A 110,601-nucleotide genomic window follows, 5' to 3' on the forward strand; every position below is an offset into this window, starting at 1 on the left:
GGGTGCACCAGCGGCGCCCCGTCCCGGATCGCCTCCATCGGGTCGAGCACCGGGGTGAGCACGTCGTACTCGACCTCGATCAGGTCGACCGCCGCGCTCGCGATCTCCGGGGTCTCCGCGGCGACCGCGGCGACCGCCTCGCCGAAGTGGCGGACCACGTCCTTGGCGAGGATGTCCTTGTCGACGACGTACAGCCCGATCTTGTAGTCGAGCTCGTGGCCGGTGAGGACGGCGTGGACGCCCGGGAGCGCCTCGGCTCGTGCGGTGTCGACGCGCAGGATCCGGGCGCGGGCGTGCGGGCTGTGCTTGACCTTCGCGTGCAGCATGCCCGGCAGCAGCAGGTCGCCGGTGTAGAGCGCGTCGCCGGTCAGCTTCTCGACCGTCTCCACGCGGGGGACATCGGTGCCGACGGTGCGCAGCTGGTCAGACATGGCGCAGTCCCCCCGTCACGGGCTGGTTGGTCGGGTCGTCGAGCTGACCGGAGGCGTCCAGGACCGCCTCGACGATCTGCTCGTAGCCGGTGCAGCGGCAGAAGTTGCCCTCGATGCCCTCCTTGATCTCCTCGACCGTGGGCCTGGGGTTGCGCTGCAGCAGGTCGCGGACCGACAGCACCATGCCGCCGGTGCAGAACCCGCACTGGACGGCGTGGTGGCGGGCGAACGCCGCCTGGATGGTCGAGAGCCGGCCCTGGTCCGCCTCGCCCTCGATGGTCCGGATGCTGCCGCCGTCCGCCTCGACGGCCAGGACCAGGCAGGAGTTCACGGTCCGCCCGTCGAGCTCGACGGTGCAGGCGCCGCACTCGCCGGCGCCGCAGCCCTCCTTGGTCCCGGTCAGGCCGAGCCCGTCGCGCAGGAAGCGCAGCAGCGTCCAGTGCTCCTCGACCTCGCGCTCGAAGAGATGTCCGTTGACGGTCACCGAGATCAGCATCACGCCACCTCCGCCAGCGCCCGGCGCACGTACACGCCGACCATGTGGGTCCGGTACTCCTTCGTGCAGCGCACGTCGCTGATCGGGCTGATGGCCGCCTTCGCCGCGGCCACCACCTCCTCGACCGGGGCGTCCGTCGCGAGCCCGTCGACGAGCAGCGGCGTGGGGGCGCAGGAGCTGATGCCGAGGCGGAGCGCGCCGTCCTCGACCAGTGCGGCGACCCCGACGATGCCCAGGTCGTGCCCCTTGATCCGCTTGAGCTTGCGGTAGGAGCCGCGGGCGCCGGCGGCGGCCGGAGGTACGACGACCTCCTCGAGCAGCTCGCCGGGTCGCAGCACCGTGCGCTTGGCCCCGGTGAAGAACTCGGTGAACGGGATCTCCCGCCGGCCGCCCTGCGAGCTGAGCACCGCGTGCGCGCCCAGGCAGAGCAGGGCGGGTGCCATGTCCGCGCACGGCGAGGCGTTGACGACGTTGCCGATCACCGTGGCCCGGTTGCGGATCTGGTGGGACGCCAGGTCCTGCGCGCAGGCGACCAGGAGCGGGTACGACGTGCGGACCCGGTCGTCCTCGAGCAGGTCGTTGATCGTCACCCCGGGCCGGATCAGCAGCCCGTCGTCGGCGCTCCAGCCGAGCTCGCGGAAGCCCTCGACCCGCTTGAGGTCGACCATCACCTCCGGGTGCGCGAGGCCGCCGCGGACATCGCCGAGCAGGTCGGTCCCGCCGGCCAGGACGCGCGCCCGCTCGCCGTACTCCCCCAGGAGCCGGAGCAGCTCGTCGCGCTGTGTCGGAGCCCGATAGCCGAACCTGGCCGCCATGCCGCCTCCCGCTGCGTGGTGCGGCCCGGCCCTCGCGGCCGCCGCAGACACCCCCGATCGGACCACGGTCGCGCGCCGCCGAGTAGAGACCTTCGTCCCGGGCCTGCCGCCGGTCGGGGTCTGGCCGGGCCGGCGGTGTCCTGGCAACCGAACCGGCCACGCGAACGGGTGCCCACGCACCGCCGGCCCGGCACGAGCACGAGCGCCGACCGGGCGGTCCCTCGCGCGGGTACAGTCTCCTCGCGGTCTGGATCCTGGGAACGACATCGGAGCCATCGAGGGCATTCTCCGGAGCAGAGTCCCGATCCGCCCGGGCCTCTAGCTCAACTGGCAGAGCAGCGGACTTTTAATCCGCGGGTTGTGGGTTCGAGACCCACGGGGCCCACTACATGCCCACCCACCCAGCACGAAGGGGAGCGCGGCCCGCGGCCGACGCTCCCCTTCGCTCGCCTCGACGGCGCTAACCGAACACGAGCACCGCCACGATGGTCGACAAGAAGAGTCCGGCGACCACCGGGATGAAGCACATGCGCGCCAGCTCGATCACCGAGACCCGGGCGAAGCCGGCGACCGCGATCAGCGAGGACCACGCGACGAGGGTGCCGCCGCCGGACCAGATGTTGCCCATCTGCCCGATCGCGGCGAGCGTCTCCGGCTCGACCCCGACCACCGGGCCGAGCGTCCCGGAGAGCGAGCCGGTGAGCGGCAGGCCCGAGAAGCCGGAGCCCTCGAGGCCGGCGATCATGCCGATGATCAGGATGCCGAACGCGGTGACGAAGGCGTTCTGCGGGATGTGCGACTGGGCGTTGAGGACCAGGTCGAACAGGAAGGCCGGTGCCGCCGACGTGCCGTCCGGGTTCGCGGCGATGCCGAGGATGCGGCCGGCGAAGTCGCCGTTCCCGATGAAGAAGAAGCCCGCGATCGGCAGCACCACGCCCATCGCCTTGAACGAGAACACCAGGCCGTCGACCACGTGCTCCGCGGAACGCTCCAGGAACGTCTTGCGACCCTCGGCGAAGGCCGCGAGGAAGATCGTGATCGCCGCGATCCCGCCGACGAGCGCGGCGGCGTCGCCGCCCTTGAGCCCGCCGTCGGTGCCCTTGGTGGACATGCCGTAGATCAGGTACACGATCAGCGCGAGGTACGCCGCCGGCACGGCGACCGCGAAGGTGTTGGTGATCCAGGCCGGGCAGCTGACGGCCGCGCCGCCCGAGCCGCCGAGCGCCCGGTCGGCCATCGCGTCGCCGGTGCCACGCCGGGCGCCGTTGCTCGCGCCGTTGCCAGCGCCGCCACCATTGCCGTGCGCGTCACCGGCGGCCTGCTCGGTGAGCACCGCCGTGCCAGTGGCACCCACGAGCGCGCTCTCGCTGTCGCCGGTCCCCCCAGCCACGTGGGCGTGGGCCTGGGCGGCCTGCGGTGAGTGCACCAGTGCGGCTCCGTGGCCGATGGTCGGCGACTCCTCGATCACGACCTCCTCGGCCGCGAGCGACTCCACGTCGCCGCGCTCCCACTCCTCGAGCAGGACGTCGGCGGGCTGGCGCATCTTGCGGAACTCGAGCAGGTAGCCGATCGCCAGCGCGACGCCACCGACGATCAGGGACAGCACCAGCGCGCGGTTGGCGACCACGTCGGCGTTCCCACCGGCTGCCGTGGCGGACAGGCCGGGCGCCACCCGGATGACGAAGTCGCTCGAGAGCGCCATGCCCTGGCCGGCGATGGCGATGGTGAAGGCCACCGCCATCGGCCGCAGGCCGGCCCGGATCGCCACGGGGATGAGCACCGCGCCGATCAGCGGCACGGCCGGCGTCGGCCAGAAGAACAGCGAGATCATGTAGGTCACGACCGCGAGGGTCCAGAACGCCAGGTGGCCGTTGCGCATCACCGGCTTGAACGGCGCGACCATCTTCTGGTCGGCGCCGAGCGCCTGCAGCGCGCCGAGCATGCCGGTCACCAACGCGATGATCAAGAAGATGCTGAACAGCTCCTGCGCGGCGACCAGGCTGGCGTTGAAAACTGCCGACAGACCCTTCGGCAGACTGTGCGAGAAGACGACCGCGGTCAGGAAGGTGAACCCGACTGCGGGCACGATGATGTTCTTGCGGGTCAGCATCGTGACGAGGATGGTGATGACACCGATCAGATAGATCCAGTGGGCGGCGGTCAGGTCATGCATCTAGGCCTCCAGGGCTCTGCGGGTGCTGCGTAGCCTGCTCTCCACCGTCGGGTCGGTCTATGTACACGTTGCCCAACGGCCACTGCTTCTCTTGTGCACGCTGGCGGGTGCCCGGTGGCGTCGCCTCCCGAGATAATGGCTGACGTCCCCGGGATCCGCCCGGGTCCGCCGCCTCCGGTCCGGACCGGTACGACCCGGTGCCGGATCACCGTCTCGAGGAGCGTCGCGTGAACCCAGGTGGGCAGCGTCCGCCCGGCGCACTGGTCCGGATCACCCTCCTGGCCGTCACCGTCCTCGGGACGATGTGCAACAACGTCGTGAACGTGCCGCTGCGCTCGATCGCGACCGACCTGGATGCGTCGGTGGCCTCGAGCGTGCTGTGCGTGAGCGCGTTCGTGCTGACCCTCGCGGTCGCGATGCCGCTCGCCGGCTGGCTCGGGGACCGGGTCGGCATGAAGCGGGCGCTGGTCTGGGCGCTGGTCCTGATGCTCGTGGCCCAGGTACTCGCCGCGGTCGCTCCCAACCTGCCGGCGCTGATCGCGCTGCGGGCCCTGCAGGGCCTGGCCTGCTCGGCCATCCCACCGATGGTGATGGGCCTGCTGGCCGGCTTCTACCCGGGCCGGATGACCCGGATGATGGGCGCCTGGGCCGCCGCCAACGGGATCGGCCAGGCCATCGGACCACCCACCGGCGGCGTCGTCGCCGACCTGCTCGGCTGGCGCTACATCTTCGCGATCCTCGCGGTGGCCTGCGCCGTGGTCATCGCCGGCATGTGGCGGCTGGTCCCCGCGCTCCCGCCCCGGCCCTCGCCGCTGCACCTGCCCGGGGCCATCCTGCTGACCTCGGGGGTCGGCCTGGTCCTGGTCGCCCTGACCGCGGCGGCGCAGCGCTCGTTCCCCCTGGCGGCGACGTCCGCCATGGCCGTGACCGGCGTGCTCTGCGTCCTCGGGTACGGCGTGGTCTCCCGCGGTCGGGTGACCGCGATCGTGCCGGTCGCCCTGATGCTGGAGAGCCGGTTCCTGCGCAGCTCGCTGGCGGCGTTCGCGCAGATGTTCATGCTCGGCTCGGTGCTGGTCGCGCTCCCGCTGTTCTTCACCGGGCCCCTCGACATGTCACCGGGTGTGGCCGGGATGGTCTTCTTCACGCTCCCGCTCGTGATGGCGGTGTCCGCGCCCGTGGTCAGCCGGCTCAGCGATCGCAAGTCGCCCCGGCTGGTGCTCCGGTCGGGCCTGCTGATCATCATCCTGGCCGCCGCCGGCATCGGCCTGGCCGCCTCGCACGGCGTCGGGTCCGGCGTGCGGGCGACGATCGTGGCGCTGATGGTGCTCGCCGGGCTCGGCATGGCGATGGTGCAGACCCCGGCCGCCGCGGGCGCGGCCCGTTCGCCGGCGGGGCGGTACGGCGCGGCCCTGGGCGTGTTCAGCATGCTGCGCTTCTCCGGCTCGGGCGCGGCCGCCGCCTGGGTGGCGCTCGTCTACCCCCACGGCGCGTACCTGGTGCTCTTCCTCGGCTGCGCGGTGGTCGCCTGCTGCGGGCTGGCCGCGACGTTCGTCGGCCCCGACCCGGCCGCCGACCCGGGCCCCGGCCCGGGGTCTCGGGACGCCATGCGGACGGTGGGACAGGTGACACCGTCCGTCTGACGTCCGGGAGCGGTCAGCCCGAGCTCACGTCCCGGTCGACGAGCTCGGCGGTCGCGGCCAGCGTCGAGAGCCGCAGGGCGAGCCAGATCGTGAACTGGGTGTCCGCCTCGCGGATGTCCCGCTCGAGCAGCCGCGAGATCCGGTCCAGCTTGTACAGCATCGTGTTGCGGTGGATCCCGAGTCGCCGCGCCGACTCGTTCACGTTGCCCCCCGCCGCGACGTACTCCCGGGCGACGTCGAGCAGCGTCCCGCTCCGATCCTGGCGGAGCGGCTCGAGGACGTCGGTGAAGAAGCTCTTGCCGGCCGGCTCGCGCGCGAGCCCGAGCAGCGCCGAGTCGACCCGGAGGTCGGCGAAGCCGCAGACCCGCTCCATCCGGAGCCGCTCGCCGAGGTCCAGGGCGATCCGGGCCTCGCGGTAGCTGAGCACGATCTGCTCGGCGCCCTTCACCGGACGGCCGTAGGCCACGTGGACCGGGCGCTGCAGGAGCCGGGCCAGGCGCCGCTCGAGGCCGGTCGCGTAGTCCCGCAGCTCGTGGGCGGTCGGGTCCGGATGCGTGCGGCCCGCCGGTGAGACCTGCCGGACGACCGCGAGCACGTCCCCGACCACGGCGGTCAGCGTCTGCCGGTCGTCCACGGGTGCGACGCGGAGCGCCTCGCGCGCCATCTCGGCGAGCCGGACCGGCGCGTCGCGTTCCGCGATCAGGCCGGCGCTGCGCGCGATCACGACGCCGTAGCGGCCCTCGACGGCGAAGTCGTGGTGCGACGCCCGGGCGACCAGGTCGGCGTGGTTGGAGAACCGGCCGTGCAGCAGCGCGTGCACGAAGTTGCCGCGGGCCCGCTCCTCCGCGCGCTCCACACTGCGCAGCCGCAGCAGCTCGGTGCCGACGATGGTGGCGGCCTGCTCCACCACCACGCGGTGCTCGGCGAGGTCGTGCCCGTGCGGCGAGTCGTCGGCGTTGATGACGGCGATCCACCCCTCCCGGTGGTCGGCCAGCTCGATGGCGCCGACCACGCACACGACCTCGTTGTCGCCGATCGACGTCTCCAGGGTCACCGGCCCCGCCGAGACGTCCTCCTGGAGCAGCCGCTCGTGCAGCTCCCGGACGGTCGCCGCGACCATCGAGGCGTGCATCCACGGGTTCGGCCCCTGGTCGAAGGCCAGGATCCTCAGGTCGGTCGCGATCACGGCCACCGAGCAGTTGCTCAGCCGCGACATCCGGGTGCACAGCGCCGAGACGCCGGCGCCGCGATGGAGCAGCTGCGCCAGCGCGCTGTGCACCCGCTGGGCGTACTGCAGCACGTGGCTCTCGTGGGCCAGCCCGAGGCGGGCGACCAGCTCGGCCAGCGCCCGGGGCGGCACGCCCGGCGGCACGACGACGACGTTCAACCCCGGCACCGCAGGCGGCGACCGGTCGGCCTCGGAGGAGGCGAGCACGAAGACCGCGGCCGCGCCGGCAGCCACCAGCCGCTGCAGCACGGTCGCGGTCAGCTGCTCGGGGCGGGCCATCACCGCGACCAGGTCCAGGTCGCGCGGCGGGTCCTCGAGGTCGGCCAGCGAGTGGCACCACCGCACCGCCACGCCGGGGTCTGCGCCGGCGACGAGCACCGCGCCCTGGAGCAGCCGCTCGTCGAGGAGCCGCTCGAGGGTCACTTCGCCGTGGGGGTCCGACACATGTGCACCTTAGGGCAAGAAAGCGGATCGGATTTGGCACATCTGCCCTTGTCCCGGGCGACGCGGTTCGCGAGTCTGGGGCAACTGCGGCCGACCGTGGCCGACCCAGGTGAGGAGAGCGCGCCAGCATGCACAAGATCTTCAGGATCACCCTCGACGACGCCCTTCCCGTGCTGGCGGCAGCCCGGGCGAAGGCCGAGGAGATCGGGGTGCGGCAGACGATCTGCGTGGTCGACGAGAGCGGCCAGGTGATCGCGCTGCACCGGCTGCCCGGCGCCCGGCTGACCGGCGTGGACATCGCGATCGCGAAGGCCTTCACCGCCGCCGGCCACGAGCGCGCCACCCACAAGTTCAACGAGCCGCCGAACGGGCCGGCCCTCCCGGGCAACGAGGCCTTCGGCATCAGCCACATGCTGCCCGGGAAGTTCGCGATCTTCGTCGGAGGCTTCCCGATCGAGTACGACGGCCAGATCGTCGGCGCGGTCGGGGTCTCCGGCGGCAACGGCGAGCAGGACAAGGCGGTCGGCGCGGCCGCGCTGGAGGCGTTCGCGCAGCACGTCGCTGCGCACCCGCCGCAGTAGCGCGCGGCTCACGGCCGGGCGCGGGCGCAGGTGAGCTCGACCTCGAGGCACGCCCCGCCCGGCAGGGACGCGACCCCGACCGCGGTGCGGACGACCACGCCGCGTTCACCGAGGAGCTCGACCAGCCGCTCGCTCGCGCCGTCGGCGACCCGGGAGTGCTCGGTGAAGCCGCCGACCGCGTTCACGTAGACGGTCATCCGCAGCGCCCGGCCGATCGCGTCGAGCGACCCGGCCTCCCCGGCCGCGGCCGCGACCGCGTTCGCGACAGCGATCCCGGCAGCGGTCCGCGCCTCGTCGACGGAGACCGTGCCGCCGACCTGGCCGGCGTACTGCAGGACGCCGTCGACGCGCGGCGTCATGCCCGCGGTGAGGATCAGGCCGGCCTCGGCCAACGCGGGGACGTAGCGGCCCTGCGGCCGCGGTCGGTCGGGAAGCCGACCGGTGGTCTCAGCCTCGATCCACCGATTTGCGGCGTCGCGAGCGTCACCAGATGGGTGCGCTGGCAAGGCGTCCGGCGCGAAGCCATACCGAGCGTCTATCGAGCGTCGGCAACGCAGCCAGCGTGCCCAGATGGGGGCGCGCAGCAGGCGGAAATCGGTGGATCGAGGCTCAGACGGCAAGCGCCACTCCTTCCATGCGCGGGTCGGCGCCGGCGCGCACGCACCCGTGTCGGTGGTCCATCGAGATCGCGAGGGCGGACCCGCCGGGCCCGCCGACCTGCACCGGCACCGGGACCACGTCGTGGCCCCACGCCCCCAGCGTCTCGAGCGTCGTCGCGGGGATGCCGCCTTCGCACCGCAGCTCGCGGCGGCGCCCGACCACGTCCGCGTCCGAGCCCGGGAAGACGGTGAACCGGGGCAGCGAGACCGCACGCTGGGGGTCGTCGCCGTGGTCGACCAGGTGGCTGATCACCTGCATGTTCCACTGCACCTGACCGTCCCCGCCCGGGCAGTTGCCGGCGTGCAGCAGACCGACACCGGGCTCGTCGAGGAGCCACGCGTTGAGGGTGTGCAGCGGCTTGCGGCGCGGGCGCACCTCGTTGGGGTGGCCGTCGATCAGGTAGGCCCCGCGGCCCAGGCGGTTGTTGAGGATCACGCCCGTGCCGGGCACGCTCAGCCGGGCCCCGAAGGTGAAGCCGAGGGAGTGGATGAAGCTGACGGCGCGGCCGTCGGCGTCGACACACACGGTCGAGGTGGTGTCGCCGGCGACCCGCATCGGCGCCGGCCCGACCCGGTCCCGGCTGCGGATCGCGGCGCGGGTCCGCTCGAGCGCGGCCGGGTCCAGGGTCCGCTGCCAGGCGTCGGTGTCCGAGCCGCAGGAGGCGAACCGGTCGCGGAACGCCGCGGCCGCGGCCTCGGCCAGCCAGTGCACGGCCGGCGCCCCGAGCTGCTCCGACCCGACCAGCTCCCCGTCGCAGAGCGCCGCCTGCTGGAGCACCATCCACCCGGCCGAGGGCATCGGCGTCTGATGCAGCCGGGCGCCGCCGTACGCCGTGGCGATGGCGGGCGCCACCGGCGCGTGCGCGACCGCGGCCCACTCGGCGCCGGAGTACGGCGCCCCGCTCGCGACCAGGTGCTCGACCGCACGGTCGGCGAACCAGCCGGTGTAGAAGGCGTCCGGGTCGGCGGCCAGCCGCTCCAGCGTGGTCGCCAGGTCGGCCTGGCGCAGCCGGGCACCGACCTCGGGTGGGACTCCGCCCGGCAGGAACGCGGCCCGGGCGCCGGGGTCGGCGTCCAGGGCCGCGGCGAACTCCCCGACGTCCGCCCGGGTCTTGGCGCTCGCGGCGACGCCCTCGCGGGCGAGCCGGAGCGCCGGTGCCCACAGCTCGTCGAGGCCACGAGTGGCCCGGCCCTGGAGGGTCCGGACGGCGGCCGGCGCGCCGGGCACCGCGACCGCGTGCGGCCCGGTCAGCGGCAGTGCGTCGAGGCCCAGCCCGGCGTAGAGCTCCGGCGTCCCCCCGTCGGGGCCGAAACCGCTGCCGCTGACGGTCCAGACCTCGCCGTCGGGCTCCCGGACGATCGCGAACGCGTCGCCGCCGAGGCCACACTGGCCGGGCAGCACCATCCAGGCGACGGCCGCCATCGCGAGCGTCGCGTCGATCGCCGTGCCGCCGTCGGCCAGGACCCGGGCGCCGGCCAGCGAGACGAACGGGCTGCTCGAGGTGACCACGCCGCCGGTCCCGAGGACCGGTCGCCGGGCGACCGGCACCGGGTCGGGTCCGCGGCCCATCAGTCCCGACGCAGCTTGCGGCGCCGCGGCCCGCCGTCGGCGACGTCGGCCTCGCTGACGCCGACGTAGACCTCCCCGTCCTCCTCGCGGACCGGGTAGACCCGGATCGATACCGTGGCCGGCGGGTAGATCGGGTCGCCGCTCTCCAGGTCGAAGACGCTGCCGTGGCACGAGCACCGGATGCCGTCGTCGACGAGCTTGCCGCTGCTGAGCAGGCAGTCCAGGTGCGTGCAGTAGTTGCTGGTCGCGTGGACCTGGCCGCGCAGCCGGGCGATCGCGCACTCCAGCTCGCCGACGTAGAAGCGCCGTACGTAGCCCTCGGGCACCTGCCCCGACCGCGCGACACGGTGGAAGACGACCTCCTCGCTGGGCACGTCGGTCTGGTCGACTGATTCGGTCATCGCTGCATCCTCACGCTGAGAAGTACGTCGTCTTGTCGTGGGTGTAGAACGCCATCATCGAGGCGCCGGCCTGCTCCTTGTGCGTCTGCGTGCTCGACCTCCCCATCCCGCCGAACGGCGCGTTCATCGCCATCCCGGTGGTCGGCTGGTTGACCTTGACCAATCCGGTCCGCGCATCGCGGGCGAACGCCATCGCGGTCGCCATGCTCGTCGTGACGATGCCCGAGGAGAGCCCGTACGGCGTGCCGTTGACGACCTCGACCGCCTCGTCGTACCCGCCCACGGTGAGGAAGGAGAGGATCGGGCCGAAGATCTCCTCCTGGGCCAGGCGGCTGTCGGGCCGCACGCCGGAGAAGATCGCGGGACGGGCGAAGAAGCCGCCGTCCGGGTCGGCGCCGTACCGCGGGGTCTCGAGCATGGCGTCGCTCCCCCGCCCCCAGGCCAGGTAGGAGTGGTACTTCGCGAGCTGCGCCTCGGTCGCCAGCGGCCCCATGGTCACGCCGTCGTCGAGACCGTTGCCGAGCACGGCGTCGCGGGCGGCCTCCATCACCCGGTCGAGCAGGCCGCCGAGCACGCTCTCGTAGACGACGACCCGGGAGGTCCCGGTGCACGCCTGGCCGCTGAGCCCGAACGCGCCGCGGACGACGATGGCGGCGGCCTTGTCGAGGTCGGCGTCGTCGCAGACGACGACCGCGTTCTTGCCGCCCATCTCCAGCTGGCAGCGCACCCACGGCGGCACGTTCGCGTGGATCGCCTCGCCGACCGCCGTCGAGCCGGTGAACGTGACCGCGTCGATCCGGGTGTCGGACACCAGGGCCTTGCCCACCTCGCCGTGACCGTGCACCAGGGCCAGCGCGCCGCCGGGGACACCGGCCTCGACGAGGGCCTCGACCAGCCGCTGCCCGAGGAGCGGGGTGACCTCGCTGGGCTTGAACACGACGCCGTTGCCGGCGGCGAGCGCGGGGCCGAGCTTGCGGGAGGGGATGTTGAGCGGGAAGTTCCACGGCGTGATCGCCGCGACCACGCCGACCGGCTCCCGCAGGGTCAGCACCATGCTCCCGTCCCCGGTCGGGAACGTCTCGCCGGTCAGCCGCTGGGCCTCGCCGGCGTAGAACCGGAGGTTCTGTGGCGCCCGGCGCACCTCCATCCGGGCCTCGGCCCGGGTCTTGCCCTCCTCGCGGACCAGCTCGGCCACCAGGGTGTCGGCCCGCTGCTCGAGCTGGTCGGCGGCCCGGCACAGCACGTCCGCGCGCACCTCGGGCGCGAGCTCGGCCCACTCGCGGTAGTGGGTCGCGACGTGCCCGACGGCCTGGTCGACGTCGGTCGCGTCGGAGTCGGGCGCGACCGAGACGACGTCGGCGGGGTCGGCGGGGTTGCGGCGCTCGAAGGTGCGCCCGCCCGAGGCGCCCACCCAGTGCCCGCCGACGAAGTTGCCCCGCAGCTCCGGTTCACTCATCGAAGGCCTCCATCAGGTCGGCGTCGGGGTCGGCGAGCGTCCCCGGCGGTACGGCGATCCCGAGCGCGATCAGCTCGCGAGCGACGGCGACGTCCTCGCCCTGGTTCAGGGCGAAGGCGGCGCGCACCCGGCCCTCGCGGAGGAAGAAGGCCGACCAGCTCTCGGACTCGGGGTCCCCGCGGGTGACGACCTGGTCCGCGCCCTCGGCGTGGCCGACGAACTGCAGGTTCGCGCCGTACTGGTCGGACCAGAACCAGTGCGGGTCGTCGAAGACGGTGCTCCGGCCGAGCAGGTTGTCGGCCGCCACCGCGGCCTGCCGGCTGGCGTTGTCGAAGTGCTCGACGCGCATCCGGGTCCCGAACAGCGGGTGGTGGTGGTTGGCGACGTCGCCAGCGGCGAAGACGTTCGGCAGGCTCGTGCGGCAGTGCTCGTCCACCAGGATCCCGTTGCCGGTCTCGATGCCCGAGTCCCGGGCGACCTCGTCGTTGGGCACCATGCCGATCCCGACCAGCACGCAGTCACCGGCGACGGTGCCGGTCGAGGTCTCCACGACCACCTCGTCGCCCTCCTGCCGCACCCGCCCGACCGCAGCGTCGAGCCGGAGGTCGACGCCCGCGGCGACCTGCAGCCGGCCGCAGCGGGCGCCGAGCTCCGCGCCGAGTGCGCGTCCCATCGGCACCGGGGCCGCCTCGAGCACGGTCACGTGCAGCCCGCGGGCCAGCGCGGTCGAGGCGACCTCGGCGCCGACGAACCCGCCGCCGACGACGACCAGGCGGCCGCCCGGCGTCATCAGGTCGTCGAGGGCGTCGGCGTCCGCGCGGGTGCGCAGGTAGCGCACCCGGTCGCCGTCGGCGTCGGCGAGCCGCCGCGGGCGGCCGCCCGTGGCGATCAGCACCCGGTCCGCGGGCAGCGTCGTACCGTCGTCGAGGAGCACGCCGGCGTCGGCGGCGCTGATCTTCAGGGCTCGGGCGCCGGTGCGCACCTCGACGTCGTTCTCCTCGGTCCAGGTCTCGGGGAGCAGGTCGAGCCCGGAGGCGTCACCGGTCGCGAGGTACTCCTTCGAGAGCGGCGGGCGCTGGTAGGGCCGCAGCGGCTCCTCGCCCACCAGGACGATCCGCCCGGCGTGACCCTTGCGGCGCAGGGCGCGCGTGGCGACCGCGCCGGCCTGGCCGCCGCCGATGATGACCACCGTGGGGTCGCTCATCGGGTCACCACCGAGGTCTCGAGGGCGACCGAGATCGTCCCGTCCTCCGCCACCCGCACCGGGTACGTCGGCTGGCAGCCGTCCTGGCCGTCGGGCTCCCCCGACGCAGGGTCGAACTTCCACTGGTGGCCCGGGCAGACGACCTTGCCGAACAGGACGGCGCCCTTGCTCAGCTGCCGCTGCTCGTGGATGCAGGTGTCGTGCAGCGCGTAGACGTGGCCGCGGATGTAGAACAGCGCGATCGTCGTGCCGTCGACCTCGACGGCCGTCTTCTTGCGTGCTTCCAGGTCCTTGACGCTCGCCACCGGGTGCCAGCTGGTCACCGACAGCTCCCTTCGATCATCGGGCCTCGTGCTGGGCCCCGTGTTGTGGGCCTCGTGGTCCGGGCAGCCGGTGCCGGGTGGTCGCCGCCGCGCTGCGACGTCCACCCGGCACCCGGTTCGGGTCAGTCGGTCAGGCCGACCCGAGCAGCTCGTCGACCATCACGACCTCGGACTCCTCGGCCCGGCGCGGGTCCAGGTCGGGGGCGACGTAGGTGTCGTAGAGCGCCCGCGTGTAGCTGAACCGCATCTCGGCACCCCAGCGCACGTACTGCAGGCAGCGCTGCTGGAGCTCCGGGGTGTCCGCGCACTCGAGGACGATCTGGTACCCGCGCTCGCCGTGGACCTCGTCGGAGGTGATGTGCAGGTCGAAGAACTCGATCTCGTCCTCGGTGAACCGGTAGGTCTCGCGCAGCGGCACGATCTGCTTCTTGTAGATCTGCGGCACCTGGGACTCCAGCCCGACCACCAGCGCTGCAGTGGCCACGGCGAAGTGCTCGCGCATCGAGGTCGCGTAGCACCACGCCTGCAGGCCCCGGGTCACGGCGTTGGCGTTGTTGGGGTTCTCGATCGCCGCCCGGGTGGTGCCGCAGGCCTCACCGAATCGGATCAGCAGGTCGGTGTGTCGGATGTCGGCGAGCTCCTCCTCGTACATGTTCTGGAGCAGGAAGTCCTTGGCGTCGGTGAAGTGGTCCGGGGTGTTGCCGTAGATGTAGCCCAGGTAGTCGGCGAACGGCCCGACGTAGTGGTAGTGGTTCTCCGCCCAGCGGGCGAAGTGGTGACGCTGGAGCTTGCCGTCGGCCCAGGCCTGGCTGAAGGAGGCGTTCGAGGCCTCCCGGCCCTTGATGGCGTCCTGGAGTGCCACCCGGAACTCGTCGTGCGAGAGAAGTTCGGTCATCTCGGCGTGCCTTTCTCAGTCCTGTCTCGGTCCCGGCGCCGGCGCTCGGGCCGGGGTGCCGGGGGACGGCTGGTGTGCGGGGAGTGCCACCGTAGGAAGACCGACCCCGACCAGGCCATGTACGTCGTGCACATGTTCCAGCCCGAATTTCGGGCTGCTTGGCCAGGGCGGCGGCGCCCGGCCGCTGGCACAGTCCGCGGGGTGACCCCGCCCTCTCCCGTCCTGCGGCCCAGCCGGATCCCGACCGCCGAGACCCTCACGCCGCGGACGCTGCGCGATCTCCTGGTGGTGGTGCTGGCCGTCACCAGCGGGGCGACCGACGCGATCGGCTTCCTCGCCCTGGGCAGCGCCTTCACCAGCGTGATGACCGGCAACCTGGTGCTCACCGGCATCGCGGTCGCCGACACCGACCTGACCGCGCTGGCCCTGACCCTGACGGCCATCGGCAGCTTCGTGCTCGGCGCCGCCCTCGGCGCCCGGACGGCCGGTACGGCGGCGTCCGGCGACCCGGTCTGGCCCCGCGCCGTGACCGTCGCGCTCACCGCCGAGCTGGCGCTGCTCACCGGCTTCGCCGCGGGGTGGTGGGCGCTGGGCAGCGAGCCGCCCGAGGTCGCCTTCCTGCCCCTGCTCGGGCTCAACGCCGCCGCCCTCGGGCTCCAGAGCAGCGCGATCCAGCGGTTCGGGGTGTCCGGCCTGTCGACGACGTACCTGACCGGCACCCTCACCGCCGTGGTGATCCGGCTGGTCTCCGGACGCCCGCTGCGCGAGGTGGCGCACTCGCTCTGGATCCTGCTCGGCCTGGTCGCCGGCGCCGCCACCGCGACCCTGCTCGTGGCCACGGCACCGGTCGCCGTTCCGGCGCTCCAGCTGGGGACCCTCGCCCTGGTGCTCGCCGTCGCCCGGCGGTCCGCCCGCCTGCGCCTGGTTGTCGACGCAGGCTGACCGGAAACCGGTCTACTCCAGTCGCGGGCTTTGACCGGAAACAGGTGCGCGCGAACGCCCGGTGCCCCTAACCTCTCGGACTGTTGAACCGTCGGTGACCCGAGACGCCGGCGGTTCACTCTATTTCGGGGCCCGATCTCCGCGCCGGCTCACGGCGCCGGCCCGGGCCGGGCGCGCACCGGTGGACCAGACCAGTGACGTCCGCGACCATAACGCGGGATTGACCAGGGCGTTCTCCGGGTATGGGGAGCGCGACTCCGGAGGAGACCCAGGCGTCCTCCTTCGACCTGCTGAACCGTTGGCTTGCTCATCACGAGCGGGAGCCCGGTCTGGCGGTGCTCGAAGACCTCGCCCGGGCCGCTCTTCTGGACCGCACCGATTCGTCCCGGCAGCCGGATCCTGCCGCGACCCCGCCGCCTCCGGAGGGCGGCGGGGCCTCGGACGCGCGGGGCTCGACGGGCGCGGCCACGCCGGCCGCGCTCGTCACTCCCGGGACCGAGGGGCACCTGGTCGAGCTTCCCCTCGACAGCCCGGGTGACCCTGCTCCCGGTGACCCTGCTGCCGGTGAGCCTGCGGCCGGCGAGGTCCCGAGCATCGACCTCAGCGTCGAGCCGACCGCCCGCCGGGTGGCCGGGTTCTTGCTGTTCGCGGCCGCGGTGCTCACCGCGATCGAGGCGGCGGTGGCGTACGCCGACCCGGGCGCGGTCACCCTCGGCTTCGCCGCGGTGCTGCTGCTCGCCACCGGGGTCGCCTGGCGGGCCTGGGCGCGCCACCCGAGCGCCACGGTGCTCGTGACCGGCAGCCGGCTGGAGGTCCTCCGCGACGGCGGGCGGCACGTCTTCGACCTCGCCGACCTCCGCTCCCCGGTCGACGTCATCGGCCTCCCGGGCGACCGGGGCTGGCGGGTGCTGTTCTACCGGCGCGGGATGGCGCCGTACGTCCTCGACGCCGGCATGGTCGACGCCGCGGAGTTCATGCGGGTGCTCCACGCCCGGCGCTCCGAGGTGCACTACCTGCCGCGCTGACCGGGCTGCCGGCCGGGTTGTCGGCCGGGCGGCCGGCCGCGATCCAGTAGCGGCGCTTGCCACGGCGGCTGTCCTCGTAGACCCCGCCGGCCCGCTCGATGACGGCCCGGGAGCCGGCGTTGTCCTCATCCACGGTGAGCAGCACCCGGTCCAGGCCGAGCGCCGCGGCCCGGTCGAGCGCCAGCACCAGGGCCCTCGAGGCGTGCCCCTGGCGACGGCGGGAGGGGCGTACGGAGTAGCCGATGTGGCCGCCCTCCTCGAGCAGCCAGGGGGTGAGGGTGTGCCGGAGTGCCAGGTAGCCGACGAACTCCGGCCCACCGGCCCCCGGCTCGGTGATCCAGAGATAGGTGCAGTGCACCCTGCCCTCGGGCAGCTCGGTGGCCGGGTCGCGCTGGGCGAGCAGGTGGGCGACGACCTCGCCGCAGCCGGCGACCGTGACGTCGACGTGGTCGAGGTCCCAGAGCCCCGACCCGTGCGGCTGCTCCTCGCCGGCGTCGGCGTACTCGGCCATCGCCGCCGCCCAGGAGGGCTGGAACCGCACGTCGGGGACGGAGAGGTCGGTCACGAACCCATTCCACCAAATGCAACCCGTTCTAGGATCCGGGCGTGCCCGGATACGTGCAGGACAACATCACCGCCGAGGAGCTCGAGCGCCAGAAGGCGCTCTACGGTCCTTTCACCCAGGCCGTGCGCGAGCTGGTGGACGCCACCATCCGCACCGAGGTCGACGACGACGAGATCCGGGCGGTCCGGGCCGAGGTCGAGGCGCTGACGGCGCGGCTGCGGGCCCGGCAGCTCGACGGGCCCTACGGCGTGCGCTTCGGGGCGACCGGCCGGGGGCGGCCGTGGGGGAACTCGGTGGTCGGGCTGCGCAACGCGATCGCCCCGCCGCTGGTGATCGACCACGACGACACCGGCCGGGCCTGGTCGGACTTCCACCTGGGGGCGGCGTACGAGGGGCCGCCCGGGCTGGTGCACGGCGGGGTGTCCGCGCTGATCCTGGACCAGATGCTCGGCGAGGCGGCCGGCGCCGGCGGCAAGCCGGGGATGACCGGCACGCTCACCCTGCGCTACCGGCGCGGGACACCGCTGGGCGACCTGCGCGCCGAGGCGTGGATCGAGCGCAGCGAGGGGATCAAGACCTGGGCCCGGGGCCACCTGCGCGACGCTGAGGGCGTCACCGTCGAGGCGGAGGGGCTGTTCATCCTGCCGCGCTGGGCCCGCGAGGCGATCGCCGCCCACCGGGCCGCCGGTGGGGACGGGCCCGCCACGCCGACCCCGAGCTACTTCGAGTAGGGGTCGGCCGGACTGCTTCCGAGTTTCATCGGCCGGCCGACAGAGTTCGTGCCTGGACGACAAAGCTTCATCGTCCAGGCACGAGTTTCATCGGCCGGCCGATGAAACTCGCAGCCCGCCGACGGCCCGGTCAGCCGGCGCGGTCGCCGGTCCTCACGCCCCGTTCGCCGGCATCGGTGAGCCGCGCCTCCTCGAGGGCCTGCGCCTCGAGCTCGGCCCGGCGCGTGGTCTCGAGCAGCTCCCGGGTGGCGTCGTACGCCCCGGGGTCGGAGACCAGGTCGGCGGCGCCGTGCTCGAGCCGGCCGAGCGCGCTGCGCGCGAAGATCTGCTGCTCGGTGGTCGTCCGCTCGGCCCGGCCGCGGCCGACGAACGAGACCGCCCAGTGCAGCAGCGCCGTGACCCGGCTCTTGAAGCCGGTGATGTACACCAGGTGCAGGCCCAGCCACATCAGCCAGGCGAGCACCCCGGTGACCCGGACCCGGCCGATCATCGCGACCGCGCGGAACCGGCTGATGATCGCCATCGAACCCTTGTCGAAGTACTTGAACGGCCCCTGCGAGGGCTTGGACCGCAGCCGCCGCTCGATCTCCTCGGCGGCGTACCTCGCTCCCTGGATCGCGACCTGCGCGACGCCGGGGAGGTTGTCCAGGGCGATCATGTCGCCGACCACGAACACCTCGGGGTGCCCGGGCAGGGTCAGGTCGGGGTTGACGGCGATCCGGCCGGCCCGGTCGAGGGGCGCGCCGGTCTGCTCGGAGAGGGTGCGGCCCAGCGGGCTGGCCTGGACCCCCGCGGCCCAGATCTTGGTGACGGTGTCGACCCGCTCGACCCGGCCGTCCTTGAACTTCATCTCGATGCCGCGCTCGTCGACGTCGGTCACCATCGCGCCGAGCACCACCTCGACGCCGAGCTTCTCCAGCTCGGTCTTGGTCTTCGCCCCGAGCTTCGCCCCGAACGGCGGCAGCACCTGCGGGGCGGCGTCGACGAGGATCACCCGGGCGGTGCGGGTGTTGATGTGGTGGAAGTCCTTGCGCAGGGTGCGGTGCGCGAGCTCGGCGATCTGCCCGGCCATCTCCACGCCCGTCGGGCCGGCGCCGACCACCACGAACGTGAGCAGGTGGTCGATGTGGTCGCCGCGCGCGGCCCCGAGCTCGGCCAGCTCGAAGGCGCCGAAGATCCGGCCGCGCAGCTCGAGCGCGTCGTCGATGCTCTTCATCCCGGGCGCGTACTCGGCGAACTGGTCGTTGCCGAAGTAGGACTGGCCGGCGCCCGCGGCCACGATCAGGGAGTCGTACGGCGTCACCGTCGGACGGCCCAGGACCTGGGAGGTGACGGTCCGCGCGGCGAGGTCGATCCCGCTGACCTCGCCCAGCAGCACGGTGACGTTCCGCTGACTGCTGAGGACCTCGCGGGTGGGCGGCGCGATCTCGCCCTGGCTGAGGATCCCGGTCGCGACCTGGTAGAGCAGCGGCTGGAACAGGTGGTGCGTGGTCTTCGCGACCATCGTCACGTCCACGTCGACCCGGCGCAGTGCCTTGGTCCCGAACAGCCCTCCGAACCCGGATCCGATGACGACCACCCGGTGCCGGTGCTGCGCCGCCGCGGCTTCGACCGGCCGGGCCTCGGTGCCTGCCATGGCTGCCCTCTCGTCGGGGACTCGGGTGCTATGGACTCAACGCTCCCCCGTACCCGCATTCTTCCGGCACAGCCGCGTCCGGTGCGATCGGCGAGAGTATCGTCGGTCACAATGATCTTCGGCGCACGATGGCGTTGCGTGTGGCCGTCTGGACCGCCGATTACCTCGTGGGCCGACGAGGTTTCGCTTGGAAATCGGACGGGTACACGAGCGGGCAATGGCATCGTCGCCAGCCGCCATCCGCCACCCGTTGTGGAGACCAACCGTGCCACTGAACAGGCCAGCCCTGTCCCTGGGCTCGGGTCCCCGCGGCGTCCAGGACGCACGCCGCTGGGTGGTCGGCACCTGTCACGACATCGGGCGCAGCGAGCTCGAGGAGTGCGCCGAGCTCGGCGTCTCCGAGCTGGTCACCAACTCCCTGCTGCACGCCCAGCCTCCGCTGTCGGTGCGGGTGCGCGGCACCTGGGAGCACCCGCGGGTCGAGGTCCGCGACGGGTCGACCGACGTACCCCTCATGCCGAGCCCCGACCCGCAGGACGATGACGACCTGTTGCTCACCTTCGGCCGCGGCCTGAGCATCGTCGCCCGGTGCTCGACGGCCTGGGGGGTCGAGGTCGAGGAGGACGGCAAGGTCGTGTGGTTCGTCCCGAGCACGCATCCGGGTGACCTGGTCGAGGGCGTGGTGACCGGCGTCGTGGCACCGGCCCACCCGGAGCCCGTGCCCGACGAGCTGCGGATCGAGCTCCGCGGCGTGCCGCTGCGCACGTTCGTGGAGTTCCAGCGGCACTACCGCGAGCTGCGCCGCGAGGTGCGCCTGCTCGCACTGGCCCACGAGCACGAGTACCCGCTCGCCAAGGACCTCTCCGACCTGTTCGGCTCGCTCGAGCGGGACCTGCGCGAGGGGATCGGTGCCGACCAGATCGACCGGGCGCTCGAGTCCGGGGACGCCGCCACCGACCTGCACGTGGCCATGCCCCGCGAGACCGCCGCGACCATCGGCCGCTTCATCGAGCTGCTCGACCTGGCCGACGCGTTCTGCCGGGAGGAGCGGTTGCTCTCGCTGGCCCGCACCCCCGAGCAGCAGCGCTTCCAGCGCTGGTTCCTCACCGAGTTCGTGCGTCAGGCGGCCGGCGAGCCGCCGCTCCCCTGTCCGCAAGCGATGGCCTCCGACGAGGCGAGCTCGGGAGCGACCGCACCGACCCACCGTCGCTGAGGAGTACGCCGGAGCCTGGGCCGCAGCCGTGCCGCAGGTGGCTCAGGCGTACCCGAGGTCGTGCAGCCGGTCGTCGTCGATCCCGAAGTGGTGGGCGATCTCGTGCACCACCGTGATCCGCACCTCGTCGACCAGCTGCTCCTCGGTGTCGCACATGTCGAGCAGCGGACCCCGGAAGATCAGGATCCGGTCCGGCAGCTCCATCATCGGGTTGCCCCACCGCTCGGTCAGCGCGATCCCGTCGTAGAGCCCGAGCAGGTCCGGATCGTCCGGCGGCGCCTCGGCCTCGACCAGCACGACCACGTTGCGGACCAGCGCGGCGATCTCGTCGGGGATCTCGTCGAGGGCGCGGTCGACCAGCGCGTCGAACTCCTCGGGCGCCATCTCGATCGGCATGGGGTCATTGTCCCCCGCCACTCGCTGTAACGCCGTGTTACCCCTGCTACCCACCCTGCTGCATCAGGGTCGGAGGAAAGGGTAACCGGGCGTTACAGCAGACGCGCGCGGGCCCGGAATGACGAGCGCCCCGGATCTCGCGATCCGGGGCGTCTGTGTGGCGACCCCGACGGGACTCGAACCCGCGGCCTCCGCCGTGACAGGGCGGCGCGCTAACCAACTGCGCTACGGGGCCAGGTTGTTGCTTGGGTGGTGCTGATCATGCTGTCTGCGCCTCGTTGCCGAAGCGCAGGGAACTCTAACCTACACACCGCACCTGCTCCCAATCGAGGCGGAGCGGGGGCGAGGATCGCACCCCCAACGGGATTCGAACCCGTGCTACCGCCGTGAAAGGGCGGGGTCCTGGGCCGCTAGACGATGGGGGCCGGACACGCTCTGCGAAAGCATAGGGCGCCTGCGGACGCCGCACGAATCCGACCGACCCGGCGAGAGCGGACCCGACCGGGATCGGCGCGGGCCCGCGGTTTTCGCCGGCCGACGGCGCTCCTGTAGGGTGTCCGTCGCTTGGGCAGGTAGCTCAGTCGGTACGAGCGTCCGCCTGAAAAGTGGAAGGTCGGCGGTTCGACCCCGCCCCTGCCCACAAGCACCGCCGGTCGCTGACCAGCGGACGAGAGGCCCCCGCCGGATCCCGGCGGGGGCCACTGCTCGTCCCCGGTCGGGTCGTGTGCCTCAGGACGCGCTATGGCGCGTCCTGAGGCACACGACCCGGCAGTGGGCACTCCTCGTCGGCTCAGCGGAAGGCGGCCTCGCCGGTGAGAGCGCGGCCGATCACCAGCTGGTGCACCTCGCTGGTGCCCTCGTAGGTGAGCACGGACTCCAGGTTGTTGGCGTGCCGCAGGACCGGGTACTCCAGCGTGATGCCGGCGGCGCCGAGCAGGGTGCGGCTCTCGCGGGCGATGGCGAGCGCCTCGCGGACGTTGTTGAGCTTGCCGAGGCTGACCTGCTCGGGGCGCAGCCGCCCCTCGTCCTTGAGCCGGCCCAGCTGCAGGGCGAGCAGCATCGCCTTGCCGAGCTCGAGGGTCATGTCGGCAAGCTTGGCCTGGGAGAGCTGGTACGCCGCGAGCGGCTTGTCGAAGATCTCCCGCTCACGGGTGTAGGCGATCGCGGTCTCCAAGCAGTCCCTGGCCGCGCCAACGGCCCCGAAGGCGATCCCGAAGCGGGCCTCGTTCAGGCAGGACAGCGGGCCGGACAGGCCGCTCACCTCGGGCAGCACCGCGTCGGCGGGCAGCCGGACGCCGTCCAGGACGAGCTCGCTGGTCACCGAGGCGCGCAGCGACATCTTCTTCTTGATCTCCGGGGCGGAGAAGCCGGGAGTGTCGGTGGGGACGACGAACCCGCGGATGCCACCCTCGGTCTGCGCCCAGACGACGGCGACGTCGGCGACCGAGCCGTTGGTGATCCACATCTTGGTGCCGTCGAGGACCCAGTCGCCCGAGGGCTCCTGGCGGGCGCGGGTCCGCATGCCGGCGGGGTTCGAGCCGAAGTCCGGCTCGGTCAGGCCGAAGCAGCCGATCGCCTCACCCGCGGCCATTCGCGGCAGCCACTCCTGCTTCTGCGCCTCGCTGCCGTGCTTCCAGATCGCGAACATCGCCAGTGAGCCCTGCACGGACACCAGCGAGCGGACGCCGGAGTCGCCTGCCTCGAGCTCGAGGCAGGCCAGGCCGTACGCCGTCGCGGTGGTGCCGGCACAGCCGTAGCCCTCCAGGTGCATGCCGAGGACGCCGAGCGCGCCGAGCTCCTTGGCCAGCTCGCGGGCCGGGACGGTGCCCGCCTCGTACCAGTCGGCGACCTCGGGTCGGACCCGGTCGTCGACGAACCGGCGGACGGTGTCGCGGATGGCCAGGGTCTCGGCATCGACGAGGGAGTCGGTGTCGAAGAGGCCGAGCGGGGTCTGGGTCATGACGGTCCCTTTCAGAGGAAGGCGCTGACGCCGGTCTCGGCGCGCCCGATGAGCAGCTTCTGGATCTGGCTGGTGCCTTCGTACAGCGTCATCACCCGAGCGTCGCGCATGTACTTCTGGACCGGGTACTCGTCGACGTACCCGTAGCCGCCGAACGCCTGGATCGCCAGGTTCGCGGCGCGCACGGCGGCCTCGCTGGCGAAGTACTTCGCCTTGGAGGCCTCGGTGCCGAAGGGCTGGTCGCGCTCGATCAGGTCGGCGGCCCGCCAGACCAGCAGCCGGGCCGCGTCGGCCTCGACGGAGATCTCCGCGATCATGTCCTGGATCAGCTGGAAGGAGGCCAGCTGACGGCCGAACTGCCGGCGCTGCACCGAGTAGTCGACGACCGCCTCGAGGCAGCCCTGGATGATGCCGACGCACCCGGCACCCACCGAGACGCGGCCCTTGTCCAGCGAGTGCATGGCGATCTTGAAGCCCTCGCCCTCCGCGCCGAGCATCGCGTCGGCGGGCACCCGCACGTTGTCGAAGGAGAGCTCGGCGGTGGCCTGGCCGCGCAGCCCGAGCTTGCCGTGGATCTCCTGGCGCCCGAACCCGGGGAGGTCGGTCGGCACGAGGAACGCCGACACCCCGCGGGGGCCGGGCTCGCCGGTGCGGGCGAAGACCAGGCAGACGTCGGCCCAGGTGCCGTTGGTGATGAAGATCTTCGCGCCGTTGAGCACCCAGTCGTCGCCGTCGCGGACCGCCCGGGTCCGCAGGTTCGCGGCGTCCGAGCCGTTGTCGGGCTCGGTCAGGCCGAAGCACGCGAGGGTCCGGCCGGTCGCGATGCCGGGGAGCCAGCGGTGCTTCTGCTCCTCGGTCCCGTGGGAGAGGATCACCTTCCCGACCAGGCCCATCGAGACCGACACGATGCCGCGCACCGAGGAGTCGGCGCGGCCGAGCTCCTCCATGCCGATGCAGTAGGTGATGTAGTCGCCGCCCAGCCCGCCGTACTCCTCGGGGATGGTGAGCCCGAAGAACCCGAGGTCGCCGAGCTTGGGGATGATCGCGGTGTCGACCGACTCACGGCGGTCCCACTCGCCGCGGTACGGGACGACCTCCGCGTCGAGGAACTCGCGGGCCAGCTTCTTGAAGCTGAGCTGGTCCTCGTTGAGTGACAGGTCCATGGTCAGACTCCTTCGTAGGTGTACCAGCCGCGGCCGGTCTTGCGGCCGAGGTGGCCGCGCTCGACGAGCTCGGTCACGCTGCGGCTGGGGAGGTCGGCAGGGTCGCCGGTCTCGGCGTACCGAGCCTGCTTGGTGAGGTAGCCGATGTCGATGCCGGTGAGGTCCATCAGCTCGAACGGTCCCATCGGATAGCCGAGAGCGGTCCGGCAGGCGGTGTCGATGGCCTCGACACCGGCGTAGCCGCCCTCGTAGAGCCGGATCGCCTCGTCGCGCACGGCGTTGAGGATCCGGTTCGCCACGAAGCCCGGGATCTCCTTCTCCAGGACGACCGGAACCTTGCCCAGCGACTCGACGAGGTCCACGCAGCTCGCGACCGTCTGCCCCGAGGTCTCCGGTCCGGGCACCACCTCGACGCAGGCCATGACGAGCGCCGGGTTGAAGAAGTGCAGGTTGCAGACCCGGTCCGCGCGCCCCGTCGCGGCCGCGAGCCGGGACGGCACGAAGCTCGAGGAGTTGCTGGCCAGGATCGTGGCCGGCGGGCAGAGCCGGTCGAGCTCGGCGAACAGCTCCGACTTCACCTCGATCCTCTCGACCACCGCCTCGATCACGAGGTCCGCGTCCGCGGCGGCGGCGGCGGCGGCGAGCGAGTCCGCCACCCGCAGCCGCTCGAACGCGGCCGTGACGTCGTCGGCGGTACGCCGGCCCTTCTCGACCTGCCGCGCCATCCGGTCGCGCAGCTCGCGATCGGCCCGCTCGAGCATGGCCGGATCGACGTCGTGGAGGCACACCTGGTGGCCCGCGAGGGCGCAGACCATCGCGATCTGGGAGCCCATCGCCCCCGCACCCACGACCAGGACGCTGCGCATCAGGCCCCCCGGAACGCAGGGGTGCGCTTGGCCAGGAACGCCTCGGCGCCCTCCCGCTTGTCCCCGGTGGTGTAGAGCAGCGACTGGGCCAGCTGCTCGATGACCAGGCCGGTCCGCCGGTCGGTGTCCATGCCGGAGCGCACCACCAGCTTGGCGAGCCGGACCGCGAGCGGACCCTTGGCCCGGATCTGCCCGGCCACCTCGCGGGCGTGGGGGAGGAGCTCCTCCGGTGCGACCACCGAGGTGACCAGCCCGATCGTGCGGGCCTCCTCGGCGTCGACGAGCCGTCCGGTGAGGATCAGCTCGAGGGCACGCCCCACGCCGACCAGCCTGGCGAGCCGCTGGGTGCCGCCCGCGCCGGGCAGTACGGCGAGGTTGGTCTCCGGCAGCCCGAACCGGGCGCTCGTGGACGCCACCCGCAGGTCGCACGCCATCGCGAGCTCGCAGCCACCGCCCAGGGCGTAGCCGTTGACCGCGGCGATGGTCGGCTTCTCATAGGCCTCGACCTCGTCGTAGAGCGCCTGCATCTCCGAGGCGAGTCCGGTGTGCAGCGTGTAGTCGCGCAGCTGGGCGATGTCGGCGCCGGCGACGAAGGCGCGGTCGCCCGCGCCGGTGAACACCACCACCTCCACCGCGTCGTCGTGACGGAACGTGTCGAGGACGGCGCGGAGGTCGGCCTGGACCTGCCGGCTCACCGCATTGCGGACCTCCGGGCGGTTGACGGTCACCACTGCGATCCCGTCGGCGACCTCGACCAGCAGCGTCTCGAACCCGGCGCTCATTGGGCCACCTGGTCGCGCAGGTGGAACTTCTGGATCTTGCCGCTGGGGGTCTTGGGGAGCTCGGGCAGGACGGTGAGGAACTCCGGCCAGTACTGCTTCGCCACTCCCTTCTCCCGCAGGAACTCCTGCATCTCGGCGAAGTCGAAACCGGCCACGCCCGGCTTCAGCACGACGCAGGCGCACGCCCGTTCCTGGAGTCGCGGGTCGGGGACCGCCACCACGGCCACCACCTCGATCTTGGGGTTCTCGTACAGCACGTTCTCGACGTAGGCGACGGGGATGTTCTCGCCGCCGCGGATGATCACGTCCTTGGTGCGCCCGGAGATGCTCACGTAGCCCTCGGCGTCGATGTGGGCCAGGTCGCCGGTGTCGAACCAGTCGCCGTCGAAGGAGTCGCGGGTCATCTCGAGGCGCTCGGCGTACCCGACGAACAGGAAGGGGCCGGTCACCTGGAGCCGGCCCTCGGTGCCCGCCGGCACCTCGGCACCGTCGGCGTCGACGACCCGGATCCGCATGCCCGGCCAGGGGTAGCCGTCGGTCTCGATCAGCTTCTCGTCCGGGTCGCCGGGGACGCCGAGCGTGACGAGCGCGTTCTCGGTCTGGCCCCAGCCACCGACCACCACCAGGCCCGGCAGCGCGGCCCGCGCGCGGCGGACGATGGCCCGCGGGATCGGGGCGCCCATGCAGCAGAACCGCTGCAGGCTGGACAGATCGTGGTCGGCGAGGTCGGCGACGTTGACGAGGTCGTGGAGGAACGGCGTCGCCGCGGAGGTGTAGGTGATCCGGTGCTGCTCGACGAGCCGCACGAACTCGGCCGGATCCCACACGTCCTGCAGCACGCCGGTCGCGCCGACCTGGACGGGCAGCCGAGCGCCGTACAGGAAGCCGGTGAGGTGCGCCAGCGTCGAGGCCATGTGGATCACGCTGTCCGCGCCGACGCCGAGGCGCTCGGGCAGCGGTGCGTTCGCCGCGACGACGGTGTTGTGGGTGTGCATGACGCCCTTGGGCTCACCGGTGGTGCCGGAGGTGAAGATCAGCAGGGTGACGTCGTTGGCGTCCGGCCGCAGCGAGTCGAGCAGGCCGGGGTCGTGCCGCTCCTCCCACGGGGTGGCCAGGAACGTCTCGAACGAGTCGGCACCGTCACCGTCGACGACCAGGACGTGCTCGAGATCGGGCAGGTCGGGGCGCAGCCGCTCGACCATCGCGGGGTAGTCGAAGTCCCGGAACCGGCGCGGCACGACCAGCACCCGCGAGCGCGCCAGGCCCATCATGAAGCCGACCTCGCGCTCGCGGTAGATCGGGATCAGCGGGTTGCTGATCGCACCGATCCGGGTGCACGCGTAGTGCACGACCACCCACTCGATCCAGTTCGGCAGCTGGAAGCTGACCACGTCGCCGGGGCGGACGCCGAGCTCGACCAGGCCGTGCGCGCAGCGGTCGACCTCGCGGCGCAGGTCGGCGTACGTCATCTCCCGGCGCGCATCGACGAACGCGGTGCGGTCCGGGGTCGCCTCGGCGTGCTCGTCGAGGTAGTCGGTGATCAACCGGTCCAGCCAGTGGCCGTCCGCGGTGTGCCGGGCGATCCGCTCGGCGGTCAGGATCGTCTCGAAGGTCATGGCAGGTCTCCCGTGGTCAAGACATCGTGAGGCCGCCGCTGACGCTGACGGTCTGTCCGGTGACGAAGCCGGCCTCGTCGGAGGCCAGGAAGGCGACCACGTTCGCGAGGTCCTCGGGCTGCCCGAGCCGGCGGAACGGGATGGCCTTGACGAGCGCCTCGCGGAGCTTGTCCCCGCCCATGGAGGCGAACAGCGCGGTGTCGGTGGGTCCCGGGCAGACGCAGTTGACGTTGACCTGGCTGCGGGCCATCTCCCGGGCCGTGGCCTTGCTGAACGCGATGACGCCGCCCTTGGCCGCCGAGTAGACGGCCTCGCCCGACGAGCCCACCCGGCCGGCGTCCGACCCGATGTTGACCACGCTCCCGGAGCCCTGCGCGGCCATGATCGGCAGCACCTTCTTGGAGGTGTTGAGCACGCCGTAGAGGTTGATGCCGATGATCCGGTCCCACGTCTCCGGCTCGGAGTCGACGAACGCCTCGCCCTTGTCCCAGCCGGCGTTGTTGACGAGTACGTCGATCCGCCCGAAGGTCGCGACCACCTCGTCGACCATCGCGTCGACGGAGGTGCGATCGGTGACGTCGGCGTGCAGGCCGATCGCACCGTGGTCGAGTGCCGCGGCGGTCTCCTTCGCGGCCTGGTGGTCGACGTCGGTCACCACCACGGTGGCGCCCTCAGCCGCCAGCTTCGTGGCGATCGCCTTGCCGATGCCCTGTCCGGCGCCGGTGACGACCGCGATCTTGGAGTCGAGCTTGCCCATGGGGTCCTTGCCTTTCGAGTGGTCTGCGGGGGGTGGCTGGAGCTGGGTCCGTCGGAGGTGGGAGCGGGTCAGGGTGCGAACGCACGGCCGAGCAGGTCTCGGGAGATGACGAGCTTGGAGACCTGCTCGGTCCCGTCGCCGATCTCCAGCCCGATCACGTCGCGCAGCCGCTGACCGACCGGGTTCTCGGAGGAGTAGCCCAGGTGCCCGAAGGTGAGCAGGCACTTGTGGATCACCTCGGTGGCCAGCTTCGGCGCCCAGAACTTCGCCATCGCGGCGAGCGCGGAGTGCTCGAGGTCGTGGTCCTTGTTCCAGAGCGCCTCGTAGCAGACGTGCCGGGCGCCCCGGACGTACGTCGCGAGCTCGGCCAGGGGGAACGCGACCCCCTGGAAGGTGCCGATCGGCTTGCCGAAGGCCACCCGGTCGCGCGACCACTGCACCGCCTCGTCGAGTGACTGCTGGGCCGCGCCGAGGCAGGCCAGGCCGATGATCGCCCGGGAGTAGTCGAAGCCCTGCATGACCGACACGAAGCCGTCGCCCTCGGCGCCGATCAGCTGCGCGCGAGCGACGGGCGTCCCGTCGAAGTGCAGCGACGCGCGGCCGATCGCACGACTGCCGAGGTCGTCGAACGCGGCCCGGGTGACGCTCGGGTCGTGCAGGTCGACCCAGAACGCGCTGACGCCCCGCGCGCCGGGGCCGCCGGTGCGCGCCAGCACGACGCCCCGGTCGGCGGTCATCCCGAGCGTGATGGAGGTCTTCTCGCCGTGCAGCGTCCACCCGGCACCGTCCGGGACCGCCTTCAGCTCCAGGCCGGCGGCATCGGTGCCGTGGCCGGGCTCGGTGATGCAGATGCAGGGGACGACCTCGCCCGAGGCGATCCCGGGCAGCCAGGCCGCCTGCTGCTCGGCGGTGGCGTTGCGGACGACGATGTCGCTGATCAGGGCGGTGTTGATGATCAGGTACGCCGCGTTGAAGTCGGCACGGCCGACCTCCTCCGCGGCGATCCCGGCGATCACCGCGGTCGCCTCCTGTCCGCCGTACTCCTCCGGGATGCGCAGCCCGGTCAGGCCCATCCCGGCCATGTCGACCGCGAGCTCACGCCGGAACACCGCCGCTCGGTCGTCGGACTGGTAGTGCGGCGCCAGGGTCTTGGCGGCGAACCGCCGGACCTCCTGGCGGAACGCCTCCTGGTCCTCGTCGAATCCGTAGTCCATGGTCGGTTCGCCTCCTGCGCGTCAGTGCCAGTTGACGTGCTGGTTGAAGTCGGGCTTGCGCTTCTCCGCGAAGGCGGCGGCGCCCTCGAGGCCCTCGGGCGAGGCGGTGAACAGGTCGAGCGCGCTCATCGCCAGGTTGCTGAGACCGGCCTGGTGGTCGGTGTCGGCGTTGAAGGACTGCTTGAGGAAGCGGATGGCCGTGGGGCTCTTCTCGGCGACCTCCGCCGCCCACTCCTTGGCCTCGTCGAGCAACCGGTCGGCCGGGACCACCTTGTTCACCAGGCCCATCGCGAGCGCCTCGGAGGCGTCGTACTGGCGGCACCAGAACCAGATCTCGCGGGCCTTCTTCTCCCCCACGACCCGGGCGAGGTACGCCGAGCCGAAGCCGGCGTCGAAGGAGCCGACCCGGGGCCCCGCTTGGCCGAAGCGCGCGTTCTCGCTCGCGATCGACACGTCGCAGAGCACGTGCAGCACGTGGCCGCCACCGACCGCGATCCCGTTGACCGCCGCGATCACGGGCTTGGGGATGTCTCGGATCAGCTTGTGCAGGTTGCCGATCTCGAACATGCCGCTCTCGCTCGGACCGTAGTCGCCGGTCTCCGCGCGCTGCTTGACGTCGCCACCGGTGCAGAACGCCTTCTCGCCGGAGCCGGTGAGGATCACCGACTGCACCTGCCGGTCCGCCCACGCGAGCCGGAACGCCTTGATCAGCTCGTCGACGGTCTTCGCCCGGAAGGCGTTGTACCGCTCCGGCCGGCTGATCGTGATGATCGCCGCCGAATCCTCCACGACGTAGGTGATGTCCTCGAAGTCGGTCACGTGCTGCCCTCTCGACGAAAATGAATATCCGTTCACTTACGATGAAGATAGGTTCATCACATCCGGCGCGTCAAGACCTTCGATGCCCTAAAGTGAACGCGGATTCACGTGCGGATCCCTGGAGCGTCGGACCGAACGGAGAGGCATGAGCGTCAGCGCCAGCGACGAAGTCACCCTCGCGACCCGGAGCGTCCGGGCCGAGCGTCGGCGGCGGCAGCTCCTCGGGGCGGCCGCCCGGCTGATGGATCGCAGCGGCTCGGAGTCGGTGTCGATGCAGGCCCTCGCCGACGAGGCCGGGGTCAGCGTGGGCCTGATCTACCGCTACTTCGGGGGCAAGGACGACCTGCTCCTGGCCGTCATCGTCGAGGTGCTGGACACCTTCGCCGAGCGAGTGCCCGCCGCCATCGAGGAGTCGGGCGACGACCCGGCCCGCCGGCTCGCCGCCGCCTTCCGCACCTACTGCGAGGTGATCGACGAGCAACGACACGCCGCGGTCCTCACCTACCGGGAGAGCAGGTCACTGACCGATGCCGGGCGCGAGCGGATCAAGGAACTCGAGGTCAGCACCAGCGAGCCGCTGCGGGAGATCTTGCAGGCCGGCATCGAGCGCGGCACCTTCATCGCCGAGGTGGACGCCGACCTGGTGGCCTACAACCTGCTGCTGGAGGCCCATGCCTGGGCGCTCAAGCACTGGTACTTCGAGCGCACGCTGACCCTCGACGACTATGTCCGCCGACAGGTGTCGCTCGTGCTGCGGTCCCTGCTCGAGACACGGCACCGGCGCAGGTACTCGGACCTGCTCAGCATCGCCTCCGTCGACTGAGCCTCGAGGCCGAGGCTCGGCTGGGGCCGGGCCCTCAGGCGGCGCGGCGGTCCCGGAGCACCCGGCGGGTGCCGAGCAGCGCCAGGCCGACGCCGATCCCGCCGATCACGATGCCGGCGAACAGGTACAGGTAGCTCGCGTCCAGGTCGTCGCCCTCGTCGATGCCGATCATGCTCACGAGCAGGAAGCCGAGCCTGCCCATCACGAAGGACCCGAGCACCATCGCCAGGGCGATGCCCTGGGTCCAGCCCTTGGAGAGGTTGAGCTCGGACCGCTCGACCCCACCTTCCGGCTGCGCGCGAAGTGTCATGAGGCCGCCGCCGAAATCGACGATGCCCGGTCAACGCAGCGGGCCGAGGCGGTCTTGTGAACCATCCCGCCGGCCGGCCCCTGGGCGTCATGCCTGCTGGCAGACCCAGCCCTCCGGGAGCTCCGCGGAGTCGATGAAGTCGAGCAGCTCGGCGGCCTGCTCGGCGGTGAGTACGGCGTCCCCGCGGGGGTAGATGATCGGCTCCTCCTTGGCGTTGTGCTCGGCGAGCCGGTCGAGCAGCTCGCGGCACCGCTCGCGCAGGCCGTCGGGGTCCGCGGCGCCGTCCAGGCCGTCGATCGCGTCCAGGGTCTGCCAGATCTCGCCGTGCTCGCGGAGCATCACGAGCACCGGCGCGAGCATCCCCGCGGCGCGCAGCGGCGGGAAGAGGAACTCCTCCTCCAGGTAGATGTGCCGGCGCAGGGCCGCGCCGGCCCGGGCGAGCTGCGGCAGCAGCAGATCGCCCCGGGCCAGGCCCTCGAGGAAGGCCTCGATGCCGTCGTCGATCTCGTGGTGCTCGTCCTCGAGCAGGGCGGAGATGCTCGGGGTGTCCGCGTTCTCGGGGTCGGCGTCCAGGTCGGTGTTCGGGTCAGCCATCTCGCTTCTTCCTCAGCCCTCTCGCGGCGGCCGGGCGGCCACCAGCTCGGTGTCGACGCCGAAGGCGCCCAGCTTGGCGGCGCCTCCCGGCGAGCCGATCGGCCGGTCGCGTCCGGGCAGCACCTCGGCGAAGAACCGCGCGTTGTCATCCTGGTAGGGCTGGAGCTCGGCGGGCAAGTCGTCCTCGTAGTAGATCGCCTCGACCGGGCAGACCGGCTCGCAGGCGCCGCAGTCGACGCACTCGTCGGGCTGGATGTAGAGCGAGCGCGCGCCCTCGTAGATGCAGTCCACCGGGCACTCGTCCACGCACGCCCGGTCCTGCACATCGATGCACGGCTCGCCGATCACGTACGCCATCGACCCTCCTCGACACTCGACACTGGTTGTTTAGACGAAACTATTGTAGAAACGAACGTAGCACGTCCGCGGACTCGGGAGGAGACCCCAATGACCCGCCAGACGACCCGCCAGGAGGCTCGCCAGCTCGTGCTCTACGGCGACTTCACCTGCCCGTGGAGCTACCTGGCCTCGCGGCGGGCCGACGCACTGGCAGCCACCGGCCTGCGGGTCGACTGGCGCGCGGTGCGAGCCCCGGCGCACGACAGCCGGGCCGGCGCGGACCGGTTCCGCGTCGTGCGCCGGGAGCTGGACCTGGTCGCCGCCGGGCTGCGCCCGGACGAGCGGCTTCCATACGCGCTGGCCGGCTTCGTCCCGGAGACCGCGGCGGCCGCCGTGACCGGCTACGCCGAGGCGTACGCCGCGGGCTCGGCCGCCCCGGTCCGGCACCTGCTGTTCGACGCGTTCTGGGCGCACGGGTGCGACGTCGGCGACGCCCAGGTGGTGCACACGCTGGTCGTCGACGCGATCCGCACCGGCTGCCCGCCGGGGCATCCTTGCGCGGACTGGGGCTACACCGTGGTCGGCGACGACCCCGTCGCCCCCGCCCCCCGGCACCTGGTCGAGCGCTGGGCACGCCAGTGGCGGGCGACCGGGCTGGACGCGCTCCCCGTGCTGGTCGTCGACGACGCGGCGCCGCTGGTCGGTGCCGCAGCCGTGGCGTGGCTGGCCGACGAGCTGCTGCGCCGTACCCCTGATCGCCGGTGGGACCCGGCGCCGGCGCTGCCCCATGCCGGCTGAGCACCCCACCGCGCCGGCCGGCTCGGAGCGCTTCGCCCGGTCCGGGCGTCCGGGCGTGGAACGATGGCGCCCGATGGACCGCTCGACGAACACCGACGACCCGCCGCGCAGCGACGACCCGGCGCACGGCCTCGGCCCGACCCGGGCCCGGGTGCTCGCGCTGCTCCAGGACGCGGGCGAGCCGATGACCGCCTCCGCGGTCGGCGCCCGGCTGGGGCTGCACGTGAACTCCGCGCGGTTCCACCTCGACGCGCTGGCCGAGGACGCGCTGGTGGTCCGCGAGCGCGAGGACCGCAGCACGCCCGGGCGCCCCAAGGTGCTGTACACGGTCGCGCAGGCCGCGCCCGCGGTCACCCACCGCAGCTACCGGCTGCTCGCGGAGATCCTCACCAGCATCCTCGCGGGCCGGCTGCCCGAGCCGTCCGCCGCGGCCGAGGAGGCCGGCGTGGCGTGGGGCCGCTACCTGGCGCCGGCAGCCCCGCCGTACCAGCGCGCGGATCGCTCGGAGTCGTTGGTGCGGCTCGTCGACACGCTCGACCGGATCGGCTTCGACTCCCACGTCGTCGACGAGCCGGGCGACCTTCGCCTGGAGGTCAGCCACTGCCCGTTCCTCGAGGTCGCCGAGCAGCACCACGACGTCGTCTGCGCCGTGCACCTGGGCCTGATGCGCGGCATCCTCGAGCAGACCGGCGCCACCGTGCGGGCGACCGGCCTGGAGCCGCTCGTGGAGCCCAGCCGCTGCATCGCCCACCTGGGGGCCGGGGAACCGGCCTGAGGCCGCCCGGTCGGGGGTGCCGGCCGGGCGCCGGGCCGTGCCGCTGTAACGCCCGTTTACCCTTTGTTCCGACCCCCATGCAACATGGGGCACAGAACGGGTAACACGGCGTTACAGCCAACGGCGGCGCGGATCAGATCAGCAGGGCCGGGTCGATGTCATCGAGCTGGGCGTCGGGCACGCGGGCGGGGATGCCGAGCACGGTGCTGCCCGGGGCGACGTCACGGACCACCACCGAGTTCGCCCCTACCCGGGCGCCGGCACCGACGACGACCGGGCCCAGGACCCGGGCGCCCGCGCCGATCACCACGCCGTCGCCGACCACCGGGTGCCGGCGGCCCGGTGCCGTCGACCGGCTGCCGAGCGTGACCCCGTGGTAGAGCAGCACGTCGTCGCCGACCACCGCGGTCTCGCCGATCACCACCCCCATGCCGTGGTCGATGAACAGCCGGCGGCCGATCTCGGCACCCGGGTGGATCTCGATCCCGGTCAGCGCCCGGCCGGCGTGCGAGACCAGCCGGGCGGCCAGCCGGCCACCGGGCCGGTGCCACAGCCGGTGGGCGAGCCGGTGCAGCCAGACCGCATGCAGACCCGGGTAGGCGAGCACCAGCTCCGGTGTGGACCGCGCGGCGGGATCACGCTCGCGAGCGGCGCGCAGGTCCTCGCGCAGCCGGTGCCGCCACCGCACCGGGCCCGGCGTCGGCGCGACGAGCGCCGAGGTGACGAGGCTCGGGATGCTCATGGTCAGTCCACCAGCCCCTCGAACAGCAGGGTCGAGAGGTAGCGCTCGCCGAAGGACGGCACGATCACCACGATGGTGCGGCCGGCGTTCTCGGGTCGCTGCGCCACCTGGACGGCCGCCGAGATCGCGGCGCCCGACGACAGGCCGACCAGCAGGCCCTCCTCGGTCGCCGCCCGCCGGGCCCAGGTCACGGCCTCCTCGACGGGTACGTCGAGCACCTCGTCGTACACGGTGGTGTCGAGGATCTCGGGGACGAAGTTGGCGCCGAGGCCCTGGATCTTGTGCGGGCCCGGGGCGCCGCCGTTGAGGATCGGCGACTCGGCCGGCTCGACGCCGATCACCTGCACGTCGGGCTTGCGCTCCTTGAGCAGCTGCCCGACGCCGGTGATGGTGCCGCCGGTGCCGATGCCGGCGACCAGGATGTCGACCTCGCCGTCGGTGTCCTTCCAGATCTCCTCGGCGGTGGTGTCGCGGTGGATGGCCGGGTTGGCGGCGTTCGCGAACTGCCGCACCGGCACCGCTCCGGTCGTCTCGGCGATCTCCTCTGCCTTGCGCACCGCGCCGGTCATGCCCTCGCTGCCGGGGGTCAGCACCAGCTCGGCGCCGAAGGCCCGCAGCAGCGCGCGGCGCTCGCGAGACATCGTCTCGGGCATGGTCAGCACCACGCGGTAGCCGCGGGCGGCGCCGACCATGGCGAGGGCGATGCCGGTGTTGCCGGAGGTGGCCTCGACGACGGTGCCGCCCGGGGCGAGCACCCCGGCGGCCTCGGCGGCGTCGATCATCGCGACGCCGATCCGGTCCTTGACGCTGTTGGCGGGGTTGTAGAACTCGAGCTTGGCCAGCACGGTGGCGCCGGCATCGCCGACGACCCGGTTGAGCCGGACGAGCGGGGTGTTGCCGACGAGCTGGGTGACGTCGTCGTAGATGTTCATGGGTGGTCCTTCACTGCGGTACGGGCGGTCTGGTCGGGTGCGGCGGGTCTGCTCAGGGCAGGCGACACAGCGCCGACCGGACGTGGCAGTGGTCCACGGCGCGGCGACGGATGAGGGGCAGCGGGGCGCTGAACGGCGCGGTGAGATCGGTGCGCTCGGCGACCGGGTGGTCGTCGTGGGTGGTCATGGCGGGTCCTTCACGGGCGGGCGGCGTCTGGGTCGGCGCGCCCGGTCCCGCCCGCGCGAGGGCGCGGTGGCGGCAGCGAGCGCTCAGCTGGTCCGAGGGCGCAGGCGACAGCAGGGGCGACACAGCGCCGACCGGACGCGGCAGTGGTCCACGGCCCGGCGACGGACGAGCGGCACCGACAGCGGACGGGCGGACGCCGGTCGCTGCGCACGGGGGATCACGGTGCCTCCTGGGGATGCCGAATGGCCAGGATGCCTGGCCGGTCCGGATCACCGCAGGGTCTTTGGTCCCGCCGTCGCCGGGACTTTGTGCCCAGCCCCGCCCGGCCGCCCGGCGCCGCCGTACGTCGTTTGGTCACCAAACGACGGCACTGAGCGCGCCCCGGACGTCGTTGGTGACCAAACGACAACTCCTTCCACGCCGCGGCGGCCGGGGCGGCCCACGGCGGCCGGCGGTCAGGCGGTGCGCTCGCGCGGGACCTCGAGCCGGGGGATGCCGCCCAGGCCGAGCCGGTAGCGGACCTGCCCGGCGTACTCCTCGAGGGTCCGCCACAGGGTCTCGTGGGCCGCCCACGGCAACGGTTCGGCGCCGCGCTGCCAGGTCTCGCCGAACGCGATCCACACCGGAGTCCAGGCGGCGGCGTCGTCCCAGGCGCCGCGCCGCGCGATCAGCAGCCGCCGCCGGATCTGGAACGCCGCGCGCGGGCCGTCGACGTACACCGGCGAGGTCGCGACCGGCCACACCCACAGGTCGAGGGTCATCAGGTGCACCTCGAGCTCGTGCAGCACCGACGGGTCGACCAGCACGGTCGCCACGTTCTCGTGCGGGGCCCGCCTCATGGCGGCACGCTTCCCGAGCCCGGCCGCCACGTCAAGACACCCGTCAAGACACCCGTCAAAGACACCCCACCACGACACAGGCGGCCCGCGGCGTCGGTCGCGGGCCGCCCGGTGCCCTCAGCCCGTGGTTCCGAGGGTCACGTCGTCGACGTGCACGCCGTCCCAGCCGGAGGTCGAGGAGCACACCGGACCGCCGGGCGCGGAGCACAGCGAGTCCGAGGTAAAGTGGAACCGGACCTGCACGTCGCCGCCCGGCGCGGGGAAGGCGACGGCGTACGACGACCAGCCGGGCGCGTCGGGGTTCTTGCCCGAGTAGGTGCCGAGCGTGGACCAGGACGTGCCGCCGTCCGTGGAGACCTGGACCGTGACCGGGTCGAACCCGCCCTCGGTGTCGAGCCGCATCGACCAGCGCAGCACGCCGGTCCCGGCCGGCACCGCGGTGGCGGGCGAGGTGAGGGTGGTGTCGGCGTTGTCGAGGTAGTTCAGCGGGCCGGCAACGTCGAAGGCGAAGCCGTTCGCGTCCTCGGCCGTGCCGGACCCGTGGCCGGGCTGCTCCCGGGTCCAGGTGCTCGGCAGGCCGTCGGCGGTCCAGCCCTGGGCGTCGGCCTCGAAGTCCCAGGTCTGCGCGACGGTGCCGATCGTGGGGACCTGCGGGCCGGGGTTGTCCGGCACCGGGTACTTCCTCGCGAAGCCGTAGGTCCACACGCCGCGTCCGAACAGCGCCAGGACGGCGACGTTCGGGTTGTTCGGCTTGAGCTGGATGCTCGACACCGGAGCGGCCGGCAGGCCGGCGAGCCGGGCGAACCGCGGGTCGGACTGGCGGGTGCCGCGGGCGCCGCTGGCGAACGCCCCGACGTCGGTGCCGATCAGGAGCTGGTGGCGGCGTACCGTCACCCAGCCGGCCGGGGAGTCCGGCAGGTTCCCGGAGATGTCGCGGAAGTGCCGGCCGGCGTCGCGGGAGACGAACAGGTGGCCGCGGCCGATCTGCGCGTTCGCGTCGCCGACCGCGCCCGGCGGCAGCCAGCGCCGGGTGTAGCCGCCGAGCGTCACGTACACCGTCTCCTGGTCCTTCGGGTCGATCGCGATCGAGGTGATGTAGCGGTTCGGCAGCCCCTTCGGCTGCACGACGTGCCAGCCCGCGGCGGTGCCGGCGGCCCCGGCGGCGGAGCCGCCGACGTTGGTCGCCAGCCCGTTGCGGAACAGCGACGCGGTCGTCGAGAGCTTGTTGAGCGTGTCGCAGAAGCCGCAGAAGCCGACGTACGTCGCGTTCCGACGGGTCGCGATCGCCGACATCGAGTTGTCGGGGTCGGCGGAGGAGGAGGTGGCGCCGGCGTCACCGGGGGCGGAGCGGGTGCCGAGGTCGAACACCTTGCGCCAGGTCGTGGTCGAGGCGTCGGCGTCGGCCGCGTCGGTCATGCCGGAGGTGGTGCTCGAGCCCATCAGCGTCTCGACCACCTCGCGCCCGGCGGTGACCAGGTGCTTGGCGTTCGTCGGGTCCATGGCGAACGGGTTGGAGAACTTCGAGGCGGTCAGGCCGGGGTCGATGCTCGCCCAGCTGGTGCCGCCGTCGACCGTGACCGAGATCGCGCCGTTCGTGTACTCCTCGTAGGCCGTCTTGGAGTCGAACGGGTCGACGGCCGAGAAGAACCCGTCCCCGCCGTACGTCTCGTACTGCTTGCGGGTCTTGCCGTCGATCTTGAGGTTGCCGTTGTCCTGGAGCCCGGCGTAGACGGTGCCGTCGTTGGCCATCGCCGCGAAGTACGGCATCAGGGTGCCGAAGCCGGTCTGGTCGCCGGGGCCCCAGTGGCCGTTGTCCAGCTCGCCGTCCGGGTCGTCCTCGAACCGGTAGCGGTAGGCGCCACCGTCGTTGCCGACGACCAGCTGCACGCCGCCGGCGACCTCCGGGTCGGGGATCCACATGCCGTCCTGCTGGTCGGGGTGGGTGGTGGAGCCGTCGTCGGTGGGGTCGCGGTCGGTGGGGCAGGCCGGGAGACCGGCGCTGAGCAGCAGGCAGGAGTCGCCGCCGAAGTACTTGCCGGCCACGACGAAGTGCACCGGGACGGACCCGTCGAGCGGGACGCCGGCCTGGCCCAGGTCGTTGGTCCAGATCTCCTCGAGCCCGAAGACGAGCCGGGTGGGGATGCCGTTGGCGTCGGCCCGGGTCGGGTCCGGCTGGATCCACTGGTTGTACCAACCCTGGACGCCGGGTTGGTAGCCGATCGCGGTGCCGGTGCCGATCAGCGCCGAGCCGGTGGTCGGGTCGGCGGTCAGCTCGGTGCCGGAGGCCAGCTCGGTCCAGGTGTCACCGAAGTCGGTGGAGACGTAGATGCCGTTGAGGACGGTGGTCCCGACCGGCGGGGCGCCGAGCTCGTCGGGGGCGTCGATGCCGGCCAGACCGCCGTGGTTGAGCAGGTTCGCGTCCTGGACGACGGCGTACAGGACGTCGTGGTCCTGCTCCGGGCCGACGGCGTTGCCGAGCTCGACGCGGCCGATGGCGTCGGGGGCGGCGAAGCCGGTGGCGGCGAGGCGACGGAAGCTGCCGGCCGTGCCGGTGGCCGAGCGGTAGACGCCGTTGTGCGGCGACTGCACGGAGCCGTCGGGGTTGGTGCGCTGGCCGCCGCGCCAGCCGACGGTCGCGACCACGGTGCCGGCCTCGGTGCTGGTGCCGACGCCGCCCTTGGCCGCCACGACCACGTCGGTGACGACGTTGGCCAGCGCGCACTCCGGCTTCCTGACGGTGTTCGTCACGCCGGCGCACGGCCCGGTGGGGAGCCGCAGGTTGCGGTAGGAGCGGCCGCCGTCGGTGGACCCGTAGAGGCCCTTCTGGGTGGCCAGGTAGACCTTGGCGGGGCGGGCCGGGTCGACGGCCACGGCGAAGCCGAGCGCGCCGGCGGGCACGCCCTTGGCGCGGGTCCAGTGCTTGCCGAGGTCGCCGGACCAGTAGGCGCCGAGACCGGTGTACGCCGACGCGCCGAACGTCGGCTCGCCGGTCAGCGCGAGCAGCCGCCCGCCACGGTAGCGGGTCCAGCCGACCGCGCCGGTGACCGTGGTCGGCAGGTTGCCGGTGGCGTCGGTCCAGTGGCCGGCCAGGTCGTCGGAGCGCCAGATGCCGCCGTTGCCGACCGCCGCGAAGATCCGCTGGTGTGCCGGGTCCAGCGCGAAGCTGTCGATCCGGCCCATGTTGTCGGCCAGGCCGAGGCCGTTGACCTCGGGGTAGGCGGGGTCGTTGACGATCAGCGGCCCGCGGCCGTACTCCCGGGCGGTGCCGCTGGCGGCGGGGGTGGTCCGCAGCGCAGCCGCCTGCCGGGCGGCGGCGATGCCGGCCCCGTCGCGGTAGGCGCCGTAGGGAGCGAGCCGGGCCATCGCCCGGGTCTCGAAGAGGGCGTTGAGCTCCTTGAGCGACTCGGGCCGCTTGCCGACCACGCACAGGTGGTCCCAGTCCTCCGGGTCGGTGCCGCGGAGCATCGGCAGCTCGCGGACGGCCTCGCGGACCAGCTCGCCCTCGGCCTCGCCCTCGTGCTCCGCCGCGGCCTCACGCGCGGCCTCCGCGTCGTGATCGGCCTGCTCGGCGTACTCCCCCTCGGCCCGCATCTCGGCGCGGACCTCGCGCAGCGCGTCCTCGACCGGCTGGAAGCCCGGGGCGCACGTCTCGGCGCCGGCGCTCGCCCGGTCGGGGCGACTGAGCAGGACCGCGGCGACCAGGGAGCCGACCAGCGCGAGGGTGAGTGCCACGGCGAGCCAGCGCATGCGCAGCGAGAAGGACATCGGGACTCCTGTGAGGACGAGCGGGGGTCGACCATCGGCCCCGAGATCCCTAACGACGCTCCGGTCGGTTGGTCAGGCTTCGATGTGGAGTTGTCACGTCGGATCGATCGACGAGCGTGACCCAGATCACAGTCGAGTTCTACGCCCGGTGCGGACGGGTGGCAAGGGCCCGGTGCGGCGTTGCTCCTGATCGCGGGCGGGCGGGGGCTCGGCAACCCATCTGGGTCTGATCCGGTTGCCAGCACACCGCCGACCCCGGGGGCCATCCGAGACCACATCGGGCCGGCCCGGGCCACCCGGGCAGCTACTTGGTCAGCATCTCCGTCCACACCGGGCCGAGGGTGCCGAGGCCGGAGTCGGCGGGCGGGGGCGGCAGGTTGCGGCCGCCGTACGCCGGGCCGCCGTCGGCGGCGTCGTAGCGCAGCCAGGTCTCGGCGGGGCCCTGGCCGAGGCCGGGCTGGGACCAGTCACAGACGCCGTCGGGGAAGGTCGCCTGGAGGGTGGCCCACTCGGCGTCGGTGAACGGGACCAGCAGGAAGTCGAAGGCGGCGCGGTCGAGCGGAGTGAGCCGGCAGGCGACGACGTCGTTGGCGAGCGGGCCGCCGGCCTCCTGGCGTGGGGTGGAGAGGCGGGTCTGGAGGACCTGGAGCTCCTGCACGTCGCACGCGTCGGCGGCCTCCGCGACCACGCAGCGGTCGGTGACGTCGGCGGGACGGTCGGCGGCGATCTTCTGCGCCAGCGGTTCGGGGCCGTGGTCCTGCTCGACGGCGGCGAGCCACCGGTCCATGGCGAGCAGGGCCTCGCCGGCCCAGCGCACGTCGCCGATCAGCGGCGTCGGCCCGAACCACATCACCCGGTTGTCGGTGTTCCCCTGGTCGGCCTGCAGCCGCTCCTGGGTCCAGAACGCGTGGGCGTAGTCGTGCGCGATGCCCGGGTCCGGCCCGCCGTGGTTGATCATCGCGACCTCGTCGAGGTGGTTCGCCTCGTTGATCAGGCCGGTGCGGTAGGCGCGCGCGATCGAGGCCGGGTCGCCGGCGATCCGCTCCGGGATCGCCTGGGAGTCGACGTCGAGGCCGCCGAGCTTGGCGTTCAGGTCCACGAACTGGGCGGTCGTGATGGTGCCCGCCTTCAGCTCGGCGAGCCCGTAGAGGACGCCCGTGTTCGAGAACGGGATGCCGCCGAAGCCGTGCCCGGCGGCCTGCTCCTGCGGCGTCCAGACCGAGGCGGGCCGGCGGCCCAGCTGGTTGACCAGCAGGTCGAGCACCGAGCAGCGCACCCCGCCCGGGTTGGTCTCGGAGTCGTAGCGGGTGGCCGGGTCGCCCGGCCGGGGGTCGACGGTGCCGGAGCAGGCGTGCTCCGGGTCCAGCGCCGCCTTGAACAGGCCCTCGTCGGCGACCACGGCGTTGACGTGCGAGAGGTGCCCCTCGACCATCGCCATCTGCACCGGCGTCCACACGACGCCGGGGCCCCAGCGCGACGGGTCCTCGAAGTAGAGCCGCAGCAGGTGGTAGTCGGCGAACTGGGCGCCGGCGGTGAACGTGTCCGGGTAGGAGCAGGTCGTCACGAGCCCCTGGTAGATCCCGGGGTAGGCGTTCGCCACGGTGTGCTGGGCGATCGAGCCGCCCGAGCAGCCGGTGCCGATCGTGTAGCGCAGCTCGCCGTACTGCTCGACCAGCCGCTCCTTGGCCATCAGCACCGACTCCGCGTTCATCGCGACGCTGCAGTTGTGGCCGGTGTTGTCCAGGGCGGTCGAGAGCACGGCGAAGCCCCGGCCGAGGGCGGTGACATAGCTCGGCGTCACCAGCGGGACGCCGTCGAAGGTGCCGGAGTAGTCGGCGAGCGGCGGGGACCCGGGGGTGTACGACGCGCCGCAGCCGCCCCCGTGGGTGACCAGCAGCTTGTGGTTCCACTGCTCCTGCGGGGACCAGGCGCGCCACGGCCGGCCGGGCTGGAACAGGGTGAGGATCGTGTAGCGGTCACGGTCCTGGTAGCCCCGCTCGCGACGGACCACGAACGGCACCTCCACGCCCTGGTCGGTGGTCGTGGTGGCGACGTCCGAGGGCGGGTTGTCGGGGTCGTAGGGCTGCAGGTCGGGGGTCAGCGGGTCGGTCGACCTGTAGAGGTAGTCGTAGGTCGCCGGCTCGTTGCACTGGGCGTCGCGCGCGGACTCCTGGCAGCGGTAGTGCTCGGTCTGCGGGCCGGAGAAGACCGGCCCGCCGTTCGGGTGGTCGACGATCACCGCGTGGTCGCCGGCCACACCGCTCACTCCCGGCACCGTCGCCCGCAGCACGTTGCGGCCGAGCGCGAGGCCGTCGACCAGACCGACGTACCGGCCGTCGGCGCGGACCGCGAACCGGTCCGTCACGTCGCGGTCGTCCACGACCACCCGGACCCGGCCGGGGTCCACGCCCGCCGGGATGCGCACGGCGACGAGCGCGTCCCCACCCGAGATCAGGTCGGCCCGGTTCGAGAGCACCTGCACCTGCAGCGCGCCGCGGGTCGCAGCCGCGCTGCCCCCGCTCGGGAGGGCGACCAGGACCGGGGCCACGAGGGCGAGGAGGACCAGCAGGAGACGCGAGCGCATGCCTCGACAACGACGGACGGTGGCGGCCGTCACGTGGCCCGGTCGCAACGGGACCAAGGTCCCCGCCCAGGGGTGAAGGTGGTCCGTGGTCCCACCCGTCACAGCCGGGTTGACTCGCATCGGGACGAGGAGCGTCCCTGCGAACAAGGAGAGAAGCAGGACATGCAGACCACCACCTGGCACGTCGACATCGAGCTGTCCGACGACGGGGATGAGGTCACCGCGGTCGCGATGCTGCGCGCCGACGAGCCGAACGCCGCACCGAGCATCGGGCTCGGGGCCATCCGCCACGACGACCTGGACCGAGACCCTGCACCTGAGTTCGCCCTCGCCGCCCGGCGCTCGCTGGAGAGCCTGAGCACCGCTCTCGGCTACTACTCCCACTCCGAGCAGTACGCCGACACCGACCAGGCCTGACCCACGCCCCGCCCGCTCCCGGTGGTCCCGGCGGGTCTCCGCGTCATGCTCTGTCGGGATCCACACAATTCCACGGCACCTGGGCGATGATCGGTCCATGAGCTCGGACGGGTACGACGACGCCGTCGGCGACCCCGGTCCCGACCTGCGCTCGTTCGAGCTGCTGCCCGACGGCATCTGGATCTTCGACGACCAGGGGATCACCTCCTACGCCAACCGGCGGATGGCCGAGATGCTCGGCCGCGACCAGGCCGAGATGCCGGGGACCCGCGTGGTCGACTTCTTCGACGAGGAGGGCGTCCACAACTTCTGGGAGTGGCTCGGCGAGATGATCCGCACCGGGCACGGCCGGGAGAACTTCGAGGCGTTCTTCTACCGACCCGACGGCTCCACCGTGTGGGGCCTGGTCAGCTCGGCGCCACTCCACGACGCCGACGGCCGCCGGACCGGCTGGCTGCACCGGATCGCGCCGTACACCGAGCGCAAGGAGCTGCTCCAGCGACTCCAGGCGAGCGAGCACCAGCTCGCCAACGCCCAGCGCATCGCCCGGCTCGGGAGCTGGGAGCGCGACCTGCGCACCGACGAGATGTCCTGGTCCGACGAGATGTACCGGCTGGTCGGTCTGTCGCCGCAGGAGGAGCCGGCCTCGATCGAGCTGATGATCTCCTTCGCCCACCCCGAGGACCGCGACCAGATGATCGCCGCGGCCCGCCACGATCTCACCCGGGGCGACCAGTACTCCTTCGACGGCCGGATCGTGCACCGCGACGGCAGCGTCCGGTGGGGCCGGGTGCTCGGCTACGTCGAGCGGGACGCGAGCGGGGCCCCGATCCGCACCGGCGGCACCGTGCAGGACGTCACCGACCTCAAGAACGCCGACCGGGCCGCGGACGAGGCGACCCGCCGCCTGCGGCTGCTGCAGCAGATGGCGAGCGCCGCGAACGTCGCGACCTCGCTGCGCGAGGCGATGTTGATGGTCGCCCACGGGCTGCCCGGGCTGACGAGCTGGTACGCCGTCGGCGCCTGGGTGTGCGGCGACGACCTGAGTCGGACCGAGATCGACCTCGAGTCCCCGCCCGCGCCTCCGGGCATCACGCTGCACTTCGACCACGACCTCGCGGAGCAGGCCCGCGCGACGCGGGCGGTCGTCGTCGGGTCGCTGCCGGCGCTGGCGGCCACCCACAGCCTGGTCGCGGTGCCGGTGATCGTCCAGGACCAGGTCCTCGCGGTGGCGGAGCTGCTCGCCGACGAGGTGCCGCCCGACGAGGAGTCCCGTCAGCTCGTCGAGCAGGTCGCCACCCAGCTGGCGGTCGTCGCGGAACGCGAGCGGAGCGCCGCCCAGCTGGCCGAGGCCCGCGACGACGCCATGGAGGCGTCCCGGCTGAAGTCGGAGTTCCTGGCGACCATGAGCCACGAGATCCGCACCCCGATGAACGGCGTCATCGGGCTGACCGACCTGCTGCTGCTCTCCGAGCTGGACGACCACCAGCGCCGGCTGGCCGAGAACCTCCAGGGCGCGGGGCTGACCCTCCTCGGGATCATCAACGACATCTTGGACCTCTCCAAGATCGAGTCCGGCAAGCTCGAGCTCGAGTCGGCCGACTTCGACGTGCGCGCGGTCTTCGACCAGGTCGCCTCCGTGCTCAGCGGGCCGGCCCACGCCAAGGGGCTCGAGCTCGTGGTGGCCTGCCACCCCGAGGTGCCCGTCCAGCTGCGCGGCGACGCCGTACGGTTCGGCCAGATCCTCACCAACCTCGGCTCGAACGCGGTCAAGTTCACCGACCAGGGCGAGGTGGTCGTCCAGGCGCGGGTGCTGGCCGAGCACGAGCACGAGCACGAGTCCGAGTCCGAGCCCGGGCCCGGGCCCGGGCACGAGGTGGTGCTGCAGGTCGACGTCGCCGACACCGGCGTCGGCATCGAGCCGCACTCCCGCGAGCGGCTCTTCGACGCGTTCACCCAGGCCGACCCGTCGACCACCCGGCGGCATGGCGGCACCGGGCTCGGCCTGGCGATCTCCCGGCAGCTCGCGATCGCCCTCGGTGGCGAGATCTGGGTCGAGAGCGAGCCCGGTCGGGGCAGCACCTTCTCGTTCACGGCCCGCTTCGGGCGCGGCTCCGGTGCCACCGGAGCGAGCCGGGAGCACGCGCGGCACCTCGCGGGGCGGCGCGCCCTGGTGATCGACGACAACGAGACGAACCGGTTCATCCTCGAGGAGCAGCTCGGCGCGTGGCGGATGCGCCCCGTGGCGGTGGCCTGCGCCACCGAGGCGATCGCCACGCTGCGCGAGGCGGCGCGCTCGGGCGACCCGTACGACGTCGCCCTGTTGGACCTGATGATGCCGGGAACCGACGGACTGATGCTGGCCCGCCAGATCCGTGCGGACCCGTCCGTGGGCGCCCCCGCGATGCTGCTGCTCACCTCGGACCAGACGGTGACCCGGGAGGAGGTCGAGGGCGCCGGCGTGCACGCCTCGCTGAGCAAGCCGGTGCGGCACGGCGAGCTGCGCGGCGCCCTGCAGGCGCTGCTCGGCGACGCGACCACCCGGCCGGCGCCGGCCTCGCCGGCCGGACCCGGGCTGGGCATCCGGGTCCTGGTCGTGGAGGACAACCAGGTCAACCAGCTGGTCGCCGCCGGGCTGTTGGAGAACCTCGGTTGCACCGTCGACGTCGTCTCCGACGGGGTCGAGGCGGTGCGGCTGCTCACCCGGCCGCACGAGTACGCCGCGGCCCTGATGGACTGCCGGATGCCGCGACTCGACGGGTTCGACGCGACCCGGCAGGTCCGCCGCCACGAGCCGGTGGGCCGGCGGGTGCCGATCATCGCGCTGACCGCCTCGGCCATGGAGGGCGAGCGCGAGCGCTGCCTGGACGCGGGCATGGACGACTACCTCACCAAGCCCGTGGACACCGCCGAGCTGGAGCGGGTGATCCGTGAGTGGGCGGTCCCGGAGCGCGACCGGCGGACGGCGTCGCCGGCGTCCCCCGAGCCGGCCGACGGGCTCCTCAGCGGGATCGCGGACGGGATCCTCGACGCGGAGCGGATCGCGATGCTCGAGGGCCTGCGCAAGGACGGCATCAGCTTCTTCGAGCGCACCGCCGCCTCGTTCCTCGGTCGGGTCGGCAGCCAGCTGCTCGCGATCCGCGCCGCGGTCGATCGCGGCGACGCGATGGGACTGCTCACCTCGTCGCACCAGCTCAAGGGCAGCGCCCTCAACCTGGGGCTGCCGCGGGTGGCCGAGGCCGCCGCGCGCCTCGAGGCGCTGGGCATCGCCGGCTCCACGACCGGCGCCGAGCCGCTGTTCACGACGGCGACCGCCGAGGTGGAGCTCGCGGTGGCCGCGCTCCAGCAGGCGACCACCCGGGACCGCTGAGGTGCTCCCCCGGTTCGTGCCGGCCGGGCGCCGGCGACCGGTGGACCTCGTCGTCCGCGGCTCCTCGCTCGCGGAGGTGTGCGCGCCGTACGCCGCCGCCGTCGGACCCGGTCCACGGATCGAGCTGCGCTCCGGCGACGACGTCCTGGTCGCCCGGTACGACGGCACCGCGGCCTGGCTGGAGGTGACGGCGGGCGGTCGGACCAGCCGGCATCGCTCGCGGCGGTTCGCCCGCACCGACGGGCCGGCCCGCGAGGTGGGCCTGGCGCTGACCGGGACGCACCTGAGCGTGCTCACCCGCGGACCCGGGCCGTGGCTGGTCCGCGGCCGGGTCGACCTGCGCGACCGGCTCGACACCCGGAACGAGAGCTGGCTCACCGGGCTGCGCAGCGACGCCCCGCTCGCCGGCCGGTTCGGCCAGCTCGGGCTGCGCGACCTGCGGCTGGTTGGCGGCGTCCCCGGCGGGCGGGTGCTGCTGTCCGCCACCAGCGCCGGCCCGGGCTTCTTCGACACCGCGCACACCTCGCTGTGGGAGCTGGACCCGGGGACGCTCGGGCTCACGCACCTCTCCGACGTCTTCTTCCGGCGCCCCGACCGGCCCGGTGCGTACGGCGACCACGCGACCCACGTGCTCCGCGACGGCGACGAGTGGCTGGTCGCGACCAGTACCTGGGGCGACTTCGACCGGCGCCGGCCGACCGTCGGCGTGACGCTGGCCCGGACGACGGCGGACCTGCTCGGCGGCGCGCACCTGCTGGACACCGAGGCGCTCGCGCTCCCCGTCGACGGGCTGGGGTCCGTGGGGGTGTGGGACCCGCACCTGGCGCGCGCCGGGGACGGTTGGCTGGTCGGGTTCGTCAGCGCCACGCGGTTCTTCCGGTTCCACCCGGCGCTCGCGGCCGGGCCGACGCTGGACGACCTGACCCTGCTGGGTGCCGCCACGGACCTCACCCAGACCGAGGGGACCACCCTGGCCCACCTCGACGGAGCGTGGCGGGTCCTGGCGAGCGACAAGGTCCGCCGCCGGTACCCCGTGTTCGACCTGGACCTGCGCGAGACCGGCGCCCTGGAGGCGCCGTACCCCACCAACATCCCGTGGCCGACGCTGGCGCCGGTGGGCGACTCGTGGCTGCTGGTGGGCTTCAACGGCCGGCCCGCCGGCGGCCCGCTGCCCGGCTACGGCACACATGGGGACGTCGTCGTCGCACGCTCGGTCCGAGCGGACTACCGTGTGTCGTAGGACACGACGCCACCCCTGTCGGGTCCGTCCCCGTCAGCGCCACACCACCCCGTGGCCCGCACCAGAAAGTAGGCACCACCCATGTCTGCAACCGCGTCCGCCGACGTCTTCGAGCTGGGCTCCGAGCACGAGCAGGTCGTCTTCGCCAACGACCCGGCCACCGGCCTCAAGGCCGTGATCGCGATCCACTCCACCGCGCTGGGGCCCGCCCTCGGCGGCACCCGCTTCTACCCCTACGCCTCCACGGCGGACGCGATCCACGACGTCCTCAACCTCTCCCGTGGCATGTCCTACAAGGCCGCGCTCGCCGGCCTCGACCTGGGCGGCGGCAAGGCCGTGATCATCGGCGACCCGGCCACCCAGAAGACCGAGCCGCTGCTGCGTGCCTACGGCCGGCACGTGCAGTCGCTCGGCGGCCGCTACTTCACCGCCTGCGACGTCGGGACGTTCTCGGCCGACATGGACGTGATCGCCCGCGAGTGCTCGTTCGTCACCGGCCGCACCGTGGCCCACGGCGGCGCCGGGGACAGCTCGGTGCTGACGGCGTACGGCGTCTTCCAGGGCATGCGCGCCGCGGCGACCGTCGCGTGGGGCAGCGCCTCGCTCGACGGCCGGGTCGTGGGCGTGGCCGGGGTCGGGAAGGTCGGCCACCACCTGGTGCGGCACCTGGTCGAGGACGGCGCGACCGTGGTCGTGACCGACCCGTACGCGCCGTCGATCGAGCGGGTCCGCGCCGAGCACCCGTCGGTGCGCGTGGTCGGGTCGACCGAGGAGCTGGTGGCCTCGACCCTCGACGTGTACGCACCGTGCGCCCTCGGTGGTGCGCTCACCGACGAGGTGGTCGAGACGCTGTCGGCGCGGATCGTGTGCGGCGCGGCCAACAACCAGCTGGCCCACCCGGGCATCGAGAAGGCGCTGGAGGAGCGCGGCGTGCTCTACGCCCCCGACTACTGCGTGAACGCCGGCGGGCTGATCCAGGTCGCCGACGAGCTGGAGGGCTTCTCCTTCGAGCGCGCCCAGCAGCGGGCGACCGGCATCTTCGACACCACGCTCAGCGTCTTCGAGCGCGCCGCCTCCGACGGCGTACCGCCCGCCATCGCCGCCGACCGGCTCGCCGAGCAGCGGATGCGTGAGGTCAGCCGGTTGCGCGGGATGTGGATGCCGCAGCGCTGAGGCCGGGCTCGTCGGCGCCGGGGGTTGGTTTCCCCGGTTAACCGGGGAAGTTGGAACTGTTGGGCCGAAACTTCGGGCCAGAAGTTCTGGTTTCCCCGGTTAACCGGGGAAACCGTCCACGCACGCCGCAGGCACGAACAGCGCGTGCCGCCGGGTGAGGACAGGCGTGGCGCGCGGGTGGCACCGGTCGGGCCGGGCCGGGGTGAGACTCAGTCGCGACGCGAGTCGGTGTAGTCCGACCACTTGTCGAGCTCTTCCGGCTCGAGCTGGTCGGTGTCGTCTGTGTCGCTTCGCCCGTGCAGCTCGTTGGCCAGGGCCCCGAAGTCCGTCTCGTGAGTGCGGTACTTCAGGTCGCGGGCGACCTTCGTCTGCTTGGCTTTCGCTCGGCCGCGCCCCATAGGGTCAGCCCCCTCGCACGCTCGGCCGGGGCACTGTGGCACCCGGACTGTCTCATCGATATCTCGTGGGGCCAACGCTACCTGCTGGGCGGCTGTTCCCGCACATCCGTTCGCGCTTTCGACACCGCGCGACGACATTTCACGTGGCCGGGGTCACCCACCGGCCCAGAACCGGACCAGAACCGGACCAGAACCGGCCCGGGCGCGGGGTCACCAGCCGGGGTGCTGGCCGACCAGCTCGACCCGGCCGCCGCGCTCGGCGTCGGCGATGACCTCCCCGGCCACCCAGGCGCGCACGCCGTGCTCGCCGAGGACGGCGACGGCCGCGTCGGCGTCCGCGGGATCGACGAGCGCGACCATGCCGACGCCGCAGTTCAGCGTCATCTCCAGGTCGGGCTGGGGGACGGCGCCGACCCGGCGGACCAGGTCGAAGACCGGCGCGGGCGTCCAGGTACGGCGGTCCAGGGTCGCGGCGAGCTCCACGGGGAGCACCCGCTCGAGGTTGGCGGCCAGGCCGCCGCCGGTGATGTGTGACATCGCGTGGGTGCGGGTCCCGCGGGCCAGGGCCAGGCACGCCCGGGTGTAGATCCGGGTCGGCTCGAGCAGCTCCTCCCCGAGGGTGCGACCGAGCTCGTCGACCTGCCGGTCGAGGGTCCATCCGGCGCCGCCGGCGTCGGTCGGGGCGAGCAGCACGTGCCGCACCAGCGAGTAGCCGTTGGAGTGCAGCCCGGAGGACTCCATCGCGATGACCGCGTCGCCCGGACGCACCCGGCCGGGGCCGAGCAGGTCGTCCGCGTCGACGACGCCCGTGGTCGAGCCCGCGACGTCGTACTCGTCCGGTCCGAGCAGCCCGGGATGCTCGGCGGTCTCGCCGCCGAGCAGCGCACAGCCGGCCTCGATGCAGGCCTCGGCGATGCCCTTCACGATCGCGGCGATCCGCTCGGGGAGCACCCGGCCGGTCGCGATGTAGTCGGTGAGGAACAGCGGCTCGGCCCCGCAGACGACCAGGTCGTCGACCAGCATCCCGACCAGGTCGAAGCCGATCGAGTCGTGCTTGTCGAGAGCCTGGGCGATCGCGACCTTGGTGCCGACGCCGTCGGCGGACGTGGCGAGCAGGGGCCGGGTGTAGGACTTCAGGGCCGAGGCGTCGAACAGGCCCGCGAACCCACCGATCCCGCCGATCATCTCCGGCCGCCGAGCCTTCTCGACCCACACCTTCATCAGCTCGACGGCCTTGTCACCGGCCTCGATGGACACGCCGGCGGCGGCGTAGGCGTTGCCAGGAACGGGCTCGGACACGGGGCTCCTACGGGTTGTTGAGGACGGGCAGCGCCTTGCCGTACGACGGCGCCTGGATCGAGGACTCGAGCAGGTGCTTGCCGAGCAGGCTCTCGTCGGGGAGCGGGATCGGGTACTCGCCGGTGAAGCAGGCCCGGCAGAGCCGGTCCGGCTCCAGGCCGGTCGCGTCGATCATGCCGTCGAGGGAGATGTAGCCGAGGCTGTCGGCGCCGATGCTGGCCGCGATCTCCTCGGGGGTCAGGCCGTTGGCGATCAGCTCGGCGCGGGTCGCGAAGTCGATGCCGTAGAAGCACGGCCACTTCACCGGCGGGCTGGAGATCCGCACGTGGACCTCGCGGGCCCCGGCCTCGCGGAGCATCCGGACCTGGGCGCGCTGGGTGTTGCCGCGCACGATCGAGTCGTCGACGACGACGATCCGCTTGCCGCGGATCATGTGCTCGAGGGCGTTGAGCTTGAGGCGGATGCCGAGCTGGCGCAGCGTCTGGCTGGGCTGGATGAAGGTGCGCCCGACGTACGCGTTCTTCACGAAACCCTGGCCGAACGGGATGCCGCTCTCCTCGGCGTAGCCGGCGGCCGCGGGGGTGCCGGACTCGGGGACCGGGATCACCAGGTCGGCGTCGACGGGGTACTCGCGGGCGAGCTGGCGGCCCATCTCGACCCGGGACTCGTGGACGCTGCGGCCGCTGATCGTGGCGTCCGGCCGGGCCAGGTAGACGTACTCGAAGACGCAGCCCTTCGGCGCCGGGTCGGCGAACTTGTGTGAGCGCAGGCCGAACTCGTCGATGACGATCATCTCGCCGGGCTCGACCTCGCGGACCACGCTCGCGCCGATGGTGGCCAGTGCGGCGTCCTCGCTGGCGACCACCCAGCCGCGCTCGAGCCGGCCGAGCACGAGCGGCCGGATGCCCTGGGCGTCGCGGGCGGCGTACAGGGTGTCCTCGTTCATCCAGACGAAGCAGAAGGCGCCCTTCAGCTGGGGCAGCACCTCCAGCGCGCGCTGCTCCAGCGACGTGTCGGGGTGGTGCGCCAGGAGCGCGGTCACCAGGCCGGTGTCGTTGGTCGACGTCTCGGCCGGGCGGGTGTGCAGCTCGAGCTCGTCGCCGGGGCCGGGCAGGTCGACCACCATCCGGGCCAGGTCGTGGGTGTTGATCAGGTTGCCGTTGTGGCCGAGCGCGATCGAGCCGTCCGCGGTGGGCCGGAAGGTCGGCTGCGCGTTCTGCCAGGTGCTCGCCCCGGTGGTGGAGTAGCGGCTGTGGCCGATGGCCAGGTGCCCCTTGAGCGAGGCCAGGGTGGTCTCGTCGAAGACCTGGGAGACCAGGCCCATGTCCTTGTAGACCAGGATCTGGCGGCCGTTGCTGACCGCGATGCCCGCCGACTCCTGGCCGCGGTGCTGGAGCGCGTACAGGCCGAAGTAGGTGAGCTTGGCGACGTCCTCGCCGGGTGCCCAGACGCCGAAGACGCCGCAGGCGTCCTGGGGGCCCTGGTCCTGGGGGTCGAGCGCCGCGGTCAGCCTGCCGTCGCCTCCCTTGCGGGGGCTGCTTTGGTAGGGCACGTGCCGAGTTTAGGGCCTCCCTCCCCCGTGTCCCATCTGCCGTACCACCGTTGAGGAGTCGGGGAGGAGTGCGAAACCAGCCCAGGACCGCTCCGCGACCCCTACCATGAAGTCCGCGATCCCCTGACCCACGACGAGGACCAATTGCCTCGGGAGACCATCCCAGACCTGCCAGTCACGAACCAGCACGCCGACTGGTCAGACGCTCCTTCCCGAGACGCCCTGCAGCTCATCGCCGAGGGGGTCACCCAGCTCGCGGGCTTCGGCGTAGCGGCGATCAGCGCCGTCCGCGAGGACGGGAAGATGGAGGTGATGGCGGTCGCGGGCAGCGACTCCGCGCGGCTGGAGCTCCAGGGCCGGCGGACACCGGTCGACCGGCTCACCGGTGAGCTCGCGAAGGCCGACGACTGGGGGTTGCTGCGCTTCGTGCCGCACGAGCGTCTCGACCCGGACGCCGGCGAGGACTGGGGCTGGGTCCCCGACATCTCCCCGATCGACGCGGCCGAGGACGCCTGGCACCCGCTCGACATGCTGGTGGCGCCGCTGTACGACGACGGCGGCAACCTCCAGGGCTCGCTGGCCATGGACCTGCCGGTCGACGGTCGACGTCCCGGCCGGGCGCAGCGCGCGGTGCTCAACCAGTACGCCGAGCAGGCGCGCCGGGCCGTGCTCGTGGCCCTCGAGCGGGAGAAGCTCGCCGAGCGGGTACGGATGGCCGATGCGGCGCGCCGGATCGTGCGGACCGCGACCGCCCAGCTGAGCCTGGACCGGATCGTCGCCGACAGCCGCGAGGCGCTGGTCGAGGGCTTCCGCGCGGTCGGCATGTGGCTGCAGACGTTCGACCGTGACGACCACGGGGGTACCCGGGGCGAGATCTACTCCTCCGACGGGACCCACGTCCGTCTCACCCCCGACCTGGTCGACATCGCCGAGGGCGCCGCGCGCCGCGCCTGGGAGCAGCAGCAGGCCGCCGTGGTCGCGCCGGACCGCGAGCTCGGCCCGGCCATCTCCCCCGAGCAGGGCGCGCTGGTGCTGGCCTTCCTCGGTGAGATCGGCGTGGAGTCGCTGCTGTTCACCCCGCTCGGCGCCGGCCCGGAGTGCCTGGGCAACCTGGTCCTCACCCGCGCCGCCGGCGCCCCGGAGTGGACCGAGGCCGAGGCGACCACCGCCCTCGACATCGGGCACGACCTGGGCCGCGCCATCCTCAACGCGCGCATCTTCGAGCGCGAGCACCAGCTGGTCGAGGAGCTCCAGGCGCTGGACTCCTACAAGGGCCAGCTGATCGCCACCGTCGCCCACGAGCTGAAGAACCCGCTCACCTCGGTGATGGGCCACCTCGAGATGCTCGAGTCCTCGCCCGACCTCACCGGCACGACCCGCACCTCCCTCAACGCCATGGACCGCGGGGCGCGGCGGATGGTCCGGGTGATCGAGGACCTGCTGCTGCTGTCGAAGGTCGGCGACCCCGACGACCCGCTGATCGCCGCCCCGGTCGACCTGGCCCGGATCGTCGACGACGTGGTCGACCTGATCACGATGCCCGCCGAGCAGAAGCACCTCGAGGTCACCGTCGAGCTGCCCGCCGGCCCGGTCTTCGCGCTGGGCGACCACGACGAGCTGGACCGGGTCACCGCCAACCTGGTGAGCAACGCGGTCAAGTACACCCCCGCATCGGGCACGGTGCGGATCGTGGTCGACCGGGCCGGCCAGGACGTCGTACTCACCGTCGCCGACGAGGGCATCGGGATCTCCGAGGAGGACCTGCTGCGGCTCGGCACGGAGTTCTTCCGCTCCTCCAACCCGGAGGCGGTGGCCCAACCCGGGACCGGCCTCGGGCTGGCGATCGTGCGCCGCATCGTCGAACGCCACGGCGGCCGGCTCGAGGTGCGGTCCGAGCTGGGCCGGGGCAGCACCTTCCAGGTCTGGCTGCCGGGCGCCGGCGCCTGACCGGCGCCTGATCGGCGCCCCGAGTCACACCGGCCCAACGAGGCGATGTAGCCACGGTCACCGCTCCTCGACCGTAGGATCGAGACGATGTCCGAGACGCCCGACCTCCTGCCTCCGGTGCGCGCCTCGCGCTGGTCGGACCGGCAGTCGCGTGACGCGCTCCAGGCGATCGCCGAGGGGGTCGCCGAGGTCGCCGGCTTCGACCTGGTCGGCATCAGCGCGGTCCGCGACGACGGCTACCTGCAGACGCTCGTGATCGTCGGGCCGGAGGACGCGCGCCGGCGCCTGATCGACAGCCTCGCCCCGGTGGCGCCCCTGATCGAGCAGCTCGAGCAGGCCGACGACTGGGGCGCGCTGAAGTTCGTGCCCCACGATCGGATGATCCTCGACATCGACACCTGGGGCTGGACCTCCGACGCACCGCGCGACCATCTCCCGGCGGGAGCCTGGCATCCCGACGACATGCTGGTGGCCCCGCTCGAGGCGGCGGACGGCACGTTCCTCGGGATCATCGGCATCGAGCTGCCCCGCGACGGGATGGTCCCCGGCCCCACCCAGCGGCAGACCCTCGACCTCACGGCCCGACAGGCGTGCCGCGCGGTGATCACCACCCTCGAGCGCGAGCGGCTGGCCGAGCAGGTCCGGCTGGCCGGCGCCGCCGCGGACATCGTCCGGCTCGCCGTCGGCACCCGGTCCGCGAACGAGGTGCTCGCCGAGTGCGGTCCGGCGATCACCCAGGGCTTCCGGGCGGCGTCGCTGTGGGTGCAGCGGCTCGGACCCGACCGGCGCTGCGACGGGCCGCTGTTCGTCGACGGCGGCCCCACCGTGCGGCTGCCCTCCGGGGTCGGGGCGCTCGTGGCCGCCCATGCCCCGCGTGCCTGGGAGCGCCAGTGCGTGGCCGTCATCGCCCCCGAGCGTCCGGTGCCGGGCGTCCTCGGCGGCGAGCAGCACGCCGAGGTGATCGCGTTCCTCGCGAGCCTGGACATCGAGTCGCTGCTGTTCATCCCGGTGGGCGCGGGGCGCGAGTGCTTCGGCGTCCTCGGGCTGACCCGTGCTCCCGGCGGCGCGGAGTGGAGCGAGGAGGAGGCGGCCGCGGCGCTCGCGATCGGCCGGGACCTGGGGCGGGCGGTGTCGAACGCGCGCGTGCTCGAGCGCGAGCACCAGCTCCTCGACGAGCTGCGCGACATCGCCGACTACAAGGGCCGGCTGGTGGCCACCGTGTCCCACGAGCTGAAGAACCCGCTCAGCGCGATCCTCGGGTACGCCGAGATCCTCGCCGGCGAGCCCGGGCTGAGCGACGCCGCCCGGGCGTGCGTCGCCGCGATCGAGCGCGGCGGCGGCCGGTTGGCCCGCGTGGTCGACGACCTGCTGCTGCTCCACGAGCCGGCCGACGCCGACGCCATGTCGACGTCCCAACCCGTCGACCTCGGGCAGGCCGTGGCCGAGGTCGTCGAGCTCAACGGCCCCGTCGCCCGCGGCCGCCGGCTGACCCTGCGCGCCGACCTGCCCGCCGTACCCGTGCTGGCCCTGGCCGACCCGCGCGACGTCGACCATGTCGTCACCAACCTGGTCGGTAACGCGCTCAAGTACACGCCCGAGGGCGGGACGATCGCGGTCACCGTCGAGCGGGACGGTGACGAGGCCGTGCTCCGCTGCACCGACGACGGCATCGGGATCGCCGAGGAGGAGCAGGCGCACCTGTTCGAGGAGTTCTTCCGCTCCACCGATCCGGCGGCGGTCGCCCAGCCCGGCACCGGACTCGGGCTGGCGATCGTGCGCCGCGTCGTCGAGCGGCACGGCGGGCGGATCGAGGTCGACTCCGCGCTCGGCCGGGGCAGCACGTTCCGGGTGTTCCTGCCGGCCGGTTGAGACCGCGGCCTCCCCCATCTGCTGTAACGCCGTGTTACCCCGTCTGCCCCGGGTGTTGCAGCATGGGGGGAAGGAGGGGTAAACGGGCGTTACAGCGAGCTAGGCGCCCCGTCAGCCGCCGAGCTTGCCGAGCAGCAGCGCCTCGGCAAGGACGACCCGCTCGAACTCCGCGAGGTGCAGCCCCTCGTTGGCGCCGTGGGCGCGGGTGTCCGGGTCCTCGACACCGGTGACCAGCACGCTCGCCTCGGGGAAGGCGTCCAGGAACTCCGCGATGAAGGGGATCGAGCCGCCCACGCCCATGTCGACGGGCGCGGTGCCGTCCCAGGCCTCGGTGAACGCGGCACGCGCGGCGTCGTACGCCGGCCCGGTCGCGTCGATCCGGGTCGCCTCGCCGGTGTCGACGACCGTGTGGGTGAGGGTGGCGCCCCAGGGCACGTGCGCCTCGAGGTGACGCACCAGGCAGGCCAGCGCGTTCTCGGTGGTGTCGCCGGGAGCGACGCGCATCGAGATCCGGGCCCGGGCGGCCGGGACCAGGGTGTTGCTGGCGCCGGCGACCTTCGGGGCGTCCAGGCCGGTGATGCTGAGCGCGGGCTTGGTCCAGAGCCGCTCGACGCTCGAGCCGGTGCCGATCCACTCGAGGCCGGGCGCCGCACCCGACTCGGCCCGGAGCCGCTCCTCGGGGTAGTCCACGTCGGCCGCCGGGCCGGCGTGCAGCCCCTCGATCGCGACGTCGCCGCGGTCGTCGTGCAGGGTGGCGATCAGCCGGGCGAGGGTCATCAGCGCGTCGGGCACCAGGCCGCCCCACATGCCCGAGTGCACCGCGTGGGTGAGTGTCCGCACCTCGACGTCGACGCGCACCAGGCCGCGCAGGCTCGTGGTGAGGGCGGGCACGCCGATGTCCCAGTTGCCGGAGTCGGCGATCACGATCACGTCGGCGCGCAGCCGGTCCTGGTGCTCGCGGAGCAGCGCGGGAAGCGTCTCGGACCCCACCTCCTCCTCACCCTCGATGAACATCGTGACGCTGACCGGCACGTCGGCGCCGTACACCCGCAGGGCGCCGAGGTGGGCCGCGATGCCGGCCTTGTCGTCGGCGGCGCCGCGGGCGTAGAGGCGCCCGTCGCGCTCGGTGGGCTCGAAGGGCGGGGAGTCCCAGTCGGCGTGGTCGTTCTCGGGCTGGACGTCGTGGTGGGCGTACAGCAGGACCGTCGGTGCCCCCTCGGGGCCGCGCTTGCGGGCGATCACCGCCGGCGCCCCACCGTCGGCGCTGACGATGTCGACCTCGTCGAAGGCCTCGTCGCGGAACAGCCGGGCCACCGCCTCGGCCGATCGCTGCACCTCCGCGGCCCGCTCCGGGTCGGCGCTGACCGACTCGATCCGCACCAGGTCCTCCAGGTCCCTGCGCACCCCGGGGAGGACGGCCTGGACGCGGGCGCGGATGTCGTCGGTCATGGGTCTCAACCTAATCAGTCCGGTAGTCCCTGACGCTTGCGGGGCGGATCCGCGGGCGGGACAGCGCAATCGTCAGGGACTATCCCAACGGGAGGTACGGCGCGAGGTCGGCGCGCTCGCCGCTGGCCCGGACCCGTCCGGCCAGCTCGGCGTCGGGCCAGGACAGCGCGCCGGTCGCGAGGTCGATCCAGGTGGCGGCGTCGGTCTCGACGACGGCGGGCGGCGTGCCCCGGGTGTGCCGGACGCCGGGGATCACCTGCACGGCGGCGTACGGCGGGACCCGCACCTCGACGGAGCGGCCCGGCGCCCGCTCCTCGAGCACGGCCAGGTAGTGCTTGGTGAGCAGCCGCAGGTCGACGCGGTCGGGCTCGCCACCGCGCACCCGGTCGAGGGCGGCCGCGACCTCGGCGGGGTCCGCCGGTCGGAGGCGGGCGGGCATCAGTCCTCGTCCTCCGGCGGCTCCCGGGACTCCCCAGCCGCCCCGGCCTCCCCGAGCTCGGGGTAGGGCTGGATGAGCTGGTAGACCGAGTACGTCACCCGCTCGCCGGGGCCGTCCTGGCTGCGCCGACGCCAGCGCTCGACGAGCTCACCCATCTCCTCCAGCAGCTCCTTGGCCTCCTCCGGCGCGAGCCGCAGCGCCCACTCCGAGACGCTCTTCTCGCGGCCGGCCGCCGGATCCGGGGCGAGCGCCCGGTCGACCAGGTGGTGCCCCCACGCGGTCGCGTTGCGCTGGAACACGGCGTACGCCGCCTTGCCGCCCGGGCGGTCGAGCATCTCCCGGGTGCGGAAGCTGATGCCGTCGGGGTCGACCAGTCGCCAGACCCGGTCCCGACGGTCGCGGGCCTCGTCGGGAGCCTCCTCGACCAGGCCGTACTTGGCGAGCTGGCGCAGGTGGAAGCTCGCCTGGTTGGCCGGGACACCGAGCTCGCGGGCGATGTCGGCGGCTCGCAGCGAGCCGGCGGCGTAGAGCTCGGACAGGATCCGGTTGCGGGTCGGGTGGGCGATCGCGCGGAGCACCCGCGGGTCGTCGTACATCGCCATGGCGCCATCCTAGCCGGATTCCGCACGATCTATTGCGCAACTACTATTGCGCAATTTATGGTGCGGAACATGACGTCGTACCGGACCCTCGCCCACAACCGGGACTTCACCGTGCTGTGGTGCGCCCAGACCATCTCCGAGCTGGGCTCGCGGGTCAGCAGCTTCGCGATGCCGCTGGTCGGGTACGCGATGACCGGCTCGGCGTTCTGGGCCGCGGCCGCGGAGGCCGCGTACCTGCTCGGGATGGTCGTGATGCTCCTGCCCGGCGGGGTGCTCGCCGACCGCTGCGACCGGCGCCGGCTGATGCGGCTCTCGCACGGCGGCGGCGCGCTGCTGTACGCCTCGCTGGTCACGGCGGGCATGCTCGACGTGCTCACCCTCCCCCACCTGCTCCTCGTGGCGCTGCTGACCGGCCTCGCGGCCGGCCTCTTCGTCCCGGCGGAGGGCTCCGCGATCCGCACGGTGGTGGCGGCCGACGACCTGCCCACCGCCCTGAGCCAGCAGCAGGCCCGCCAGCACGTCGCCTCGCTGGTCGGTGGCCCGCTCGGCGGCGCTCTCGTCGCCGCCACCCGATGGGCGCCCTTCCTGTTCGACGCGATCACCTACGCCGCGGGCTGGGTACTGCTCGGCCGGATCCGGGCCGACCTCTCCGGCCGACCGCAGGCCGGCACGGGGCGCGCCCTGCACGACCTGGGCGTGGGCCTCCGGTTCACCTGGTCGAGACCGTTCTTCCGCGTGCTGCTGCTGTGGTCGCCCCTGATCAACCTGACCGTTAACGCCCTGTTCTTCGTCGCGCTGCTGCGGCTGGTCGAGGCCGGCTTCCCCGCCTTCCAGATCGGGCTCGTGGAGGCGACGATCGGCAGCTGCGGCATCCTCGGCGCGCTGGCCGCGCCGTGGCTGATCGACCGGCTGGCGACCGGGACGCTGACCGTGGCCGTCGCCTGGAGCTTCGTCCCGCTCTCGGTGCCGCTGGCCCTCTGGAACCACCCCGTGGTGATGGCGGCGGCCGCCTCGGTGGGGCTGTTCCTCAACCCCGCGGGCAACGCCGGTGTCGGGTCCTACCGGATGGCGGTCACCCCGTCGGAGCTGGTCGGCCGGGTGCAGTCGGCGATGCAGTTCACCTCGATGCTCTCCATGCCGCTGGCGCCCGCGCTCGCGGGCGCGCTGCTCACCGGGCTCGGCGGGCCGGCGGCGGTCCTCGCGCTGACCGGACTCACCGCTGCGGTCGCCCTGATCCCCACCCTGTCCACCTCCGTCCGCTCGGTCCCCCGCCCGGCCGACTGGCCGCGCTACGAGACGCCCATCGTGGCCTCCGCCGCCGCCTGACCGTCAGCTGTAACGCGGGGTTGTGGGATCTGGTCACCCCCTTGTAACAGGGTTCCTAGATCCGATAACCCCGCGTTACATGCGGCGGGGCGAGGTGGCGCGGGCGAAGCGGGCGGCGGCGGAGGCGACCTGCGCGCGCAGCTCGTCGGGACCCTCGACGGTGAAGGGCGCGTCGATGCGGGCCAGCACCATCAGCGGCCAGTCCAGGGTGTCGGTGGCCAGCACCATCCGACAGGCGCCGGGCCCGTCGGGCTCGACCGTGGCCCAGCGGTCGACGTACGCCGCGACCGTCGCCGCGTCGACCGCGAACCGGACCCGCACCTCGTAGCGCTGCGGCATCGCGCGGATCCCGGCCCGCACGAACGACGGCGCGTCCGGGGCGGGCAGCGGGCGCGGCAGGAACCGCTGGCCGGAGGCCCGCGGGGCGGTGACCCGGTCCACCCGGAAGGAGCGCCAGTCCTGGCGGTCCCGGTCGTAGGCGACCAGGTACCACCGCCGGCCCAAGGACACGAGCCGGTGCGGCTCGACGCGGCGCTCGCTCGGCGAGGAGTCCCGGGAGACGTAGGAGAACGACACCGGCTCGTCGTCGCGGCAGGCCTGGGCGAGGGTCGTGAGCACGCCGGCGTCCAGTGCGGGCCCGCCGCCCCACGGCACGCCGTCGGTCTGGGAGTGGACGGCGTCCATCCGGCGGCGCAGCCGAGGTGGCATCAGGCCGATCACCTTGGTCAGCGCCTGGATCGCGGTCTCCTCGAGCCCGGCCACGGCGCCCGCCGCCGCGGTGCGCAGCGCGACCGCGATCGCCACGGCCTCGTCGTCCTCGAGCAGCAGCGGCGGCAGCTGCCCACCGGCCCGCAGCTGGTAGCCGCCCGCCACGCCGCGCACCGCGTCGACGTCGTAGCCGAGCTCGCGCAGCCGGTCGATGTCGCGGCGCAGGGTCCGCGGGCTCACCTCCAGGCGTCCGGCGAGCTCGGCGCCGGGCCAGTAGCGGTGGGTCTGGAGCAGCGAGAGCAGGCGCAGCATCCGGGCGCTGGTGTTCACGACGCCGACACTAGATCGCAAAGCGGTCAGGAACTGACCTGTGGCGTCCCTACCGTCGGGACATGGCGACCCACACCCTGAGGCTCCTCCCCTCGACCCGCGACCGGATCTCGCTCCGCTTCGCCTCCGAGGGGGACGCCGCGACCGCGACCGAGCGCGCCCTGCACCTGCCCGGCGCGAGCATCGAGCTCGCTGGTCGCGACCTGACGATCCTGGTCCCCGAGGGCCGCGACCTGGTGACGTCGTACGTCACCGACCTGGCCTGGGCCGGAGTGCTCGCCGAGCGGCTGGAGGTGGTCGGCCCGGCCCTCCCGTGACGGACCCGGCTCAGCCGGCCGCGGGCTCGTCGGGGATCGCCCGCAGGATCTCCAGCGTGCGGTCCCAGGCGGGCGAGTCCGGGTCGACCACCGCGAAGTGGTCGCCCGCGACCCGGACCAGCTCGGCGACCGCTCCGGCCGACCGCGCGGCGGCGACGTACGCCTCGGACTGGCCGATCGGGACGACGTCGTCGGCCGCGCCGTGCACGCACCAGACCGGGACCGCCAAGGGCACCTGGCGGATCGGGTCGACCGCGGCGTCGGCCGGGCCGGGCGGATGGCCGAGGAACGCCTCGACCGCGCCACCGCCCAGACCCAGCTCGTACGCCGAGCGCAGGTCGAGCACCCCCGCCTGGGAGACGACGTGGGTCAGGCCGCCGCCGCCGGCCGCCCAGGTGACCAGGTGGCCGCCGGCGGAGTGGCCGATGCCGACCACCGGTCCGGCGTCCTCCGGGCGCGCGTCGGGCAGCGCGTCGATCGCCGCCCGGACGTCGGCGAGCGTGTCCGCGGCGCCGGTGCCGCGCCGGTACTCGATCGCCCACACCGCCCAGCCGGCCGTGACCAGGCTCGGCACCAGTGGGCGGGCGTACTCGATGCCGTACTGCGGCTTCCAGAACCCGCCGTGCACCACGACCGCGGCGCCGCGCGGGGTGCCGGGCGGGCGGGTCAGCTCGGCGTACTGCGCCGGGTGGTCGCCGTAGCCGATCCGCCGTGTGCCGGGCGTGCTCACCGGCCGCCCACCGCCCGCGGCGCCCGCGCCGCCCGCGCCGCCCGCGCCGCCCGCGCCGTCCAGGCCGCAGGCCGCGGGGCCGGCGAGAGCCGGGAGGGCGAGGAAGGCCCGTCGGCGCATACGGGGGGTTCGGAGCCGGCCGGCCGATCGGACTGGTCCGAGTCCCAGGAGTCACATCGGACGGGCAATACCGGAACTTCGCGGGCGAAGTTTCGGCCGACAGGTTCCGGTTTCCCCGGCCAACCGGGGAAACCGCCGCCGGCAAGCCCGCGCACCGTCAGCCGAGCGCCGCGGGCAGGGTGGTGGTCCAGGCGTCGCGCAGCTCGTCGAGCGGGATCTCGAACTGGCCCTCGACCACCAGGGCGTCGCCACCGGTGACGCCGAGCGCGGTCAGCTCGACCCCGTGGCGCTCGGCGAGCTCGACCAGCCGCTCGGCGGCACCGTCGGGGACGGTCACGACGACCCGGCCCGGCGACTCGCTGAAGAGCCCGACGAACGCGTCGTCGGGGACCTCGACGGACACGCCCACGCCGTGGCGCAGGGCGCCCTCGACGAGCGCCTGCGCGAGCCCGCCGTCGGAGAGGTCGTGGGCGGAGCTGACCAGGCCGACGGCGTCGTGGAGCAGCTCGGCGAGGGTGCGCTCGGCCTCCAGGTCGAGCTGCGGCGGGAGCCCGCCGAGATGGCCGTGGACGACGTGCGCCCACTCCGACCCCGAGAGCTCCTCGCGGGTCTCGCCCAGCAGGAAGACCCGCTCACCCCCGGTCGACCAGGCCGACGGCGTACGGCGGGTGACGTCCTCGATCACGCCGAGCACGGCGACCACCGGGGTCGGGAGGATCGCGGTCTCGCCCGTCTGGTTGTAGAGGCTGACGTTGCCGCCGGTGACCGGGATGCCGAGCTCGAGGCAGCCGTCCTTCAGGCCGCGGCACGCCTCGGCGAACTGCCACATCACGGCCGGGTCCTCGGGTGAGCCGAAGTTGAGGCAGTCGGAGATCGCCAGCGGCGTCGCGCCGCCGGTGGCCACGTTGCGGTAGGCCTCCGCGAGGGCGAGCTGGGCGCCTGCGTACGGGTCGAGGAGCGCGAACCGGCCGTTGCAGTCGGTCGCGAGCGCGACGCCGAGGTCGGTCTCCTCGTCGACGCGGACCATGCCGCTGTCGCTGGGCTGCGCGAGCACGGTGTTGCCGCGCACGTAACGGTCGTACTGGTCGGTGATCCACGACTTGTCGCACAGGTTGGGGCTGGCGACCAGGGTCAGCAGGGTCTTGCGCAGCTCGTCGCCCGAGCCCGGGCGCGGCAGCGACTCCGCGGCGTCGGCCTGCAGGTCGTCCTGCCAGGCGGGCCGGGCGAAGGGGCGGTGGTACGTCGGCCCGTCGTGCGCGACGCTCCGCGGCGGGACGTCGACCACGCGCTCGCCGTGCCAGTCGATCTGGAGCCGCCCGGTGTCGGTGACCTCGCCGACCACGACGGCCTCGACGTCCCACTTCGCGCAGATCGCGAGGAACGCCGCGACGTCGTCGGGCTCGACGACCGCCATCATCCGCTCCTGCGACTCGCTCATCAAGATCTCCTCCGGCGCGAGCGTGGAGTCGCGCAGGGGGACCCGGTCGAGCTCGACGTGCATGCCGCCGTCGCCGGCGGACGCGAGCTCCGAGGTGGCGCAGGACAGGCCGGCGCCGCCGAGGTCCTGGATGCCGGCGACCAGGCCGGCGGCGAAGATCTCGAGCGTGCACTCGATGAGCAGCTTCTCCATGAAGGGGTCGCCGACCTGGACGCTCGGCCGCTTGGCGGGGCCGTCGGCGTCGAAGGTCTCGCTGGCGAGCACGCTGACGCCGCCGATGCCGTCGCCGCCGGTGCGGGCGCCGTACAGGATCACCTGGTTGCCGACGCCGGACGCCTTGGCGAGGTGCAGGTCCTCGTGGCGGAGCACACCCACGCACAGCGCGTTGACCAGCGGGTTGCCGAGATACGTCGCGTCGAAGACCGCCTCGCCGCCGATGTTCGGCAGGCCCAGACAGTTGCCGTAGCCACCCACCCCCGCGACGATCCCGGGCAGCACCCGGTGCGTGTCGTCCGCGTCGAGCGGCCCGAACCGCAGCGGATCCATCACGGCGACGGGGCGGGCCCCCATGGCCAGAATGTCGCGGACGATGCCGCCGACGCCGGTGGCCGCGCCCTGGTAGGGCTCGACGTACGACGGGTGGTTGTGCGACTCGACCTTGAAGGTGACCGCATAGCCCTGGCCGATGTCGACCACGCCGGCGTTCTCGCCGATGCCGGCGAGCAGGCGCCCGGCGTCGGGCTGGCGCTGAGCGAGCACCTCGGCGAGCTCGGAGAACTGCTTGAGGTGCACCTTGGAGCTCTTGTAGGAGCAGTGCTCGCTCCACATCACCGAGTACATCGCGAGCTCGGAGCTCGTGGGCCGGCGGCCGAGGATCTCGCGGATCCGGGCGTACTCGTCGGCCTTGAGGCCGAGGTCGGCCCACGGCTGGTCGTGGTGGGGGTCCTCGGCGGCGACGGCGACGGTGTCGAGCACGACGCCAATCTACCGGCGCGCGACAGCGCCACCACATCCGCCCGCAGGCCGGACCATGGCGGGACCGCGGGTGGGGTCGGCAGCCGGGTCGCCGGGGGTCGTTGGGGCAATACTGGAACTGTTGGGCCGAAACTTCGGGCCAACAGTTCCGGTTTCCCCGGTTCACCGGGGAAACCGCCCCCGCTAGCGCAGCAGGCCGTCGGCGACGACCTCGAGCATCGGGCGGACGGCGTCGGGGTCCAGGTCGCCCTGGTCGGCGACGGTCGCGACGCCGCCGACCAGGCGGCACACCTGGACGGTCTCGATGTCCGCACGCAGGGCGCCGTCGGCGCGCAGCCGCTCGATCACCCGGTCGTTGGCCCCGGCCAGCACCTGGCACTTGGTGATGATCGGGGAGTCGGGGTCGCCCATCGCGGAGGTGATCTTCGCCGGGCCCCCTCGGTGCACGCTGATCAGCCGGACGTAGTCCTCGAACCAGCCCAGCAGCACGTCGCGGGCCGAGCCCTCGCGCGCCATCGCCTTGTCGGCGGTGTCGTTCACCCGGTCGACCCAGGACTGCATGACCGCGTCGAGCAGGTTCTCCCGCTTCGGGAAGTGCCGGTAGAGGGTGCCGGGGCCGACGCCCGCGCGCTTGGCGATCTCGTCGAGCGAGGCGTCGTACCCCTGCTCGCGGAAGACCTCCCGCGCGACCTCGACGATCCGGTCGTAGTTGCGCCTGGCATCGGCACGCACGGAAGAGCTCACCCCAATCACGAAGAAACCCTTGCTAACCGGAGAGTGTCTCCGTATCGTGGTGCAGGAAGCGGAGCCATCCTCCGGATCTACTGTACCGCGGCCCGCCGGGCCAGAACAGGACCTCACCTCATGTCCCGTGACACCCTCCCCACCGACCTCCCGCCGAACGCGGGACGGGCGGCCACCGGCGTCGCGATCGTGCTGGTCGCCCAGCTCATGCTCGTCCTGGACGCGACGGTCGTGAACGTCGCGCTCCCCCGCATCGACGCCGACCTGGGCTTCGGCCCGGCGTCGCTGTCGTGGATCCTCAACGCCTACACGCTCGCCTTCGGCGGCCTGCTCCTCCTGGGCGGCCGGCTCGGCGACGTCTTCGGTCGGCTCAAGGTCTTCGAGGCCGGGCTCGCCGTGTTCACCCTCGGCTCAGCGCTCGGCGGCCTCGCCCAGACCCCCGGGCAGCTGGTCGCCGCGCGCACCCTCCAGGGCGTCGGCGCCGCGCTCGCCGCGCCGAGCGTCCTGGCCCTGCTCACCACGAGCGCTCCCGACGAGGCCGCGCGCAACCGCGCGTTCGCGCTCTTCGGCGCGGTCTCCTCCGGCGGCGCCTCGATCGGCCTGCTGCTGGGCGGCCTGCTCACCGACGTCGGGTCGTGGCGCTGGACGCTGTTCATCAACGTCCCGCTCGGGGTCGCCGTGCTCCTGCTGGCGCCGCGGTACGTCGACGGGACCCGCCGCCGGCCCGGCCGCTTCGACCTCGTCGGCGCGTTCGCCGCGACCTTCGGCGCGGTGTCCCTCGTCTGGGCGCTGATCGGCACCCCCGAGCACGGCTGGGCCGCGCCGCGCACCCTCGGCGGCTTCGCGATCGGCGTCGCACTCCTCGCCCTGCTGGCCCGCACCGAGGTGCGGCACCCGCACCCGATGGTGCAGCCCGCCCTGCTGCGCAGCCGGCCCCGGGTCGCCGCGCTCGGCGTGATGGCGCTGATGATCGGCGCGAACCTGTCGATGTTCTTCCTGGTCGTGCAGTACGTCCAGGGCGTGCTCGGCTTCGGCCCGCTGATGGCGGGCGTCGCGTTCCTGCCGTTCAGCCTCGGCATCTTCGCGATCTCGCGCGTCACGCCCGAGCTGCTGGCCCGGTTCGGTGCCCGGGCGATGGTCCTGGTCGGCAGCGCCGCGCTGGCCGCCGGCTACACGTGGCTGAGCACGATCGGCACCACCGACTCCTACCCCGCGGCGGTGTTCGGGCCGATGGTGATCGCCGGTCTCGCCACCGGGCTGGTCTTCATGCCGGTGACCGCGACGGTGCTCGGCGGGGTCGAGCCCGAGCACGCCGGGTCCGCCTCCGGCCTGCTGCAGACCACGCAGCAGCTCGGCAGCGCCGTCGGCGTGGCCGCGATCGTGTCGGTCTACGCCGCGGGCGCCGTGCCCGGCGAGCTGGTCCCGGGCCTGCAGCCGGCGTTCCTCACCTCGGCGGCGTTCGCCGCGCTGGCGACGGTCGTCGGCCTGGTCGGGCTGCCCGCCCGGGCGCCGCGGCCGGTCGAGATCGCCGACGAGGAGGTCGAGGCGGTGGCCGCCGAGGCGGCTTGACCGGGCGGTTCGGCCCGACGGCTCAGCTGGCCCGCGCCCAGGCGGGGGCCGGCTGGGCCGTCCCCGTCGGCCCGGTCGGCCCGGTCACCGGGTCGGAGGTGTCGGCCTCGGCGTCGGCGAGGGTCGGCACGTGCACCGGCGTCCAGGACCGGCCGTCCCACCACCAGTGCCCGTCGGCGCTCGCCTGCGGGACCCCGCCCATCGCGGGGTCGCCGTGGAAGTGCGGGACCAGGCCCAGGCAGGGCATCGGGTCCCACTCGGCATACGTCGTCTCGTCGCCCATGATCGTTCCCCCTCCGACCGAGCCATCGGCACCAACGCTCCCAGCCTGAGCGGATCGCGCCGACCCCGTCGGCACTTGCGCAAACCTTGCGCCCGGCCCGCCCGAACTACCGGTCCGTAGTTCGCCCGAAGGCTGTGACGGGTGTGATTCGTGGGGTTATGGTGGCGTGGCCTCGACGGGAGGCACGCCCGACTTCCCCAAGCCTGCCTGGAGCTCCCGCCATGTCTCGCCCGCACCTCCGGACCCCGCGCACGCTGCTGCGCCGCGCGCTCGTCACGGCCACCGGTGGCCTGCTCGCCGTGACCACGGTCGCCGCGCTCGGCACCGGTGGCCCGGCCGACGCGGCCGGCACCGCGCCGACCGCCACGTCGACCACCACGTCGACCACCACGTCGACCGCTGCGAAGCCGGCCGCGAAGCGGGCCGCCAACCCGGTCACGCCGGGCGACTTCACCGGGTTCGGCTTCGACCAGTGCCACACGCCGGAGCAGCGCAAGATGAACCGCTGGCTGCAGAGCTCGCCGTTCCTCGCGGTCGGCATCTACATCTCCGGCGACTCCCGCGCCTGCCGCGAGCAGCCGGAGCTGACCCCCACCTGGGTCCGCACCCAGCTCGCGAAGGGCTGGCGGCTGCTGCCGATCACGCTCGGCCCGCAGGCCTCCTGCCAGCCGCGGTTCCCGCGGTACGGCGACGACGAGACGATCATCCCGCGCCCGGGCGCCAACGGCGGGTACAGCAAGGCCAAGAAGCAGGGCAACGCCGAGGCCGTCAAGAGCGTCGGCGTCGCCGCGGACCTGGGCATCGCGCCGGGCAGCACGCTCTGGTACGACCTCGAGGGCTTCGACCTGCGCAACACCAGGTGCCGGGAGTCCGCGCTCGCCTTCCTCAGCGGCTGGACCTGGCAGATCCACCGGCTCGGCTACGCCTCGGGCGTGTACTCCGGCGCCAGCTCCGGCATCAAGATGCTCGACGACGCGCGGGTGAACCGGCCCGGCCAGGTCGTGCTGCCCGACCAGATCTGGCTGGCCCGCTGGGACGGCAAGGCGAACACCTCCTCGTCGTACCTCCGCGAGGACGGGTGGCGACCGCACGCCCGGATCAAGCAGTACCAGGGCGGGCACGACGAGACGTGGGGCGGCGTGACGATCAACATCGACCGCAACTTCCTCGACGTCGGCCGGGGCATGGTCGCGCCCTCGGAGACCCACTGCGGCGGGGTGCGGGTCAACTTCCGCAACTACGAGACGCTGCGGCCGCCGACGGAGACGACCACGCCCGGGCCGGGCCAGGTCAGCGCCCTGCAGTGCCTGCTGACCGAGCAGGAGTTCTACGGCGGCGCGATCAACGGCCGCTGGACCAAGGCCACCGTCAAGGCGATCCAGGCCTGGCAGGCCGGGCACGACATGGCGCAGCGCGAGGTGTGGTCGCGCAAGAACTGGATGTCGTTGCTGTCGGCCGGCGAGACCCCGGTGCTCAAGCTCGGCTCGACCGGGCTCGCCGTACGGCGCCTGCAACGCACGCTCAACGCCGCCGGCGTCTCGGACTCGGTGAGGATGAACGGGATGTTCAAGGCCGAGACGGCGGACGCGGTGCGGGCCTACCAGCAGCAGGTCGGCACCGAGGTCTCCGGCGTGGCGGGGTACCGGACCTGGCGGGCGCTCTCCGCGGGGCGGCTCTGAGCCTGACCGGCCGGTCTGGCTAGCCCGCGGGCGGGCCGACGAGCAGCGCGACGCCGGTCAGCGCGACGACGGCCAGGCCGCCCGCGAGCGCGCCGTGCAGCGGGTTGCGCAGCAGCCACGCGGTCAGCCGCTCGACGCGGCCGGCCGGCGCGGACGAGGTGAGCCGCCAGGCGGTGTCGAGGCCGCCGCGGCGCTCGGCGTACCGATCGAAGGGCACGGTCGCGAACGGCGGCACCGCGGCCGCGAGGCCGAGCAGCAGGCGGCCGCGGCTCCAGCGCTGGTCGACGGCGACCAGGACGGTGGTCAGGCAGTAGGCGATGAACACGATGCCGTGCAGCATCCCGAAGACCCGGACGCCGAGCTCGGTGGTCTCGGTGACGTACTTGAGGAACATGCCGGCCAGCAGCAGCGCCCAGGTCACCGCCTCGGCGATCGCGACCCTGCGGAAGGTCAGCAGCGGACTCACGCCAGCACCCGCTCCGCGAGGCTGGTGAAGAACCCGAGCCCGTCGGTGCCCGGGCCGGTGAGGTCCTCGACGGCGTGCTCGGGGTGCGGCATCAGGCCGACCACGTTGCCGCGCTCGTTCGTGACGCCGGCGATGTCGCGCAGCGACCCGTTGGGATTGCCGTCGAGGTAGCGGGCCACCACCCGGCCCTCGCCCTCGATCCGGTCGAGGGTCTCCGCGTCGGCGACGAACCCGCCCTCGCCGTTCTTCAACGGGACGGTGATCTCGGCGTCCGGGGCGTACGCCGCGGTCCAGGGCGTATCCGTGTTCTCGATGCGCAGCCGCTGGTCGCGGCAGACGAACTTGCGATGGTCGTTGCGGATCAGCGCGCCCGGCAGCAGGTGGGACTCGCACAGGATCTGGAAGCCGTTGCAGATGCCGAGGACCGGCATCCCCCGGCCGGCGGCCTCGACCACCTCGGTCATCACCGGGGAGAACCGGGAGATCGCGCCGCAGCGCAGGTAGTCGCCGTACGAGAAGCCGCCCGGCAGGATCACCGCGTCCACGCCGCGCAGGTCGTGGTCGCCGTGCCAGAGTGCGAGCACCTCGTGGCCGGCCACCCGGACCGCGCGCTGGGCGTCGACGTCGTCGAGCGAGCCCGGGAAGGTGACGACCCCGACCCTCACGAGTGGGACTCCGCCGCCTCGACGACCGTGGGGATCGTCTCGACCGCGACGGTGAAGTCCTCGATCACGGGGTTGGAGAGCAGGGTCGCGGCCATCTGGCGGACCTGCTCGAGCACCTCGTCGGTCAGCTCGCCGTCGACCTCGAGCTCGAACCGCTTGCCCTGACGGACGTCGGTGACGCCGCTGAAGCCCAGGCGCGGCAGCGCGCCGAGGACGGCCTTGCCCTGGGGATCGAGGATCTCGGGCTTGGGCATGACATCGACGACTACGCGCGGCACGGCCCCAGTCTAGGAGATGGTGCCGAGGCGTCCTGGGGCGCTGCGTCAGACTGGACGGCATGAGCATGCCGACCGGAGCCCCGGGGGCCTCCCCGCTGAAGCTCGAGTTCCCCCAGTCCCTCGCCGTGTACGACGACTACGCGACCGCCCAGAAGACGGTCGACTACCTCTCCGACCAGCACTTCCCCGTGCAGCACCTGATGATCGTCGGCACCGACCTCAAGCGGGTCGAGCGGATCACCGGGCGGCTCACCACCGGCCGGGTCGCGCTCGGCGGCGTGCTGTCCGGGCTGTGGCTCGGCCTGTTCGTCGGCCTGGTGTTCGCGCTCTTCGTCGACGAGAACGCGTTCGCGATGATCGTCTCCACGATGTTGTTCGGCGCGGTCTTCGGGCTGATCTGGGCGCTGATCGGCTACGCCCTCACCCGCGGCCAGCGCGACTTCTCCTCGGTCACCCAGGTCGTGGCGACCCGGTACGAGGTGCTCGTGGAGCACAAGGTCGCCGCCCAGGCCCGCGAGCTGCTCGCCGGTCTGCCCGGGGCGCTGCCGAACCCGTTCGCGTAGCCGGGCGGCCGCCAAGTTTCATCGGCCGGCCGACAAAGGTCTTGCCTGGACGACAAAGCTTCATCGTCCAGGCACGAGTTTCATCGGCCGGCCGATGAAACTCCGCCGGGGGCCGCCGCGTCCCGATCAGCTCAGCTCGCGCTTGAGGATCTTCCCGGTGGAGGTCATCGGCAGCGAGGTGGCGAACTCGACCTGGCGCGGGTACTTGTAGTTGGCCATCTGCTCCTTGGACCACGCGATCAGGTCCGCTTCGGTGAGCTCGGAGCCGTCGGTGCGGATCACCACGGCCTTGATCTCCTCGCCGTGGCTCTCGTCGGGTACGCCGATGACCGCGGCCAGCGAGACGTCCGGGTGGGTCATCAGGACCTCCTCGATCTCGCGCGGGTACACGTTGTAGCCGCCGCGGATGATCATGTCCTTGGACCGGTCGACGATGTAGTACCAGCCGTCCTCGTCGCGGCGGGCCAGGTCGCCGGAGCGGAACCAGCCGTCGCGGATCACCTCGGCGGTGGCCTCGGGCCGGTTGAAGTAGCCCTTCATCACGTTGTGGCCCTTGATCGCGATCTCGCCGATCTCGCCGTGCTCGCCGGGGCCCTCAACCTCGGCCCAGTCCGGTCCGATCAGCTTCATCTCCGCGCCCGGGACCGGCACCCCGATCGAGCCGGGCCGCGCGGGCTCGCCGTACCTGGAGAAGCTGGCGACCGGCGACGTCTCGGACAGGCCGTAGCCCTCGAGGATCGTGACGCCGAACCGCTTCTCGAACTCCTTGTGCACCTCCACCGGCAGGGCGGCGCCGCCGGACACCGCGACCCGCAGGTTCTCGGCGAGCGCGGTCACGTCGATGCCGTCCTCGAGCGCGCCGAGCAGCCCCCAGTACATCGTGGGCACGCCGGCGAAGAACGTGATCCGCTCCTTCAGCATCAGCTGGAGCGCCGCGTGCGCCTCGAAGCGGGGCAGCATCACGACCGTGCCGCCGTACGCGAAGGCGCCGTTCTGGGAGACGGTCTGGCCGAACGAGTGGAACAGCGGCAGGACGCACAGGTAGGTGTCCGGCTGGTCCGGGTCCGCGCCGAACAGCGGCTCACCCAGCAGTGCGTTGTCGCGCATGTTCCGGTGCCGCAGCTCGGCGCCCTTCGGCTGGCCGGTGGTGCCGGACGTGTAGAGGATCACCGCGGTGTCGTCCTCGTCGGTCGCGACGGTCTCGAAGGTCGCGGGCTGCGCGCCCATCGCCTGCGCCATGGTCTCCGTGCCGTCGATCGGCGAGGGGTCGCCGAGGCCGGCGGTGATCATGAAGAAGTGCTCGCAGCCCGGGGTTTCGCTGAACCCGGCGTGCCCGGCCGCACCGATCGGCAGCTCCGGCGTGCCCTCGAAGCAGAAGTACGCCTTCGCCTCGGAGTCGCCGAGGTGGTAGGCGACCTCACGCGCCTTGAGCAGCACGTTGAGGGGGACGACGGTCGCGCCGGCCTTGAGGATGCCGAAGTAGACGACCGTGAAGTACGGCAGGTTCGGGCACGACAGCGCGACCTTGTCGCCCGGCCGGATGCCACGGGACACCAGCAGGTTGGCGACCATGTTCGCGAACGTGTCGACCTCGGCGTAGCTGAGCCGGGTGTCGCCCAGCACGATCGCCGTGCGGTCCGGGTGGGTCGCGGCGCTGTCCTCGAGCAGGGTCGCCAGGTTGTACGTCGTCACGTGGGTTCGCCTCCATCGCTGCGGGATCTGGAGCCAACCTACTCAGGAGTCAACCGGTCCCGCGCCGGGCCGGGCCCGAATCCCGCCGGCCGGTCGCCCCGAGCTCAGCCGGTCAGCAGCCGCGCGGCGCGCCGCAGGTCGGCACGGACCGCGCGCGGCGCCAGCAGGCCGAGCACCCGGGCCGGGAGGGCCGCCGCACCGCGGCCGCTGACCCGCATCGTCGCGGTCACCTCGCAGCCGGCCCGCACCTCGGCGAAGTCCAGCGTGAGGACGGCGGCGAGGCCGCGCCACGTGCCGCGCTCGGACCAGCGCCGCGGCCGGTCCAGCTCGGTGGTCTCCATCCGGGGCCGGGGCCCCGGCCGGGTCACGTCGACCCAGGTCTGGCCGGCCCGGACCTCGCCGTCGACCTGCTCGACGCGGGCCAGGCTGGACTGCCACTCCGGACGGCGGCGCGGGTCGGAGAGGTAGTCGAAGGCGACCTCGCGCGACACCGCGAACGCGACCGCTACCACCGCTCCCCGGTCAGCAGCTCGAAGGCCTCGACGTACCGGCTGCGGGTCCGCTCGACCACCTCGGCCGGCAGCGGCGGCGGCGCCTCGCCCGACGAGCGGTCCCAGCCCGACTCCGGGGAGAGCGCCCAGTTGCGCACGATCTGCTTGTCGTACGACGGCTGCGCGTGGCCGGGCTCCCACTCGGCGGCCGGCCAGAACCGCGACGAGTCGGGCGTCAGCACCTCGTCCGCGAGGACCGTCGTGCCGTCGGGGCGGGCACCGAACTCCAGCTTGGTGTCGGCGAGGATGATGCCGCGCTCGCGGGCGATCGACTCGGCCCGGGCGTAGACGCGCAGCGTGAGGTCCCGCAGCTCGGCCGCGCGGTCGGCCCCGACGGTGCCCGCGACCGCGTCGTACGAGACGTTCTCGTCGTGCTCGCCGAGCTCGGCCTTGGTGGCCGGGGTGAAGACCGGCTCCGGCAGCCGGCTGCCGTCCACCAGCCCGGCCGGGAGCGCGATCCCGCAGACGGCGCCGGAGGCCCGGTAGTCGACCAGGCCGGAGCCGGTGAGGTAGCCGCGGGCGACGCACTCGACGGGGTACATCGCCAGCCGCTCGCACACGACGGCACGGCCCCTCACCTCGGGGGGCACGTCGGTCGAGAGCACGTGGTTGGGGACCAGGTCGGCGAGCCGGTCGAACCACCACAGCGACATCCGGGTCAGGATCTCGCCCTTGTCCGGGATCGTCGTGTCCAGCACGAAGTCGAAGATCGAGATCCGGTCGCTGGCGACCATCAGCAGCTCGCCGCCCGGCAGCTCGTAGAGGTCGCGGACCTTGCCGGAGTGGAGGTGCGTGGCGCCCGGGATCACCGGCGCGGTCGGGAGGTTGAGGTCGGCCACGACGCCACTGTAGGGCGTGGGGGCCGCGGGCCCGCGGGCTGCTCGTGCTGGCAGAGTGGGGTCATGCCGGAGTCTGCAGCGGAGATCCACGCCCGGGTGCTCGGGGCGAGCCGGGACGCTCGCCTGCCCCTGCCGCCGATCGGTGGCTGGGACATCTTCCCCTGGGAGGCCGTCGACGGCGCCGTCGTACCCAAGGCGCTCGACGCGCCCGGCGACGAGGCGCCGCGGGACGGTGAGCAGGGCGGCAAGCCCTGCTCCGCCTGCGCGGGCTTCCCGCCGGAGCGGGTCGTCTGGGAGGACGAGCGGTGGGTGCTCCTTGCCGAGGAGCAGCCGACCGGGCTGCCGTTGGTGCTCGTGCTCTGGACCCGCGAGCACCTCGACGTCGGCGAGTTCGACGACGAGCACGCCGGCGAGCTCGGCCAGATCGCGAACCGCCTGGTGCGGATCGTCGAGGCGATGCCCGGCATCGGCCGCTGCCACGTCAACCGCTGGGGCGACGGGTCCGCGCACTCGCACGTCTGGTTCTTCGCCCGACCGGCCGGCTTCGGCCAGATCAAGGGCTCCTACGCGGTCGAGTGGGACGACATCTTGCCCCCGGGGCCGGAGGACGTGTGGCGCGCCGACCTGCACGCGGTCGCGACGAAGCTCGCCAACTGGGGCGGCACGCCCCGGGCGTGACGCCCGGCCGGCACCGGGTCAGCGGACCCCGAACGACCTGAGCCCCTGGTCGGTCCCGTCGCGTACGTCGACCTGCTCGACGTGCGCGAGCCGCGGGCCGTCGTGGCACCACCGGACGAAGGCGGCCACCGCGCCGGGGTCACCCTCGACGTGGGCCGCCACCGTGCCGTCCGGCTCGTTGCGCACCCACCCTGCAACGCCGAGGCGGTCCGCCTCGCGATCGGCGTAGTAGCGGAACGAGACGCCCTGGACCCGGCCGGTCACGGTCACGTCGACGGCGCTGCGCATGTCGCCATCATCGCCCGGGCGCCCACACATCGGGCAAGGTGGAGCGGTGAGCGAGCACGTGGTGGCGCCACCGCGGGAGGAGGAGCCGGCCTACCAGCCGCACCCGCGGCGCTGGCGCATCCTCGGCGTCACGCTGGTCGTCGGCTTCATGGCGCTGCTCGACGTCTCGATCGTCAACGTCGCGATCCCGTCGATGCGCATCGGCCTGGAGACGTCCGCCGGGACCGTGCAGTGGGTCGTGTCCGGCTACGCGTTGGCGTTCGGCCTGACCCTGGTCGCCGGCGGCCGGCTGGGCGACGCGTACGGCCGCCGCCGGATGATGCTGATCGGCCTGCTCTGCTTCGTCGCCTCGAGCGTCGCGGTCGGGTTCGCGCCCGACGTCGAGCTCGTGATCGCCGCCCGGCTGCTCCAGGGCGCGTCCGCCGGGCTGCTGACCCCGCAGAACTCCGGGCTGATCCAGGAGCTCTTCCGCGACCGCGAGCGGGCGCGGGCGTTCGGCCTGTTCGGCTTCACCGTGTCGGTCTCGTCGGCGACCGGCCCCGTGCTCGGCGGCCTGATCATCGCGCTGGCCGGCGAGGACGACGGCTGGCGCTGGCTGTTCTGGGTGAACGCACCGATCGGCCTGGTCGCGATGGTCGCCGTGGCGCGGCTGGTGCCGGGCCCCGACCCCGACGCGGCGGGGCGCGGCAGCAGCCGGGTCGACGTCCCCGGGGCGGTGCTGCTCGGTGGCGCGGTGCTGTGCCTGCTCTACCCCGTGGTGCGCATCGAGAGCGGCGCCCGGCTGCCGCTGCTGCTGCTCGCCGGGGTGCCGCTGTTCGCGTGGGCGTTCGTGTGGTGGGAGCGGCGTACGGCGCTGCGCGGCCGGCCGCCGCTGCTCGACATCGCGCTGCTGCGCCGGCTGCCCGGCTACCTCAACGGGCTGCTGGTCGGGGCGCTGTACTTCACCGGGTTCACCGGCCTGCTGCTGGTGTTCTCGATCTACCTCCAGGAGGGCCTCGGCCGCACCCCGCTCCAGGCCGGGCTGCTGATGATGCCGTTCGCCGTCGGGTCGGCGATCAGCGCGCCGATCGCCGGTCGCTACGTCTCGGACGCGGGCCGACGGCTCACGGTCGGCGCGATCCTCGCGATGATGACCGGCGTCGCCCTCCTGGCCGCCCTGGTCCCGGGCCGCGAGCCGCTGTGGCCGTGGCTGGTGCCGATCCTGCTGCTCACCGGCCTCGGCGGCGGCGCGGTCGTCTCGCCGAACATCACGCTGACCCTGACCGAGGTGCCCCCGCGGATGGGCGGTGCGGCCGGTGGCGCGCTGCAGACCGGCCAGCGGATCGGGGCGTCGATCGGCGCCGCGCTGCTGGTGACCGTCTACGGGCTCGTCGCCGGGTCGGCCAGCACCGGCACCGCGCTCCGCGCCGCGCTGCTCACGAGCGTGGTGGTGCTGTGCGCCGCGCTGGCCATGGCGGTGCGCGCCCTGCGCCAGCAGGACGCAGGCTGACCGGTCCGGCTAGAGGATGTCGCCGGGTGCGTACGCCGCGGCCGCGGGGTGCCGGTCGGTCACCTCGGCGACCCGGCGTACGACGGCCTGCACCTGCGCGACCGCCGCGCCGGTGAACGTGATCGGCTCGGCCACCAGGGACGCCAGCTGGTCGGAGGTCAGCCCCAGCCGGGTGTCGGCGGCCAGCCGGGCGAAGACGTCGTTGTCGGCCTGGCCGCGGCGCATGTCGAGGGCGGTGCCGACCGCCGCCTCCTTGATCGACTCGTGGGCGGCCTCCCGGCCCACCCCGTTGCGAACCGCGGCCATCAGCACCTTCGTGGTGGCGAGGAACGGCAGGTAGCGGTCCAGCTCGCGCTGGATGACGGCCGGGAAGGCCCCGAACTCGTCGAGGATCGTCAGGAACGTCTCGAACAGCCCGTCGGCGGCGAAGAACGCGTCCGGCAGGGCCACCCGGCGGACGACGGAGTCGGAGACGTCGCCCTCGTTCCACTGGTCGCCGGCCAGCTCGCTGACCATCGAGAGGTGGCCGCGGAGCACGACCGAGAGCCCGTTGACCCGCTCGGCGGAGCGGCTGTTCATCTTGTGCGGCATCGCCGAGGAGCCGACCTGGCCCTCCTTGAAGCCCTCGGTCACCAGCTCGTTGCCGGCCATCAGCCGGATCGTGGTCGCGAGGTTCGACGGTCCGGACACCAGCTGGACCAGGGCGCTGACGACGTCGAGGTCGAGGCTGCGCGGGTAGACCTGCCCGACGCTGGTCAGCACCCGCTCGAAGCCCAGGTGCGCCGCGACCCGCTGCTCGAGCTCGGCCAGCTTGGCGGCGTCGCCGTCGAGCAGGTCGAGCATGTCCTGCGCGGTCCCCATCGGCCCCTTGATCCCGCGCAGCGGGTAGCGCACCAGCAGGTCCTCGACCCGGTCGAGGGCGACCAGCATCTCGTCGGCCACGGTCGCGAACCGCTTCCCGAGCGTGGTCGCCTGGGCGGCGACGTTGTGGCTGCGTCCGGCCATCACGGTGGCCTCGTGCTCGGCGGCCAGCCGGGCGAGCCGGGCCAGTGCCGCGACCGCCCGGTCGCGGACCAGCGCCACGCTCTGCCTGACCTGCAGCTGCTCGACGTTCTCGGTGAGGTCGCGCGAGGTCATGCCCTTGTGGATGTGCTCGTGACCCGCCAGCGCCGAGAACTCCTCGATCCGGGCCTTCACGTCGTGCCGGGTCACCCGCTCGCGGGCCGCGATCGACTCGAGGTCCACCCCCTTCTCACCGAGCTCCGCGACGCCGCGGTAGGCCTCGACGACACCGTCCGGCACCGCGATCCCGAGGTCGCGCTGCGCCTCCAGGACCGCGATCCAGAGCTGCCGCTCCAGCACGATCTTGTGCTCCGGCGACCAGATCCGCGCCAGCTCGGCGGAGGCGTAGCGGGTGGCCAGGACGTTGGGGACGGTCACGAGCGGTCATTCTCCCACGGGCCCGGCCGCCGGCTGTAACGCCGGGTTACCTGCTGTTCCCACCAGGTTGCAGCGGGGTCGGTACAAGATGTAAACGGGCGTTACAGTTGAGCGGCGGTCACGCCGGCCGCGATGTCGGTGCGGTGCTGGGCGCCGCGGAACGAGATGCGGGCGACGCCGTCGTACGCCGCCGTCCGGGCCGCGGCGACATCCGCCCCGGTGCCGACGACGGCCAGGACTCGGCCGCCGGCGGTGACGAGCTCGCCGCCGGCGAGCGCGGTGCCGGCCTGGATCACATGGACGCCCTCGACCGCCTCGGCCTCCTCGACCCCGGTGATGACGTCGCCCGAGGACGAGGTCTCCGGGTAGCCGGCGCTGGCCAGCACGACGGCCACGGCCGCGCCGTCCTTCCACACCGGAGCCGGCACGGAGGCCAGGGTGCCGGTGGCCGCGCCCATCAGCAGCGGCGCGAGCGGGGACTCGAGGAGCGCGAGGAGCGGTTGGGTCTCCGGGTCGCCCCAGCGGGCGTTGAACTCCACGACCCGGATGCCGCGCGAGGTCAGCGCGAGGCCGGCGTACAGGAGCCCGGAAAACGGCGTGCCGCGGCGGGCCATCTCGTCGACGGTCGGCTGCAGCACCTCGCGCAGTACCTCGTCGACGAGGCCGGGTTCCGTCCACGGCAGCGGCGTGTAGGCGCCCATGCCGCCGGTGTTCGGCCCCCCGTCGCCGTCGAAGATCCGCTTGAAGTCCTGGGCCGGCAGGAGCGGATAGACCGTGCTGCCATCGGTGATCGCGAACAGCGACACCTCGGGGCCGTCGAGGTACTCCTCGACGACGACGCGAGCACAGCCGGCGGCGTGCGTGCGGCCGTCCTCGCGCGACGACGTCACCACCACGCCCTTGCCGGCGGCGAGCCCGTCGTCCTTCACGACGTACGGCGGCCCGAACTCGTCCAGCGCGGCCGCGACGGCCTCGGCGTCGGCGCAGACGCGGGCCGCGGCGGTGGGGACGCCGGCCGCCTGCATCACGTCCTTCGCGAACGCCTTCGAGCCCTCCAGCTGCGCGGCCGCGCCGGAGGGGCCGAACACCGCGATCCCCTTCGAACGCACCGCGTCCGCGACGCCTGCGACCAGCGGCGCCTCGGGGCCGACGACCACGAGGTCGATGCCGAGCGCGACGGCCAGGTCGGCGACGGCCTCCCCCGACATCGGGTCCACGGCGTGCAGCGTGGCGACCGCGGCGATGCCGGGGTTGCCGGGGGCGGCGTGCACCTCGGTCACGGCGGGGTCCTGGGAGAGCGCGCGGGCCAGTGCGTGTTCGCGTCCGCCGGTGCCGATGACGAGGGTCTTCACGGGCCGCAACCCTATCCGCGGCGGGAGACGGACTCGGTGTAGGCCGCCGGTCGGTATCGCAGGATGGGATCGTCGGAGAGCTCGATACCGTCCACCACCCGGGTCGGGTCGAAGACGACCGGGCCGTCCGCCTCCTGGTCCGGCAACGGCTCGTGGACGACGAGGTGCCCGGCGACCAGCTCGCGGGCGCCCTTCCAGACCGACGTCGCCGAGTGCGGGTCGTGGCCCGGGCCGGCGACCTGGACCCGCACCTCGTGGGTGACCGGACCCCGCTCGAGCCGAGCGGCCATCTCCTCGAAGAGCCGGTCCGGCCCCTCGAACCGCTCCGGCAGCCGGTCGGCCGCGCTCGCCTGCGGCACGAAGGCATAGCGCACCCAGGCCCGCCGGCCGGCGTCGTCGAGCCACCCATAGGCATGGATCGGGAAGTACGCCGGCTCCGCGAAGCTGACCGGTGCCGAGACGGCGTGGGCGCGCAGGCTCGCGAGCACGCTCGGCAGCAGCCGCGGGTGCCGGGCCAGGAAGAACGGAAAGGTCAACGGCCTCACCGACGCCTCGGTCATCGCGACGAACTCCTCCGGGTCGTCGGTCGGGAACCGCGGGGAGGTCTGGCCGAGCAGGTCGGTCGCGGTGCCGTCGGCGAGCCGGAATTTCACCGCCATCCCGCGGATGTCCGGGGTCGGGTCGGGCACGGCGGCGTTACCGCCGGCGTTCGACCAGCGGACGAGGACCGGCGTGGGTGCGCGGAGGTGGCCGGCCCGGCACAGCTCGCCGGCCTCCGGGGTCGGGGTGAAGGTGCCGGCGTAGAACCGGCCCTTCGCGTGCAGGGTGCGATGGGCGGCGGGGCCGCGGAACGCCGCGCGCAGGCGGTCGATCGCGGCCGCGGGATCGAGCCCCGCCGGTTCGGGGGCAGTCGGGTCGGGCATGACCCGAACGGTCTCAGATCAGGTCGTGGATGGCGACGGTCGCGTCGCGGGACGGCCCGACGCCGACCGCGGAGATCCGGGCACCGGACATCTCCTCGACCGCCTTGACGTAGGCCTGGGCGTTGGCCGGCAGGTCGGCGAGCGTGCGGGCCCCGGAGATGTCCTCCCACCAACCGGGGAGGTACTCGTAGATCGGCACGGCGTGGTGGAAGTCGGTCTGGTTGACCGGCATCTCGTCGTGGCGCACCCCGCCCACGTCGTACGCCACGCACACCGGCACCTGCTCGAGCCCGGTGAGCACGTCGAGCTTGGTGAGCACGAAGTCGGTGACGCCGTTGACCCGGGCGGCGTAGCGGGCGATGACGGCGTCGTACCAGCCGCAGCGCCGCGGCCGGCCGGTCGTGGTGCCGAACTCGGCGCCGACCTTGCGCAGGTGCTCGCCGGCGTCGTCGTGCAGCTCGGTCGGGAACGGCCCTTCGCCGACGCGCGTGGTGTAGGCCTTCACGATGCCGATCACCTGCTCGAGGCGGCGCGGTGGGATGCCGGAGCCGGTGCAGGCTCCGCCGGCGGTGGCCGAGGAGGACGTCACGAACGGGTAGGTGCCGTGGTCGACGTCGAGGAGCGTGGCCTGGCCGGCCTCGAGCAGCACGGTCTCGCCGCGGTCCAGGGCCTGGTTGAGCAGCAGCCCGGTGTCGCAGACCATCGGCCGCAGCCGGTCGGCGAACGCGAGCAGCTCCTCGACGGTGGCCTCCACGGTCGCCGCGCGCCGGTTGTAGATCTTGGTGAGCACCTGGTTCTTCAGGTCCAGGACGCCCTCGACCTTCTGGGTCAGGATCTTCTCGTCGAAGATGTCCTGGACCCGGATGCCGATCCGGTTCATCTTGTCGGCGTACGTCGGGCCGATCCCGCGCCCGGTCGTGCCGATGCGCCGCGAGCCGAGGAAGCGCTCGGTGACCTTGTCCAGGGTGCGGTTGTAGTCCGCGATCACGTGCGCGTTGGCACTGATCCGGAGCCGGCTCACGTCGACCCCGCGCTGCTCGAGCGCATCGAGCTCCTCGAACAGCACGGCCAGGTCGACGACGACGCCGTTGCCGATCACGGGCGTGCAACCGGGCGTGAGGATGCCGCTGGGCAGCAGGTGCAGCGCGTACTTCTCGGTGTGCCCGGAGGCGTCGGTGATGACGACCGTGTGGCCGGCGTTGTTGCCGCCGTTGAACTTCACGACGTAGTCGACGCTGGTGCCGAGCAGGTCGGTCGCCTTGCCCTTCCCCTCGTCGCCCCACTGGGCACCGATGATGGCGATCGCGGGCATCTGCGCGCTCACTTCCAGGAAACGGAACAGCCGGAGAAACAAACAACTCCGGCACAAGTGCACCGGAGCTCTTGCGGCCACACGATACCTTAGGGCGACCGCCCGCTTCGACCGCTCGGGCTTCGACCCCTCGGATAGGGTCCGCGACGTGGACCCGCTCCTCGTGATCACCAACAGTGAGGCCGGCACCTCCGACGAGGAGTCGCTGGCGGCCGCGCTCGCCGTGCTCCGCGAGCGGGCCTCGGTCGAGGTGGCGGCCACGGCCAACCCCGGTGAGCTCGACGGCGTGCTGCACCGCGCGGGCTCGCGCCGGATCGTGGTCGCGGGCGGCGACGGCAGCCTGCACGCGGTGATCTCCGCGCTGCACCGCCGCCAGGAGCTGGGGGGCGCCACCCTCGGGCTGCTCCCGCTCGGCACCGGCAACGACTTCGCGCGCGGCACCGGGATCCCGCTCGACATCGAGGACGCCGCCCGGGTCGTGCTGCGCGACCGGCCGCGGCCGATGGACCTCGTCGTCGACGAGGTCGGCGAGATCGTCGTCAACAGCGTGCACGTCGGGGCGGGCGCCGAGGCCAGCCGCAAGGGTGCGTCCTGGAAGAACCGGCTCGGGTCGATCGGCATCGGCAGGCTCAACCTGGGCAGGCTCGGCTACCCGATCGGGGCGGCCCTGACCGCGATCGACCCGCCCAGTGTGCGGGTCCGGGTCGAGGTCGACGGCGAGCCCATCTGCGACCTGAACGACCCGGTGCTGATGGTGGCGATCGGCAACGGCCCGTCCGTCGGCGGAGGCACCCACCTGACCCCCGAGGCCAGCCCGCTCGACGGGAAGGTCGACGTGATGATCTCGCGCGCCGTCGGGCCCGTGTCCCGACTGCTGTACGGCGCGCGGCTGGGCCTGGGCACCCACCACCGGCAGGACGACAGCACCTACCTGCGCGGCAGCACCGTCTCGGTCTCCGGCGGGCCGTTCTGGTGCAGCGCCGACGGCGAGGTCTACGGTCCCGAGCGGCAGCGCACCTGGCGGGTCGAGCCGGGCGCGTACTCGATGCTGCTGCCCTGAGCCGGCCGACGCCGGTGGTCGATGAGGTGCGCCGCTCGTGGCTGAGGAGGTTGCGCCAGCAACCGTCTCGAGCCCCGGGCGGCTGTACTCCGGCCTGCGGTGGGTTCGAGGTTGCGGTCGATGGCAGCTACGGAGGCGGCGGGTGGGTGGTCGCGGTCTGCTCCCGGGTGCTGGCCGCCCCTTCTCGAGAGTGCGGTGGCTGGGATCAACCAGGCTCATCCCAGCCACCGCACTTTGCTCACGCCTGCTACCGGGGTCGGCGGGTTCATCAGAGCCAGCCGCGGCGTACCGCCTCGACACCGGCCTGGAAGCGGGAGTCGGCGCCGAGCTCGCTCATCAGCCCCGCGACCCGGCGGCGCACGGTGCGCAGGCTCAGGCCGAGCTTGCGGGCGATCAGCTCGTCCTGGGCTCCGGTGGCGAGCTGCTGCAGGAGGAAGCGTCGCAGGTCCGAGCGCGGCTCCCCCTGCTCGAGCTCGGGGACGGTGGACGCCCGCTCCCAGAGCATCTCGAAGAGCAGCGCGAGCGCCTCCACGAGCCCTTGCTGGCGCACCAGGGTGCGCGGCTCGTCGACGAACCCGAGCGGCTCGGGCACCACGGCGTGCGTGGTGCCGATGACGAACATCCGGGTCGGGACGTCCGGGAGCACCCGGATCTCCTCGCCGACCGCGGCTCGCGCCCGCACGACCTCCGGCGCCTCGCGGAGCACCCGGACCGGGTAGATCGCCCGGGACCGTCGTCCGGAGGCGACCAGGTCGCGCACGACCTCGAGCATCCGCCCCTCCCGGTGCACCCGCCACTGGTCCGGACGCAGCCAAGCGAGGTCGCCCTTGCTGTGCTGGATGAGGGCGGTGATCAGCGGGCCCGGGTGGCCGCCGGAGCTGATCTCGCCGTCGATCGGCCGGACGTCGTGCACCTCGCCCTCGGCCGGACGGGCGGCGCCGGCGACGAGGAGGGGTACGGCGCGGGCCAGCTGCGCCACGTCGGCGTGCGCCTGCGACGCGGTCGCGCTCAGCTCGACGATCAGCCGGGCCAGCGCCCGCGCCGGCGCCTCGACGTGCACCCGCTCGTCCTCGACCTGCACGATGCCCCGGTCGATCAGGGGCTCCAGGTCGGCGAGCAGCTGCTCGGGCGTGCGCAGCACCGCCGCGGCCACGAAGGGCAGCCGCTGTCCGGAGTGGCGCACGACGCGTTCGTAGGTGCGCTCGACGGCCGGACTGAACCCGAGGGCCGTGAGCACGGTGGTCGGTTCGGAACGAGCCATCGTGGCATCTTAGTGCCAGCGGCAACTTCTCTCCGGCTGGCACGGAACGGTCAGTGCCATGATCCCGGCACGCGCCACGGCCGCGCACCGATCTCGGGGCATGGTCGAGCCGGGACGACCCGCATCGGGGGATCGGTCGTCCCGGTGGCGCGTCTCGCGGACCCGGCCGGCTACCCGCGCCGGACCGTCAGCGCTCGGCCTCGGGCTTGAGCAGCGGGAACAGGATCGTCTCCCGGATGCCGACGCCGGTGAGCAGCATCACGAGGCGGTCGACCCCGATGCCGGTGCCGCCCATCGGGGGTGCGCCGTACTCCAGCGCCCGGAGGAAGTCCTCGTCGAGCTGCATCGCCTCGGCGTCGCCGCCGGCCGCGAGCAGGGACTGCTCGGTCAGCCGCTCGCGCTGGATGACCGGGTCCACCAGCTCGGAGTAGCTCGGTGCGAGCTCCATACCGCCGATGATCAGGTCCCAGGCCTCGACCAGGCCGGGCGTCGTGCGGTGCGGCCGGGCGAGCGGGCGCACCGACTCGGGGTAGTCGCAGACGAACGTCGGCTGGATCAGGGTGTGCTCGACGAGCTGTTCGTAGAGCTCCAGGATGATCTCGCCGGCGCCCCAGGTCGGCTTGAGCGCGATGTCGCGCGCCTCGCCCAGCCGGCGCAGGGCCGCCGCGTTGTCGGCGGTCTCGTCGGTGGAGATCTGCTCACCGAGCGCGTCGGAGACGGCGTCGGCGATCGGCAGCCAGCGCCACTCGCCGGACAGGTCGATCTCGTGGCCGTGGTGGTCCACCAGGGTGGTGCCGACGCCGGCCGCCGCGGCGGCGTTGAGCACGATCGCCTTGGTGCGCTCAGCGGCGGTGAACTGGTCGCCGTACGCCTCGTAGAACTCCAGCATCGTGAACTCGGGGCTGTGCGTGGAGTCGACGCCCTCGTTGCGGAAGATCCGGCCGAGCTCGTAGACCCGGTCCACGCCGCCGACGACGGCGCGCTTCAAGAACAGCTCGAGAGCGATCCGCAGGGTCATGTCCTGGTCGAAGGCGTTCAGGTGGGTTCCGAAGGGGCGCGCGGCGGCGCCGCCGTGCATCATCTGCAGGATCGGCGTCTCGACCTCGACGAAGCCCGCGTCGTCGAGGGTCGACCGGATGGAGCGCAGCACGGCCGCCCGGGTCCGGACCATGTCCCGCGCCTCCTGGCGCACGATCAGGTCGGCGTAGCGCTGGCGGACCCGCGACTCCTCGGACAGCTCCTTGTGCAGCACCGGCAGCGGGCGCAGCGCCTTGGAGGCCATCGACCAGCTCGACGCCATCACCGACAGCTCGCCCCGCTTGGAGGAGATCACCCGGCCCTCGACGAACACGTGGTCGCCGAGGTCGACGGTGTGCTTCCAGTCGTCGAGCGCCTCCTCGCCGACCTCGGCGAGGCTGAGCATCACCTGGAGCCGGGTGCCGATGCCCTCCTGCAGGGTCGCGAAGCACAGCTTGCCGGTGTTGCGGACGAACACGACGCGACCGGCGACACCGACCACGTCCTGGGTCTCCTCCGCGGCCTCGAGGTGACCCCAAGCCTCGCGCACGTCGGCCAGCGTGTGGGTGCGCGGCACGCCGACGGGGTAGGCCTCCCGGCCCTCCTCGAGCAGCCGGGCCCGCTTGGCCCGGCGCACCCGCATCTGGTCGGGCAGGTCGTCGGCGGGCGCTGGGTGCTCGGACGGGTGCTCGGACGGGTGCTCGCTGGGGTGCTCGGTCACCGGGCAAGGCTACCGACGGCCCCGCGCCGGTCAGCCGTCCAGGTCGCCGTCGGGGTCGCCGTCGGGGTCGCCGTCCGGGTCGCCGAGGAGCTCGTCGTACGCCGTCCGGCTGGAGTCCCGCAGGAACTGCGCGCACCGCTCCCACTCCGCGGTCTCGCCGATCTGGCGAGCGGCCAGCGCCAGCAGCCCCAGCGACTGGAGGAAGCCGCGGTTGGGCTCGTGCTCCCACGGCACCGGCCCGTGGCCCTTCCAGCCGTTGCGGCGCAGCTGGTCCAGGCTGCGGTGGTAGCCGACCCGGGCGTAGGCGTAGACGGTGACCAGGTCGTCGAGGTCCTCGGTCTGGTCGGCGAGGAGCAGGCCGAGGGTCGCCCAGGCGATCGGCGACTCCGGGTGCCGGCGGACCACCTCCATCACGTCGGCACCCTCGACGAGCTCGGCCGCCGCCGGGTCCTCGGGAAGGTGGATCGGCGGCGGGCCCGCCATCAGGTCTGCACCGGGCGTCAACGAGTTCATGGGTGCGATTGTCCACGGTGGGGTGTTGAGTGTGCTCGTGACCCGACCCGCGCCCTCGCCGGACCTGACCGCGACGTCGGAGCAGAAGGAGCCCTGGCCGGCGCTGTTCGCGCTGTGCATCGGCTTCTTCATGATCCTCGTCGACACCACGATCGTGTCGGTCGCGACCCCGGCGATCATCGAGGACCTCCGCGCCGGCGTGAACGACGTCGTCTGGGTGACCAGCGCCTACCTGCTCGCGTACGCCGTCCCCGTGCTGATCACCGGCCGACTCGGTGACCGGTTCGGGCCCAAGCGGCTCTACCTCACCGGCCTGACCGTGTTCACGCTCGCCTCGCTGTGGTGCGGGCTGACCGGCAGCATCGAGATGCTGATCGCCGCCCGCGTGCTCCAGGGCGTCGGCGCCTCGATGATGACCCCGCAGACGATGGCGATCATCACCCGGATCTTCCCGGCCCACCGCCGCGGCTCGGCGATGGCGCTGTGGGGCGCGACCGCGGGCGTCGCGACCCTGGTCGGCCCGATCCTCGGCGGGGTCCTGGTCGACGGGCTCGGGTGGGAGTGGATCTTCTTCATCAACGTCCCGGTCGGCCTGATCGGGTTCGTGCTCGCGGTGCGGCTGGTGCCGCGGCTCGAGACGCACGCCCACCGCTTCGACTGGGTGGGCGTCGCGCTCAGCGGCGTGGGCATGTTCCTGCTGGTCTTCGGGATCCAGGAGGGCCACCAGTACGACTGGAACGGCGTGATCTGGACGTTGATCGGCACCGGCCTGGTCGTGCTCGGGGCCTTCGTGGTCTGGCAGGCCCGCAACCGCCGCGAGCCCCTGGTGCCCCTGGGCCTGTTCGCCGACCGCAACTTCACCCTGGCCAACGTCGCCATCTCGGTGATGGGCTTCGCGATCACCGCGATGGCCATCCCGATCATGATCTGGGCGCAGGTGGTGCGCGGGCTCAGCCCGACGCGCTCGGCGCTGCTGCTGGTGCCGATGGCGGTGATGACGATCGCGCTGGCCCGCAACGTGGGCAGGCTGACGGACCGGGTCCACCCCCGGCAGCTCACCAGCTTCGGGTTCGCCTGCATCGTCGCGTCTCTGGTGTGGCTCTCGGTGCTGATGACTCCCGACACCTCGATCTGGTGGCTGGTGCCGGCGATGGTGCTGCTCGGCATCGGCAACGCCTGCGTCTGGGCGCCCAACAGCGCCACCGCCACCCGCAACCTGCCGATGCGGCTGGCCGGCGCCGGCTCCGGGGTCTACAACGCCACCCGCCAGGTCGGGGCCGTGCTCGGCTCGGCCGCGATCGCGGTGCTGATGGACGCGCGGCTGTCCGCCGAGGGGCTCCCGCCGTTCACGGGCGCGGGCGGTGACGGCGGCCCGGTCACGCTGCCGCCGGCGGTGGCCGACCACTTCAGCCAGGCGATGGCGACCTCGATGCTGCTGCCGGCCGCGGTGCTGGTCCTCGGCTTCGTGGCCGTGCTGTTCTTCGAGCGACCCCAGCACGCCGGCTTCGAATGATCCCCGGAACGTCGGACGGACGGAGCCACAGGTGGCTCCGTCCGTCCGACGCCTGTGCTCGGGTGGTCAGCCGATCGAGTGGCCCGCGGCGCGCAGGTTCTGGCACGCCTCGACGACCCGGGCGGCCATGCCGCTCTCGGCCGCCTTGCCCCAGGCCCGCGGGTCGTACATCTTCTTGTTGCCGACCTCGCCGTCGATCTTGAGGACGCCGTCGTAGTTCTGGAACATGTGCGTCGCCACCGGGCGAGTGAACGCGTACTGGGTGTCGGTGTCGACGTTCATCTTCACCACGCCGTAGTCGACGGCGGCGCCGATCTCCTCGGCCGTCGAGCCGGACCCGCCGTGGAAGACCAGGTCGAAGGGCTTCGAGCCCGCGGCCAGGCCGAGCTTCTCGGCGACGGCCTCCTGGGCCGCCTTGAGGATCTCCGGGCGGAGCTTGACGTTGCCCGGCTTGTAGACGCCGTGCACGTTGCCGAAGGTCAGCGCGGTCATGTAGCGGCCGTTCTCGCCGGCGCCCAGGGCCGCGACGGTCGCCAGCGCGTCCTCGGGGGTGGTGTAGAGCTTGTCGTTGATCTCGCCGACGACACCGTCCTCCTCGCCGCCCACGACGCCGATCTCGACCTCGAGGATGATGTGCGCGGCCGCGCACTTGGCCAGGAGCTCCTCGGCGATCTGGAGGTTCTCGTCGAGCGGTACGGCGGAGCCGTCCCACATGTGCGACTGGAACAGCGGGGCCTCGCCGCGGGCGACGCGCTCGGCGGAGATGTCGAGCAGCGGGCGCACGAAGCCGTCCAGCTTGCCCTTGGGGCAGTGGTCGGTGTGCAGCGCGACGTTGATCGGGTAGTTCTTCGCGACCTCGGCGGCGTAGGCGGCGAACGCGACGGAGCCGGTGACCATGTTCTTGATCGTCGGTCCGGAGAAGTACTCCGCGCCGCCGGTCGAGACCTGGATGATCCCGTCGGACCCGGCGTCGGCGAAGCCCTGGAGCGCCGCGTTGAGGGTCTGCGACGACGAGACGTTGATGGCCGGGAACGCGAACGCGTTCTTCTTGGCCGCCTCCAGCATCTCGGCGTACTTCTCGGGGGTGGCGATGGGCATGCGGACTCCTCGTACGAACGGCTGAACGGATCGTCTTCGACCCTAGTGCCTGCCCGAAGGCGCCCGTAGGGACCTCTGGCCCGTGATACCGGGCCGTGCTGCTGGCCGCGCGGGACGGGTCCCGGCGTGGCTGAACCCGGGCACCGCGGTGAACGTAGCGTGAGGGCATGAGCCTCACTCGGCGGTACGTCGCCGTGGTCGGCCCGGCCGACGGCGCCCGACCCACGGACCTCGAGCACGCCGAGGCCGTGGGCCGGATGCTGGCCGAGCACGGTGCGATCGTGCTCACGGGCGGACACCACGGGGTGATGGGCGCCGCGGCCCGGGGGGCACGGACCGGCGGCGGGACCGCCATCGGGCTGATGCCGGGGACCGACCGGTCGGCGGGTTCGCAGGAGCACACGTTCCTCCTGCCGACCGGGCTCGGCGAGCTGCGCAACGGGCTGCTGGTGCGGGCCGCCGACGCGGTCGTGGCCGTCGGCTGCAGCTGGGGCACGCTGAGCGAGATCGCCCTGGCCCGCCGCACCGGGGTGCCGCTGGTGCTCATCGACCCCTGGGAGCTGCCCCACGACGCCGGGACCATCGTCGACGGACCCGAGGCCGCCGTCGAGGCGCTCGGGCGACTGCTGCCGCGCTGACCTCCGCGTCGGCCTGGCCTCAGCCGCGCCAGACCCCGCCGTCCGACCGGCCCCCGGACAGGTCGGCGTACGCCCGCACCCACGCGTGCATGGCGATCGCGGCGGCCGCGGAGGCGTTGATGGAGCGGGTCGAGCCGAACTGCGCGATCGAGAACGTGCCGTCGCAGGCCTCCCGGGCGGTCTCGGAGAGGCCCGGCCCCTCCTGCCCGAACAGGAAGCACACCCGGCGCGGCACCTCGGTCGTCTCCAGGTGGGCCGAGCCCGGCAGGTTGTCGATGCCGTGCAGCGCGACCGGGCCGCCGGGGTGTTCGTGCAGGTAGCCGGCCAGCGCCTCGACCGTCGGGTGGTGCCGGACGTGCTGGTACCGGTCGGTCACCATCGCGCCGCGGCGGTTCCACCGCCGGTTCCCCACGATGTGCACCTCCGCCGCCAAGAAGGCGTTCGCGGTGCGCACGATCGTCCCGATGTTGAAGTCGTGCTGCCAGTTCTCGATGGCCACGTGGAAGTCGTGCCGCCGGGTGTCCAGGTCGGCGACGATCGCCTCGACCGACCAGTACCGGTAGCGGTCGACCACGTTGCGCCGGTCGCCGGCCGCGAGCAGCGCGGCGTCGTACTGCGCCCCGGTCGGCCACTCCCCCCGCCAGGGGCCGACGCCGACCTCGGGTGGCCCGTGGGGCATCGGGTCGTACGGCGCGCGCTCCTCCACAGCGGGTAACGGTACGGCGAACACTTCGCGTTCGGCGCCGGGGCTCAGGACCCGCCAGGTACCGTTGCTGCGTGATGAGCGTCCTCCCTGGGCAGTCGATGCTGCTCGGCATGGACTGGATGGACCCGAACTGGCTCCTGGACCAGTTCGGCGTGGAGTTCTACTGGATCAGCCTGCTGATCATCTTCGTCGAGTGCGGGCTGTTCTTCCCTTTCCTGCCCGGTGACACCCTGCTGTTCGCGCTGGGGCTGTTCCTCAACGCCGAGCGGATCGACATGTTCCCCGGCGGTCCCGTGGTCGAGCTGGTCATCGCCGCGGTGCTGCTGAGCGCGGCGGCCTTCCTCGGGAACGTCGCCGGCTACGAGATCGGCCGCGCGATCGGGCCGCCGCTCTACCACCGCGAGGGCCGGCTGCTGAAGAAGAAGTACTTCGACCAGACCCACGCCTTCTTCGAGCGGCACGGCAACAAGGCCCTGGTCATCGGCCGGTTCGTGCCGTTCGTGCGCACGTTCATCACGGTCGTCGCGGGCGTGACCCGGATGGAGCGGCGCCGGTTCTTCCTGTGGAGCGCGGTCGGCGCGGTGCTGTGGGTGCTGAGCATCCTGATGCTCGGCTTCACCCTGGGCGGGGTGTTCCCGACCCTGGGCGAGAACATCGACAAGACGCTGATCGCCATCCTCGCCTTCACCGTGGTGCCGATCGCCTACGAGTGGTGGCGGCACCGGCGTACGGCGAGCCGGCGCGGCGACGACCGGGACGGCGACGGCGTGCCCGACCTCGACATCACCGGCGTGGACGCGACCCGTCGCGACTGATCACGCCACCGGCCCAGCAGCCGGCCCAGCAGCCGGCCGGACGAGCCCTCAGGCGCCGGCCTCGCGAGCCGCGTCCAGCTCGGCCTTCGTGAGGACCGGGCGCACCTCGAGGCCGACGTCGGCGAGCGGGTGCTCGCCGGCCGGGCTGCGGTCGATGGCGCAGACCACGACGTCGACCTCCGCGCCGGCGGCGCGCAGGGCCCGGGTGGCGTCACGGACCGCTCCGCCGGTGGTGATCACGTCCTCGATCAGGGTGACCCGCCGGCCCGCGACGTCCGGGCCCTCGGCGAGCTTGCAGGTGCCGTACTCCTTGGCCTTCTTGCGGACGTAGAGGGCGGGTCGGCCGGTCAGGCTGCTGACCATCGTGGCGATCGGCACCCCGCCGAGCTCGAGGCCGCCGAGCAGGTCGGTGCCGTCCGGCAGCAGCCCGACCATCTCGCGGGCCACCCGGAGCAGTAGCTGGGGGTCGGCCTCGAACAGGTACTTGTCGAAGTACTCGGTCGCCTGCTGACCCGACCGCAGGGTGAACTGTCCGGTCAGGCGGCAGACGGCGTCGATGTCAGCGGCGAGCGTCGCGTCCAGGGTCACGGCCGAACCCTAGCCCGAGACGGCGCCGACTAGGGTCGGCCACATGCTCGCCCACCGCCTCGAGGGGATCCCGCCCACGATCTTCACGGAGATGTCGGCGCTCGCCGTCCGCACCCGGTCGGTCAACCTCGGCCAGGGCTTCCCCGACGTGGACGGCCCACCGGCGGTGATCGCGCGCGCGGTGGCCGCGCTCGAGGGCGGTCACAACCAGTACGCGCCGGGACCCGGCGTCCCGGCGCTGCGCCAGGCGATCGCCCGGCACCAGCTGCGCCACTACGGCGTCGAGCTCGACCCGGACGCCCAGGTGGTGGTCACCACGGGGTGCACCGAGGGGATCGCCGCGGCGCTGCTCGGGCTGGTGGACCCCGGCGACGAGGTGGTCGTGCTCGAGCCGTACTACGACTCCTACACGGCGATGATCCAGATGGCGGGCGGCGTACGCCGTCCCGTCACACTGCGGGCGCCCGGGTTCCGCCTCGACCCCGACGAGCTGCGGGCGGCGGTCACGCCGCGGACCCGGTTCGTGCTGCTGAACTCCCCGCACAACCCCACCGGGACGGTGCTCACCCGCGCCGAGCTGCAGGCGGTCGCGGACGTCGCCATCGAGCACGACCTGGTGGTGGTCACCGACGAGGTCTACGAGCACCTCGTGTACGACGACCACGAGCACGTCCCGCTCGCGACGCTGCCGGGCATGTTCGAGCGGACGCTCACCCTCTCCAGCGCCGGGAAGTCCTACTCGTTCACCGGCTGGAAGGTCGGCTGGGCCACCGGGCCCGCCGAGCTCGTCGGGGCGGTGCTGGCGGCCAAGCAGTGGCTGACCTTCACCTCGGGATCGCCGCTGCAGCCGGCGGTCGCCTACGCGCTCGACGAGGAGCCGGGCTTCCCCACCGAGCTGGCCGCGGAGCTGCGCGCCAAGCGCGACCTGCTCTGCGATGGGCTGGCTCGGGTCGGGCTGGATGTCCGGGTGCCCGAGGGCACCTACTTCGCCAGCACCGACATCTCCGCCCTCGGCTGGCCGGACGCCCGGTCCTTCTGCCTCGCCCTGCCCGAGCGCGCCGGCGTGGTCGCCATCCCGACCCAGGCCTTCTACGACTCCGACGCCGGACGGCACCTGGTCCGCTGGGCGTTCTGCAAGGATTCCGAGGTCATCGAGGAGGGTCTGCGCCGCCTCGCGGCCGCCGACCTCACGGCCTCCTGAGCGATACTCCCTGACGATTGCGGGGTCGATCCGCGGGCGGGACCACGCAAACGTCAGGGACTATCGGGCGAGGAACCAGAGGCGGGTCTCGGGGCGGACCAGCAGGAGGAAGGTGCCGACCGCGGCGGCCAGGGGGACGATCAACAAGAAGCCGCCGGCGACCAGCCCGGCCAGGCAGAGCGCGGCGCTGATCCCGGCGGACACCAGCAGCACGACCCGGGCCCAGTCGATGCGACGGTAGACGAGTGCCGCGAGCACGACCGCGGCCACGCACCACAGCACGACCACGGCGCTGATCGCGAGCGAGACACCGACCAGCATGCCGTCGGAGACGCCCTGCTCGGCCAGGTCGGGTCGCTGCCGGTGCACCTCGTCGAGGAGTGGGTCGGGGTCCAGGGCGAGCACGAGCGCGGTCAGCACCAGCCCGAGGGCGACCAGCCCGCTGGAGATCCAGGTGAGCGCGCACGCGGCGACCACGGGCCGCGGCCGCTCCGAGGCCACTCCCGGCACCGGCCCGGTCACCGGCCCGGTCACCTGCCCGGCCGTCGGCGGCTGGGGCCAGCGTCGCTGGGACTCGTCCGCGGGTGGCCCGACCGGCGGGACCGGTCGGGCTGCCGGTGGCGCCGGCACCGCGGGTGCCTTGCCTGCGAACCACGAGCGGGACGGCTGCAGCCACAGCATCACCGCGGACGCGGCGACCACCGAGGACACGAACCCGCCGGTCACCATCCCGGCGAGGAACAGCGGGACCGCGAGCACCGTGAGCGCCAGCCGGGCGCTGCGGCTGCGCCGCAGGACCTGGTAGCCGAGGATCGCGGCCGCGGTCGCGCAGCCCGCGGCCACCATCGACACCACGCGGAGCGTCGTGATCGCGCCGTCGACGCCGATCCCGAGATCGGCGCCGGGCGGCTCGGCGAGGAAGCGCTCGACCGACTCCCGGGTCTCCAGCGTGTGCAGGCCGCCGATCCGTTCGAAGACCATCGCGACGACGATCGCCGAGCCGACCATGATCAGCCAGGCGGCCAGGGTCACCTGGCGCGGACGGGTCGGGGTCGGTCGGCTCACGGTCTCATTGGATCACGCACGGACCGGTCTCCCCGACTCACACGGGGTCACGCCGGTCACGCGGGCGCCGTCTCGAGCGCCAGACCGTCGCCCTCCGCCGCGCGGTCGACCGACACGGTCGCGCCGTCGGTCACCTCGCCGCCGATGAGCAGCCTGGCCAGCGGGTCGCCGATGGCGCTCTGGATCAGCCGGCGCAGCGGACGGGCGCCGTACGCCGGGTCGTAGCCGACGTCCGCCAGCCACCGGCGCGCGGCATCGGTGACCTCGATGGTGATCCGGCGCACCGCGAGCCGCTTGGCCAGCAGGCCGAGCTGGAGGTCGACGATGTGGGCCAGGTCGTCCATCGTCAGCGCGTCGAACACCACGATCTCGTCGAGACGGTTGAGGAACTCCGGCTTGAACGACGAGCGCACCACGGCCAGCACGGATTCGTGCTTCTTCTCCGGGTCCAGCATGGGGTCGACCAGGTAGCCCGAGCCCAGGTTGCTGGTGAGGATCAGCAGCGTGTTGCGGAAGTCGACGGTGCGGCCCTGGCCGTCGGTCAGCCGGCCGTCGTCGAGCACCTGCAAGAGGATGTCGAAGACCTCCGGGTGGGCCTTCTCGACCTCGTCGAGCAGGACGACGGAGTACGGCCGCCGACGGACCGCCTCGGTGAGCTGGCCGCCCTCGTCGTAGCCCACGTAGCCCGGGGGCGCTCCGACCAGGCGGGCGACCGAGTGCTTCTCGCCGTACTCGCTCATGTCGATGCGCACGATCGCCCGCTCGTCGTCGAAGAGGAAGTCCGCGAGCGACTTCGCGAGCTCGGTCTTGCCGGTGCCGGTGGGGCCGAGGAACAGGAAGGATCCGGTCGGCCGGTTCGGGTCGCTGATGCCGGCGCGGGAGCGGCGTACGGCGTCGCTCACGGCCGTGACCGCGGCCCGCTGGCCGACCAGGCGCTGGCCGATGACGTCCTCCATGTGCAGCAGCTTGGCGGTCTCGCCCTCGAGCATCCGGCCGGTCGGGATGCCGGTCCAGGCCTCGACGACCTCGGCGATCTGCTCGGCCCCGACCTCCTCGCCGACCAACGGCTCGATGTCGGAGCGCTCGGCAGCACCCGCCGCCTCGATCTGCTGCTCGAGGGCGGGGATCCGGCCGTAGAGCAGCTCGCTGGCCTTGCCGAGGTCGCCCTCGCGCTGCAGCCGGTCGGCCTCCATGCGCAGCTGGTCGAGCTGACGGCGCAGCTCGCCCTCGCCCTCGAGCGTGGACTTCTCCCGCTCCCACCGGGCCTCGAGCGCGCGCAGCTCCTCCTCGTGGTCGGCGAGGTCCTGGCGCAGGTTGGCCAGCCGCTCCTTGGACGCCTCGTCGCTCTCCTTGGCGAGCGCGAACTCCTCCATCTTCAGCCGCTCGACCGCGCGCCGCAGCCGGTCGATCTCCTCGGGCGAGGACTCGATCTCCATCCGCAGCCGCGACGCGGCCTCGTCGATGAGGTCGATGGCCTTGTCGGGCAGCTGCCGCCCGGAGATGTAGCGGTCGGACAGCGTCGCGGCCGCGACCAGCGCGGCGTCGGTGATCCGGACGCCGTGGTGGGCCTCGTACTTCTCCTGGATGCCGCGCAGGATCTGGATGGTGTCCTCGACACTGGGCTCGCCGACGAACACCTGCTGGAAGCGGCGCTCGAGCGCCGGGTCCTTCTCGATCCGCTCGCGGTACTCATCGAGGGTGGTCGCGCCGATCATGTGCAGCTCGCCGCGGGCCAGCATCGGCTTGAGCATGTTGCCGGCGTCCATCGCGGAGTCGCCGCCGGCGCCCGCACCGACGACGGTGTGCAGCTCGTCGATGAAGGTGATGACCTGCCCGCCGGCGGCCTTGATCTCCTCGAGGACCGCCTTGAGCCGCTCCTCGAACTCGCCGCGATACTTCGCCCCGGCGACCATCGCGGCCAGGTCGAGGCTCAGCACCCGGCGGCCCTTGAGCGAGTCGGGCACGTCGCCCGCGACCACGCGCTGGGCGAGCCCTTCGACGACGGCGGTCTTGCCGACGCCGGGCTCGCCGATCAGCACCGGGTTGTTCTTGGTGCGCCGCGAGAGCACCTGCACGACGCGCCGGATCTCGGCGTCGCGACCGATCACCGGGTCGAGCCGGCCCTCCTCGGCGGCGGTGGTGAGGTCGACGCTGTACTTCTCCAGCGCCTCGTACGTCGACTCCGCGTCCTGGCTGGTCACCCGGCGGTTGCCGCGCACCGCGGTCAGCGACTCGCGCAGGCCGTCGGCGCTCAGGCCGGCGTCGGTCAGCACCGTGCGGGCGCTGCTCTCGACGGTGGCCAGCGAGATCAGCAGGTGCTCGCTCGCGACGTAGTCGTCCTTCATGCCGGCCGCCAGGTCGAGGGCGCCCGCGAGCACCCGGGTCAGCGCCGCGGAGGCGCTCGGCTGCTGCACGGTGGCGCCCGAGGCCTTCGGCAGCCGGTCCCGGTCGGCGGCGGCGGCCCGGACCAGGCCCGGTACGTCGACGCCGGCCTTGGTGACCAGGTTCGCGGCGGTGCCCTCCTCCTGGAGGAGCAGCGCCACCAGCAGGTGGATCGGCTCGGTGTGGATGTTGCCGGCCGTGGTCGCCGACAGCTGGGCGGACTCGATCGCCTCGCGGCTGCGGGTGGTGAACTTCTCGGCGCCGAACTGGCTCATGTGCGTCATTCTCCTCATGCATCGCTGCGCCGGTCATCCCTGCGCCGGCCCCACTTGATCCAACGCACCCAAACTTGAGTCTGTTCCACTCAACTCTGGGAAATTCTCGCAGGCCAGGGAGGATGGTCCGGTGCCCCCGCTGGAGCTGACCGCCGACTGCAGCCGCTGCCACGCGCTGTGCTGCGTCCTGCTGCCGTTCCGTCGCGACGGCGGCTTCGGCGCCGACAAGCCGGGCGGTGTGGCCTGCCACCACCTGCGGACCGACGACCGGTGCGCGATCCACGCCGACCTGCGCGAGCGCGGCTGGCCCGGCTGCGCGACCTTCGACTGCTTCGGCGCGGGCCAGCACGTCACCCAGGTGACCTACGGCGGCGCGTCGTGGCGCGACCTCGAGAGCACCGGCGAGCTCGGGGAGATGGCCGCCGTGCTCTCGGTGGTGCGCCGCGTCCACGAGCTGATCCTGCACCTCCAGGAGGTCGCCCAGCGCTCACCGGACCCTGCCGCGGACGAGCTCGCCGGCCGGCTGCTGGCGCTGGGCGACGCGACGCCGGTCGAGCTCCTGACGACCGACCTCGAGGCGCTGCACGAGACCTGCGGGGACCTGCTCGCGGCGGCCAGTCTCCGGGTCCGCGGGCCGGGCGCACCCGACCTCACGCACGCCGACCTGGCCGGACTGGACCTGCGGCAGCGCGACCTGCGCTCGGCAGGTCTGCGCGGCGCGCTGCTCCTCGGCGCCGACCTCCGGGCGGTGGACCTGGGGCGGGCCGACCTGCTCGGAGCCGACCTGCGTGGCGCGGACCTGCGCGGCGCCGACCTCGCGGACGTGCTGTTCCTCACCGGACCCCAGCTGGCGGGGGCGCGCACCGACGACACGACCCGGGTGCCGGGCCGGCTGTCCCGATCGGCGGCCGACGCCGAGGGGTGATCTGGACCACCTTCCGCCGATGTCCTGGATCCCGCCGACGGCATGCCGGTGCCGATCTACGGTGATCCGACCCGCCCGGAGGGAGGCACGATGACGGCCGCGACGAACCCTACGGCCGCTCGCCGCGTCGTCATCGTCGACGACACCCCGGACCTCCGCGCCCTCCTGCGGATCGCGCTGGAGCGGGCCGGCTACGTCGTGGTCGGCGAGGCGGGTGACGGCAGGGCGGGCATCGAGGTGGTCCGCGAGCAGCGGCCGGACCTGGTGATGCTCGACCTGTCCATGCCGGTGCTGGACGGCCTCGAGGCGCTGCCGCCGATCCGGCGGCTGATCCCGGACGGCACGATCGTCGTGCTCTCGGGGTTCGGGCCCACCACGATGTCCGAGCGCGCCCTCGCGCGTGGCGCCGACGGCTACGTGCAGAAGGGTGCGCCGCTGCGGTCGATCATCCAGAGCGTCAACGGCCTGGTGGCGGGCGTGGTCGAGGGCGCCGGGCACGGCCGACCCACCGCCGAGGGCACCCCGCTGGTGCACCCCGTCGTCGACCCGGCGGACGGGCCGGCGGACGGGCCGGCAGACGAGGTGGACGAGACGGCCGCCGTCGACAGCCAGGCGGCCTGCCCGCCGGTGGGGCCGCACGTGTCCTCCTGGGAGGCGCTGGGGATGGCACCGGTCGGGGTGCTCGAGCTGGCCGACGAGCCGCTGTTCCGGGTCGTCTACGCGAACACGCTCGCCCAACGGCTGCTCGGCGCGGCCGTCGTGCCCGGGTCACCGCTGGGTCTGGTGTCGGCCGAGCTCGCCGCGCTGCTGTCCACCCACCGGCTGGAGGCGGATGCCTCCTTCGAGGTGGCGTTGGCGACCGGCCGCGCCCGGGCCACCGTGCGCCGTACCGGCTGGTCGCTGTGCGTCTACCTGGACTCCGCGGTCGACGACGTCGCGCTGCTGCGGCGGGCGATCGCCACCTCGGCCCACGAGATCCGCGGCCCGGTCGCGGTCATCTGCGGCACCGCCGAGACGCTGCAGCTGGCGCCGGACCTCTCCCAGCGCGAGCTGCACCGGATGGCCGAGTCGATGGCCCGCCAGGCGCGGATCCTCGACGGGATCACCGCCGACCTCCTGACCGCGGCACAGATCCAGCGGGGCACGCTCCGCCTCGACATGCAGCCGGTCGACCTGCGCTCGCTGATCGAGGGCGTCGTCGCCGACCGGTACGCCGTCGACCTGGTCGTCGAGGACGACCGCTCGGTCCGCGGCGACCCGCTGCGCCTCGAGCAGGTCCTCACCAACCTGCTCAGCAACGCACACAAGTACGGGCGCCCACCCGTGACCGTGCGGGTGTACGCCGCGGGCGACCGCGTCTGCGTCGACGTCCGCGACCAGGGCGACGGCGTACCGCCGGAGTTCCGCCCGCAGCTGTTCCGGGAGTTCAGCCGGGCGCGGTCTGCGGTCGCGACCGGCACCGGCCTCGGGCTCTTCGTGGTCCGCACCCTGGCCGAGGCCCAGGGCGGCGAGGTCTCCTACACGCCCGGCCGGCCGCGCGGGTCGGTGTTCACGATCAGCCTGCTGCCCGCCTGATCGCGGGCGCCGACCCGGAAGAAGGGGCGGTCAGCGGCCGCGGCGCCACACCACGACCGACTGGCCCGGGTCGGGACCGCGCAGCACCGGCAGCGTGTTGGGGCGGCCGCCGGTCCGGGCCGACACCGCCTGGCGGAGCGCGTCACGAAGCGCGTCGAGCTCGTGCAGCAGCTCCTCGTTGCGTTGCGCCAGCGCCGCCACGCGGTGCTCGAGCTCGAGGATCCGGCGTACCCCCTCGATGCCGGTTCCCGCGGCGGTGAGCTCGGAGATCTCCCGGAGCCGCTCGATGTCTCGGTGTGAGTAACGGCGCCCGCCGCCGACGGTCCGGCCCGGCGAGACGAGGCCGAGGCGCTCGTAGGTGCGCAGCGTCTGCGGGTGCAGGCCGCTCAGCTCGGCGGCGACGCTGATGACGAACACCGCGGCATCGGGGCCGGGCGGCTCGAACGGGGGTCGGCGGGTCGGCATCTCACGCCTCCTCGAACAGCTTGGAGCGCAGCGGCTTGCCGGCGCTCGCGTCGCGGTAGGCCTGGACCGCCTCCCGGGCGGCGGTGTCGAGCACGGCCGGCACCTGGACCTCGACAGTGGCGAGCAGGTCGCCCCGGCTGCCGTCAGACTTGGGAGCACCCCGGCCGCGCACCCGGAAGGTCCGGCCGTTGGGGGTGCCGGCGGGGACCTTGAGGGTCACCGGGGCGCCGCCGAGGGTCGGGATCTTCAGATCCGCGCCGAGGGCGAGCTCGTCGAAGGAGACCGGCACGTCGAGGGTGAGGTTGTCACCCTTGCGGCCGAACAGCCGGTGCGGGGAGACCTTGACGGTGACGAACAGGTCGCCGGCCGGGCCGCCGTTCTCGCCGGCGCCGCCCTTGCCGCGCAGGCGGATCCGCTGGCCGTCGCGCACCCCGGCCGGGATCCGCGCCTGGATGGAGCGCGCCGAGGTGCCGCGACCGGAGCCGTGGCAGGTCGGGCAGGCCTCGTCGTACACGAGCTGGCGGCCGCCGCAGCGGGGGCAGGTCTCGTTGATCGAGAACGCCCCGCCGGCGGAGGACACCACGAAGCCGGCGCCGTCGCATTCGGGGCACACGTGCGGCTTGGTGCCGGGCTTGCCGCCGGTGCCGTGGCAGTCCGGGCACGGCGCGTCCGAGGTGAGCCGCAGCGAGATCGTGACGCCGTCGATGGCGTCGGTGAAGCTGATCGTCGCCGTGGTCTCGACGTCCTGGCCCTTCTGCGCCCGCGGCCGCTGGTGCTGCCGGCCCCGGCCGAAGCCGCCCCCGAAGAGGTCGCCGAACATGTCACCGAAGCCGCCTCCGCCACCGGACGCCCGGTCGCGCAGCAGGTCGTCGAGGTTGAACCCTCCGCCCTGGCCGCCACCCCCGAAGCCGCCACGGAACGCGCCCGAGCCGTAGAGCTCGCGCATCTCGTCGTACTTCTTGCGCTTCTCGGGGTCGCCGATGACGTCGTAGGCCTCGGCGACCGCCTTGAACTTGTCGTGCTTGGCCTTGCTGTCCGCAGAGTCGCCGGGGTTGGAGTCGGGGTGGTTGGCGCGCGCCAGCTTGCGGTAGGCCTTCTTGATCTCCTCGGCCGAGGCGTTCTTCGTCACGCCCAGCTCGGCGTAGAAGTCCTTCTGGGCCCAGTCGGCCCGGAAGCCGTCAGTGGTGCTCACCCACGCACCCCCTCTCCGTCCTCGTCGTGATCGTTCGCATCAACCCGTCGCAGTGGCTCTGCGGCTAGGCGGTGGGCCCGCTCGGCGGGTCGACCACCAGCACCTGCGCGGCCCGCACCACCCGCTCACCCATCCGGTAGCCGGCCTTGGCGATCACCTTGCAGGTGGTCACCGCGACCTCCGGATCCTCACCGATGTGGGAGAGAGCATCGTGGATGGCCGGGTCGAACGGGTCGCCCGGCGCGCCGAACCTCGTCAACCCGAGGCCGGCCACCGCGCGCTCGAGCTGCTCGGCGACGGCCTTGAAGCCGCCGTCGAGCTCGTCGTGCTCGCGGGCCCGGTCGACGGCGTCCAGGACGTCGATGATCGGCGTGAGCGCGACGTACGTCGCGTTCTGGCGGATCAGCTCCCGGTCGCGGTCGACACGCCGCTTGTAGTTGAGGAACTCGGCCTGGAGGCGCTGGAGGTCGCCGGTCAGCTCGTCGACGGCCCGCTGGGCGACCGTGAGGTCGTCCTCGACCTGCTGCCCGACCAGCTGCTCGGCCTCCTCCGCGGCCTGCTCGGCCGCGCGCTCGTGCGCGGAGCCCGCGGCGGGCTCCTCCGGGGAAGCCGCGGAGGCGGGAGGCGGCTGCTCCTGGGCAGCCGCCTCGTCCGCCGAGAGCGCCTCGTCGGGACGGGAGTCGGTCCGGGGCTCGTAGGTCACTTGGACTCGCCCTCGGCCCCGTCGTCGGCGCCGCCCTCGTCGACGATCTCGGCGTCGACGACGTCGTCGTCGGACTCACCGGTCGCCCCCGCCGAGCCGCCGGCCGCGGCCGAGTCGGCCTCGGCGGCGGCGTACATCGCCGCGCCCATCTTCTGGCTCGACTCGCCGAGCTTGGTGACGCCGGCGCGGATGTCGTCGGCGCTGGCGTCCTCCTTCTCGAGGGTCACCTTCAGGGCGTCGACGTCGGCGCGGACCTCGGTCTTCACGTCGTCGGGCAGCTTGTCGCTGTTCTCGTCGAGGAACTTCTCGGTCGTGTAGACGAGCTGCTCGGCCTGGTTGCGGGTCTCGACCGCCTCGCGACGCTTGGCGTCCTCCTCGGCGTACTGCTCGGCCTCGCGGACCATCCGGTCGATCTCGTCCTTGCCGAGCGCGGAGCCGCCCGAGATCGTCATGGACTGCTCCTTGCCGGAGGCCTGGTCCTTGGCGGTCACGTGCACGATGCCGTTGGCGTCGATGTCGAAGGTGACCTCGATCTTCGGGATGCCCCGCGGCGCCGGCGGCAGGCCGGTGAGCTCGAAGTTGCCGAGCGGCTGGTTCTGCGCCCACATCTGGCGCTCGCCCTGGGCGACCTTGATCTCGACCGACGGCTGGTTGTCGTCGGCGGTCGTGAAGATCTCCGAGCGCTTGGTCGGGATCGTGGTGTTGCGCTCGATCAGCGTGGTCATCACGCCGCCCTTGGTCTCGATGCCGAGCGACAGCGGGGTGACGTCGAGCAGCAGCACGTCCTTGACCTCGCCCTTGAGGACGCCGGCCTGGAGCGCGGCACCGACGGCCACGACCTCGTCGGGGTTGACGCCCTTGTTGGGCTCCTTGCCGCCGAGCAGCTCCTTGACGACCTCGGTGACCGCGGGCATCCGGGTCGAGCCGCCGACCAGGACCACGTGGTCGATGTCCTTGATCGCGACGCCGCCGTCCTTGAGCACGCTCTGGAACGGGCCCTTGGTGCGGTCGAGCAGGTCGGTGGTGAGCCGCTGGAACTCGCTGCGGGTGAGCTTCTCCTCGAAGTGCAGCGGACCGGACTCGCCGTGGGTGATGTAGGGCAGGTGGATCGTGGTCTCGGACGAGGAGGACAGCTCGATCTTCGCCTTCTCGGCGGCCTCCTGGAGGCGCTGCTTGGCGATCTTGTCGGCCGCGAGGTCGACGCCGTTGTTGTCCTTGAACTTCTTGACCATCCAGTCGACGATCCGGGCGTCCCAGTCGTCGCCACCGAGGTGGTTGTCACCGGAGGTCGCCTTGACCTCGACCACGCCCTCGCCGATCTCGAGCAGGGACACGTCGAACGTGCCGCCGCCGAGGTCGAAGACGAGGATCGTCTGGTCGTCGCCCTTGTCCAGGCCGTAGGCCAGCGCCGCTGCGGTCGGCTCGTTGACGATCCGCGACACGTTGAGGCCCGCGATCTCACCGGCCTCCTTGGTGGCCTGACGCTGGGCGTCGGAGAAGTACGCCGGGACCGTGATGACGGCGTCGGTCACGGGCTCGCCGAGGTAGGCCTCGGCGTCGCGCTTGAGCTTCTGCAGCACGAACGCGCTGATCTGCTGCGGCGTGAAGTCCTTGTCGTCGATCTTGGTCAACCAGTCGGTGCCCATGTGCCGCTTGACCGACCGGATGGTCCGGTCGACGTTGGTCACGGCCTGCCGCTTGGCGACCTCGCCGACGAGCACCTCGCCGGACTTGGCGAACGCAACCACCGACGGCGTGGTGCGGGCACCCTCTGCGTTGGCGATGACGGTGGGCTCGCCACCCTCCAGAACGGCCACGACGCTGTTCGTCGTGCCCAGGTCGATGCCGACCGCACGTGCCATGTCTGCTACCTCCAGCTTGAGTCTCGGGTTGCGGCCATCCTGCGCCGCCAGCGGTGAGTCTTGCAAATAAGTTGAGTCGGTTCAACTCAACTTCGCTCACCGGGCCCAACGCAACTGTGGGCGCCCGTTGTTCCCGGTCCCCACCGGGGCCGCGCGGCGGCCCCGGCGCGGTCGGGCGCCTCGGCAGCGCCGCCCTGGAACCGGCGCGGAGACCGGGGTTCCGCGGGGGTCCTCGAGCACGGCAGGCTGGGGCCATGCAGACCATCGGCCTCATCGGCGGCATGTCCTGGCTCTCCACGGAGGCGTACTACCGCCGGATCAACGAGCAGGTCGCCGCGCGTCGAGGCGGGCACGCGTCGGCACGGATCACCCTGCAGTCCCTCGACTTCGCGGAGGTCCGCGAGTGCCAGCTGCGGGGCGACTGGCAGGGCGCCGGCGACCTGCTCGCCGGGGCCGCGCGGCGGTGCGAGGCCGGCGGTGCCGACCTCGTGGCGATCTGCACGAACCTGATGCACAAGGTGTTCGCGGACGTCGAGTCGGCCGTGTCCGTGCCGGCCGTGCACATCGCGGACGCGGTCGCCGCCGTCGCCCGCCGCGAGGGCTGGACCACGCTCGGGCTGCTGGGCACGTCCTGGGTGATGGAGGAGACGTTCTACGCCGACCGCCTGGCCACCCACGGCATCGCGGTGGTCGTGCCCGGTCCCGCCGACCGCGCGGAGGTCGACCGGGTGATCTTCGAGGAGATCACGCGGGGGCGGTTCCTGGACCCGGCGCGCGAGCGGTACGTCGCGGTGATGCGGGACCTCGCCGGCCGCGGGGCCCAGGCGGTGGCCCTCGCCTGCACCGAGATCGGCCTGCTCGTCGGGCCCGACCAGGCGCCGCTGCCGACCATCGACTCCGCCACCGCCCACGCCGACCTCCTGGTCGACCTGGCCCTGGCGGCGCAGCCGGCCGACCGGGTCAGCGGATAACCGGGTCGCGCCCCGACACCCGGATCCGCCAGCATGAGCGGGTGCAGGCGACCCGGACCGCCCAGCGCTGGGCGTTCGCCGTGGGCTGCCTCGGCCTGCTGGCCGCGGCGGTGGCCGGCTGCTCGGACGCCGACCGGTCCACCGAGCAGCCGCGCGCGCCGGCCGGCGTCTCGCTGTCCTTCGTCCAGCTGCGCATCGACGAGGGCACCGACCGGGCCCAGCTGCGGGTGGTCAACGGGTCGGGGAGCGACCTCACCGTCACCGGGGTCGGGCTGGACTGGCCGGGCTACGGGGAGTTCCTCGACGACTACGACACCGTGGTGGTCGCGGGCCGGGTGCTCGACCTGCGCGTCACACTTCCCGAGCCGCGCTGCGAGGACGCCGACCCGGCCGACGCCGACGACGCCGCCGTCGTGGGCCAGCTGCGCGTCGGGGTCGCCGGGCACGACGTGGTCGTGCGCGACGAGCTCGACGAGAGCGGCCGCGGCTACGTGACCCGGATCTGGCAGCGTCGCTGCCAGGACCTGCTGGTGGCCCGCAGCGTCACGATGTCGTACGGCGGCCACTGGGCCATCGAGGGCTCGGGACGCCGGGCGCGACTGGTGGGGACCGTGACGCTGCGCCGCGAGCAGTCCGCCGGCACGATCCGGCTGCGCGGCTTCCTGGGCTCCGTGCTCCTCGAGCCGCACCTCCCGCGGCCGGTCGTCCTGACGCCCGGTGCCGACGAGGTCACCGCGCCGCTGGAGATCGTCGTACCCAGGTGCGACGAGCACGCGCTGACCGAGAGCAGCCAGACCTTCCACCTGCAGGCGTCGTTCCGGTTCGGCGCCGACGAGCCGGTCCAGGTGCTGCGGCTGCCCGGCGCGCGGACCCGCGAGGCGGCCCAGCGGCTGATCGACGAGGCGTGCGTGATCGACGGCTCCGCGGAGTAGCCCGGCGCTCCGCTCGGCCTCGGTCCCTCAGACACCGAGGCTGCGGCCCCATGCCTCCAGCAGGTGCGCCAGGCGGGCGCGCTCCAGCTCGGTGAGCGACCCGACCAGCCGGTGCTCGTTGGCCATGTGGGCCTCGAAGGCGCGGTCGATGAGGTCGAAGCCGGCCGGGGTGAGCGCGACCACCCGGCTGCGGGCGTCGCCCTCACCCACCCGGCGGGTGACCCAGCCGTGCTCGACGCAGCGGTCGACGCGCTTGGTGACGGCGCCCGACGAGACCATCGTCGAGGCAGCCAGGTCGCCGGGCGTGAGCTCGTACGGCGCTCCTGTGCGGCGCAGCGTCGCCAGCACATCGAACTCGCCCTCGCCGAGGCCGAACCCGGCGTACACCTCCACCAGCTCCTCGGTGAGCCGCGCGGCCACCCGGTGCAGGCGGCCGATGATGCCCTGGGGAGAGGGGTCCAGGTCGGGGCGCTGCTCGTGCCACTGCGCCATGATCCGGCCGACGTGATCCAGGTCGCTCGCCATGGCCGGAATATATCTGACACGGAAACTATTATGTCTTCCGTGGAAACTACCTGGGGTACGTTGAGCCTGACGGCCCTGGCCCCGATCGCGTGGGGCTCGGGCTACTACGTCACCGAGGCGTACCTGCCCCCGGACCGGCCGCTGTTCGGCGCGATGGTCCGGGCGCTCCCCTTCGGGCTGCTCCTGCTGGCCTTCCGGCCCCGGCTCCCGCAGGGCGAGTGGTGGGCCCGAGCGCTGCTGCTCGGCATCCTCAACGTCGGGGCGTTCTTCGTGCTGATCTTCGTGGCGGCGTACCGCCTGCCCGGCGGGCTGGCGGCGACCCTGACCGCGACCGCGCCGGTGATGATGATGCTGCTCGCCTGGGGGTTGGTCCGCGAGCGCCCGCGCGCCGCCTCGCTCGCGGGGGCAGCGGTGGGGTTCACCGGCGTCGCGCTCCTGGTGCTGCGCGGCGGCGCCGCGGTCGACCCGGTCGGCGTCGCGGCGTCGTTCGCCGCGGTCGCGATGTCCTCCCTCGGCTACATCCTCATCAAGAGGTGGGAGCCGCCGGTCGACCTGCTGACGTTCACGGCCTGGCAGCTGGTCGCCGGCGGCCTGGCGCTGCTCCCGGTCGCGCTCGTCGTCGAGGGCGCCCCGCCGCCGCTGGACCTCCGTGCGGTCGGCGGCTTCCTCTACCTGGGCCTCGTGGCGACGGTGCTCGCGAACGTCGTGTGGTTCCACGGCCTGCGCCGGCTCCCGGCCGCCGGGGTATCACTGGTGGGCCTGCTGAACCCGGTCGCCGGCACCGTGGTCGGCGTCGCGCTGGCCGGGGAGATGTTCGGGCCGACGCAGGCGCTCGGGATGCTCCTCGTGCTCGTCGGCATCCTCGCCGGCCAGCCCGCGATCGCGACGCGGCTGCGGATCCGGCGTCAGCCGATCGTGACCCTGATCTCGTTGGACTCCAGCCCGGTGTCGGTGTCGACGACCCGGAACCGGTTCGGGCCCGAGTAGCTGGTCGCCACCGAGGTCTGGAACGTCTCGTCGCTGACCGAGGCGGTGACGGGGAAGTCCCGCCACGACCCACCGGTGAACCGCTGCACCTGCAGGATGGCTCCCTCGCCGCCCGGGTAGACGCCGGTCAGGTCGAAGGTCTCCATCGGCCCGGCCGAGGTGACCGACGCCGAGAGGGTGATCTGCTTGCGCGCGGACTTGGACCTGGTCGGCTCGGTCGCCGGCCCGCTGCTCACCGGCGTCGACGCCCCGGGCGCGAGCGTGATCTCGGGCCCGGTGGCCGCCGGGGTCTTCTCCGGTCGGGGCAGGTACATCGACCGCTCCGAGCCCGTCCCGGCGCCGGTGCCGCCGCCGCCCACACCGAGCACGCTGGCCCCGGCCACCACGACCAGGCCCATGATCAGCCCCACGACGACGGCGACGCCGACCAGCGCCACCAGCCCGGTGGCGATCGGGTGGCGTTCGTCAGGGCGCTCGGGCGGCTGCTCGGACACGCGGTCATCTCCCCCGGGTCGTGGCGTCGTACGTCGTCACCATTGTCGGTGACCCACACAAGCCCCACCAAACGGGCCGGCGCCGCCCGAGTGCGCTCAGAGGCCCCGCTTCCAGACGATCTCCTCGTGCAGGCGGCGGCTGCGCCAGCCGTCGGCGGTGCGCACCATCGTGTGGTGGTACAGCCCCCCGAACTCGACGATGTTCGTCGCGTCCGGGCCGTCGGCTCCCCCGGGCTCGGGCAGCGGCATCGGGTTGTGGAAGTACGCCGTCACCTGTGCGGTGTCGCCGTCGAGCCGGGCGTCCACCTGGGCCAGCGAGTGCATCCGGCGCGGGAAGAAGGCCGGCAGCACCTCGGCCAACCAGGCCTTCACCGCGGGATAGGTGTCGGCGATGCCGCCGGACTCGGTGTAGTCGATCTCCGCGTCCGGGGTGAACACGCTGTCGAGCGCGTCCCAGTCGCCGGCGTCGATCGCGCGCGTGTAGCGGACGAGCACGCCCTCGATCTCGAGGCGGTCGCTGATCTCCTGGAGGTCCACGGAGACACTCTGGCAGAAAACTGAAACACGTTCTACTGTGTGGCCCATGCGATTCACCTACGCCGAGGCGATGACCCAGGCGCAGTTCTACGCGCCGCTCGCCCAGGCCGCCGAGCGCGCGGGCTACACGTCGATGACGGTGGCCGACAGCCTGATCTACCCGAAGGACTCCGACTCGAAGTACCCCTACACCGACACCGGGGACCGGGAGTTCCTGGAAGGCAAGGAGTTCATCGAGACGATGGTGCTGTGCGCCCACCTGTTCGCGCACACCACGACGCTGCGGCTCACGCCGTTCGTGCTCAAGCTCCCGATCCGGCCGCCGGTGCTCGTCGCGAAGCAGGCCTCCTCGCTGGCGTTCCTCTCGGGCAACCGGCTCGGCCTCGGCGTCGGCATCTCGCCGTGGCCGGAGGACTTCGACGCGATGGGCGTCGCGTGGCAGCGGCGCGGCAGGCGGATGGACGAGTGCATGGACATCCTGCGCGGACTCACCACCGGCGAGTACTTCGAGTACCACGGCGAGTTCTACGACGTCGACGCGATCAAGCAGTGCCCCGGCGCCTCCGAGAAGATCCCGCTGCTGGTCGGCGGGCACGCCGACGCCGCGCTGCGGCGCGCCGTACGCAAGGGCGACGGCTGGATGCACGCCGGCGGCGACGGCGAGGAGCTGGACCGGCTGCTCACCCGCCTCGCGGAGATCCGCCGGGAGGAGGGGGTGGCGGGCGACGATTCCTTCGAGGTGCACGTGATCTCCTACGACGCCTACGACCTCGACGGCATCAAGCGGCTGGAGGACAAGGGCGTGACCGACTGCATCGTCGGGTTCCGGGTGCCCTACATCAAGGGCCCGGACACCGAGCCGCTGGAGAAGAAGGTCGAGCACCTCGAGCGGTACGCCGAACAGATCATCCACAAGGCCGGCTGATGGGCGACCTGACCCGTCCTCTCCAGGACGCGATCGCCGAGGCGGAGAAGCTGATCGAGAGCGCGCCGTTCATCCGCACCGAGCAGGACCTGCTGGAGGGCTACGACTACCTCTCCGGGCGGATCCGGATGGCGCTGCAGATGGCCTTCGACCACGACCTCGCGCGGCCGCTGTTCATCAACCCCACCCACCAGTTCTCCCGCCAGGGCCTGGACAACCCCGATGCCATCTACTTCAACGCCTACCTCGAGGAGGGCGTCGAGTACGTCGTGCGCGGCGTGCGCGGCAGCACCGCCGACCTGTCCTTCCAGGTGATGGGCGGGGCCTACACCGCCGACTCGGCGGCCACGTCGATGCTCGCGTTCGACGACCGCGAGCTCGACCTCGCCGAGGACGGCTCGTTCGAGTTCAGCTACGTCGCCGAGCCGGGCGCGAAGACGATGATCGTGCGCGAGGTCTTCAACGACTGGGACACCGAGGAGCGCGGCCGGATCTGGATCGAGCGCACCGACACCCTCGGGCTCCCGGCCGCGCCGCTCACCCGGGCGCGGCTGGAGCGGAAGTACGAGGTCGCCGCCAAGCTGCTGACCGGGTCCATCCGGACCTGGCTGGCGTTCCCCCAGTTCTTCGAGCGCCAGGAGCCCGCCAACCAGCCGACCCCGCCGAGGTCGACGCCCGGCGGTCTGTCGTCGCAGCGCTCGTCGATCGGCCACTACGAGCTCGACGACGACCAGGCGCTGATCATCACCGTCCCCGAGTGCACCGACTGCGCCTACCAGGCGATCCAGATCGGCTCGGACTGGTACGTCTCCACCGACTACGAGACCCACCAGACCTCGCTGACCAAGGCCCAGGCCGTGGTGGATCCCGACGGCCTGATGCGGTTCGTCATCTCCGAGCGCTCCCCCGCCGGTCCCGACGCGCGGCTCGCCAACTGGCTCGAGTGCACCGGCCACCGGACCGGGTCGCTGATGCTGCGCTGGCAGCGCCTCGAGCGCGACCTCGGCCCCGCGGACGGCCCCGTCGCCGAGGTCGTCGCGCTCGCCGACGTACCGGACAGGCTGCCCCACTTCACCCCGATCACCACCGAGCAGTACGCCGAGCGGATCGCCGCCCGGCAGCGCTCCGTCGCCCGAAGGATGCTGAGCTGATGACCGACCTTGGCTACGCACAGGCCCACGACACCTCGATCGAGGACCGCTACGACGCCGTACCCCTGCTGAAGGGCAAGGTCGTGGTGATCTCCGGGATCGGGCCCGGCCTGGGCCGCTCGCTGGCCGAGGAGGCCGCGAAGATGGGCGCGGACCTGGTGATCGCCAGCCGCACCGAGGCCCGCCTCGTCGAGCTCCAGGGCGAGCTGGAGGGCCACGGCGTCAAGGTCGTGAGCGTGGTCACCGACGTGACCGACGAGGACTCGCGGGTCAACCTGCGCGACCGGGCCCTCGAGGCGTTCGGGCGCGTCGACTGCGTGATCAACAACGCGTTCGCGATCCCGCCGATGGACCCGATCACCCGGATCGACCCGCGCAAGCTCGCGAAGGTCAACGAGACCAACGTGTTCGCGCCGCTGCGGCTCTCGGCGCTGTTCGCCGACGCGCTCGCGGAGAGCAGGGGCTCGATCATCATGCTGAACTCCTGCGTCTCCTTCTCCTCCCAGCCCGAGTACGCCGGCTACAAGCTGTCCAAGGGCGCGCTCGAGCACCTCGCGTCGTCGCTGGCCACCGAGCTCGGCCCGCGCGGGATCCGGGTCAACAGCGTGGCGCCGTCCTACATCTACGAGGACGTCAACCGCGGCTACTTCGACTTCCTGGCGGCCGTCGAGGGCAAGACGCACGAGGAGGTGTACGCCGAGAAGGCGGCGCCGACCGACCTCAAGCGGCTGGCGTCGGCCCAGGAGGTCGCCCGGGCCGCGCTGTTCCTCGCCTCCGACCTCGCCTCCGCGGTGACCGGGCAGATGCTCACCGTCGACTGCGGGGAGTTCCACGACTGATGGCGACTCGGTGGCGGGCCCGGAGGCCGGGGTTTTCGGCTGTGGACCGGCAGGCAGCGTGATGTCCGAGAACGTGATGACCCGGGAGCGGGTGGACGTCGGCTCGTACGAGGACATCGCCGCCGCGGCCATGCGCACGACCGGCCTGTCCGACTTCGGGGCGGGCCTGCACGAGGAGGGGCTGCGGGTCCTGGTCGACGACCTCGCCTCGCCCGAGGCCGGGCTGACGCCGCGCGGCAACTACTTCCAGCGCTCGGAGGTGAAGAGCGCGCTGGTCGGCGTACTGCTGACCCAGGCGCAGTTCGCCACGCACCCCGAGCACCGCGACGTCCCCATCGAGCGGCCGGTGTTCGTGCTGGGCCTGCCGCGCACCGGCACCACCGCCCTGCACCGGCTGCTGCACGCCGACCCGATGGCACAGGGCCTGGAGATGTGGCTGACGCAGTACCCCCAGCCGCGACCGCCG

The 110,601-nt window shown here is 72.9% G+C and carries 105 protein-coding genes and 4 tRNA genes (2 of these 109 running past the window's edge); 38 read left to right on the forward strand and 71 right to left on the reverse strand.

The window, feature by feature from the left end; genetic code table 11:
* The 3 genes in view from NOCA_RS23075 to NOCA_RS23085 are tightly spaced (each overlapping or abutting the next) and all read right to left on the reverse strand, a layout consistent with a single transcriptional unit that may run on beyond the window.
* On the reverse strand, positions 1-431 hold the 5' portion of the coding sequence (locus NOCA_RS23075) for a xanthine dehydrogenase family protein molybdopterin-binding subunit (protein ID WP_011757697.1). Its footprint begins 2,053 nt before the window's first position; the window shows 431 of its 2,484 coding nt (coding positions 1-431); its start codon is at positions 429-431; its stop codon lies beyond the left edge, outside the window.
* Entirely contained in the window at positions 424-927 is a 504-nt protein-coding gene (locus NOCA_RS23080) for a (2Fe-2S)-binding protein (protein WP_011757698.1), read from the reverse strand. The genes NOCA_RS23075 and NOCA_RS23080 overlap by 8 nt, the downstream gene beginning before the upstream one ends.
* Positions 927-1,742, reverse strand: a complete 816-nt coding sequence (locus NOCA_RS23085; RefSeq protein WP_011757699.1) for an FAD binding domain-containing protein — start codon at positions 1,740-1,742, stop codon at positions 927-929. The genes NOCA_RS23080 and NOCA_RS23085 overlap by 1 nt, the downstream gene beginning before the upstream one ends.
* A gap of 312 nt (positions 1,743-2,054) precedes the next feature.
* On the opposite strand from NOCA_RS23085, the gene NOCA_RS23090 reads away from it, so the two are divergent.
* Positions 2,055-2,127: transfer RNA gene (locus tag NOCA_RS23090), tRNA-Lys, on the forward strand.
* A gap of 75 nt (positions 2,128-2,202) precedes the next feature.
* On the opposite strand, the gene NOCA_RS23095 is transcribed toward NOCA_RS23090, so the two are convergent.
* Positions 2,203-3,915: a hypothetical protein gene (locus NOCA_RS23095; protein ID WP_011757700.1), complete on the reverse strand. Its 1,713-nt coding sequence runs from the start codon at positions 3,913-3,915 to the stop codon at positions 2,203-2,205.
* A gap of 227 nt (positions 3,916-4,142) precedes the next feature.
* Between NOCA_RS23095 and NOCA_RS23100 the strand changes: the two genes are divergently transcribed.
* Complete coding sequence (locus NOCA_RS23100; protein ID WP_011757701.1) at positions 4,143-5,555, forward strand: MFS transporter; 1,413 nt, start codon at positions 4,143-4,145, stop codon at positions 5,553-5,555.
* 13 nt (positions 5,556-5,568) lie between these two features.
* Here the strand turns inward: NOCA_RS23100 and NOCA_RS23105 are convergent, their stop codons facing one another.
* A complete protein-coding gene (locus tag NOCA_RS23105; RefSeq protein ID WP_011757702.1) occupies positions 5,569-7,227 on the reverse strand; it encodes a PucR family transcriptional regulator in 1,659 nt (552 codons plus the stop codon).
* 128 nt (positions 7,228-7,355) lie between these two features.
* Here NOCA_RS23105 and NOCA_RS23110 point away from each other — a divergent pair, with 128 nt between their 5' ends.
* Entirely contained in the window at positions 7,356-7,808 is a 453-nt protein-coding gene (locus tag NOCA_RS23110) for a GlcG/HbpS family heme-binding protein (protein WP_011757703.1), read from the forward strand.
* An 8-nt stretch (positions 7,809-7,816) separates the two neighbouring features.
* Here the strand turns inward: NOCA_RS23110 and NOCA_RS28525 are convergent, their stop codons facing one another.
* From NOCA_RS28525 to NOCA_RS23145, 7 genes are all read right to left on the reverse strand, one after another.
* Positions 7,817-8,314, reverse strand: a complete 498-nt coding sequence (locus NOCA_RS28525; RefSeq protein ID WP_011757704.1) for a RidA family protein — start codon at positions 8,312-8,314, stop codon at positions 7,817-7,819.
* Between the two features lie 103 nt (positions 8,315-8,417).
* Entirely contained in the window at positions 8,418-10,037 is a 1,620-nt protein-coding gene (locus NOCA_RS23120) for a gamma-glutamyltransferase (RefSeq protein WP_041546863.1), read from the reverse strand.
* Positions 10,037-10,438, reverse strand: a complete 402-nt coding sequence (locus tag NOCA_RS23125) for a Rieske (2Fe-2S) protein (RefSeq protein ID WP_011757706.1) — start codon at positions 10,436-10,438, stop codon at positions 10,037-10,039. Before NOCA_RS23125 ends, NOCA_RS23120 begins: the two co-directional genes overlap by 1 nt.
* A 10-nt stretch (positions 10,439-10,448) precedes the next feature.
* Complete coding sequence (locus NOCA_RS23130) at positions 10,449-11,894, reverse strand: aldehyde dehydrogenase family protein (RefSeq protein WP_011757707.1); 1,446 nt, start codon at positions 11,892-11,894, stop codon at positions 10,449-10,451.
* A complete protein-coding gene (locus tag NOCA_RS23135) occupies positions 11,887-13,098 on the reverse strand; it encodes an NAD(P)/FAD-dependent oxidoreductase (RefSeq protein ID WP_011757708.1) in 1,212 nt (403 codons plus the stop codon). The genes NOCA_RS23130 and NOCA_RS23135 overlap by 8 nt, the downstream gene beginning before the upstream one ends.
* The gene (locus NOCA_RS23140; protein WP_011757709.1) at positions 13,095-13,421 is read right to left on the reverse strand and encodes a Rieske (2Fe-2S) protein; all 327 of its coding nucleotides are present in this window, start codon (positions 13,419-13,421) and stop codon (positions 13,095-13,097) included. The genes NOCA_RS23135 and NOCA_RS23140 overlap by 4 nt, the downstream gene beginning before the upstream one ends.
* Before the next feature lie 130 nt (positions 13,422-13,551).
* Complete coding sequence (locus tag NOCA_RS23145; RefSeq protein WP_011757710.1) at positions 13,552-14,316, reverse strand: TenA family transcriptional regulator; 765 nt, start codon at positions 14,314-14,316, stop codon at positions 13,552-13,554.
* A 201-nt stretch (positions 14,317-14,517) separates the two neighbouring features.
* Between NOCA_RS23145 and NOCA_RS23150 the strand changes: the two genes are divergently transcribed.
* The gene (locus tag NOCA_RS23150) at positions 14,518-15,258 is read left to right on the forward strand and encodes a YoaK family protein (protein ID WP_049774462.1); all 741 of its coding nucleotides are present in this window, start codon (positions 14,518-14,520) and stop codon (positions 15,256-15,258) included.
* 242 nt (positions 15,259-15,500) lie between these two features.
* Positions 15,501-16,283, forward strand: a complete 783-nt coding sequence (locus NOCA_RS23155) for a hypothetical protein (RefSeq protein WP_011757712.1) — start codon at positions 15,501-15,503, stop codon at positions 16,281-16,283.
* Here the strand turns inward: NOCA_RS23155 and NOCA_RS23160 are convergent.
* Positions 16,231-16,848, reverse strand: a complete 618-nt coding sequence (locus NOCA_RS23160) for a GNAT family N-acetyltransferase (RefSeq protein WP_011757713.1) — start codon at positions 16,846-16,848, stop codon at positions 16,231-16,233. The two genes, NOCA_RS23155 and NOCA_RS23160, sit on opposite strands and share 53 nt — an antisense overlap.
* A gap of 41 nt (positions 16,849-16,889) precedes the next feature.
* Here NOCA_RS23160 and NOCA_RS23165 point away from each other — a divergent pair, with 41 nt between their 5' ends.
* The gene (locus NOCA_RS23165; protein ID WP_011757714.1) at positions 16,890-17,579 is read left to right on the forward strand and encodes a PaaI family thioesterase; all 690 of its coding nucleotides are present in this window, start codon (positions 16,890-16,892) and stop codon (positions 17,577-17,579) included.
* A 130-nt stretch (positions 17,580-17,709) separates the two neighbouring features.
* On the opposite strand, the gene NOCA_RS23170 is transcribed toward NOCA_RS23165, so the two are convergent.
* Complete coding sequence (locus NOCA_RS23170) at positions 17,710-19,215, reverse strand: NAD(P)/FAD-dependent oxidoreductase (RefSeq protein ID WP_011757715.1); 1,506 nt, start codon at positions 19,213-19,215, stop codon at positions 17,710-17,712.
* 265 nt (positions 19,216-19,480) lie between these two features.
* On the opposite strand from NOCA_RS23170, the gene NOCA_RS23175 reads away from it, so the two are divergent.
* The gene (locus NOCA_RS23175) at positions 19,481-20,428 is read left to right on the forward strand and encodes an ATP-binding protein (RefSeq protein WP_011757716.1); all 948 of its coding nucleotides are present in this window, start codon (positions 19,481-19,483) and stop codon (positions 20,426-20,428) included.
* A 42-nt stretch (positions 20,429-20,470) separates the two neighbouring features.
* Here the strand turns inward: NOCA_RS23175 and NOCA_RS23180 are convergent, their stop codons facing one another.
* From NOCA_RS23180 to NOCA_RS23190, 3 genes are all read right to left on the reverse strand, one after another.
* Positions 20,471-20,824, reverse strand: coding sequence for a metallopeptidase family protein (locus NOCA_RS23180; protein ID WP_011757717.1), 354 nt, complete (start codon positions 20,822-20,824; stop codon positions 20,471-20,473).
* Between the two features lie 158 nt (positions 20,825-20,982).
* Positions 20,983-21,059: transfer RNA gene (locus NOCA_RS23185), tRNA-Asp, on the reverse strand.
* A gap of 117 nt (positions 21,060-21,176) precedes the next feature.
* A tRNA-Glu gene (locus tag NOCA_RS23190) sits at positions 21,177-21,249 on the reverse strand.
* Between the two features lie 141 nt (positions 21,250-21,390).
* Here NOCA_RS23190 and NOCA_RS23195 point away from each other — a divergent pair.
* A tRNA-Phe gene (locus NOCA_RS23195) sits at positions 21,391-21,464 on the forward strand.
* A gap of 150 nt (positions 21,465-21,614) precedes the next feature.
* Here the strand turns inward: NOCA_RS23195 and NOCA_RS23200 are convergent.
* From NOCA_RS23200 to NOCA_RS23235, 8 genes are all read right to left on the reverse strand, one after another.
* Positions 21,615-22,784, reverse strand: a complete 1,170-nt coding sequence (locus NOCA_RS23200) for an acyl-CoA dehydrogenase family protein (RefSeq protein WP_011757718.1) — start codon at positions 22,782-22,784, stop codon at positions 21,615-21,617.
* Positions 22,785-22,795: 11 nt separating this feature from the next.
* Complete coding sequence (locus tag NOCA_RS23205; protein WP_011757719.1) at positions 22,796-23,947, reverse strand: acyl-CoA dehydrogenase family protein; 1,152 nt, start codon at positions 23,945-23,947, stop codon at positions 22,796-22,798.
* A 2-nt stretch (positions 23,948-23,949) separates the two neighbouring features.
* Positions 23,950-24,813, reverse strand: a complete 864-nt coding sequence (locus NOCA_RS23210; RefSeq protein WP_011757720.1) for a 3-hydroxyacyl-CoA dehydrogenase family protein — start codon at positions 24,811-24,813, stop codon at positions 23,950-23,952.
* A complete protein-coding gene (locus NOCA_RS23215) occupies positions 24,813-25,595 on the reverse strand; it encodes an enoyl-CoA hydratase/isomerase family protein (RefSeq protein ID WP_011757721.1) in 783 nt (260 codons plus the stop codon). The genes NOCA_RS23210 and NOCA_RS23215 overlap by 1 nt, the downstream gene beginning before the upstream one ends.
* Positions 25,592-27,211, reverse strand: a complete 1,620-nt coding sequence (locus tag NOCA_RS23220; protein WP_011757722.1) for a cyclohexanecarboxylate-CoA ligase — start codon at positions 27,209-27,211, stop codon at positions 25,592-25,594. Before NOCA_RS23220 ends, NOCA_RS23215 begins: the two co-directional genes overlap by 4 nt.
* Before the next feature lie 16 nt (positions 27,212-27,227).
* On the reverse strand, positions 27,228-27,968 hold the full coding sequence (locus NOCA_RS23225) for an SDR family NAD(P)-dependent oxidoreductase (protein WP_011757723.1): 741 nt from the start codon (positions 27,966-27,968) through the stop codon (positions 27,228-27,230).
* Positions 27,969-28,036: 68 nt separating this feature from the next.
* Positions 28,037-29,182 (reverse strand): acyl-CoA dehydrogenase family protein, encoded by a 1,146-nt coding sequence (locus NOCA_RS23230; protein ID WP_011757724.1) that lies wholly within the window; start codon positions 29,180-29,182, stop codon positions 28,037-28,039.
* Between the two features lie 21 nt (positions 29,183-29,203).
* Positions 29,204-30,001 (reverse strand): enoyl-CoA hydratase-related protein, encoded by a 798-nt coding sequence (locus NOCA_RS23235; protein WP_011757725.1) that lies wholly within the window; start codon positions 29,999-30,001, stop codon positions 29,204-29,206.
* A 145-nt stretch (positions 30,002-30,146) separates the two neighbouring features.
* On the opposite strand from NOCA_RS23235, the gene NOCA_RS23240 reads away from it, so the two are divergent.
* The gene (locus tag NOCA_RS23240; protein WP_011757726.1) at positions 30,147-30,824 is read left to right on the forward strand and encodes a TetR/AcrR family transcriptional regulator; all 678 of its coding nucleotides are present in this window, start codon (positions 30,147-30,149) and stop codon (positions 30,822-30,824) included.
* 34 nt (positions 30,825-30,858) lie between these two features.
* On the opposite strand, the gene NOCA_RS23245 is transcribed toward NOCA_RS23240, so the two are convergent.
* The 3 genes from NOCA_RS23245 to fdxA all read right to left on the reverse strand — a co-directional run bounded on the left by NOCA_RS23245 (position 30,859) and on the right by fdxA (position 32,085).
* Positions 30,859-31,134, reverse strand: coding sequence for a hypothetical protein (locus NOCA_RS23245; RefSeq protein WP_011757727.1), 276 nt, complete (start codon positions 31,132-31,134; stop codon positions 30,859-30,861).
* An 87-nt stretch (positions 31,135-31,221) separates the two neighbouring features.
* Positions 31,222-31,728 (reverse strand): hemerythrin domain-containing protein, encoded by a 507-nt coding sequence (locus tag NOCA_RS23250; RefSeq protein ID WP_011757728.1) that lies wholly within the window; start codon positions 31,726-31,728, stop codon positions 31,222-31,224.
* A 12-nt stretch (positions 31,729-31,740) separates the two neighbouring features.
* On the reverse strand, positions 31,741-32,085 hold the full coding sequence (gene fdxA, locus NOCA_RS23255; protein ID WP_011757729.1) for a ferredoxin: 345 nt from the start codon (positions 32,083-32,085) through the stop codon (positions 31,741-31,743).
* Positions 32,086-32,175: 90 nt separating this feature from the next.
* Between fdxA and NOCA_RS23260 the strand changes: the two genes are divergently transcribed.
* Positions 32,176-32,865: a DsbA family oxidoreductase gene (locus NOCA_RS23260; protein ID WP_011757730.1), complete on the forward strand. Its 690-nt coding sequence runs from the start codon at positions 32,176-32,178 to the stop codon at positions 32,863-32,865.
* A 73-nt stretch (positions 32,866-32,938) separates the two neighbouring features.
* Positions 32,939-33,640 carry a helix-turn-helix transcriptional regulator gene (locus NOCA_RS23265; protein ID WP_041546865.1) on the forward strand — a complete coding sequence of 234 codons (702 nt, stop codon included), beginning with the start codon at positions 32,939-32,941 and terminating at the stop codon, positions 33,638-33,640.
* A 133-nt stretch (positions 33,641-33,773) separates the two neighbouring features.
* On the opposite strand, the gene cysE is transcribed toward NOCA_RS23265, so the two are convergent.
* The 6 genes from cysE to NOCA_RS23295 all read right to left on the reverse strand — a co-directional run bounded on the left by cysE (position 33,774) and on the right by NOCA_RS23295 (position 42,689).
* The gene (gene cysE, locus NOCA_RS23270; protein ID WP_011757732.1) at positions 33,774-34,382 is read right to left on the reverse strand and encodes a serine O-acetyltransferase; all 609 of its coding nucleotides are present in this window, start codon (positions 34,380-34,382) and stop codon (positions 33,774-33,776) included.
* Between the two features lie 2 nt (positions 34,383-34,384).
* Positions 34,385-35,314 carry a cysteine synthase A gene (gene cysK / locus NOCA_RS23275; protein WP_011757733.1) on the reverse strand — a complete coding sequence of 310 codons (930 nt, stop codon included), beginning with the start codon at positions 35,312-35,314 and terminating at the stop codon, positions 34,385-34,387.
* 52 nt (positions 35,315-35,366) lie between these two features.
* The gene (locus NOCA_RS28530; RefSeq protein ID WP_274378266.1) at positions 35,367-35,501 is read right to left on the reverse strand and encodes a hypothetical protein; all 135 of its coding nucleotides are present in this window, start codon (positions 35,499-35,501) and stop codon (positions 35,367-35,369) included.
* 455 nt (positions 35,502-35,956) lie between these two features.
* A complete protein-coding gene (locus NOCA_RS23285; RefSeq protein ID WP_011757734.1) occupies positions 35,957-36,340 on the reverse strand; it encodes a hypothetical protein in 384 nt (127 codons plus the stop codon).
* Positions 36,341-36,457: 117 nt separating this feature from the next.
* A complete protein-coding gene (locus NOCA_RS23290; protein ID WP_041546868.1) occupies positions 36,458-40,105 on the reverse strand; it encodes a WD40/YVTN/BNR-like repeat-containing protein in 3,648 nt (1,215 codons plus the stop codon).
* A 304-nt stretch (positions 40,106-40,409) separates the two neighbouring features.
* On the reverse strand, positions 40,410-42,689 hold the full coding sequence (locus NOCA_RS23295) for a DUF6351 family protein (protein WP_140404092.1): 2,280 nt from the start codon (positions 42,687-42,689) through the stop codon (positions 40,410-40,412).
* Between the two features lie 162 nt (positions 42,690-42,851).
* On the opposite strand from NOCA_RS23295, the gene NOCA_RS27265 reads away from it, so the two are divergent.
* From NOCA_RS27265 to NOCA_RS23310, 4 genes are all read left to right on the forward strand, one after another.
* Positions 42,852-43,106: a dsRBD fold-containing protein gene (locus tag NOCA_RS27265; protein WP_140404091.1), complete on the forward strand. Its 255-nt coding sequence runs from the start codon at positions 42,852-42,854 to the stop codon at positions 43,104-43,106.
* Between the two features lie 97 nt (positions 43,107-43,203).
* Complete coding sequence (locus tag NOCA_RS26155) at positions 43,204-46,476, forward strand: response regulator (protein WP_011757737.1); 3,273 nt, start codon at positions 43,204-43,206, stop codon at positions 46,474-46,476.
* Position 46,477: 1 nt separating this feature from the next.
* A complete protein-coding gene (locus NOCA_RS23305) occupies positions 46,478-47,716 on the forward strand; it encodes a hypothetical protein (protein ID WP_011757738.1) in 1,239 nt (412 codons plus the stop codon).
* 81 nt (positions 47,717-47,797) lie between these two features.
* Positions 47,798-48,889: a Glu/Leu/Phe/Val family dehydrogenase gene (locus tag NOCA_RS23310; protein ID WP_011757739.1), complete on the forward strand. Its 1,092-nt coding sequence runs from the start codon at positions 47,798-47,800 to the stop codon at positions 48,887-48,889.
* Between the two features lie 209 nt (positions 48,890-49,098).
* On the opposite strand, the gene NOCA_RS23315 is transcribed toward NOCA_RS23310, so the two are convergent.
* The 3 genes from NOCA_RS23315 to purF form a co-directional block, all read right to left on the reverse strand.
* On the reverse strand, positions 49,099-49,287 hold the full coding sequence (locus NOCA_RS23315; RefSeq protein WP_011757740.1) for a DUF3073 domain-containing protein: 189 nt from the start codon (positions 49,285-49,287) through the stop codon (positions 49,099-49,101).
* Positions 49,288-49,497: 210 nt separating this feature from the next.
* Positions 49,498-50,586 carry a phosphoribosylformylglycinamidine cyclo-ligase gene (gene purM / locus NOCA_RS23320; RefSeq protein WP_011757741.1) on the reverse strand — a complete coding sequence of 363 codons (1,089 nt, stop codon included), beginning with the start codon at positions 50,584-50,586 and terminating at the stop codon, positions 49,498-49,500.
* Positions 50,587-50,593: 7 nt separating this feature from the next.
* Complete coding sequence (gene purF, locus NOCA_RS23325) at positions 50,594-52,138, reverse strand: amidophosphoribosyltransferase (RefSeq protein ID WP_011757742.1); 1,545 nt, start codon at positions 52,136-52,138, stop codon at positions 50,594-50,596.
* 144 nt (positions 52,139-52,282) lie between these two features.
* Between purF and NOCA_RS26160 the strand changes: the two genes are divergently transcribed.
* Together NOCA_RS26160 and NOCA_RS26165 are read left to right on the forward strand one after the other, a co-directional pair.
* Complete coding sequence (locus NOCA_RS26160) at positions 52,283-54,085, forward strand: sensor histidine kinase (RefSeq protein ID WP_011757743.1); 1,803 nt, start codon at positions 52,283-52,285, stop codon at positions 54,083-54,085.
* A gap of 87 nt (positions 54,086-54,172) precedes the next feature.
* Positions 54,173-55,954, forward strand: a complete 1,782-nt coding sequence (locus NOCA_RS26165) for a sensor histidine kinase (protein ID WP_011757744.1) — start codon at positions 54,173-54,175, stop codon at positions 55,952-55,954.
* 111 nt (positions 55,955-56,065) lie between these two features.
* Here the strand turns inward: NOCA_RS26165 and NOCA_RS23340 are convergent, their stop codons facing one another.
* The 3 genes from NOCA_RS23340 to NOCA_RS23350 form a co-directional block, all read right to left on the reverse strand.
* Positions 56,066-57,403 (reverse strand): dipeptidase, encoded by a 1,338-nt coding sequence (locus NOCA_RS23340; protein WP_011757745.1) that lies wholly within the window; start codon positions 57,401-57,403, stop codon positions 56,066-56,068.
* Between the two features lie 79 nt (positions 57,404-57,482).
* Positions 57,483-57,842 (reverse strand): sterol carrier family protein, encoded by a 360-nt coding sequence (locus NOCA_RS23345; RefSeq protein WP_011757746.1) that lies wholly within the window; start codon positions 57,840-57,842, stop codon positions 57,483-57,485.
* The gene (locus tag NOCA_RS23350; RefSeq protein WP_011757747.1) at positions 57,842-58,444 is read right to left on the reverse strand and encodes a helix-turn-helix domain-containing protein; all 603 of its coding nucleotides are present in this window, start codon (positions 58,442-58,444) and stop codon (positions 57,842-57,844) included. Before NOCA_RS23350 ends, NOCA_RS23345 begins: the two co-directional genes overlap by 1 nt.
* Before the next feature lie 69 nt (positions 58,445-58,513).
* Here NOCA_RS23350 and NOCA_RS23355 point away from each other — a divergent pair, with 69 nt between their 5' ends.
* A complete protein-coding gene (locus tag NOCA_RS23355) occupies positions 58,514-59,770 on the forward strand; it encodes an MFS transporter (protein WP_011757748.1) in 1,257 nt (418 codons plus the stop codon).
* A gap of 75 nt (positions 59,771-59,845) precedes the next feature.
* Here the strand turns inward: NOCA_RS23355 and NOCA_RS23360 are convergent, their stop codons facing one another.
* Entirely contained in the window at positions 59,846-60,808 is a 963-nt protein-coding gene (locus NOCA_RS23360; RefSeq protein WP_238383390.1) for a helix-turn-helix transcriptional regulator, read from the reverse strand.
* Positions 60,809-60,870: 62 nt separating this feature from the next.
* Between NOCA_RS23360 and NOCA_RS23365 the strand changes: the two genes are divergently transcribed.
* Positions 60,871-61,125, forward strand: coding sequence for a hypothetical protein (locus NOCA_RS23365; protein ID WP_011757750.1), 255 nt, complete (start codon positions 60,871-60,873; stop codon positions 61,123-61,125).
* Positions 61,126-61,135: 10 nt separating this feature from the next.
* Here the strand turns inward: NOCA_RS23365 and NOCA_RS23370 are convergent, their stop codons facing one another.
* The 3 genes from NOCA_RS23370 to NOCA_RS23380 form a co-directional block, all read right to left on the reverse strand.
* On the reverse strand, positions 61,136-61,975 hold the full coding sequence (locus tag NOCA_RS23370; RefSeq protein WP_011757751.1) for an alpha/beta hydrolase family protein: 840 nt from the start codon (positions 61,973-61,975) through the stop codon (positions 61,136-61,138).
* Between the two features lie 157 nt (positions 61,976-62,132).
* On the reverse strand, positions 62,133-64,388 hold the full coding sequence (gene purL, locus NOCA_RS23375; protein WP_011757752.1) for a phosphoribosylformylglycinamidine synthase subunit PurL: 2,256 nt from the start codon (positions 64,386-64,388) through the stop codon (positions 62,133-62,135).
* A 183-nt stretch (positions 64,389-64,571) separates the two neighbouring features.
* The gene (locus NOCA_RS23380; protein WP_238383391.1) at positions 64,572-65,132 is read right to left on the reverse strand and encodes a TetR/AcrR family transcriptional regulator; all 561 of its coding nucleotides are present in this window, start codon (positions 65,130-65,132) and stop codon (positions 64,572-64,574) included.
* A gap of 120 nt (positions 65,133-65,252) precedes the next feature.
* Here NOCA_RS23380 and NOCA_RS23385 point away from each other — a divergent pair, with 120 nt between their 5' ends.
* Positions 65,253-66,701 carry an MFS transporter gene (locus NOCA_RS23385; protein WP_011757754.1) on the forward strand — a complete coding sequence of 483 codons (1,449 nt, stop codon included), beginning with the start codon at positions 65,253-65,255 and terminating at the stop codon, positions 66,699-66,701.
* Positions 66,702-66,723: 22 nt separating this feature from the next.
* Here the strand turns inward: NOCA_RS23385 and NOCA_RS23390 are convergent, their stop codons facing one another.
* Complete coding sequence (locus tag NOCA_RS23390; RefSeq protein ID WP_011757755.1) at positions 66,724-66,984, reverse strand: hypothetical protein; 261 nt, start codon at positions 66,982-66,984, stop codon at positions 66,724-66,726.
* A 221-nt stretch (positions 66,985-67,205) separates the two neighbouring features.
* Here NOCA_RS23390 and NOCA_RS23395 point away from each other — a divergent pair, with 221 nt between their 5' ends.
* Positions 67,206-68,663, forward strand: coding sequence for a glycoside hydrolase domain-containing protein (locus NOCA_RS23395; protein WP_011757756.1), 1,458 nt, complete (start codon positions 67,206-67,208; stop codon positions 68,661-68,663).
* A 19-nt stretch (positions 68,664-68,682) separates the two neighbouring features.
* Here NOCA_RS23395 and NOCA_RS23400 read toward each other — a convergent pair whose 3' ends face one another.
* The 3 genes from NOCA_RS23400 to purS are packed head-to-tail and all read right to left on the reverse strand — an operon-like array spanning position 68,683 to position 70,072.
* Positions 68,683-69,129: a DUF3817 domain-containing protein gene (locus tag NOCA_RS23400; RefSeq protein ID WP_011757757.1), complete on the reverse strand. Its 447-nt coding sequence runs from the start codon at positions 69,127-69,129 to the stop codon at positions 68,683-68,685.
* The gene (gene purQ, locus NOCA_RS23405; protein WP_011757758.1) at positions 69,126-69,794 is read right to left on the reverse strand and encodes a phosphoribosylformylglycinamidine synthase subunit PurQ; all 669 of its coding nucleotides are present in this window, start codon (positions 69,792-69,794) and stop codon (positions 69,126-69,128) included. The genes NOCA_RS23400 and purQ overlap by 4 nt, the downstream gene beginning before the upstream one ends.
* Entirely contained in the window at positions 69,791-70,072 is a 282-nt protein-coding gene (gene purS, locus NOCA_RS23410) for a phosphoribosylformylglycinamidine synthase subunit PurS (RefSeq protein ID WP_041546872.1), read from the reverse strand. The genes purQ and purS overlap by 4 nt, the downstream gene beginning before the upstream one ends.
* 59 nt (positions 70,073-70,131) lie before the next feature.
* Here purS and NOCA_RS23415 point away from each other — a divergent pair, with 59 nt between their 5' ends.
* Positions 70,132-70,635 (forward strand): general stress protein, encoded by a 504-nt coding sequence (locus NOCA_RS23415; RefSeq protein WP_011757760.1) that lies wholly within the window; start codon positions 70,132-70,134, stop codon positions 70,633-70,635.
* Between the two features lie 126 nt (positions 70,636-70,761).
* On the opposite strand, the gene NOCA_RS23420 is transcribed toward NOCA_RS23415, so the two are convergent.
* The 3 genes from NOCA_RS23420 to NOCA_RS23430 form a co-directional block, all read right to left on the reverse strand.
* A complete protein-coding gene (locus NOCA_RS23420; RefSeq protein WP_011757761.1) occupies positions 70,762-72,327 on the reverse strand; it encodes a long-chain-fatty-acid--CoA ligase in 1,566 nt (521 codons plus the stop codon).
* A 104-nt stretch (positions 72,328-72,431) separates the two neighbouring features.
* Positions 72,432-72,839, reverse strand: coding sequence for an SRPBCC family protein (locus tag NOCA_RS23425; protein ID WP_011757762.1), 408 nt, complete (start codon positions 72,837-72,839; stop codon positions 72,432-72,434).
* Entirely contained in the window at positions 72,833-73,717 is an 885-nt protein-coding gene (locus NOCA_RS23430) for a phosphoribosylaminoimidazolesuccinocarboxamide synthase (protein ID WP_041546874.1), read from the reverse strand. Before NOCA_RS23430 ends, NOCA_RS23425 begins: the two co-directional genes overlap by 7 nt.
* A 63-nt stretch (positions 73,718-73,780) precedes the next feature.
* Here NOCA_RS23430 and NOCA_RS23435 point away from each other — a divergent pair, with 63 nt between their 5' ends.
* Positions 73,781-74,395, forward strand: a complete 615-nt coding sequence (locus NOCA_RS23435; RefSeq protein ID WP_011757764.1) for a hypothetical protein — start codon at positions 73,781-73,783, stop codon at positions 74,393-74,395.
* 18 nt (positions 74,396-74,413) lie between these two features.
* On the opposite strand, the gene NOCA_RS23440 is transcribed toward NOCA_RS23435, so the two are convergent.
* Complete coding sequence (locus tag NOCA_RS23440; RefSeq protein ID WP_041546876.1) at positions 74,414-74,683, reverse strand: acylphosphatase; 270 nt, start codon at positions 74,681-74,683, stop codon at positions 74,414-74,416.
* A 46-nt stretch (positions 74,684-74,729) separates the two neighbouring features.
* Between NOCA_RS23440 and NOCA_RS23445 the strand changes: the two genes are divergently transcribed.
* A complete protein-coding gene (locus tag NOCA_RS23445; protein WP_011757766.1) occupies positions 74,730-76,172 on the forward strand; it encodes an MFS transporter in 1,443 nt (480 codons plus the stop codon).
* Between the two features lie 9 nt (positions 76,173-76,181).
* Here the strand turns inward: NOCA_RS23445 and purB are convergent, their stop codons facing one another.
* The 4 genes from purB to NOCA_RS23465 form a co-directional block, all read right to left on the reverse strand.
* The gene (gene purB / locus NOCA_RS23450) at positions 76,182-77,612 is read right to left on the reverse strand and encodes an adenylosuccinate lyase (protein WP_011757767.1); all 1,431 of its coding nucleotides are present in this window, start codon (positions 77,610-77,612) and stop codon (positions 76,182-76,184) included.
* A 101-nt stretch (positions 77,613-77,713) separates the two neighbouring features.
* Positions 77,714-78,964 carry a phosphoribosylamine--glycine ligase gene (gene purD / locus NOCA_RS23455; protein WP_011757768.1) on the reverse strand — a complete coding sequence of 417 codons (1,251 nt, stop codon included), beginning with the start codon at positions 78,962-78,964 and terminating at the stop codon, positions 77,714-77,716.
* Positions 78,965-78,975: 11 nt separating this feature from the next.
* Complete coding sequence (locus tag NOCA_RS23460; RefSeq protein WP_011757769.1) at positions 78,976-79,887, reverse strand: catalase family peroxidase; 912 nt, start codon at positions 79,885-79,887, stop codon at positions 78,976-78,978.
* Positions 79,888-79,900: 13 nt separating this feature from the next.
* Positions 79,901-81,199: an adenylosuccinate synthase gene (locus tag NOCA_RS23465; protein WP_011757770.1), complete on the reverse strand. Its 1,299-nt coding sequence runs from the start codon at positions 81,197-81,199 to the stop codon at positions 79,901-79,903.
* A 148-nt stretch (positions 81,200-81,347) separates the two neighbouring features.
* Between NOCA_RS23465 and NOCA_RS23470 the strand changes: the two genes are divergently transcribed.
* Positions 81,348-82,259 (forward strand): diacylglycerol/lipid kinase family protein, encoded by a 912-nt coding sequence (locus NOCA_RS23470; protein WP_140404075.1) that lies wholly within the window; start codon positions 81,348-81,350, stop codon positions 82,257-82,259.
* Positions 82,260-82,527: 268 nt separating this feature from the next.
* Here the strand turns inward: NOCA_RS23470 and NOCA_RS23475 are convergent, their stop codons facing one another.
* From NOCA_RS23475 to NOCA_RS23485, 3 genes are all read right to left on the reverse strand, one after another.
* Positions 82,528-83,520: a LuxR C-terminal-related transcriptional regulator gene (locus NOCA_RS23475; RefSeq protein WP_011757772.1), complete on the reverse strand. Its 993-nt coding sequence runs from the start codon at positions 83,518-83,520 to the stop codon at positions 82,528-82,530.
* 187 nt (positions 83,521-83,707) lie between these two features.
* Positions 83,708-85,258, reverse strand: a complete 1,551-nt coding sequence (lysS, locus tag NOCA_RS23480; RefSeq protein WP_011757773.1) for a lysine--tRNA ligase — start codon at positions 85,256-85,258, stop codon at positions 83,708-83,710.
* Between the two features lie 30 nt (positions 85,259-85,288).
* On the reverse strand, positions 85,289-85,771 hold the full coding sequence (locus NOCA_RS23485; protein ID WP_011757774.1) for a DUF3151 domain-containing protein: 483 nt from the start codon (positions 85,769-85,771) through the stop codon (positions 85,289-85,291).
* A 37-nt stretch (positions 85,772-85,808) separates the two neighbouring features.
* Here NOCA_RS23485 and NOCA_RS23490 point away from each other — a divergent pair, with 37 nt between their 5' ends.
* Positions 85,809-87,284, forward strand: a complete 1,476-nt coding sequence (locus tag NOCA_RS23490; protein ID WP_337998982.1) for a DHA2 family efflux MFS transporter permease subunit — start codon at positions 85,809-85,811, stop codon at positions 87,282-87,284.
* Between the two features lie 66 nt (positions 87,285-87,350).
* Here the strand turns inward: NOCA_RS23490 and fbaA are convergent, their stop codons facing one another.
* The gene (fbaA, locus tag NOCA_RS23495; RefSeq protein WP_011757776.1) at positions 87,351-88,382 is read right to left on the reverse strand and encodes a class II fructose-bisphosphate aldolase; all 1,032 of its coding nucleotides are present in this window, start codon (positions 88,380-88,382) and stop codon (positions 87,351-87,353) included.
* A 167-nt stretch (positions 88,383-88,549) separates the two neighbouring features.
* Between fbaA and NOCA_RS23500 the strand changes: the two genes are divergently transcribed.
* Positions 88,550-89,020, forward strand: coding sequence for a hypothetical protein (locus tag NOCA_RS23500; RefSeq protein ID WP_011757777.1), 471 nt, complete (start codon positions 88,550-88,552; stop codon positions 89,018-89,020).
* Between the two features lie 19 nt (positions 89,021-89,039).
* Here NOCA_RS23500 and NOCA_RS23505 read toward each other — a convergent pair whose 3' ends face one another.
* The gene (locus NOCA_RS23505) at positions 89,040-89,699 is read right to left on the reverse strand and encodes a TrmH family RNA methyltransferase (protein ID WP_011757778.1); all 660 of its coding nucleotides are present in this window, start codon (positions 89,697-89,699) and stop codon (positions 89,040-89,042) included.
* Positions 89,700-89,800: 101 nt separating this feature from the next.
* On the opposite strand from NOCA_RS23505, the gene NOCA_RS23510 reads away from it, so the two are divergent.
* Positions 89,801-90,541, forward strand: a complete 741-nt coding sequence (locus NOCA_RS23510) for a DedA family protein (RefSeq protein WP_041546879.1) — start codon at positions 89,801-89,803, stop codon at positions 90,539-90,541.
* 48 nt (positions 90,542-90,589) lie between these two features.
* Here the strand turns inward: NOCA_RS23510 and pyrE are convergent, their stop codons facing one another.
* Positions 90,590-91,129 carry an orotate phosphoribosyltransferase gene (pyrE, locus tag NOCA_RS23515; protein ID WP_011757780.1) on the reverse strand — a complete coding sequence of 180 codons (540 nt, stop codon included), beginning with the start codon at positions 91,127-91,129 and terminating at the stop codon, positions 90,590-90,592.
* Between the two features lie 43 nt (positions 91,130-91,172).
* On the opposite strand from pyrE, the gene NOCA_RS23520 reads away from it, so the two are divergent.
* The gene (locus tag NOCA_RS23520) at positions 91,173-92,330 is read left to right on the forward strand and encodes a pyridoxal phosphate-dependent aminotransferase (RefSeq protein WP_011757781.1); all 1,158 of its coding nucleotides are present in this window, start codon (positions 91,173-91,175) and stop codon (positions 92,328-92,330) included.
* A 60-nt stretch (positions 92,331-92,390) separates the two neighbouring features.
* Here the strand turns inward: NOCA_RS23520 and NOCA_RS23525 are convergent, their stop codons facing one another.
* Positions 92,391-93,395: a hypothetical protein gene (locus NOCA_RS23525; protein WP_011757782.1), complete on the reverse strand. Its 1,005-nt coding sequence runs from the start codon at positions 93,393-93,395 to the stop codon at positions 92,391-92,393.
* 56 nt (positions 93,396-93,451) lie between these two features.
* Complete coding sequence (gene clpB, locus NOCA_RS23530; RefSeq protein WP_011757783.1) at positions 93,452-96,052, reverse strand: ATP-dependent chaperone ClpB; 2,601 nt, start codon at positions 96,050-96,052, stop codon at positions 93,452-93,454.
* 130 nt (positions 96,053-96,182) lie between these two features.
* Between clpB and NOCA_RS23535 the strand changes: the two genes are divergently transcribed.
* Positions 96,183-96,977 (forward strand): pentapeptide repeat-containing protein, encoded by a 795-nt coding sequence (locus NOCA_RS23535; RefSeq protein ID WP_011757784.1) that lies wholly within the window; start codon positions 96,183-96,185, stop codon positions 96,975-96,977.
* Between the two features lie 90 nt (positions 96,978-97,067).
* A complete protein-coding gene (locus NOCA_RS26170; RefSeq protein WP_011757785.1) occupies positions 97,068-98,552 on the forward strand; it encodes a hybrid sensor histidine kinase/response regulator in 1,485 nt (494 codons plus the stop codon).
* Positions 98,553-98,582: 30 nt separating this feature from the next.
* Here the strand turns inward: NOCA_RS26170 and NOCA_RS23545 are convergent, their stop codons facing one another.
* The 4 genes from NOCA_RS23545 to dnaK all read right to left on the reverse strand — a co-directional run bounded on the left by NOCA_RS23545 (position 98,583) and on the right by dnaK (position 102,774).
* Complete coding sequence (locus tag NOCA_RS23545; RefSeq protein WP_011757786.1) at positions 98,583-99,017, reverse strand: heat shock protein transcriptional repressor HspR; 435 nt, start codon at positions 99,015-99,017, stop codon at positions 98,583-98,585.
* Between the two features lies 1 nt (position 99,018).
* Complete coding sequence (gene dnaJ, locus NOCA_RS23550; RefSeq protein ID WP_011757787.1) at positions 99,019-100,209, reverse strand: molecular chaperone DnaJ; 1,191 nt, start codon at positions 100,207-100,209, stop codon at positions 99,019-99,021.
* A gap of 64 nt (positions 100,210-100,273) precedes the next feature.
* Positions 100,274-100,912, reverse strand: coding sequence for a nucleotide exchange factor GrpE (gene grpE, locus NOCA_RS23555; RefSeq protein ID WP_011757788.1), 639 nt, complete (start codon positions 100,910-100,912; stop codon positions 100,274-100,276).
* Complete coding sequence (gene dnaK, locus NOCA_RS23560) at positions 100,909-102,774, reverse strand: molecular chaperone DnaK (RefSeq protein ID WP_011757789.1); 1,866 nt, start codon at positions 102,772-102,774, stop codon at positions 100,909-100,911. The genes grpE and dnaK overlap by 4 nt, the downstream gene beginning before the upstream one ends.
* A gap of 254 nt (positions 102,775-103,028) precedes the next feature.
* On the opposite strand from dnaK, the gene NOCA_RS23565 reads away from it, so the two are divergent.
* Together NOCA_RS23565 and NOCA_RS23570 are read left to right on the forward strand one after the other, a co-directional pair.
* Positions 103,029-103,745 carry an aspartate/glutamate racemase family protein gene (locus tag NOCA_RS23565; protein ID WP_041546882.1) on the forward strand — a complete coding sequence of 239 codons (717 nt, stop codon included), beginning with the start codon at positions 103,029-103,031 and terminating at the stop codon, positions 103,743-103,745.
* Between the two features lie 41 nt (positions 103,746-103,786).
* Positions 103,787-104,677 carry a hypothetical protein gene (locus NOCA_RS23570; protein ID WP_011757791.1) on the forward strand — a complete coding sequence of 297 codons (891 nt, stop codon included), beginning with the start codon at positions 103,787-103,789 and terminating at the stop codon, positions 104,675-104,677.
* Between the two features lie 27 nt (positions 104,678-104,704).
* Here NOCA_RS23570 and NOCA_RS23575 read toward each other — a convergent pair whose 3' ends face one another.
* Positions 104,705-105,202 (reverse strand): MarR family winged helix-turn-helix transcriptional regulator, encoded by a 498-nt coding sequence (locus NOCA_RS23575; RefSeq protein ID WP_011757792.1) that lies wholly within the window; start codon positions 105,200-105,202, stop codon positions 104,705-104,707.
* Between the two features lie 30 nt (positions 105,203-105,232).
* Here NOCA_RS23575 and NOCA_RS23580 point away from each other — a divergent pair, with 30 nt between their 5' ends.
* Positions 105,233-106,189 carry an EamA family transporter gene (locus tag NOCA_RS23580; RefSeq protein ID WP_011757793.1) on the forward strand — a complete coding sequence of 319 codons (957 nt, stop codon included), beginning with the start codon at positions 105,233-105,235 and terminating at the stop codon, positions 106,187-106,189.
* Here the strand turns inward: NOCA_RS23580 and NOCA_RS23585 are convergent.
* Both NOCA_RS23585 and NOCA_RS23590 read right to left on the reverse strand, forming a co-directional pair.
* Entirely contained in the window at positions 106,108-106,683 is a 576-nt protein-coding gene (locus NOCA_RS23585) for a hypothetical protein (protein ID WP_011757794.1), read from the reverse strand. The two genes, NOCA_RS23580 and NOCA_RS23585, sit on opposite strands and share 82 nt — an antisense overlap.
* Positions 106,684-106,779: 96 nt before the next feature.
* Positions 106,780-107,220, reverse strand: a complete 441-nt coding sequence (locus NOCA_RS23590; RefSeq protein WP_011757795.1) for a nuclear transport factor 2 family protein — start codon at positions 107,218-107,220, stop codon at positions 106,780-106,782.
* Between the two features lie 46 nt (positions 107,221-107,266).
* Between NOCA_RS23590 and NOCA_RS23595 the strand changes: the two genes are divergently transcribed.
* The 4 genes from NOCA_RS23595 to NOCA_RS23610 all read left to right on the forward strand — a co-directional run.
* Positions 107,267-108,145, forward strand: coding sequence for a TIGR03619 family F420-dependent LLM class oxidoreductase (locus tag NOCA_RS23595; protein WP_041546884.1), 879 nt, complete (start codon positions 107,267-107,269; stop codon positions 108,143-108,145).
* A complete protein-coding gene (locus NOCA_RS23600; protein WP_011757797.1) occupies positions 108,145-109,296 on the forward strand; it encodes a hypothetical protein in 1,152 nt (383 codons plus the stop codon). The genes NOCA_RS23595 and NOCA_RS23600 overlap by 1 nt, the downstream gene beginning before the upstream one ends.
* Entirely contained in the window at positions 109,296-110,135 is an 840-nt protein-coding gene (locus NOCA_RS23605) for an SDR family oxidoreductase (RefSeq protein ID WP_011757798.1), read from the forward strand. The genes NOCA_RS23600 and NOCA_RS23605 overlap by 1 nt, the downstream gene beginning before the upstream one ends.
* Before the next feature lie 61 nt (positions 110,136-110,196).
* Positions 110,197-110,601 carry the start of a sulfotransferase family protein gene (locus NOCA_RS23610; protein WP_011757799.1) on the forward strand. Its footprint extends 756 nt past the window's final position, so the window shows 405 of its 1,161 coding nt (coding positions 1-405); its start codon is at positions 110,197-110,199; its stop codon lies beyond the right edge, outside the window.

Source organism: Nocardioides sp. JS614 (assembly GCF_000015265.1).
Classification (GTDB): Bacteria; Actinomycetota; Actinomycetes; order Propionibacteriales; family Nocardioidaceae; genus Nocardioides.

What these genes read in the sequence shown, in the direction of transcription:
- NOCA_RS23080 (WP_011757698.1), bottom strand. Translation starts at nt 927, where the DNA reads ATGCTGATCTCGGTGACCGTCAACGGACATCTCTTCGAGCGCGAGGTC.
- NOCA_RS23085 (WP_011757699.1), bottom strand. Translation starts at nt 1,742, where the DNA reads ATGGCGGCCAGGTTCGGCTATCGGGCTCCGACACAGCGCGACGAGCTG.
- NOCA_RS23095 (WP_011757700.1), bottom strand. Translation starts at nt 3,915, where the DNA reads ATGCATGACCTGACCGCCGCCCACTGGATCTATCTGATCGGTGTCATC.
- NOCA_RS23110 (WP_011757703.1), top strand. Translation starts at nt 7,356, where the DNA reads ATGCACAAGATCTTCAGGATCACCCTCGACGACGCCCTTCCCGTGCTG.
- NOCA_RS23120 (WP_041546863.1), bottom strand. Translation starts at nt 10,037, where the DNA reads ATGGGCCGCGGACCCGACCCGGTGCCGGTCGCCCGGCGACCGGTCCTC.
- NOCA_RS23125 (WP_011757706.1), bottom strand. Translation starts at nt 10,438, where the DNA reads ATGACCGAATCAGTCGACCAGACCGACGTGCCCAGCGAGGAGGTCGTC.
- NOCA_RS23130 (WP_011757707.1), bottom strand. Translation starts at nt 11,894, where the DNA reads ATGAGTGAACCGGAGCTGCGGGGCAACTTCGTCGGCGGGCACTGGGTG.
- NOCA_RS23135 (WP_011757708.1), bottom strand. Translation starts at nt 13,098, where the DNA reads ATGAGCGACCCCACGGTGGTCATCATCGGCGGCGGCCAGGCCGGCGCG.
- NOCA_RS23145 (WP_011757710.1), bottom strand. Translation starts at nt 14,316, where the DNA reads ATGACCGAACTTCTCTCGCACGACGAGTTCCGGGTGGCACTCCAGGAC.
- NOCA_RS23155 (WP_011757712.1), top strand. Translation starts at nt 15,501, where the DNA reads ATGGGGAGCGCGACTCCGGAGGAGACCCAGGCGTCCTCCTTCGACCTG.
- NOCA_RS23170 (WP_011757715.1), bottom strand. Translation starts at nt 19,215, where the DNA reads ATGGCAGGCACCGAGGCCCGGCCGGTCGAAGCCGCGGCGGCGCAGCAC.
- NOCA_RS23180 (WP_011757717.1), bottom strand. Translation starts at nt 20,824, where the DNA reads ATGCCGATCGAGATGGCGCCCGAGGAGTTCGACGCGCTGGTCGACCGC.
- NOCA_RS23200 (WP_011757718.1), bottom strand. Translation starts at nt 22,784, where the DNA reads ATGACCCAGACCCCGCTCGGCCTCTTCGACACCGACTCCCTCGTCGAT.
- NOCA_RS23205 (WP_011757719.1), bottom strand. Translation starts at nt 23,947, where the DNA reads ATGGACCTGTCACTCAACGAGGACCAGCTCAGCTTCAAGAAGCTGGCC.
- NOCA_RS23210 (WP_011757720.1), bottom strand. Translation starts at nt 24,813, where the DNA reads ATGCGCAGCGTCCTGGTCGTGGGTGCGGGGGCGATGGGCTCCCAGATC.
- NOCA_RS23215 (WP_011757721.1), bottom strand. Translation starts at nt 25,595, where the DNA reads ATGAGCGCCGGGTTCGAGACGCTGCTGGTCGAGGTCGCCGACGGGATC.
- NOCA_RS23220 (WP_011757722.1), bottom strand. Translation starts at nt 27,211, where the DNA reads ATGACCTTCGAGACGATCCTGACCGCCGAGCGGATCGCCCGGCACACC.
- NOCA_RS23225 (WP_011757723.1), bottom strand. Translation starts at nt 27,968, where the DNA reads ATGGGCAAGCTCGACTCCAAGATCGCGGTCGTCACCGGCGCCGGACAG.
- NOCA_RS23230 (WP_011757724.1), bottom strand. Translation starts at nt 29,182, where the DNA reads ATGGACTACGGATTCGACGAGGACCAGGAGGCGTTCCGCCAGGAGGTC.
- NOCA_RS23240 (WP_011757726.1), top strand. Translation starts at nt 30,147, where the DNA reads ATGAGCGTCAGCGCCAGCGACGAAGTCACCCTCGCGACCCGGAGCGTC.
- NOCA_RS23245 (WP_011757727.1), bottom strand. Translation starts at nt 31,134, where the DNA reads ATGACACTTCGCGCGCAGCCGGAAGGTGGGGTCGAGCGGTCCGAGCTC.
- NOCA_RS23250 (WP_011757728.1), bottom strand. Translation starts at nt 31,728, where the DNA reads ATGGCTGACCCGAACACCGACCTGGACGCCGACCCCGAGAACGCGGAC.
- fdxA (WP_011757729.1), bottom strand. Translation starts at nt 32,085, where the DNA reads ATGGCGTACGTGATCGGCGAGCCGTGCATCGATGTGCAGGACCGGGCG.
- NOCA_RS23260 (WP_011757730.1), top strand. Translation starts at nt 32,176, where the DNA reads ATGACCCGCCAGACGACCCGCCAGGAGGCTCGCCAGCTCGTGCTCTAC.
- NOCA_RS23265 (WP_041546865.1), top strand. Translation starts at nt 32,939, where the DNA reads ATGGACCGCTCGACGAACACCGACGACCCGCCGCGCAGCGACGACCCG.
- cysE (WP_011757732.1), bottom strand. Translation starts at nt 34,382, where the DNA reads ATGAGCATCCCGAGCCTCGTCACCTCGGCGCTCGTCGCGCCGACGCCG.
- cysK (WP_011757733.1), bottom strand. Translation starts at nt 35,314, where the DNA reads ATGAACATCTACGACGACGTCACCCAGCTCGTCGGCAACACCCCGCTC.
- NOCA_RS28530 (WP_274378266.1), bottom strand. Translation starts at nt 35,501, where the DNA reads ATGACCACCCACGACGACCACCCGGTCGCCGAGCGCACCGATCTCACC.
- NOCA_RS23285 (WP_011757734.1), bottom strand. Translation starts at nt 36,340, where the DNA reads ATGAGGCGGGCCCCGCACGAGAACGTGGCGACCGTGCTGGTCGACCCG.
- NOCA_RS23290 (WP_041546868.1), bottom strand. Translation starts at nt 40,105, where the DNA reads ATGTCCTTCTCGCTGCGCATGCGCTGGCTCGCCGTGGCACTCACCCTC.
- NOCA_RS23295 (WP_140404092.1), bottom strand. Translation starts at nt 42,689, where the DNA reads ATGCGCTCGCGTCTCCTGCTGGTCCTCCTCGCCCTCGTGGCCCCGGTC.
- NOCA_RS27265 (WP_140404091.1), top strand. Translation starts at nt 42,852, where the DNA reads ATGCAGACCACCACCTGGCACGTCGACATCGAGCTGTCCGACGACGGG.
- NOCA_RS26155 (WP_011757737.1), top strand. Translation starts at nt 43,204, where the DNA reads ATGAGCTCGGACGGGTACGACGACGCCGTCGGCGACCCCGGTCCCGAC.
- NOCA_RS23310 (WP_011757739.1), top strand. Translation starts at nt 47,798, where the DNA reads ATGTCTGCAACCGCGTCCGCCGACGTCTTCGAGCTGGGCTCCGAGCAC.
- NOCA_RS23315 (WP_011757740.1), bottom strand. Translation starts at nt 49,287, where the DNA reads ATGGGGCGCGGCCGAGCGAAAGCCAAGCAGACGAAGGTCGCCCGCGAC.
- NOCA_RS26165 (WP_011757744.1), top strand. Translation starts at nt 54,173, where the DNA reads ATGTCCGAGACGCCCGACCTCCTGCCTCCGGTGCGCGCCTCGCGCTGG.
- NOCA_RS23340 (WP_011757745.1), bottom strand. Translation starts at nt 57,403, where the DNA reads ATGACCGACGACATCCGCGCCCGCGTCCAGGCCGTCCTCCCCGGGGTG.
- NOCA_RS23345 (WP_011757746.1), bottom strand. Translation starts at nt 57,842, where the DNA reads ATGCCCGCCCGCCTCCGACCGGCGGACCCCGCCGAGGTCGCGGCCGCC.
- NOCA_RS23350 (WP_011757747.1), bottom strand. Translation starts at nt 58,444, where the DNA reads ATGGCGATGTACGACGACCCGCGGGTGCTCCGCGCGATCGCCCACCCG.
- NOCA_RS23355 (WP_011757748.1), top strand. Translation starts at nt 58,514, where the DNA reads ATGACGTCGTACCGGACCCTCGCCCACAACCGGGACTTCACCGTGCTG.
- NOCA_RS23365 (WP_011757750.1), top strand. Translation starts at nt 60,871, where the DNA reads ATGGCGACCCACACCCTGAGGCTCCTCCCCTCGACCCGCGACCGGATC.
- NOCA_RS23370 (WP_011757751.1), bottom strand. Translation starts at nt 61,975, where the DNA reads ATGCGCCGACGGGCCTTCCTCGCCCTCCCGGCTCTCGCCGGCCCCGCG.
- NOCA_RS23385 (WP_011757754.1), top strand. Translation starts at nt 65,253, where the DNA reads ATGTCCCGTGACACCCTCCCCACCGACCTCCCGCCGAACGCGGGACGG.
- NOCA_RS23390 (WP_011757755.1), bottom strand. Translation starts at nt 66,984, where the DNA reads ATGGGCGACGAGACGACGTATGCCGAGTGGGACCCGATGCCCTGCCTG.
- NOCA_RS23395 (WP_011757756.1), top strand. Translation starts at nt 67,206, where the DNA reads ATGTCTCGCCCGCACCTCCGGACCCCGCGCACGCTGCTGCGCCGCGCG.
- NOCA_RS23415 (WP_011757760.1), top strand. Translation starts at nt 70,132, where the DNA reads ATGAGCATGCCGACCGGAGCCCCGGGGGCCTCCCCGCTGAAGCTCGAG.
- NOCA_RS23435 (WP_011757764.1), top strand. Translation starts at nt 73,781, where the DNA reads ATGCCGGAGTCTGCAGCGGAGATCCACGCCCGGGTGCTCGGGGCGAGC.
- NOCA_RS23440 (WP_041546876.1), bottom strand. Translation starts at nt 74,683, where the DNA reads ATGCGCAGCGCCGTCGACGTGACCGTGACCGGCCGGGTCCAGGGCGTC.
- NOCA_RS23460 (WP_011757769.1), bottom strand. Translation starts at nt 79,887, where the DNA reads ATGCCCGACCCGACTGCCCCCGAACCGGCGGGGCTCGATCCCGCGGCC.
- NOCA_RS23465 (WP_011757770.1), bottom strand. Translation starts at nt 81,199, where the DNA reads ATGCCCGCGATCGCCATCATCGGTGCCCAGTGGGGCGACGAGGGGAAG.
- NOCA_RS23475 (WP_011757772.1), bottom strand. Translation starts at nt 83,520, where the DNA reads ATGGCTCGTTCCGAACCGACCACCGTGCTCACGGCCCTCGGGTTCAGT.
- NOCA_RS23485 (WP_011757774.1), bottom strand. Translation starts at nt 85,771, where the DNA reads ATGAACTCGTTGACGCCCGGTGCAGACCTGATGGCGGGCCCGCCGCCG.
- fbaA (WP_011757776.1), bottom strand. Translation starts at nt 88,382, where the DNA reads ATGCCCATCGCCACCCCCGAGAAGTACGCCGAGATGCTGGAGGCGGCC.
- NOCA_RS23500 (WP_011757777.1), top strand. Translation starts at nt 88,550, where the DNA reads ATGAGCCTCACTCGGCGGTACGTCGCCGTGGTCGGCCCGGCCGACGGC.
- NOCA_RS23505 (WP_011757778.1), bottom strand. Translation starts at nt 89,699, where the DNA reads ATGCCCCACGGGCCACCCGAGGTCGGCGTCGGCCCCTGGCGGGGGGAG.
- NOCA_RS23510 (WP_041546879.1), top strand. Translation starts at nt 89,801, where the DNA reads ATGAGCGTCCTCCCTGGGCAGTCGATGCTGCTCGGCATGGACTGGATG.
- NOCA_RS23520 (WP_011757781.1), top strand. Translation starts at nt 91,173, where the DNA reads ATGCTCGCCCACCGCCTCGAGGGGATCCCGCCCACGATCTTCACGGAG.
- clpB (WP_011757783.1), bottom strand. Translation starts at nt 96,052, where the DNA reads ATGAGCCAGTTCGGCGCCGAGAAGTTCACCACCCGCAGCCGCGAGGCG.
- NOCA_RS26170 (WP_011757785.1), top strand. Translation starts at nt 97,068, where the DNA reads ATGACGGCCGCGACGAACCCTACGGCCGCTCGCCGCGTCGTCATCGTC.
- NOCA_RS23545 (WP_011757786.1), bottom strand. Translation starts at nt 99,017, where the DNA reads ATGCCGACCCGCCGACCCCCGTTCGAGCCGCCCGGCCCCGATGCCGCG.
- dnaK (WP_011757789.1), bottom strand. Translation starts at nt 102,774, where the DNA reads ATGGCACGTGCGGTCGGCATCGACCTGGGCACGACGAACAGCGTCGTG.
- NOCA_RS23565 (WP_041546882.1), top strand. Translation starts at nt 103,029, where the DNA reads ATGCAGACCATCGGCCTCATCGGCGGCATGTCCTGGCTCTCCACGGAG.
- NOCA_RS23575 (WP_011757792.1), bottom strand. Translation starts at nt 105,202, where the DNA reads ATGGCGAGCGACCTGGATCACGTCGGCCGGATCATGGCGCAGTGGCAC.
- NOCA_RS23580 (WP_011757793.1), top strand. Translation starts at nt 105,233, where the DNA reads ATGTCTTCCGTGGAAACTACCTGGGGTACGTTGAGCCTGACGGCCCTG.
- NOCA_RS23595 (WP_041546884.1), top strand. Translation starts at nt 107,267, where the DNA reads ATGCGATTCACCTACGCCGAGGCGATGACCCAGGCGCAGTTCTACGCG.
- NOCA_RS23600 (WP_011757797.1), top strand. Translation starts at nt 108,145, where the DNA reads ATGGGCGACCTGACCCGTCCTCTCCAGGACGCGATCGCCGAGGCGGAG.
- NOCA_RS23605 (WP_011757798.1), top strand. Translation starts at nt 109,296, where the DNA reads ATGACCGACCTTGGCTACGCACAGGCCCACGACACCTCGATCGAGGAC.